Here is a 115,343-nt window from a genome sequence, read left to right on the forward strand (position 1 = left end):
ATTTGATTTTATCCAGGCGAGATACAACCTGATATTCAGAACCAAGGTAATCGACTACTATTTAGGAAAGCCTATTACTTTTAACTAAAATAAATGGATGTTTAAGATAAATAATCGATATGATTTTTTATAATTTTAAAATAGCTTGGCGGTTTTTACTTCGAACTAAGGTCTTTACAATTGTAAATATTATAGGCTTAGCTTTAGGTTTTGCTGGTTTCGTGTTAGCTTCTTTATATATTAATCATGAGCAAAGTTATGATTCATGGAACCCCCATTATAAAGACATTTATTTAGTTGGTTTAACAAATCAAGGAAAGACAACAGACTTAACATCCGTTTCATTAGGACCAGCAATAAAAGCACAATTACCGGAAGTTGTAAAAATGGCGAGAGTCAATAGTTTCCCTTATGAAATTCCATTTAGTTCAGATGAGGATGTGTTTTTTATTAAACACTGGATAGGAGCTGATGTTTCTTTTGCTGAAATGTTTGGTATTAAAACTCCTGGGTTTGATTTAGATAGTATAAGTGGACAAGCTGTTTTCTTTAGGCCGGATGTTGCTCAAAAGTTGTTTCCAAACACCAGTAATATTCAAGATGAATGGGTTGTTATGGGAAGCAAGGACAGTGGTTTTCCATTACAACTTAGCGGAGCTACTGCTCCTGCACCTGGCTTATCTAATATTGAATTTGAATGCATTGCCTTTGTAAAAGAACTTGGTGCTGACTTACCCAATAATGAAAGTGTGCAAACTTTTATACAGGTAAAAGCTGGTACAAATATAGATGAGTTAACAGCTCATATTAATGATATTTTCACAAATTCAATTTCCAAGAAAACAGAGAATATCAATTCATCGATAGCGAAGAGCAGCATTTATCTTGATCCTCTAAAAAACTTACATTTAAGACCTACGCACGGTTCTTCTACAGGTTATAAGATTGTAATTGCATTAGGAGCCTTATCAGTAATTATTTTATTATTAGCCGGAATTAACTTTGCCAATTTAATGCTTGTTCTTGCTCAGAAACGAGCAAAGGAGATTGGAATGAAAAAGATATTTGGTGTAACTCGTTCTAAGCTTATTATTCAATTTTTCAGTGAAGTATTTGTCCAATGTTTTATTGCAGCCGGTATTGCAGTATTTATAGTTAGTATAACGATTAATATCTTGGTCAAGAACTTTCAATATGATCTCTCTGCCTTTGGGTTTAATGAATCAGTTCTTTTTCAGTTGTTTATAGCAGTTATATTAACTTCGGTAGTTTCAGGTCTGTATCCAGCCTTTATTTTATCTCAAAGTGAGTCTATCAAGATTATAAAAGGAAGATATCAGAATTCTCATCGGACTCAATATTTTCGTAATTTATTACTAGTATTTCAATTTGTGATAGCATTCGGCTTCATAAGTGTAATGATTGTGATTCATAAACAAATGGATTTTATTGAGACTGCTGATCGTGGTTTTAATGTTGATCAGGTAGTTTATATTAAAAATCAGGCAATTTTAAACAAGGCTACTGACTTTATTACATTTAGAAATAGGATGAAAGCTATTCCTGGCGTTGAAAGTGTTACAGTAGCTACAACAGTACCTGGAGGTCATTTACCTAAAGCATACGATTTTCAATACCTTGATAGAATGTTTAAATTCGATCATATAGGCGTTGATTTCGAGTACTTTGAAACAATGGGTATGAAAGTGCTGGCAGGTAGGGCTTTCTCACAAGAATTTCCTACTGATACAATAAATGCTGCAGTTCTTAATGAAGCTGCAGTAAAGGAATTAGGGTTAAAAGATCCTATTGGAACCATAATACGTGGATGTAATACAGAGTTCAAGGTTATTGGTGTTATTAAGGATAGTAAAACACTGGGCTTTGAAGAATTAATAAATCCAACGATATACAGTATTAATAATAACTGTCAAATCCCTAAAGTTGAGATCCTGGCTAAAATCTCTTCAGGTAATATGCAAGCTACTTTGGCCGCGCTGGCCACCCAATGGAAATCTATCAATAAGTTGGACGGTGATTATTTCATATATGAATTCGTAAATCAGAAATACGCAACCTTATATGCCAAACAAGAACAGTTACAACGTGCTTTTACTGGCTTTACGATCCTTATAATTCTAGTAGCCTTAATGGGTTTATTTAATATGGCTGCATACAGCATTAGTATAAGGCAGAAGGAGGTAGGAATACGAAAAGTTTTAGGAGCATCTTCTCAAGAAATTCTATTCTTACTAAATAAGCCATTTCTGAGAATTATCTGTTTATCGATATTGATTTCAACTCCAATAGCTTGGTGGTTAGCTAACAGATGGCTTCAGGACTTTGCTTATAGAGTTGATATTCAATGGTGGTTTTTTGCATTAGGAGCTGTCTTGTCTTTGCTGATTGCATTTATAACGGTAAGCATACAGGCTGTAAAAGCTACCTATCTTAACCCTGTAGATGTGTTGTATGAAGAATAAATCACTTTTAACTTACAGTTAATTATACTTAATAATCAATATTTTAACATGATTAAACTAAACAATATATTTAAGTGGTACAATGTGGGTGGTAGCCGTGCATTTGTATTGAAAGACGTTAATATTTCTATTAAAGAAGGTGAATTTGTTTCAATAATGGGACCGTCAGGATCGGGTAAATCTACCTTGTTACATATCATCGGGTTATTGGATGAACCCAATGAAGGAGCTTACAGTTTTCAAAATGAGAATGTATTGAAGTTAAAAGAAAAGAAACGTTCAGAAATTTATAAGCAACACATGGGTTTTGTATTCCAGGCTTATCATTTAATTGATGAATTGACAGTTGCTGAGAATATTGAAACACCATTGATTTACAAAAACATGAAGTCAAGCGAACGGAAAGCAGTCGTTGCTGATATGCTCGATCGATTTGGCATTGTTGGTAAAAAAGACCTGTTTCCAAATCAGCTATCTGGCGGACAACAACAAATTGTTGGTATAGCGCGTGCCTTGGCCGGAAAACCTAAAGTTTTATTGGCTGATGAGCCTACTGGTAATTTAAATTCAAAGCAAGGCGATGAAATTATGCAGCTTTTTAAGAAGTTAAACGAAGAGGAAGGAGTAACGATTATTCAGGTAACACATTCTGAGAAGAATGCTGCTTATGGGGATAGGATTATAGAATTATTAGACGGACAAATTCAACAAAACTAATTATAAATCAACGAAGGCAGTATTTTAAAACTGTAAAGTAAAAGTACTGCCTTTTCCTTCTTCTGAATTAGCAAGAATATTCCCTTTATGTAAAAGCATGATCTGTTTGCTTAGAGTTAGCCCAACACCGCTTCCTGTTTTACGAGTTGTAAAGAAAGGAGTAAAGATATTATCCATAATATGCTGTGGCATACCCTTGCCATTATCGCTTACTTTAATTTGAGCCCTTCCATTTATGAGCAACGCTTGTAAACGTATATAAGGATTGTCAACATTTTTTACAGCCTCAATAGCATTCAGTAAAAGATTGATTAACACTTGTTCTATTAAATTTATATCAACAGATAATTCAATAGAAGGGTCTTTTAAAATAATATCTAATTCTATCTCTTTTTTGATTAAAGTAGGTTCTAAAAGAAGATAGAGATTCTCGAATAGATCAGCAGCTTTGATAGAAGTTAAATCTAATTGAGTTATTTTATTTAAGGTGCGGTAGGTACCTGCAAACTTTAATAAGCCTTCGCTGCGGCGCTTAATAGTTTCAGTTCCTAAACGAATATCATCCAATTCTTCTACATAGGGTAATCCTTCTAGTCGGTTTTTTATGGTATCAGCTAAGGAAGAAATCGGCGCAATTGAGTTCATTATTTCATGTGTTAATACGCTTAATAACTTTTGCCACGCTTTTGATTCTGTTTCATCTAAGGCAGCGTTTATATTCTGTAAAGCAATTAATCGATACTTCCCTTCGGCAGTCTGAAAGTTACTGATATGAAGCTGTAACTTCATAGAGCCTTGTTCTGTGTCAAATGTAAATAAACCATTATCTCCAGGTACTGATTCAATAATTTGATGATAAAGCCCTTTGTTTTTCTTTTCAAGTGCGTGGATAGTTGAGAAATATGGAATTGCAAATAACGCCTTAAAGGATTCATTGATCCACATAATTTTCCCGCTTTCTTCTTCATATGAGATAATCGCTGTATCTACCAGTTCCAGAATCTTTTGAAGATATTGATATTGAACTTCACGCTCACTACTTATCTTTTTGAAAACATCATTGATGTTGTTAAAAGCAACTCGTAAAGGGTGAATCTCTATACTTGCCCGATCTAAGGCAAATTGTCTTGTAAAGTCACGGTATTTAGCAGCTTCTGCAAATTCTTGTAATTCCTGATAAGTTCTTATTTGTGAACGAATAGTAAACCACAATAGCAAAATACATAAGGGAAGTAGTAACAAAGCATAAAAATAATTACCCTTAAAAAGAAGATAGGCTAAAAGGATAAGTCCTAGAAACAGCATGAATGCTCTGAAGAAGATAAGCCGACGAAATTTTTTCATCAGATATTATATTTGCTAAGGCGTCTATAAAGAGCAGTACGTGTAATACCTAATTCCTTGGCAGCCTTAGAAATATTACCGTTATGCTTCTCAATTACTTTAATAATGGTGTTTCTTTCTAATTCAATTAAATTGTGCGCATTCTTTTCTGAAGATAATTGAGCCTGCGCGTTTTCAATAGGAGAGAAGATGATATCTTCACTAGAAAGTACGGAATTTTCAGACATGATTACAGCACGTTCAATGCTATATTGAAGCTCGCGAACATTTCCGGGATAATGATATTCCAGCAATTTTTTTCTTGCCTTTTTATCAATATCTGAAATGACTTTCATGTACTTGTCAGCATATCTTTTTATAAAATGCTCCGCAAGTAATAAAATATCGTCTCCACGGTCACGTAAAGGAGGTACTTGAATTTCCACTGTGTTAATCCTGTAAATTAAGTCTTTCCGGAAACGGCTTTCGTTAGCTAATTCGCGAAGGGGGATATTGGTTGCACATACCAATCGGATATCTACATCAACTGGTTGATTGTTTCCTAACCTTGTAACTTGCCGATTCTGCAATACTGTTAATAGTTTTGCTTGTTGCTGTAATGATATATTTCCAATCTCATCCAAAAATAATGTGCCTTTGTTGGCTGATTCAAATCTTCCTTCACGATCCTCTCTCGCATCCGTAAAAGCTCCCTTTTTATGTCCAAAGAGTTCGCTTTCAAATAAACTATCTGTAAGCGCACCAACATCAACTTTTACAAAAGCCTGTTTAGCTCTGTTCGACTGTTTATGGATCGCTGTAGCAATTAAATCCTTTCCTGTCCCATTTTCTCCAAGTATTAAAATATTGGCATCGGTAGGTGCTATTTTACCCAATTTATAAAATACAGCCTTCATAATATCAGATTCGCCAATAACATCGGCTAGTGCCATCTGAGTGTTCTTTGGCTTAAGATCCTTGTTTTCTTTACGTGAGAGTAATCCTTTAACTGTTTCAATTAAAGAATCATTGAGCCACGGTTTTACAATAAAATCTTCAGCTCCTTGTTTTAAACTTTGCACAGCCAGATCAATAGCTCCATAAGCTGTTATCATCACTACCAGTATATCTTTCTTTAGTTCTTTAATTCTGCTAAGCCAGTATAAACCTTCGTTTCCACTATTAATGGTGCTTTTGAAATTCATATCCAGCAAAACCAGATCAATACTTTCAGAAGATAAGATTGCAGGTATCTTCTCTGGATTTTTTTCAATGATTACTTCCACAACTTCTTTCTTTAGCAGAAGACGAAGTGCAGTAAGTACATCCGGATCATCATCGATTATAAGAATACGTGCTTGGATCATTGGTTAAGATTAACCACAAATATACCATTCTTGTTAATCACTTATAAACCAATCGCCTGAATATTTAAATACAAAACAATTGTTCGATATCGGACACCAGACTGTCCGTTTTTGCACTATATAATTAACAAAATTTAACTTAAAGTGCTGTAGATTAGTCTGATATTTAGCCTATGAAACAAAACTTACTTATATTATTAATACTTTTTTCTTTCAGTTTAGTAAAAGCTCAAAATAATCAGCTTTCCGGTGTGATAACAGACCAGCGTGGAAGATTAATTCCCTTTGCAAGCATTTTTAAGGTAAATACCAATATAGGTACTTCTGCAAATAGTGAAGGAGTTTTTAAACTCTCCTTACCTTTAGGCGAGCATCAAATTATTGCAACAGCAATTGGTTTTAAGCCTAAGACAGTCAGTATAGTATTTTCAAAGAGCGACTCTATTATTATTCAACTTGAAGAGGAGACTTATACATTACAAGAAGTGATTATCGGTAATAATAGGGAAGACCCAGCATATGCTATTATCCGAGAAGCTATTAAGAAGCGACCATATTATCTCGAACAATCCAGTCCCTATACCGCTAATGTTTATATTAAAGGCTTACAGCGAATGTTAAAAGCTCCCAAGAAATTTCTTGGTGTTAATATAGATGAGCTTAGTCAAGATATGGGGCTTGATTCAAATAGAACAGGAATTATTTATTTGTCAGAATCAGAATCCAAGATATCTGTCAGCCCTCCAAAAGACTTTAAAGAAGAAATGATCAGTTCTAAGGTCTCTGGTAACAATCAAGCCTTCAGTTTTAATAGAACTTCAGACTTACAGTTAAATTTTTACGAGAACTATCAACAAATTATTGAGGGATTAAGCACTAGACCTTTTGTTTCACCAATTGCAGATAATGCTCTTGCTTATTATCAATATAAATATTTAGGATCCTCTGAAGAGAATGGTTTGATCATCAATAAAATCAGGGTGATACCTAAGCGGAAGGCAGAACCTCTTTATAGGGGCGATATCTATATTGTTGAAGATGCTTGGAGGATTCACAGTGTAAACCTTGTATTAGACAAAGAAACTAATATCAATTTTATCGATTCATTAAATGTCAAGCAACTCTTTATACCGATTGATCAAGATGTTTGGCTACCGTCAAATGTTCAATTAGACTTTATGGTTGGACTGCTTGGTTTTCAAGTAAGTGGGTATTTTACAGCAGTCTATCAGAACTATGAATTAGTAAACGATTTTGATAAAAAAGCATTTAAAGAAGTGCTCCGTATTGGAAAAGATGTAAATGAGAAAGAAGCTGATTATTGGGCAGCTGTTAGGCCTGTTCCTTTAACAGAAGAAGAAAGTAAAGACTATGTTTTTAAAGATAGCATTCAAAGACGCAATAATTCAAAGGCTTATCTTGACTCGCTGGATCGAAAAAATAATCGATTTAAGCCAATTAGCTTCCTCGTAAATGGTTATAATTACAGAAATCGATACAAAAAGGAAACCTTCCGCCTGGGATCTCCACTCAGATCTCTCTTATTTAATAGTGTTGAAGGACTAGCTACAAATTACAATCTTGTATATTCTAAACAAATTGATAGTACGCTCAATAAATACTTAACCTTAAGCGGTTATATTCGATATGGTTTTAAAAACGAGCACCTCAATGCCAATCTAATAGCTGTAATACCTGTTAAGAACCATACTTTCTATCTATCGGGAGGATCGGATGTAGTAGATCTCAATGATCGGGGATCATTGCCTGTACTTTTTAATACAGTATCTACCTTGTTTATGGGCGAAAACTATCAGAAACTTTATGAGAAAACCTTTGCTTCTGCACAATGGAGATACACGCTTCCTGGGAATGTAAATGTTGATGCAGGTTTTGAATGGGCGAACAGACATTCATTATCAAATTCCACAAACTATACCTTCGCTGATAAAAATAATTTAACTTCTAATAATCCCTTTAATCCCAATATGGATGTGCCCCTTTTTGAGGATAATAGCGCAACAAAGTTTAATGTAGGAGTCAGTTATAACTTCTCTAATCGCTATGAGAGCTATCCTTCAGGGAAAAGATACTTACCATCTAAGTACCCGCTTCTTAGCTTGCGTTATACACAAGGATTGCATAATGCTTTGGGCTCTGATGTAAATTATAATCTGCTTGCTGCCAGTATTTATAAAAGCGGTGCGAGTTTAGGGATGTATGGTAGCATTTCATATGCTGTATATGCCGGAAAGTTTTTAAATAATAAGAAGTTATTTTACCCTGATTTCAGGCATTTCAATGGAAACCAACTCCCATTTGTTGACCAAAAATTAAACACATTCCTAAACCTGGATTATTATCATTACAGCACAAAAACTAAGTATATTGAAGCGCATACAGAGTACAATATGTCAGGGATATTGACTAGCAAAGTTCCCCTTTTAAGAAAGTTGAAGTTAGAGGAAATTGTCGGCTTACATTATCTATATACACCTGAATTAAAACAATACGGAGAATTGCATTTGGGTTTTCAATGGAAAATATTGAGAGTGATCTATGCACACTCAATAAGTGATCAGTCAATATTGAATAAAACCAATACAATCAGAGTGGGAATAAAGCTTTTTTAGATAGTGTTTACCGATAAAATCCATTGATTTACCGACTATATAAGTACACCTAACTAATAGTGTTTTAATATTTTACATAAGTCAAGTATATTTGATATGTTATATAAATGTTACATTTATTATTAATAAATAAACCTATGAAACTTTTTACTAAACTCACAATCTTAGCTGGAATTTGTGTACTCCTTGCTAGTTCCTGTATGATTGGATCAATAGCCGATCGAATCGCTGAAGCCAGTAATGGTGGAGATGTCGGTAGTGGCGACGCTATCTTGATAACAAAGAACACATATCCGGTATCTTCTATTCAAGATTTAAAGGTGTCAACTTCAGGAGGCTCAATTGATGTGGCAGGTGATGCAAGCCAGGAAGCTGTAATTGAGATGTATGTTAAGCCTAATAATAATCGTAACTTATCACAAGGTGAAATACAAGAGATCCTTGATCGCGATTATGAAATAAGGATAGAACAAAGAGGTGGCACATTGGAAGCTTATGCCAAACGAAGAAATAATCTGAATTGGAGGAATGGATTGAGTGTTTCATTTAAGGTCCGGACAGGAAATAAAGTAACAACGGATCTGTCAACAAGCGGCGGAAGTATTAGATTAGCTAATCTAGCAGGAAGGCAAAATTTTAAAACCAGCGGAGGTAGCTTAGACATTGAAAATATGGATGGAAATATTACTGGAAGAACAAGTGGGGGAAGTATCCAGGCCTATAACAGTATGGGTACTATCAATTTGAGCACTTCAGGTGGTTCCATTAAAATGCAAGGATTAAACGGAGATATCGATGTGTCAACCAGCGGAGGAAGTATCGAAGGACATTCAGTAAACGGATCTTTAACAGCTAGAACCTCAGGAGGAAGCATTGATCTGGAAAGTCTTACATGCTCAGTAAATGCTTCAACCTCTGGCGGAAGCTTAACCGCTGTATTGAATGAATTGCCAGGAGATGTTCGCTTATCAACATCAGCTGGAAATGTAAACTTAACATTGCCATCAAATACAGGTGCAAACCTGGATTTAAAAGGTTTTAATGTAAATGTTGATGGATTGGCGAATTTTCAAGGCAGTAACAACAAAGGAAAGTTAAACGGCAGTATTAATGGAGGAGGAGCTAACGTGCAAGCATCAACCAGTGCTGGTAATGTTAATCTAACAATCAGATAATAACGAAAGAGAAAATTAAAGAGGAGGTAGATTACAGGTTATAATAATTGATTTTTAAAACTTTATTAAAAAATAGCATGTTATATGAATGGTTCATTGTTAATTAAAAAAATCAAATGCTATGAAAAAGTTATTAAAAATTATGATCTGTGTGGCGGCAGTTGGTTTCTATGGAAATAGCTATGCCCAACAAAGAGATACTTCAACATTAAAAGAAGACACGAAAGAATTAAAAGAGGATATTAAAGATGTTGCAGATACGGTTGCTAATAAAACAGCCGAAATAGCATCGAAAGGTTATGCAGAAGTTACTGATCAGGTGTATAAAGATAAAGTTGGCCCAGCTGGGCAAACTATTTACATCGATGAGCACTCCAAATATTATTATATTGATAAAGAAGGAAAGAAGGTTTTCGTTACCAGTGCTCAGTTAAAGGATAAACCTAATGATCGGTAAATTAATGACTCATTCGCTTAACCAGTAAGATAATAATAAAAGAGCCGCAATAATATTGCGGCTCTTTTATTATTAAGGGTTCGCTATGAAAGGCGATTGGTTAATAAAAGCTTTATCATGTACTTGCTCAATAAGAAAATGTGCTAAATCAGTAGCGCTTATTTTATCACCTATACAATCTTCTAAGCTAACATTAACTTCGTTTCTCTCATCCGTTAACTCAATTAGCGGAAGTCTAACTAAAGTCCAATTAATATTGCTTCTCAATAATATATCATATTCCAATTGTTTATCAGCAGTGGACTTTGGATAGTTAGTTTTCATCCAATTGGTTCCAAACATTGTCGCTGGTCCTTTCTTATCAAAAGAAGTATCCACATTTAATCCTGTAATTACAATATACCGCTTCACATTACATTCATTCATTGCACGGATAATGTTTGTGCTCGCTTTACTAAATATAGAAGTTTCACTTGCAGGTAATCCCAGGCCAAGAGTACTAATAACCGCACTGCAGCCATTAATTAAAGAATACACATCTTCGTAATTCTTTACATCACCGTTAACAACTTCAATTAATGGGTCTTTGATCTGAAAGTTAGTCGGATTTCTGACAAGGATTTTGAAAGGAATTCCTTGATGTAATAATTGTTTAACAAGATATCGTCCGGATTTTCCTGTTCCGCCTATAATGGCAATCTTTATTGTATTTTTCATTTTTTCTTTATAAAATAATAAGTCACTAATGTATTGTGTCGTATCCATCTGATAGATAGAACGATGCTTACAAAAGCTGTTATAGCTTCTGTAAAAGAGTGAATCAATATTTATAAAGAGATTTTAATGACGCCAATGTATGAAATTAATCCGAATGAGTTAAATTAAGTTAAAAATAAAGCAACATTGTATTTGATTATTAATTTCGTTGAGTTTTTAAACCATATTCAACCCTTTATAAATCATCTTACACAAATTATGAAATATCTTTATTGCATTGTTTTTATCACATACTTGTTTCCTTTATCAGTAATAGCCCAATCCGTAAATGTTAGTGGCAGCGTAATAAATCAGAATAATAAAGTAGGGATACCATTTGTTTCTATCGGAATTAAAACCTCATCCTATGGAACGGTAGCCGATAGTTCGGGTAATTTTCAACTGCTTTATGACTCAAAGGTAATTTCTCAAACAGATTCAGTAATCTTCACTGCCGTAGGTTATAATCGTTTAGCAGTAGAACTTAAAAGCCTCGCTACTGCAAATAATCAGGTAATTCTCTCTCCAGATCCTAATTTACTATCGGCAGTAACGATTAGTATCAAATCCCCTTCCATTAAAACTTATGGAAAGAGCAGCGCTATGCTTATCTTAGCACCCAGTCTTTATAAAGCCATTCCAAAAGAAAGTGATGAGAAGGGCAGGGAACAGGCAATGATTTTAAAGGTCGATAAAGATATCTTTCTTAGAGAGTTGGTATTAAATGCAGGATGGTTTAAGAATGTTGAGAATATTAAGTTCCGGATGAATATATACGATGTTAAAGAAGGAATGCCTGATGCTCGTATAATAGAAAAAGATGTGGTGTTTGATATTCATCCAGATACCATTCGGAAGATCGGTATGGTAGAACCACGAACCATTGATCTGAGAAAATATAACATTCGTTTACAAGGATATAAAGAGATTGCAGTGGGTATAGAGATGTTAGATATAGATTATGTTCATAAAGATTCGGTGAAAACCGTGTTTTTTATTCCTTCAGCACCAAATCCTTTAAAGTCTAGCTTTTATCGTTTAAAGAGCCAATCTGCCTGGGAGAAGTTAAATACGTCAAACCTTATGTTAAAGCTCGAAGCATCTGTTATTAAAAAGGGAGATGTGCAAGTCGAAGAAAAGGACAGTCTTGATATAAATGCAGTTCTTTACTAAAGCTTATTGGCAAGAATGTGGTTATTAGGCGCCTGTTAAAAGCCCCGAAATATTTAATAATAGAGTAATCGAGATTCTGAATAAAGATAAAAATTAGCGAGTTTTTTAAGGACTTGTTATATACATGCGTAATACTTGCTTTACGTTCTCGGGTAGTGCACGGGTTATCACTCCGTTGAGTCTGCGTTTTTTAGGCTGTTTTAACGCATATATAATAGAGGAAATATTGTAAAAGTTTTCAGAGAAGTAAAAGAAAGTTCACTGAGGTTTTTATTGGTCTTTACGCAAGAAGCCGCTCTGTTCTTACAGAGCGGCTTCTTGCGTATGTCATTACTCAATTTTGATTTCTTTGGTAGCTTTAACTTGTTGTTCGCTTTTCGGAATATTGAGTTTTAAGATGCCATCTGTGAAATTTGCTGAAATGTCATTATCCTTTGCATTTTCTGGTAATCTAAAAGATCGCGTGAAAGAACTATGGCTATACTCCCGCCGACTATATTGTTTATTCTCATCCTCTTCCGTTGATTCATTTTTAGCTTCACCGCTGATCGTTAACATATCATCTTCAACGTTTATTTTGAAGTCGTCTTTTTTGAAACCGGGTGCAACGATATCAACACAATAGCATTTATCGTCTTCTGATATGTTTACTGCAGGCATGCTGTTTTGTGAACGGCGAACTACATCTGGTGCGAAAATATTTCCTACATCAAAAAAATCTTTCCAAGGATCGTATAATGCGCGCTGATCCCTTCTTTGAATATTACTCATAATTGTACCTCCTTATGTTTTAATAAAAAATGATTCTGGGTTACAATCGAACCTTTATCGTTTTAACAATGAGTATAAGAAATCGTTTATTATTTTTTAAAATTCTAGGATATTGAGATTGTAGATTTGCATAGTTCATTGATCGATTTTCATTGATCGTTTGATCCTCCACCACTTTACCTTTCTCGTCATAAACTACTAAATAAATCTCGTCGTCTTTGTTAAATGGTAAAGTAACATTTTCTTCTTTTTCTATAAGTGCCGTGAAGTAGGGGATGGCTTTTTGAAAATCTGAATCTGTTTTGAGTTCACTGCTGTAGAAGAGAGCAATCTGTACGTTCTCTTTGTATTTGTTTTTATAGTTAAATGTCGAATCCCAATAGGAGGGATATTCCATGTTGTTTAATATATGAAAGTCGACGGAGTTTAAGCCATGGTCGTTAAAGTTGCTCTTCTCGACTAGGTTATATTTTCCAGGTAAGGTCTTTCTATAGATACTTAATTGGGTTTGGCTGATGGTCAAGGGATCTATACCGTATTTTTCTTTAAAGACGGTAGCCATCCATTTCTTCCCATCGGATGTTGGCTCTTCAAGGATGTGACTAATGCCTGCTATAACAAAGACCTTTGCATCAGGGTCAATCGCAATGGTTTTATTAAATAGATTTTCAGCTTCACCTATTTCCCGATCTTTCGTTTTGTCTATGTTTTCATAAGCCACGAATTTGTATCCGAGCTTTTTAGCCTGGCGAAGTAAATTGCCGTAATTTTGCTCTCGAGTGTAATAGCCTGTTTCTAACGTTGGGTACGCACCTTCAAGGTTTAGTAAACTATCTTGTGTTTCGGCTAAGGTTTCTAATGCTAAATATGTGTAGCCGATAGCTCTTAACTTTACTAACAGGTCTGTGGCTAGAATACGGTGACTGGGATAAAAATGATTTTCATTCAGCATGACGACTTGATGGTCCTTCGCACTTTCTACTATTTTATTAATTGCCAGAGAATCTGAAACGACGTTTTTATGTATGGTATTTAAGATGGTATCGTTTGTTGCTACTCTTGATTCATATTCGTTAAGCAGTTCGTCGTATTCTTTATTATTTCTTAAATAAGATGTAACTGTTAATCGTAATTGAAGCTTAAGCCAAGCTTCATCTGTATTGTTGGTTGGATAGCTTTCAAGAGCCTTTGATATACTATAAAATTGATTTGATTTATTATAACTGTTAAACAGATCTAAGATTGAATTCCATTTTTGGTTCTGATCGCTTGCTTCAGGATCCTTGTTTATTTTAGGCGAGCAACCTATTAGTAGAGATAAAAGTATTATTAAATATAGTTTCATGGTTATGCTATTTCAATGCCTTAATTCTTTCTTGAGCGTATTCTATATAGCTTTGCTCTTGGGTAGGCGGCTTTTTGTTCAGGTATAAAGTATAGTATTTGAGAGCATTAGCCTTATTCTGTAAATTAAAGTCGTATAGAACGGCCAGACTAAAGTAATTGATTGTTGATTCTTCATACTGAAAACTTCTTATATAATCGGCTGCGGCTGCACTGGGTTTATTTAAGTCTACTAACAAATCGGCCTTTCTGGCAAAATAGAAGCCTGTATTGGGTGAGATAGCTTCTTTAAGGGTCTTTTCCATGAATTCTAAGCCTTCATCAAAACGTTTTAAAGCTTTACAAGACATAGCCATGTAGTAATAATCCATTTCTCCCCAAGTTTCGTATAACAGCGTCGCATCAGTATAGACTTGCATTGCTGATTCGAAATCATCTAATTTGAAATAGGCGCGGGCCATTAAAGACCATATCGGTTGTGAATCTTCTCCAAGGTCGATTAGTTTTTTAGAAAGTTCTATTACTTCTTTATATTTCTTTTGTTCTTCCGATACTTTAGCTTTTGAATGTAAAAGGTTGGCATTTTCAGGATCGCCCTCTAAAGCAATAGTTAAAACACTATCAGCTTTGTCGCTTTGATTAAGTTCTAAACATAGTTGAACAAACTCATAGGCAATATTACTGTTGGTAGGCTGCAATGTATTTGCTTTGTGTAAATAATTGAAAGCGCTAATGATATCTTTTTCTCTTCTGGATAGATTTGCTAAAGCGGTATAAGCCCCGATATTTGTGCTATCGATACTTAATAGTTTTTTATATAAATCCATAGAAGTTTTATACAGCCCTCGTTGATTATTAATGTAGGCTAAATTGGTTAAAGCAGTAGTATTTAAGGTGTCTAATATATAAAGTTTATTGTAGTAGATAGACGCCTGTTGGAAATCTCCCGCCATTCTATAAGAATAAGCAATGCTGTTTATTAATTGAATATCAGTGCTGGATTCAGTATAAAATTGGCTTAAATATTTTGAAGCCTCAGCGAATTGTTGGGTTTCGTATAAGAGGAGTATCTTTTTATTGTCAGGAGTTGGGTCTTGTGCATTGATATTAAAGAAGACTGTAAAATTTAGTAGTAGTAATAGAGATAGAATTTTCATAATGATTATATCTTTTTATAAACAAAGATAAACTATTTATTTAGTTATTAAACTATGTATTTAGTTTTAATGAGGTGTTTTGTAATGCAGGACGGGGTAGGGTGATTGAATTGAAAAAATTATTGTGGATTAAAAATAATTTTCTACTTTTGGTTTTCTAAAACCTAGAAATTATGAAGTTAATTGCTGCCAAAATATTCATAGTCTAAGAATTCAGATATTCATTTTTGAATATTTATTTTGGGCAACCTCCTATTAATTTAACTTTTGTGCTAGGGCCTTTGCCATAGTTTTTTCTCAATCTTTATTAGCTTACTTTTTATGTCTCGTACGATTATTATACGTCATCGGATTATTGACTTTATTTCTTTGATCAAACAGTCTTTTCGGGGAGAAGAACTGGATTTTACACAAGGTAGCATTCGTCGTGCTGTTATCTTATTGGCTATACCCATGATGCTGGAAATGCTCATGGAGTCTGTTTTTGCTTTGGTTGATCTTTACTTTGTAGGTCATCTTGAAGAAAGTAGCTATGCCATTCAAGCTGTTGGTTTAACAGAATCTATGCTTACCATCGTTTATTCCCTGGCTATAGGAATTAGCATGGCTGCCACGGCAATTGTAGCCAGACGAATTGGAGAAAAGAAACCGGAAGCTGCTGCACGTGCGGGTATGCAGTCAGTTTTGATAGCTTTCGCTTTCAATGCAGTTATTGGTACTGTTGGATTTATATATGCAACTGATCTGTTGATGCTTATGGGTGCCACCGAAAGTGCTGCTATTTATGGAACTCCTTTTATGAAAATCATGATGGGTGGGAGTTTTATCATTATGTTGCTATTTTTAATCAATGGTATTTTTAGAGGTGCCGGTAATGCAGCTATAGCTATGAAAAGCCTGTGGATAGCCAATGTCATTAATATAATTTGTTGTCCGATCTTCATTAATGGCTTTGGTCCGATACCTGCATTTGGCTTAACGGGTGCTGCTATTGCTACAACGATAGGAAGGTCGACCGGGGTAATTTACCAGATTTATCATTTAACAAATGGAAAAGGAATATTGAAGGTTAAATGGTCGTATTTGATTCCTCATTTCAATCAGATTAAAGATATCGCAAAAGTAGCGGCTCCGGCGGTATTGCAGTTTATAATCGCTTCTTGTAGTTGGATCTTCTTAGCTGAATTGGTAGCTACTACTGGTGGGGATGAAGGTTCGGCCGGTTATCAGACAGCCTTACGTTTAATGATGTTTTTTATGCTTCCTGCATGGGGTTTAAGTAATGCTGCGGCTACTTTGGTGGGTCAGAATATGGGGGCAGGCAGGTTGGATAGAGCTGAAGAATCAGTTTTGAAAACTGCAAAATATAATATGATCTATATGTTTGTGATTATGTTAATCTCATTTGCATTTGCACCAACTTTTGCTTCATTTTTTACAAATGATCTGGAAGTTAGAAGAATAGCTATTCAAGCTATTTACATTATGAGTACAGGTTATATTTTCTATGGAATGGGGATGGTACTTATTAATTCATTTAACGGAGCGGGTGATACCTGGACACCAACGTGGATAAACTTAGGTGGTTTCTGGTTGTTTCAAATACCTTTAGCCTATTTTCTGGCAAAACATCTAGGGCTGGATTACACAGGGGTTTTTTGGGCAATACCCATCGCAGAAATTGCAATTTCAATCACCGGTTTTATCCTCTTCAAAAAAGGAAGGTGGAAAACCATTAAGGTATAAATTTCACAATTTAAGGTTAATGGGATAAGCTGTCTCGGTATTTACCGTACACCCAAGTTCCGGCGATCGCGCTTAGTAAGATGACGATTACAACGAGGGCTCCCATTCCTATTTGTGCAAACAATGGACCTGGACAGGCGCCGGTTAATCCCCAGCCTAATCCAAAGATTAGTCCTCCATATATTTGTCCTTTATTGAATTTCTTGGTGCTGAAGGTAATGGGTTCACCAGAGAATGTTTTGATCTTGTATTTTTTTATTAACCATACGGAGATTGCTCCAACAATTACTGCCGAGCCAATAACACCATACATATGGAAGGATTGAAAGCGGAACATTTCCTGAATGCGGAACCAGCTAACTACTTCTGATTTAACGAAAACAATACCAAATAGAGAGCCAACTAATAAGTATTTTATGTTATAATACCACTTGTGTTTTGCTTGAGGTTCATTGATGTATGTTTCATCTAATGAATGTATTTCAAAATCAGTATTGTCTATTTCTGTTGCCATTTTTGTAGAATTTATTAAATATAAACCTGATTTATAATGCTAAGATGAGAGGAAGGAGAAGGTTTGACATAATTATTCCTCCAATCATGAAAAATATCGTTGCTACCAAAGATGGCCATTGCAAGGTGCTGAGACCCATAATAGAATGGCCGCTTGTACAACCTCCTGCATAACGTGTTCCGAAACCAACCAAGAAGCCGCCACCTATCATCATAATCAGTCCTCGAAGGCTGAATAAGAATTCCCAGTTGTAGATATCTGGTGGTAGCATGCTTGAATAGTCTGTAATTCCGTAAACTGCTAAGCTATTTACGAGGTTTTGGTCTACTTGTATCGGACTGTCGTTTAATAAGAAGGATGCAGAAATGATTCCACCTATAAAGATCCCCAATACAAAGAAAAGATTCCAGATCTCTTTTTTGTAATCGTAGTTAAAGAATGGGATCTTAGCAGGAAAACAGATGGCACAGGCATGGCGTAAATTGGAAGAGATGCCAAAGTGTTTATTCCCTAATAATAAAAGTGCCGGAACAGTTAAGCCGATTAAAGGGCCTCCAATATACCAGGGCCAAGGTTGTTTAATAAACTCGATCATAACACATTATTGTTAAATAATTATGAATGCATAAAGATACTAAACAAACAAGTAGTCTGCTAAAAGGATGGTAAGAAGTATGTAATCTTAAGGATTAATATGGCTTTAAGTATTCTTCTTTGGATTTTTCAATACCGCTTTGAACCCGGGTATCATGTACGCCATCAATTATTTCTATTTCAGCATCGCGATTCTTTATTGACCGATGAGCATCTACCGACTGTATATGCTGAATATCTATGTCATATGCATCGCGCGCGCTCATCAATTTTACAAATACGGGCAGGCACTCAAAAAATATAAATAAGAGCATAATGAACGTGATTGCCCAATAATTGGTCGTATTTTCACTTCCATCTGCATTGTATTTTAAGTCGCCTAAGGCTTCATTTCGGTTGGCAAAGCCGGCTACGTTAACGACACTATCAAGTTGCGTTCCTGTTAATAGCTTCTCGTCTAATAGTCCATCAAATTGTTTACGCTGCTGTATAAAGGCTTCCTGCCGCTGAATGGTAGCACGCAAGGTATCTAAGTATTGTTCTTGTTCGTCAAGATCAGCCTGTCTGCGTTTGGCATAAGGGCCATAACCGATGATTCCGGATGTTTCAGGTGTCTTATCTCCAAAAGTTTCTAAGTTTAGTTTTAGCCGGTCGCTTTTAATAGTTGACTCAACAGAATCACGTTCAGCTTTTAATTCGTTTAGTTTTCCCAGTTCAATGCCGTATTTATTGTTAAAGGCTATATTCAACGTATCAATATTGGCCCGCTGTCTGTCAAGGTAAGTAACCTTTAATTGTTCGCGGATTTCCTTATCGAATATTTTAAGCTCTAAAGGCCGAGAAATGACTATACCGATAAGTATAGCTAGCAATATTCGTGGGGTGGCTTGCAGGAATTGCTTCCATCCGGAGTTGTTTTTGTTAATGCTGGATACGATATAGCGATCCATATTGAAGATGGCTAATCCCCAGATCAGACCAAACAAAAGGGAATATAGGATTGCTAATTTCCCTCCGCTAAACACAAAATACATAGCATATCCTCCTGAGAGAGTAGCAAAGAGCGCAGTGAAGAAGATAGTTGCGCCAATACCAACGTATTTGTTGTGTTCAGCCGGATATTTCTCCAGAGTTTCTTGGTGCACACCGCTGCAAAACCAAAAGAAATTGGTAATCTGTTTCATCATATCTGAATAATATATGTTGGATAGATTGAATGACAGTTTGTTACAACTATTTAGAATTATATGTTTAATTATTAATCATTTTTGAATAATTGTTTTAAACAGTTGTTTAATAAATATGGATTATTTACTTTTGATTTCGAATTGATCGTTAAAGGAATTTTATAATATGGCAAAAAGTAATGAAAAACAGGGTATAGATGCTTCTACTGAAGAAAAGATTAAGGAGGCAGCTCGTGTGGTTTTTACTCGTAAAGGTTTTGTATCAACAACTGTAAGGGATATAGCTGCTGAAGCAGATATTAATTTGGCTTTGGTTAATTATTACTTTAGAAGTAAACAGAAGCTTTTTGATCTTATAATGATTGAAACGATTGAAAAGCTATTTTCTGAAATTATGGTTATTGTAATGGACGAAAGTACAAGTTTAAATAAGAAGATTGAATTGATAGTTGATCATTATATTGGACAGCTGCTCAATAACCCTGACTTTCCATTGTTTATTGTTAACGAAATTCTTTCCGGCTCTAATAAATTTCCTGCTTTTATAAAAAATGCGGCAGCTATCAAAGGCTCATATTTCTTTAAACAATTAAATGAGTTAAATATGGATAAGGAGTTAGAAATTAATCCGATACATATTCTTATGAATATTATTGGCTTGATTATATTTCCGTTTTTAGGAAGACGGGTATTGGAAAAGGCAGCTGGAGTAGAGGAGGATGATTTCAGGGATTTAATGGAAGAAAGAAAAAAGCTTATACCTATTTGGATTGGTAAAATAATAGAAAATTAGCTTATGCTTAGTAAGATAATAGTAAATAAGATAGCCGTACATTTTAAAATAAATTTAATCTGTTTCGGGCTTATTCTTTTTGTTTTTCCTGTATTTGCGCAACAGCAAATATTGAGTCTTGAGGATTGCTACCGGCTTGCTCAATCTAATTACCCTTTAATAAAAAAGCAGAATCTGATTGATGCATCGCGCGATTACACAATTGCAAATGTTTCTAAGCTTTATTTACCTCAGTTAAATATTTCGGGCCAGGCGAGTCATCAGTCGGAGACTTTCAGTTTTCCAGATGCACTTTCTTCAGCGCCTGGTATGGTTTTTCCGGAGATTAGTAAAGATCAGTATAAAATTCAAGGAGAGGTTAGTCAGCTTATTTTTGATGGTGGACAATTAAGAAGTCAGAAGGAAATGGCAGTAGCGAATGCTGATTTACAAAAGCAGCAGCTTGCTATTGATCTTTATTCGTTAAAGAGCCGGATAAATCAGATCTATTTTTCTATTCTTTTAATGGATGGACAATTAAAGCAGAATGATCTGAGGAAAGAGGACCTTCAACTTGCTGTAGATAAAATGGTTGCTGCCGTTGAAAATGGAGTTGCATTTAGGAGTAATGTAGATGAATTAAGAGCAGAGTTATCAGCCGTAGAGTCTGCGAGTATTGAATTTAAAGGAAATATGGATGCCTATTTACAAATGCTTTCTGTATTTATAGGTAAGACAATAAGTGATGCTTCTCAACTTGCGAAACCTGTTGAGTTGGCTTCATCTAATGAGATTAAAAGACCTGAACTTAATCTATTTACAATCCGGGAGAAATTGTATGATATTCAGGAAAAGCGGCTTCAATCTGATTATCTACCCAAATTCAGCGCCTTCTTTCAGGGAGCATATGGTCGTCCGACATTAAACATCATTGCGGATAAAGCAGATTTCTGGTATATCGGAGGATTGCGTTTAAATTGGGCTTTCGGGAGTTTATATACACTGGCTAACAATAAAAAACTCTTAAATCTGGATCGTCAATCGTTGGAAGCAGATAAGGAAACCTTTTTGTTTAATACGAGTCTTGAACTTACACAACAAAATGCACAGGTTGAAAAGTATAGAAAGCTTATCCTGGAAGATGAAAAGGCTATAAAGTTTAGAGCTTCTGTAAAAGAATCGGCCAAAGCTCAACTGGATAATGGAGTAATTACAGTTCGTGATTTTATAGCTCAGTTGAATGCAGAGAATTTGGCCCGACAAACTCAGATATTACATAGAATTCAATTATTACAGGCAACTTATAATTTAAAATATACTTCTGGCAACTAATATCATCTACAAAATGAAAGGACTTAAATTAGTATTACTGGCGTCTGTTATTGTGCTTGGCTCTTGTGGTCGAAATGATAATGATTACGATGCTTCTGGTAATTTTGAAGCAGATGAGGTAATTGTATCTGCCGAGCAAAATGGGGAATTGCTTTCTTTTAATATAAAAGAAGGTGAGCAGTTGGATGCAGGGGCCAAAGTAGGGCAAATAGATATAATACTTGCTCAATTGCAAAAAGAACAGACCGAAGCTGCAATAACGGCTTTAAAAGAAAAAACAAGTGATGCTGGGGAGCAAACAGCTTTGGTACAAAGGCAATTGGCTGTTGAAGAATCTCAATTAGATCATTTAATAAAAGAGCGTGAACGTACGCGCAATTTAGTAAAGGCTGATGCTGCTACACAAAAGCAATTGGATGATATGAATGCGCAGATTGATCAACAGCAGAAGCGTATTAATGTTACTAAGCAGCAAATTAGGTTAAATACATCGAATACAGCTACTCAAAATCGTTCTATCTTAAGTGAAAGAGGACCCTTGGAAAAAATGGTTGAACAATATCAGGAGCAGATTAAAAAAGGGGAAGTTATTAATCCGATTAATGGGACTGTATTAGCCGCTTATGCTTTAAAAGGGGAGATGGCCATTATTGGTAAACCACTTTATAAGATTGCTAATACTGACACGCTTAATTTACGAGCTTATATTACAGGAGAGCAATTACCGCAGATAAAGATTGGTGATGAGATTGAAGTTAGGATTGATAGCGGTGCAACCGGTTTTAAATCTTATCCAGGTTCAATTACATGGATAGCCAGCAAATCGGAATTTACTCCTAAGACTATACAAACTAAAAATGAACGTGCAAATCAGGTTTATGCGATAAAAATCAGCGTTCCGAATGATGGTTATTTGAAAATTGGTATGTACGGAGAAGTACTTTTTAAGTAGAAGAGATGGATGCTGTATCGTTAAAAAATATTCATAAAACATACGATAAGGGGAATGTTATTGCTGTTGATGATGTTTCATTCGACGTAAAGAAAGGTGAGTTATTCGGGTTAATTGGTCCGGACGGTGCTGGAAAGACTTCCATCTTTAGAATATTAACTACGGTATTGCTTGCAGATAAAGGTTCAGCTAGCGTAGCTGGTTTTGATGTGGTTAAAGAATATCGGGCTATTCGCAATAGGGTGGGTTATATGCCTGGGAAATTCAGCTTATATCAGGATTTGACTATAAAAGAGAATCTTGAATTCTTTGCTACGGTATTTGATACAAGTATCGAAGAGAATTATGATTTGATTAAAAATATCTACGATCAGATCAGTCCTTTCAATGATCGTCGTGCAGGAAAGCTATCAGGTGGTATGAAACAGAAGTTAGCCTTGTGCTGCGCTTTAATTCATAAGCCTGAGGTGCTTCTACTGGATGAACCAACTACTGGTGTGGATGCTGTTTCGAGAAAAGAGTTTTGGGATATGTTGAAAGATTTAAAACAGCAGGGAATAACAATTTTGGTATCCACTCCATATATGGATGAAGCAAACTTGTGCGAACGCATTGCATTGATTCAAAATGGTAAAATACTTTCAGTCGAGACTCCTGAGAATATCGTGAAGGCATTTCCTGTAACCTTATATGCTGCTAAGTCTGATAATAATTACAAACTCCTTACTGATTTTAGAAATTTTGATGCGGTTGCTAGTGCTTATGCTTCAGGCGAATATATGCGAATAATAGTAAAAGATGAGCATCCGGATAGCATCACTTTATTAAAAGACTATGCTGAAAAATTTGGAAATAGGAATGTGGAAATAAAAATAATAGCACCTACCATTGAAGATAACTTTATCTGGTTATCACAAAAGGAAGCTAATCATTAGGTATGGAAGAGAAGGTAATTATTTGCAATGATTTAACGAAGCAGTTTGGCGACTTCTATGCGGTCAATAAAATTAGTTTTGATGTGTATAAAGGTGAAGTGTTTGGTTTTTTGGGAGCAAATGGTGCTGGGAAAACGACTGCTATGAGAATTTTATGTGGTTTATCATACCCAACTTCCGGAAAAGCTAGCGTTGCAGGCTTTGATGTATATAAACAGCAAGAATCTATTAAAAAGAATATTGGTTATATGAGCCAGAAATTTTCTCTCTATGAAAATTTAACTGTTTCAGAAAATATTGAATTCTTTGGTGGGATATATGGAGTAGAACGTTCAGAAATTAGCATGCGGCGTACAGATTTGATTGAAAGGCTTGGATTAGAGAAAGAGGTGAATAAGATGGTAGGAGAGCTTCCTCTTGGATGGAAACAAAAGCTGGCTTTCTCTGTCGCTATTTTTCATCAACCAAGAATTGTGTTTTTGGATGAACCTACCGGAGGAGTAGATCCGGTTACGCGAAGACAGTTTTGGGATATGATTTATGAAGCGGCGGCAGGGGGTATTACAGTTTTTGTGACTACTCATTACATGGATGAAGCTGAATATTGCAATCGTATATCCATTATGGTAGATGGTAGAATTGAAGCACTTGATACACCTGAAAACTTGAAGAAGAACTATTCAGCCAGTTCAATGGATGAGGTTTTCTATCAGTTGGCCCGAGGAGCAAAAAGATCAGATAATTAACAATACAGATATGAAGCAGTTATTTGTATTTATTAGAAAGGAGTTTTATCATGTTTTTCGTGATAAACGTACTTTGCTGATCATGTTTGGTTTGCCCATTGCTCAAATACTTCTGTTTGGTTATGCGATTACGAGCGAGGTGAAGAATTCTCACATTAGTATTTCTGATAATTCCCGAGATGCAAACACCGAGCAGCTGATTAATAAGATCAAATCTTCTTCCTATTTTATTGTAGATGAAACTTCTTTGAGTGAACAGGAAATAGAGAACACATTGAAGAGAGGGAATGTGAGATGTGTACTTGTTTTCCCACCTAATTTTGGGAATAATTTACTGCACTCTGGAAAGGCGCAAATACAAATTATAGCAGATGGTTCAGATCCCAATACTGCTAAGACTCTAATAAATTATTTAACGGCTATTATAGCGGATTATCAACAGGAGATTTCACCTGCTGCAGTTTTACCCTATGTTATTGTTCCGGAAACCAGGATGCTTTATAATGAGGAGGGAAATGGGTCTTTAAACTTCATTCCGGGAGTAATGGCCTTGATATTAATGATTGTATGTACTGCATTAACTGCAGTAGCTGTAGTAAAGGAAAAGGAACTTGGAACTATGGAAGTATTATTGGTTTCTCCCTTTAAACCCATTTTTGTTTTGATTTCTAAAGCCGTGCCGTATTTGGTATTATCATTGGCAAACTTTACGCTTATCGTTCTATTGGCGGTTTTTGTGTTGAATGTGGAGATAAAAGGAAGTATTTTATTGTTATTTTTAGTAAGTACATTGTTCATTATAACCTGTCTTTCTTTTGGTTTATTAATTTCGAATGTTACTTCTTCTCAACAGACAGCTCTGCTTTTATCTATCATGGGTATGATGATACCTACACTTATTTTTACAGGTTTTATGTTTCCGATAGAGAATATGCCATGGGTATTTCAGGTTATTTCTAACATTGTTCCTTCAAGGTGGTATTTTCTGATCATTAAATCTGTGATGCTTAAAGGGCTTGGCTTCGCATATATATGGAAGGAAGTTTTGGTCTTGATTGTTATGACTCTTGCCTTGCTTGGAGTCGCTTTAAAAAACTTTAAAATCAGGCTGGAATGAAGATATTAAGGTTCCTTTTACAGAAAGAGTTCAGACAGATATTTCGTGATAAGACTATTATTGCGATGATGTTTATGATGCCTACTGTACAGTTGATTATTCTTCCTTTGGCAATGGATTTGGAAGTGAAAAACATTAGTCTGTCTATTGTTGATCGGGATCATAGTAGTTATTCGCAACAGTTAATTAGTAAGGTAGGTTCTTCTGGATACTTCAAAATGGTGAGTATGGAACCTTCTTATAAGGAGGCGTTGAAATATGTTGAAAGGGATGAAGCGGATGTGGTGCTGGAAATACCTGCTGGCTTTGAACGAAATCTGATTCGGGAAGGGAAACAGAAAGTTGGTTTATCAGTCGATGCAATTGATGGGACAAAAGCTTCTATTGGCGGCAGCTATTTAAATGCTATAATAGCAGACTTTACTGCTAACTTGGAAATTAATAATAAGGCTACAACTCCAACTAATTATACTTCAAAAAGTTTCATTGACGTAACCTATTCAACTTGGTTTAATCCCTTGGCTCAATTTAAATACTATTTGGTTCCGGGCATCCTTGTCTTATTATTAACGATGATTGGCGGTTTTCTGTCGTCTTTAAATATTGTGAGAGAGAAGGAAGTAGGGACCATAGAACAGATCAATGTGAGTCCGATTAAGAAATGGCAGTTTATCTTGGGCAAGCTTATTCCTTTTTGGATTATGGGGATTATTGTATTTACACTCGGACTTGTAGTTTGCTGGTTGATTTATGGTATTGTTTCAGAAGGTAGTCTTTTATTGCTCTACTTGTTTGCTGCTTTCTATTTAATAGCAGTTTTGGGTTTCGGTTTATTGATTTCAACTATTAGTGATAATCAGATTCAAGCTATGTTCCTGGCTTTTTTCTTTATGATGATCTTTACTTTGATGGGAGGTTTATTTACCTCGGTAGAAAGCATGCCTGATTGGGCAAGAAATATCTCTAATTTAATGCCAATAACACACTTTATTCGTGTAGTACGCATGGTTATGCTGAAGGGTAGTGGCTTTGCAGACGTTCAGCTTGAATTCTTTTATATCATCGTTTTCGGTGTCATATTGAATGGCTGGGCTATCTGGAATTACAGAAAAACGGCCTGATCATTTTTAATGTGTTTTTGGCTTAAATAATAAAGGATAAAATACTCTTTTATCTTAATATTATTATTTAATTTTGCCGTATATAATATATTAAATATGATTTCAAACACTTTTCAATTGGCAATATCAAGCCTATGGATTAATGGTTTTATTGTCGTGCTATCTGTGATAATTATTATCGTATTATTATTTGCAATATCTGTTCTATTAAATATGCGAGAAATCAGGGGAGATACAGATAAGATGGGATTTAAGAGTGATGAAGAAAGGTTTAAGCATTATATAGACACCTTAAATAGCAAACAAATAGAAGAGTTTCGTAAAGTAAGAAAGAAAGAGACTTCTTTTGCCCCGACTTCTAAAAAAGATGTTGTTAGTGGCCTTACAATCGCGATTTTATGTTTGATTAGTCATTTTAGCTATGGACAAAATGAAGGTGTTGATTCCGAAACTGTAATGTCTAGTGGGGGTGTTATTATTACTTTAATTTTAATTGCTATACCCATTATAGTCGGTATTCTATTACTAGCTGGTCGGGTTAAGAAGTACATTAATAATATCAGTGATAGAAATAAACACATTGAGGCAAGGAAATTGGCAGATTATATTAAGTCTTTGCCTGAGGATGAAATAGAAGAAACTATTGAGCGGAGACAAGCTGCTGTAAATTATCAGCTGTCTCAAAAGGAGTTATCAGGCGATCAACCAGTGGCAGATACAAAAGGTTTGATAGCTGAGAATCCGGATACTTCTCTTCCGTTTGTTGCAGTTAAAAAGAAAGCTACAAAAAGACCTTCTGTAGATCCTAAACTTGCTAAATTGGTATTATGGTTTGCAGCTACAGCTACCTTTTGGTTGATCTTTGGTACATCGGTTGGAGAGTATGTTGGGATTAAGTTTGTAGCTCCTGATATTGATCAAACCAGTTGGCTGAGTTTTGGAAGGTTAAGACCTGTTCATACTAATTCTGTTTTTTGGGGTTGGGCCTCTCTGGGGATGTTAGGTTTGGGTTATTATTCTGTACCCCGAGTAGGAAACAATGTGCTTTTTAGCTATAAACTCGGTTGGATTACTCTGGTTTTAATTAATGCGACGGTGCTGTTCGGTACGATTGCTCTTATGGCCGGTATTAATAATGGCGGTGGTGAATTTCGTGAATATATCTGGCCTGTTATGCTGCCGTTTGCAGCTGCATTGATCCTTACGCTTTATAATTTCTTGAAGACTATTGCTACACGTAAAACCAAAGAAATATATATATCTAATTGGTATATGGTTGCAGCATTGATCTTCGCTATTGTGATTACTCTGGTTGCTTATTTGCCATTTTGGCAAACTGGTTTAGGAGAAACGATAGTGCAGGGTTATTATATGCATCAAGGTGTGGGCATGTGGTTTATGATGTTTACACTGGGTATTGTGTATTATTATCTTCCTCAACAATTGAACCAGCCAATCTATTCATACAGCCTGGGTATTTTGGCTTACTGGACTCAAATACTGTTTTATACTTTAATCGGATCGCATCACTTTGTATTTAGTTCTATTCCATGGTGGTTGCAAACAGTAGCTATTGTAGGAAGTGTGGGAATGGTTATTCCGGTTGTAGCGGGTACTACCAACTTTGTAATGACCTTTAAAGGTGCATGGCATAAAATTACTGATAGCTATACTTTGCCTTTCTTTATCGTTGGAATTGTATTCTATTTTACAGGATCGATGCAGGGTACGGCAGAAGCTTTTAGAGAAACCAATTTGTATTGGCACTTTACTGATTTTACGGTAGCTCATTCACACTTAACCATGTATGGTATTATAACCTTCTTTATTTGGGCTGGTATGTATGTTATTATTCCTCGCTTAACAGGCAAGGAGCCTCCTCAAATAACAGTTGGTGCTCATTTCTGGATGGCTCTTATTGGTTTAATGTTTTACTCTGTGCCTTTAATGATTGGAGGAACCTTACGTGGTTTGTCATGGATGGAAGGAAAACCGTTTCTTGATAGTGTGATTATGATGGCGCCACATTGGTTGTGGCGTGCAATAGGAGGGAGTTTAATGTGGCTTTCTCATCTGGTTTTTGCTTATAATCTTTATAAAATGTGGGATTCTAAGCCTGCACTGGATGTGAAGGATCTGGCAATACAAAAATTAGATAAAGACCTTAATCAACAAACCGAAAAAGCTTTTTAAAATGGAATTCTTTAATAATCATAAAAGTCTCTTTATTGCAACGGCTGCATTGTTTTTGATTCTGACATTCTTCGTGGCTATTATGCCTGCCTTGAATAATCAGAAAGACAATGCCCCATTGCCCAATGCAGTACCTTTAAGTGCGGCTGCACAAAAAGGAAAAGCACTTTATATAGCGAATGGCTGCGTGGCCTGCCATACTCAGCAAGTTAGAAATATTGATATGGATAAAATGTTTGGTTCAAGACCAAGTGTTTCAGCGGATTATGCAGATATAAAAAGACAAGATATCTGGCGTAATACGGCTACATTGATGGGAACTGAACGTACTGGTCCGGATTTAATTAATGTAGGAAATCGTCAGCCTAGCCAGGATTGGAACTTAGTTCATCTTTACAATCCAAGAACGGTGGTTAGTGAATCCATTATGCCTGCTTATCCATGGTTGTTTATCTTAAAAGAATATCCTACGATGGATGATGTAGTTGTTGCTGTGCCCGAAGAGTTTTTAAAAGATAAAAGTAAAAAGGTGGTTGCAACAGAGGATGCACTTAATTTGGTAGCTTATTTACAATCATTGAAGCAAACAGAAATGCCAACTGGTACAAATTTTCCGGAGTTTTTGTATAAACGAAATGTTAAAAGTGCCGCGGTTGCCAGTAGTGGAGGAGAAGGGCCTTCTAAAGTTATAGCTGCCGATGGTGTTGCCTTATATGCTACAAATTGCCAGGCTTGTCACCAGCAAAATGGAAAAGGATTGCCTGGTGCATTTCCTTCACTTGCAGGAAGTAAGGTTGTGTTGGATGAGAATCCTGAGATATTTGTAGACATTATTATGAACGGTTATAATGCCCGTGCTAATGAAGGGTTTGGCCCCATGCCTGCAGTTGGAACTATGGCTAATTTAACTGCTGATGAGATTACTGCTATTATGAATCATGAGAAAACAAGTTGGGGAAATGATGCAAAAACAGTAACTGTAGAAGAGATTCAAAAATTAATTGATAAGGTTAAGAAATAGATATAAAATAAAGACATGAAAAGGATAGTAATCTTATTACCACTTTTACTCGCTGCCCTAGGTGGCTTTGCTTGTCCGGCTTGTGAAAAACAACAACCTGCACTTCTAAAAGGTATTTCTCATGGAAGCGGACCTGATAGTAATTGGGACATGGTGATTGTTTGGATTATAGCGATCATAGTAGTTTTGACTTTGTTTTTTTCTATAAAGTTTTTAGTAAAACCAGGAGAAAAATCAAAGTCACATATTAAACGGTTTATATTAAGTAACGATTAAATACTGATGAAAACTAAAAGCAGCATTTTGCTTTTCATTGACGATGAATCAACTCCAATAGCGTCTTTTCAGGCACCAGTAAAATTTGAGTTGGATACTACCAAGCTAGTCGATGGAAAACACACATTAAGAATAGTAAGTAAGGATCCGAATGGTAAAGAAGGCATTCGGATTGTTCCATTTGAGGTTCGTAACGGTCCGGCTATAAGCATTGAAGGTTTACGTAAAGATGCAATTGTTGATGGGGTTATCCCTCTTATGATTAATGCTTATGGAAAAGGTAATTCAAGTCAATTTTACATAGAGGGAAGTGAAACACCACAAAGCATTCCTTACTGGGTTTGGATATTATTAATTGGCTTTGTGGGTTGGGCGCTTTATTATCTATTTACCTATATTAATGTAGTTCCTAATTAATGAAATAAAAGACCATGGATATATCAGAAAATACCCGCATATCCGATTTATTAAAAGAGAATAAGGTTAGCATTGATGCAATTGCCTCATTGGCTAAACCTCTTGAGAAACTTAAGAATCCTATTTTAAGAAAGCTGATGGCTTCTCGTGTAACTATAGCTGAAGCTGCAAAAATGGGAGGTTGCTCTCTTCAGGATTTTGAAAGGGTATTAACACCATTGGGTTTTAAGTTTATAAAGAATGTGGAGAAAGAAGATTTTGTGGAAGAGGAGTCACCTAATTGGCTGAAGAATCTTCCTGCAGATCATATCGAGGTATTTGATGTGAGAGAGATTTTGTTAGGCGGACAAGATCCTTTAAAACAAATTATGCAACGTTTTAAAAGTGTTCCGACTGGAAACGCACTTTGCATTGTAAATAGTTTTATACCTGTTCCTTTGGTACGTTTGCTTGAAAAAGATGGTGTAAAAAGCTTTACAAAAACAATAAGAATCAATGAATTTCATACGTATTTTTATAAAGTTCCTACTGTTAAAGAGACAGTAGCTCCTGCGCCTGGAACCAATGATAACATCCACATGCTTGACCAAGCTTCCTTTCAAGAGGAATATAATAAGTTTTCTGAAGCTAATATTCGTGAAATTGATGTACGTGCTCTGGAAATGCCAGGCCCTATGCAAACCATTCTGCAAATACTACCTACATTAAGTACTAATGAAGCTTTGTATGTAAATCATAAACGAGTTCCATTATATTTACTTGAAGAAATAGCAGGTGAAAATTATTATGTAAATATTCTTACTTTATCTGAAATAGATGTTAAATTATTGATTTATAAAAGATGATAGGGGATGGAAAAGTTTACGATATGGACGGTCGGTCATTCAACTCGTAGTTTTTCAGAGTTTCTGGAATTGCTGCAACATAATTCGATTAAATTACTGGTGGATGTAAGGAGCCTCCCGGGTTCACGGAAGTTTCCTCAATTTAATAAAGAGAATTTAGAGACAGAACTACCTGCTAATGGTATTGAATATCAGCATATGCTCGCTCTTGGTGGAAGAAGAAAGGTTCATAAAGATTCTAAAAATACGGCCTGGCGAAATCCTTCTTTCCAAGGATATGCTGATTATATGGAAACGGAAGAGTTTAGAACAGCACTGAATGAACTGGAAAATAGCAGCAAAAATCAAAATACTTGTATTATGTGTTCAGAGGCAGTTTGGTGGCGCTGTCATCGGAGTATGATTGCAGATGCACTTAAGTTAGATGGATGGAAAGTGCTGCATATCTTATCGTTAACTAAATTAGAGAAACATCCTTATACATCTCCGGCATCTATTAAAAATGGTAAGCTTTTTTATAATTAGCTCAAAATAAATAACTGTTTTTGTGATTTTTATGCTATTTTATTGTGTTTTTTAATGTGAAGACAATACTTTTGTCGAAAACATAATTAAATGCGAAAAAGTAAAGGTACAAGGGAGCCCATCCCGATAGCTCCTTCTCTAGGCTTTAATGATCAAGAGTTTATTGATACACCACCTTCAGTTTCTAAACGGGTTCTTTATTTAAGTGCACAGGCAGTTTTTAATGCTATAATTATTGGCTTCATTGCGAAGCTGCTTGTTGAGTTGATTCATCTTATTACTAATCTTTTCTTTTATGGAAATTTTTCATTTGAAGAAACTACTCCGGCCGGTAATACATTGGGATTATGGGTTATTGTAATCCCGGTTATAGGTGGACTTATTGTGGGTGTTATGGCTAAATTGGGTTCTACAGCTATTCGTGGTCATGGAATTCCAGAGGCCATGGAGCAGGTATTAACCAATGAAAGTAAAATTAAACCTATTATTACCATTTTAAAACCACTATCTGCAGCAATCTCTATTGGTTCGGGTGGTCCATTTGGTTCTGAAGGCCCTATCATTTCAACCGGTGGAGCTTTGGGTTCTTTTGCCGGACAAATTATGAAAATTACGCCGAATGAGCGTAAAATTATGCTTACGGCTGGTGCTACTGCAGGTATGGCAGCTATTTTTGGAACGCCAGTGGCGGCTGTTTTGTTGGCTGTTGAGTTGTTGCTTTTTGAATTTTCACCACGTTCTATTATTCCGGTTGCATTGGCTTGTGCTACAGGTGCTGCGATGCATTTGTTAATGTTTGGACAAGAGCCGATGTTTGGAATGCCCGACATTCCTGCACCAACCTACCAGGCTTTAATGTGGTATGTAACATTAGGGGGGATTATTGGTGTACTGGCAGCCCTTATTTCTAAAAGTATTTATTTAATAGAAGATTGGTTTGAGAAACTTCCTATACATTGGATGTGGTGGCCAGCTATTGGTGCCATTGCAATTGGTGTAGTAGGTTATTTCGCTCCTTATACTATGGGAGTAGGATATTCTAATATCTCTGATTTATTAACAGGAAATTTGCCTGTACAAATGATATTTGGATTGGGAGTATTGAAGTTTATTTCCTGGTCTATTTCTTTAGGTAGTGGTACTTCTGGCGGTACTTTGGCTCCTTTATTTACTATAGGTGGAGCGATAGGATTGGCTTTAGGAATGGTTATTCAATATATTTTTCCAGAGAGCGATATTAATTTACCTACCTGTGCTTTAATTGGTATGGCAAGTATGTTTGCCGGTTCAGCACGTGCATTACTAACATCAATTGTTTTTGCTTTTGAAGTTACGATGCAACCTCATGGTTTACTTCCTTTACTAGGAGCTTGTACTTCAGCTTATTTTGTGTCTTTTTTCTTAATGAAAGGAACAATTATGACAGAGAAGATTCAACGTAGAGGAATATTAACTCCTGATGCTTACGAGCCTGATGTTTTACAGCAAATGCATGTTGGAGAAGTAATGGAGTATTTGGAACCACAAATATCATTGAATCAGAGTATTGCTGATGTTAAAAAATGGGTATCTTTAAATCGTCCTGATCGTCATGTATTGATTGTAAAGGATAATGAGGGGAAGCTGGCTGGTACCTTAAAATTAAAGGATTTGCGAGAAAATGAATTGGATGAAAATGTGAGTATTGAAGCCTTGATGGATAAGAAGATCATTTATATTTATCCGGAGAGTCAATTAAGCTTTGCTGTCGAAATGATGGATCGTTATCATACTGATTTAATTCCTGTAGTAAATCGTGATAATAAAACACAGTCTATTGGTTTGTTAACTCCAACATTAGTGTTTGCAGCTTACCGTAAAGCTCGTTATGCCGATCAACAACTTCAACGGCCAATTAGTTTGAAAAGGAGTGGTTATAGAATGCTCGTAAAAAGTAAAAAGGGATTTAAAAGGTAAATTCTATGGAAAATAATAGGGGAGTTGTCTTTTTGATTATAGTAGCTTCTCTAGGCTATTTTGTAGATATCTATGATCTTGTCATTTTCTCTATTGTCCGGATTCAGAGTTTCCATGATATTGGTATTCCCGAAGATTCTATGCGAACAAATGGTGAATATGTGCTTAATATGCAAATGGGCGGATTGCTTTTGGGTGGCATTTTATGGGGTATTATAGGTGATAAGTTCGGAAGAATAAAAGTGCTCTTCGGTTCTATTTTATTGTATTCTTTAGCCAATATTGCGAATGGTTTTGTAAATGATATTCATAGCTATGCTATTATCCGATTTATAGCAGGTATAGGTTTGGCTGGTGAATTAGGTGCAGGCATTACTTTGGTTAGTGAAAGTATGCATAAAGACAAACGTGGCTATGGAACGATGGTTATAGCTGGAGTAGGAGTATTGGGAGCTATTTTGGCATTTTATGTTGCTGAATATTTTAGCTGGCGAAATGCTTATTTTGTAGGAGGAGGAATTGGTTTAATATTACTTGTTCTAAGACTTGGTACCTTTGAATCTGGATTATATAAAGGTGTTGTTAGCAAGAAGGTAGAAAAAGGGAAGCTCAGCATGTTGTTTAACTCAAAAGAGCGTTCTCTAAGATATCTGTATTGTTTACTCATAGGTTTGCCCATTTGGTTTGTGGTAGGGATTTTTGTCACACAGGCACCCGAATTTGGTAAAGCTTTGGGAGCAACAGATGTGCTGAGCGCAGGTAAGGGCATTGTATTTACCTATATTGGTATATCATTGGGCGATATATTTGCCGGTTTGTTGGCTCAATTAACAAAATCGAGAAGATTGGTGGTTTTCCTTTTTCAGTTAGGAATCATAGCAACTTCGGTTTGGTTTTTAAGTAGTGCAGGGTTAACTGAACAGCGATTTCATTGGATAGCTTTCTTTATGGGTTTAGCAGTAGGCTATTGGGCTACATTTGTAACAATTGCTTCAGAACAGTTTGGTACCAACTTACGGGCTACTGTTGCAACAACTGCTCCTAATTTTGTACGTGGAGCATTAATTCCAAGTACATTATTGTTTGAAGTTTTTGTATCAAGATATGGAATAATAACTTCTGGGTATATCATGATATTTCTATTAACAGCCATTGCAATCTTTGCATTGAGTAAACTCAAGGAAAGTTTTAATAAGGATTTAAATTATCTAGAATATTAAACTAAGAAGAGTTTTCCCTTGAACGAATAGATTCTCTTTTGTAACAATTCTATCAGTATACTAAATAGAGTGATTTTATTCATCTTTATGACTATTTTTGGACTAATGCGAACTGCTAATGATAAATTAAGAATTAACCTATCTATTAACAATTAAAAGTCTAAAAAATGAAAATTTTCACGTTAAAACAATCACTGATGAGCATGTTGTTCTTATTAATGAGTACAGCATTTCTTTTCGCTCAAAATAATCAACCCCCTGCAAGTCCGGCTGCTACTGCTACTGGGAAATTTGGAAATGCAACAGTAACTATTACTTATAGTAGTCCTGCGGTAAAAGGAAGAGAGATATTTGGAGGTTTAGTTCCTTATGATAAAGTATGGAGAGCAGGAGCTAATCAAGCTACAATATTAGAAACCACTGCACCAATCCAAGTTGAAGGCAAAAACCTTCCTGCTGGAAAATATACTCTTTTTATGCTTCCAACTGCCAATAATGGCTGGACTGTTATTCTGAATTCAGAAACCGGACAATGGGGAATACAAAGAACTGGCGAAGCAAACCTGGATAGAAGCAAAGATGTTCTTACTGCTTCAGTAAAGCCGGCTAAAAGCAGCACTATGCATGAACGATTGGTTTATGAATTTAATACTAATGGTTTTTCTTTATCATGGGATAACCTTACAATACCAGTTTCGGTTAAATAATTATGGAGAACTGCTAGTCTTTATCAATTCTTAATCTTTATAGATCGCCGTGTTGTTTTATCATAAATAACACGGCGATTCTTGTTTAGAGAAATGGCTTTAATCCCTATCTTCGTAGAAAAGTATTAAATGTTAGAAATAGTCTACCAGGATGAATATTTAATCGCCATCAATAAACCGCATGGTTTATTGGTACATCGTTCGTCTATTGCCAGGGACGCAAAAGAATTTGCTCTGCAACTTTTAAAAACACAGATAGGTAAATATGTTAGCCCGGTTCATCGTTTAGATCGTAAGACAGGAGGGGTATTATTATTTGCTTTAGATAAGGAGATAGAAGTTGCAATGCATCAACAGTTTATGAAAGGAGAGGTGGAGAAAGAATACCTTGCTATTGTACGAGGCTATTCGCCTGATCAAATGGAAATTGATTATCCCCTTTTGAAAGAAAATGGTATGATGCAAGAAGCATTTACCAAATTTAAAACTCTTGAGCGGGCAGAGTTGGCAATCCCATTGGGCAAGCATGCAACTTCAAGATATTCATTAATAGAAGCTAAGCCAACAACCGGGCGAATGCACCAATTAAGAAAGCATTTTGCACATATTTTTCATCCCATCATAGGTGATCGTAAGCATGGTTGTAATAAACAAAACCGTTTCTTTAAAGAACAATGGGATATGACAACCATGCTTTTACATGCTTCTTCGCTGAAGTTTAAACACCCGATAACTGAACAAGATGTTCGTATTTCAGCACCTGTACAAGGTGAGTTTAAAAGGGTGATGAATTTGATGGATTGGAATTAAAAGAATATTTATCTTTTATAGTCACCATTAAATAATCTCATAATACCTAAAGGGTTATCGCTCTTTAACTCCTCTGGTAATAGGTCCTCAGGAAAACTTTGATAGCATACCGGGCGTGTAAAACGATATATAGCTGCCGTTCCAACAGAGGTTGAACGACTGTTTGAAGTCGCGGGAAATGGGCCTCCATGCACCATCGCATGGCATACTTCAACACCCGTAGGGAAATCATTAATAATTAACCTGCCAACTTTTTGTTCTAAAATGTCTATTAAATCGCTATAATTATTTAAGTCGTTTTCAGTTCCGAAAAGTGTAGCCGTTAAATGGCCTTTCATCTTTTTTGCTGATGCCAACAATTCTTCTTTAGAATCTGCAATAACACTTATGGTTGATGGTCCAAAGTTTTCTTCTTCTAAAGAATCTCTTAAAATAAAGCTTTTAGCCGTGGTTTCAAATAAATGTGCGCTTCCTTTAAATCCTTCTAAGCTGGATTTGCCTTTCGCTAATAATTTTACGTCAACCTTATTACTTGCTAAATGTTGAATGCCAATATCAAATGCAGACTTAATCCCTTTATTCAACATGGTGCCTGCTTCTGTTTCTTCAAAGTGCTTTGCTGTTAGTTTCTGAAAGTTTTGCAGGTTTTCGTCATTATTCAAAAATACTAAACCAGGGTTTGTACAAAACTGTCCAACCCCTAATGATACAGAGCCAGTTAATCCTTTAGCAATGTCTTCAGAACGGGTTTTCAATGCTTCAGGTAAGATAAAAACAGGATTTGTACTTCCCATTTCAGAATATACTGGAATAGGCTCTTCTCGATTATTAGCCGCCTGAAAAATAGCAATTCCTCCCTTGGTAGATCCCGTAAAACCAATCGCTTTAATATGAGGATGATTTACAATAGCCATGCCCACTTCCACGGAAGCGCCCTGTACCATTGAAAAAACACCTTTTGGCATGTTGGTTTTTTCCGAAGCCTTATTAATGGCCATAGCCACCAATTCGCAAGTCCCAGGATGTGAAGGATGACCCTTTACAACAACAGGGCAACCGCTAGCTAAAGCCGATGCGGTGTCTCCTCCTGCAACCGAAAAGGCCAACGGAAAATTACTAGCTCCGAAAACGCCTACAGCACCTAAAGCTATTTGCATATAACGAATATCAGCCCTCGGTAATGGTTGTCTATCTGGCAGCGCCGTATCTATTCTGGCATCAACCCAAGAGCCTTCACGCAAAACTGTCGCAAATAATTTTAATTGTCCCATGGTTCTGCCTCGTTCACCAGTTATTCTACCTATAGGTAAACCTGTTTCTGCAGAAGCAAGTGCTATCAAATCATCTCCAAGATTTAATATTTCATCAGCAATGGCATCTAAAAACAACGCTTTTTCCTTTCCGCTTTTCTTGCGATATATAGCAAATGCTTCATGAGCTTTTAAGGCGGCTTCATTTACCTCATCTATAGTTGCCTCATGAAATGTTGTTTCTAACTCCGTAGCATTGGAAGGGTTGATGGCTTTAAATGTTGTTTTTCCTTTTGATGAAATTAATCCCGCTATATAATTTTTTCCTGTCAATATCATTTTGTAAGTTTTATAATTTTTATTCTATTTTAAGGTCAGACCATAACCACTTTAAGGCTTCTGGAAGTACACTTCCTCCAATGTTTTCCATTGTGGGCACCAGTTCCTATTAGCTTTAATTAGTGTCATCTTACATAGTTTACTAAAGTACCTATAGGGGCTATTGAAATATTAATTTCGTCGCCACTTTGTAATGTAAAAGCAGTTGTTGGAACAATACCCGTACCAGTCATCAAAAGACTTCCATAGGCAAAAGAACATTCTTTATAGAGGTATGATACCAAATCTTCAAACTTACGTTTAATCTTATTTATTTCGATGGTACCTTCAAAAACCGTTTGTCCATTTCTATTGATTTTCATGGCAATTTCAGTACTTAAAGGAAGAGCTCCATTTGTTAAATAAATACATGGACCTAAACCAGCACAGGCATCGTATGTTTTAGCTTGTGGAAGATATAAAGGGTTTTCGCCTTCAATACTCCTGGAACTCATATCATTACCAATTGTATAACCAATTATTTTACCAGAAGATGTAATGGCTAATGTTAATTCCGGTTCAGGCACATCCCATATAGAATCTTTTCTAATGTTTACCTTTCCACCCGATGGCACCGTTCTATTTATAGTTGCTTTAAAAAACAGTTCTGGTCGGTCTGCATTGTAAACACGTTCATAATAGTCGCCTCCGCCAGCACCTTTACTCTCTTCTTGCCTTCCTAATTTACTATTAAAATAAGTAACGCCGCTTGCCCATAGCTCTTGACTTTTCATAGGAACTAATAAATGATTGGCTATGATGTCTTCGGCATTGTCAATGGATGAATTTTGCTTAACAATATCTTGAACTTTATCGTACAAATTATCATTATTAAAAAAATCATCCCAATTATCATTTACTAAGTAAAACGATTTGTCGGATTGAATTAAGATTCCTTTTGTTGTATTGTAAATTTTCATTTACGCTAAAATTAAGTATGTTAGAAATAATAAAATTGCTGATGATGTCCCTAAAACAGCGGTTCCCAATGTATGAAAACGGTAACCAGTTTTGACATCCATGCCTGATAATTGAGTAACCACCCAAAAGAAACTATCATTAGCATGTGAAACTACTGCAGATCCTGCACCAATAGCAATAACCACCATGGCTTTGTGTAATTCAGTTTCAAAACCTAAAGTCCCCATCATTGGTGCTAATATAGATGCAGTTGTTATTAAAGATACTGTAGAAGATCCTTGAGCTGTTTTGATTGCGGCCGCCAATAAGAAAGGTAACCAAATATTGATATTGATGTCCGATAATGTCTCTCCTAAGGTGATTGCTATTCCTGAATCGCGCAATACTTGACCAAAAATACCTCCTGCACCTGTAATTAATATAATTGATGATGCCGCTACTAAGGCTTTGCCAATCCATCCATCGGTGGAAAACATTTCTGAGCTTAATTTCTTTGGAAGCGTTAATGATAAAAAAGCTCCAATTAATAAAGCCATAAAAGGCTCTCCTAAGAATAACAAGATTTTAATGGTTAAAGGAAATGTTTCATAAGCTTCCATTTTATAATCAAAAGTTGTTGTTAATATTGATGCGATAACAATTAAAATAATAGGAATAAAAATGGGCACGACCGATTTTAGTGCACTTGGTCTGGATTTAAATTGTATGGCTATGTCTTCTTCAGAGATTTCCGGATTGGGATCAATATAGGTTTTAGAAACATATTTCTTGATAAAAAGAAGCGATATAGCCAAGGCACCTAAGCTGATAGGGATTCCCAATAACATGACCAACCCTAAATCGGCGTTTAAATAATGAGCTGCCGCTACGGGCCCAGGTGTTGGAGGGATTAAAACGTGTGATGCTGTTAAACCAAGCGCTAAAGCAATGGCGGCTCCGGATAAAGAAATTCCAGCTCTTTTTGATAAGCTTTTATTTAATGGTGCCAATAGCATAAAACCACTATCTGCAAAAACAGGTATAGAAACAAACCACCCTATCAAGCTCATAGCAAAAGGGATTTTTTTCTTTCCTGTAAACTTCAATACTTTCTCCGCCAAGGCATAAGCACCTCCAGAATTTTCTAAAAAAGCACCAATAATAACACCAAGAATTATAATCATTCCAATGCCGCCTAATGTATTTCCAAAGCCTTTATTTACGGAATCAATGATTTGATTTAAAGGCATTCCTGAAAGAATTCCATAGAGAATAGCTACTAAAAGCAGCACTACAAAAGGGTGGACTTTTAGTCTTGATGTCATAAATATAATCAGCAATACGCTGATTATTAAATAGATGATTGTCATGGGTTAATTTGATTAGTTTGTAATTGGTTATTAAATTAATGCAAATCCCTATCAACTTTCGAACCCGAACCTCCAACAAGAACATCTAAATCTGCTCCCAATTCGGCACCTTCCACATGATCTAAATAAATACGTACATACCCTCTTGTAGCCATTGGTTCTGGTGCTTTCCATGCCAATTTTCGTTTTGCTATCTCTTCATCAGAAATATTAAGTTGTAATAATCTATTTTCAACATCTAATGTAATCGTATCACCATTTTGTACAATAGCAAGAGTTCCACCAATCGTTGATTCTGGTGATATATGAAGCACCACGGTGCCATAAGCAGTTCCACTCATTCTACCATCAGAAATACGAATCATATCCTTCACGCCTTTCATAATCAATTTTTCTGGTAAATCTACATTGCCAACTTCTGGCATTCCAGGATATCCTTTTGGTCCCACACCTTTCAGTACTATAACACTATCTTCATCAATTTCTAAATTCGGGTCATCAATTCTATGGTGATAGTCTTCCATACTTTCAAAAACAACCGCTTTCCCCGTATGGTTCATCAGGCGCTTCGTAGCAGCAGAAGGTTTAATGACGGCACCATTTTCACACAGATTTCCTTTTAAAACAGCAATACCTGCATGTTCTTGTAACGGTTTATCTATTTTGGCAATAACTTCATCATTATAGCATATGGCTTTAGCATAATTTTCTCTAAATGTTTTTCCATTGGCTGTTATAATATCTTGATGTAATAAATCATCCAATTCTTTCATAACTACAGGCAAGCCTCCCGCATAAAAGAAATCCTCCATCAAATATTTTCCGGAAGGCATTAGGTTTACCAATAATGGGATTTGACTTCCAAGACTATCAAAATCTTCTAATTTTAAATTAACACCGATTCGACGTGCAATAGCAATTAAATGAATAATTAAATTGGTTGAACCTCCAACTGCAGCATTGGTTACTATGGCATTTTCAAAGGCTTTTCTGGTAAGGATTTTAGACAAGGTTAAATCTTCTTTCACCATATCAACTATACGACGGCCAGACAATTGTTGCATGACCTTTTTGCGGGAATCTGCTGCTGGGATAGATGAGAAACCAGGTAAGGTAAGTCCTAAAGCTTCACACATTGTTCCCATAGTAGAAGCCGTTCCCATCGTGTTACAATGTCCTATACTTCGAGCTGCACAAATTTCAGCTTCTTGCATTGCTTCGGCATCAAAGTCCTGTGTTTTCTGTTTTTCTTTAATCATCCAGTTAAAAGAACCAGAACCAATGGTTTCACCTCTAAATCTTCCATTTAACATAGGACCTCCAGGCACTACAATTGTTGGTATATCCACACTACAGGCACCCATAACCGTTGAAGGTGTTGTTTTGTCGCACCCAGTTAAAAGCACAATACCATCCAGTGGATTTGCTCTAATGGATTCTTCTGTATCCATACTTACCAAATTACGAAACAGCATTGTAGTTGGTCGCATGATGGTTTCGCCCAATGACATGACGGGGAATTCCAAAGGAAAGCCTCCTGCTTCAAGAATACCCCGTTTTACAACTTCGGCAACATCGCGCAAATGACCATTACAAGGTGTCAAGTCCGACCATGTATTACAAATACCTATCACGGGTTTACCTTCGAAGTAATCATTTGGATAGCCTTGATTTCTTAACCAAGAACGATGTACAAAGCCCATTTTATCTTTACCACCAAACCACTCTTGACTTCTTAATTTTTTATCCTTCATGTGTTGTATAAATGAAATTATTAATTGAAATAATGTCTATACTAGCATTAAAGCTAGTTTAGGCTGTGTTTCTATCATATAACAAAGGGTAATTGGTTCTTATAATGATGATTGTTTTATAAAACAGATATCATATAAGCCCCAAATTCCTAAAGAGGATTAGAGATCTTCGTATTTATGGGAAAGATTATAATTGGTTAAGGGTAAATATATAAAAATAATACACCAAACAAAAAGTTTAATCTTTATAACATTGGGTATTACAAGGCCATTGTTAACTGTATCTACTTCAATTAGCTAAAATGATGCGTAGCATTTCTCCTGTCTCCACTGCCATTCCTAGAATAAAATATTGTATATCAGATCACTATGTGTAATCTATCTTAAAAAAGGATATCCATCGCTTTTTTTTTCTATTTTGTGTTGTTTTAGTAAAAAGAAAAGAATCGTTTAAATAATTACAGCGCCATTGAAGATCCTTATTTAAACATTTTATATCTATACTATTTGGAATTGGAAAAGGGTGTTGAGTTACAGATTTTTTCTTAGCACAGAAGAAGCTGCTAAATAACAAGGAATATAATACAGTTGAGAACAAGTACCCCAGAGATTAAAATGAAAGATTATAAAAAATATTACATCGTACCGGCTAGTCCGGAGGAAGTATACAAAGCTTTAACCATTGAACCTACTATTGAATTGTGGACTGGGGCTAAAGCTCAGATGTCTGCAGAGCCAGATACTGAATTCTCTTTATGGGATGAGAGCATTGTAGGAAAGAATATCGCTTTTGAAGAAAATAAGAAGATCGCTCAACAATGGTATTTCGGTGAGGAAAGTGACGATTCAATTGTTACTATTAAGCTGCATGAGCATAAACAAGGAACATCTGTTGAGTTAATACATACCAATATCCCTGACGAAGATTATGATAATATTACAGAAGGTTGGAATACAGACTATTTTGGTTCTATTATAGATTTTTATTCAGAATAAGCTTCAATAGGCTTGTTGGCCTCTTTCTTATAAATTTTATTAATAATTAAAGCAATTGCTCCATCTCCTGTTACGTTGCAGGCAGTGCCAAAGCTGTCCATTGCAATATAAAGTGCGATCATTAATCCCAGTGCTTCTTCATTAAAGCCAAGAATTGAAGATAATACACCTAAAGCAGCCATAATAGCACCTCCAGGTACACCAGGTGCGGCAACCATGGTTATTGCCAGCATAAATATAAAGCCTATGAAAACTTCAGGAACAATAGGCATGCCATTCATCATCATTATTGCCATGGCACAAGCCGTTATTTTGAGCATACTACCTGAAAGGTGAATGGTTGCACAAAGTGGGATTACAAAACTTGCCACATCTTCATCTACTCCGTTCTTTAATGTTTGTTGATAAGTTACGGGAATAGTGGCAGCCGACGATTGTGTTCCTAAAGCTGTTAAGTATGCTGTCATCATATTTCTTAATGCTTTTAACGGGTTTACTTTAGCAACGATTCCTGCAATGCTAAATTGAATCAATAGCAGGATAACCGTAAGAATAAAAATTAAGAGGATAATCTTTATGAAAACGGATAAAATACTTTCAACCTGTCCGGAAACGGTGATATTTAAGAATATACCGAAGATATAAATTGGTAAAATAGGAATAATGATATGGTTAATAACGTCCATAATTATATCCTTAAACTCTACCATCGATTTTTTAAGAGTTTCGCCTTTAATAAAGGCCATCCCTAGTCCTAATATGAAAGATAAGATAAGTGCACTCATAACATCAAGCAAAGGCGGCATTCCGAGTGTGAAATAGGCTTCTAAAGTTTTAGCTGCATCGTCTACTTTAGGGATAGTATTTATAGATCCTAACAAAGAAGGGTAGAAGATGTTGCAAGAGAAATAAGCAAAAAAACCGGTAAAGATTGTAAATCCATAGGCTAATACCGATGTTATAATAAGAAGCTTACCAGCACTCTTTCCTAAATCGGCAATGCCTGGTGCAATTAATCCTAGAATAATTAAAGGAACTATGAAGCCTAGGAAATTGCTAAATAAGCTATTGAAGGTTATAAATATTCGTGATATCCAATCCGGAAAGATTAATCCTGCTACAATCCCGAATACTATGGCGAGTATTACTTTTCCTAATAGACCAATTTTTATATTTCTCATAGATTCTTACAATGAGGTATTAAGATTATTTAGATCCTCTATTTATTTCCAAAGATTGAAAAGGCAAAGAAGGTTGCCGATAAACCTAAGATAATACTTAATGCTATATAGGAGAGGGCGAAGCCTATTTGACCCTCTCGAAGAAGATTAATTGATTCCATAGAGAAGGCAGAGAAAGTTGTGAAACCACCTAAGAGGCCAGTTACTAAAAGAAAGCGCCATTCCACTCCTAGATTTTCTTTATCGATATAACCAACGATTAATCCGATAAGAAAGCATCCTACAATGTTTACACCTAATGTTCCTACAGGAAAGGAGGAATCTGTCTTAATTTGAATAAGCTGTGAAAGCAGATATCGCAACACTCCACCAACAAAACTTCCAGAACCTATAAGCAATAGTGTTTTCATCAGATATTATTTCTATTAACAAATAACCATCATGAGTTGCTGTTTATTCTTGCATGAGCAAGTAGAAGCATTCATGATGGTTTCAGGCTTATAATTGTTTATTTCTCTATTGATTTTGACCAGATATTAATGGATCCGTCAACAGCATATTTGTCAATTTCCTTTAATTCATTTTCAGAGAATTCAATATTTTCAATGGCTTTCGCACAGTCTATTACCTGTTCTGGACGGCTGGCTCCAATTAAGGCCGATGTAATTCTTCCTTTTCTTAAAACCCATGCGATAGCCATCTGTGCCAAAGTTTGTCCACGACCCTTTGCGATTTCGTTTAATGAACGAATGTTAGCAATGTTTTTCTCATTTAGAAAATCGGGATTTAAAGACTTATGCTGACCTGCACGGCTATTTTCTGGAATATCCTTTAAATACTTTGTAGTTAACATCCCTTGTGCTAATGGAGAAAACACAATGCTTCCTATTCCCAATTCTTCCAAAGTATCAACTAATCCATCCTCTTCAATCCAGCGGTTCAGCATTGAATAGCTCGGTTGGTGAATTAAACACGGTGTTCCAAGCTCTTTTAAAATTTGATAAGCCTCACGAGTACGTTGTGAGTTATAAGAAGAGATACCAACATAAAGTGCTCTACCAGAACGTACAATATGATCCAAAGCCATCATCGTTTCCTCTAAAGGAGTATTTGGGTCAAAACGGTGTGAATAAAAGATATCTACATAATCAACACCTAAACGCTTTAAGCTTTGGTCACAACTCGCAATAAGATATTTTCTGCTTCCCCATTCTCCATAAGGGCCAGGCCACATATCGTAACCCGCTTTAGATGAAATGATAAGTTCATCGCGGTGATTAGCAAAGTCATCTTTTAAAATTCTTCCGAAGGCTGTTTCTGCACTTCCGGCAGGTGGTCCATAATTATTAGCTAAGTCAAAATGAGTTATGCCCAGATCGAATGCTGTATGGCAAATGGCTCTTTTGTTTTCATGAGAAGCATCGTCGCCGAAATTATGCCACAAACCAAGTGAAATGGCGGGCAGTTTTAAGCCACTTTTACCACAGGTATTATATAGCATCTTTTCGTAACGTTCCTTCTTAGGATGATAAGTCATTTTCTTGAAATTTTGGTTGGCATAAATGTAATAAATTATTCATTATTTATCTTAAGGATTATGAGGATGTATTAAAAATAGCCATAAAGATTTTCCGTATTTCATACATTCTATTCCGCTTTTCATAAGTGTAATTAATTTTCAAAAGCTATTTTTGCGCAACTATTTAGAAATAGTCTAAATACTATTAATTATTTATACATAACACATGGATCATAGAAAATTATTATCTATTCTTCTTTTTCTTTTAATTACAATTTCAGCTTTTGGTCAAACAATCATTATTAATGGTAAGGTATATGATCACGAAACTGGTCAACCTCTAGTTGGAGCAAGCATTCTTATCAAAGAAACAAATGCTAGTACAATTTCTTCTGCTGATGGTAGCTATCAAATTAGAGCAGAGGTTGGGCAAACTCTTGTATTTGCTTATGTTGGTTTAGTTTCTCAGGGAATAAAAGCTTCTTTAAATAATAGAGAAATTGATGTAGAACTCGCTGTTGATAATCGACAATTAACTGAAGTTGTAATAACAGGGGCATTGGGTATTAAGCGTTCAGCCCGGGAATTGGGAACATCTGCACAATTGGTGGATAATGAAGTTCTAAATCAAGGTAAAGCAGTTAACCCTTTGTTTGGTCTAACAAGTAAAGTTGCAGGATTACGTATCAATATGTACGATAGTAAAGTTGATCCAACGGCACAAATTACATTAAGAGGAACGCGTTCATTACAGAGAAATGCAGGTATAGATGGAAGAAATCCAAATGCTCCTTTATATGTAGTTGATGGTATACCCGTTCCGGATATTAGCAGACTTAATCCCAATGACATTGAAAATATAACAGTATTAAAAGGTGCAAATGCTGCAGCATTATATGGATCTGAAGGAGTGAATGGTGCAATTATGATTACTACCAAAACTGGAGAAAGGGGTAGAGGGTCTATAAGTTTTAGTAATACTACTACCTTTTCAAATGTTTACTTGTTACCGAAAGCCCAAACTATTTACGGACAAGGGAGTAATGGAAATTACAATCCTGAAACCTTTGAATCATGGGGCGATAAATTTAATGGAGAAATGAGACCCTGGGGGCCGGTTCTGCCGAATGGCACTCAACCCGAGTTACTTTATTCTGCTGCCAAGGATGACCCTCGATTAGATATATTTCAAACCGGAATAAATGTTCAAAATGATATTGCCTTTTCGGGTGGCGATGAGAAAAGTACCTACTATCTTTCTGCACAGCATGTTCACCAAACAGGGATTATACCCAAGGATAAAAATGACAGATTGAATCTTCGTTTTAATGGGACACGGAATTTTGGAAAGTTAAAGACAGGTTATAATGTTAATTATATTAATAATGAAAAAGATATTACACCTGATGGGCCATGGATTGGTGCATACCGTATGCCTTCTAATTTTAATTATGATTTAATAAAAGATTGGAAAGATCCTAACTCTCCGGGAAATCTTAATAATTATTTTATCCCTAATGCAAGTTGGTTAAGAAATCCATATTTCTTAATTGATAATATACGAGATGAGAGTACTCAACAAATAATTAATGGAAAAATTGACTTAGAATATCAATTCGCTGAATGGTTTACTGCTTTATACAGAGCAGGTTTGTATAGTTTGAATGATCAATCACGTAGTAGTACACGTAAATTTCAAACTAATCGTGCTAATAATACCACCGGTACGGTAAATGATGGTAGTAATAATTATCAACGCTTTAACAGTGATTTAATCTTGAATTTCAAGAAAGATTTTGGTGATTTCTCAACTCGTTTGCTTCTTGGACAGAACCTAAGAACAGATTACAGAAAATCACATAATATAAGTGCAAGTAATTTGCTTTACCCAGATATTCTTAACCCAGATAGCCGTGTTGGAGAATTAGACGGGGGAACAAGTATCACAGAACAACGTTCTTTAGCTGGTTATGGAGAATTAATGGTTGGGTATAAAAATTATTTATTCGTTACACTTACCGGACGAAATGATTGGGTTTCAACTTTAAGTCCAGAGAATAATTCATATTTCTATCCTGGCGTAAGTGCTTCTTTTATAGCAAGCGATGCATTTAGTTTTATTAAGAACACTCCTCAAATATCTTTCCTTAAGGTTTACTCTTCCTGGAATAGAACTGGTAATGTTACACTTACGCCTTATCAGTTGAATAATAGTTATAGTCAGTCTAACGGTTTTCCGTTTGGTAACTTAGAAGGATTCTTGCCTAGTCTTGTAAACCCAAATCCATCAATAAAGCCTGAGTTTGTAACTTCATTTGAGGCTGGTATTCAGTTTGGTTTGTTTAATAATCGACTAAACTTTGACGGTGCTTATGTATTCTCAGATTCTGATGGACAAATATTTAATGCTCCTGTTTCAACATCGTCAGGCTATAATTCAGCTTATGTAAATGCAGGACGTTTAACTAATAACATTATTGAATTAAGTGTAAATGGCGATTTGATCCGTAATAATAATGTACGTTGGAATATTGGCGCTAACTTTTCTTATAATAAAAATATCGTTAAAGAGTTATACGAAGCCGCAGATACAAGATACAAAGCTAATTTTAGACAATCCTATACTTTTGTTGGAGAACAATATCCTAGTCTATGGGTAAGTGACTATGAAAGAGACTATCAAGGTGTACTTTCTGGAGCAAGTACTGAAAATGATCCTATATATATTAATTCGAAAAAAGGAAATGTAGTAGTTGATGAAAACGGAAATCCTATCAAAGCAACCAATAATGTAATTCTTGGAACATTGATCCCTCCTTACTTATTGGGATTAAATACTCAGTTCGAATACAAGGGATTTAGCATCGGCGCTCAATTTGATGCTCGTTGGGGTGCATGGATGTATTCAGAAGTTGTGCCTGCTATGTATGAATTTGGTACGCATCCAGAAACTGCAATTCATGGTAGGGGAGAGAATGCTTTTGTATGGCCAAATTCAGTTGTAAAGAATGAAGATGGAACATATAGCCCTAATACGATACCCGTATCTAATTCTGGTAAAGAGTTTTGGACTGAACAGGGGAAAATACAAAGCAACACAGCTGTTAAATCTGATTTCTTGAAATTGCGCGAACTAAATATTAGCTATACACTACCTGCTTCACTTCTTGCTAATCAGAGCTTAATTCGCGAAGCTTCAATTGGTCTTATAGGTACTAATCTGTTTATCATTAGACATAAAGACAATGATATTGGGGACCCGGAATATTTATATAATAATACAGATGGGTATAGCAGTTTTCGACAAATACCTCCAATGAGAACCTTTGGTTTTAGTGTTAATGTTAAGTTTTAGATGTAAATGATTATTAAAGATTTTGACAAAATGAGAAATGTAAAAAAGGGATTAATATTAACTTTTGTAGGATTAATTACACTTACATCTTGCGATAAATTCTTGGATGTAAATGAAAATCCGAATGCACCTGGTGCGTCAACTTTACCTTTAAGTGCTAAATTCCCCGCAGCCATTGTATCCACAGTAAATCAGGAAACTATTCAACTAAATCAAATAGGTGCTTTTTTTGGAGGCTATTGGGGGACAAATAACGACGGGAATTCTTCGTTCTATGATTTTAAAACTTATAATGGACCAAGTATTCGCAACCAGCGCGGTGGTGTTCCTGTTTGGGAAAATGGCTTCAATAACATTTTATATTTTCAGCTTATTAAAGATGAGGCATTCAGTTCGGGAGACCGTTTTTATATTGGAGCATCAAAGATCATGCAAGGCTGGTTATTTTTACGTTTAGCAGATGTTTATAATAACATACCCTTTGATGAAGCTGCTAAAGGTACTGAGTTTAAAGCTCCGAAATATGAAGATGGGAAAAGTGTTTATCAAAAAGCAGTTAACTTAATCACAGAAGGAATCCAGGATGTTAAAAATTCACCTGAAGTAGGCGTACGGACAGATGATATAATTTTTAAGGGTAATAAAAGCCAATGGGCAAAGTTTGGTAATACGATAAAACTTCGTGCTTTGATTCGCCAAAGTGAAGTTGGTGATCAGAGTTATATTAATGCTGAAATTAATACAATTGAAAATGAGGGTAGCGGATATCTAAGTGTTGGTGAAAATGCATACGTAGATCCAGGCTATTTAAATTCTACTGGAAAACTTAATCCGTTTTGGGAAAACTATTATAGAAATGTTCAAGGTGCAGCTGTAGCAAATTACCGAATAATAAGACCTACAGTTTATTTATTAGATCAATATGAATTACGGAATGACCCTCGTTTAGAGAAATTGTATGTAGCAGTTAATGGAGAGTATAAAGGAGTTCTGTTTGGTAACCCAGATGCTGGTAATCCTATATATGATGAAGAAAACACATCATCTTTTAAAGGAGCCAATGAGAATAACGGCAATCCAACAGGGTTATTTAAAAAGTTTAATCAACCAAGTGTATTATTGAGTTCATTTGAGAGCTTATTTCTTCAAGCCGAGGCTGCGCAAAGAGGATGGATTTCTGGAAATGCTAAGACTTTTTATGAAGATGCTATTAAAGAATCTTTCAACTATTTAAGTGTTCCGGCTTCTGAATTTGCACAGTATAATGTCCAGAATAATGTAAATCTTGATAATGCATCAGCAAAGATTGCTCGCATAATAGAACAAAAATGGTTAGCATTAAATAGTGTTAATAGCATTGAAGCATGGAATGATTATAGAAGGCTAGGGCTGCCAGATTTTCCAGGAACTGCCGCAACCGGTATCACAGGTCGACCATTAAGATTTATGTATCCAGAAACTGAACGAGGAACAAATGGCGATAATGCTGCTGCGCAAGGAAGTGATTTAATGACTAAGGATAGAGTATGGTGGGATAAAGAATAGATTTTTTTTTCTATTTTGTGGGTCTATTGATCGCATGGAATTATACTATACTTTTTCAATCTTAATTGTTCTGGCTTCATTCTTTGCCTATATAAACCATAGGTTTATGAAGCTACCATTTACTATTGGCATTATGCTGATAGCAATTATTGTCTCGGTTATGATTCGTGTGGTTGGTATTAGTGTTTTTCCTAAGACAACCCTGAGTTTCTTTAATATGATCTCTGAATTTGATTTCACAGAAGTATTAATGGGAGCGATGCTTAATTTTTTGCTTTTTGCCGGAGCACTACATGTAAACTTTGCTGAACTTAAACAATATCAAAAACCAATTATTACCTCTGCAACTCTTGGTGTAGTAATCTCTACTTTTGTAATAGGTGGAATTATGTTTTACATTGCACCATGGCTAAATATTGAACTTCCCTTTATCTTCTGTTTATTATTTGGAGCATTAATTTCTCCTACCGACCCGATTGCTGTATTAGGTATATTAAAACAGGCAAACGTTCCGAAATCCCTGGAGATAAAGATTGGTGGAGAATCACTTTTTAATGACGGAGTAGCCGTTGTATTGTTTGCAGTTATTTTGCAACTGGCACAGACAGAAGATATGGTAATTTCCTTTTCTTCCATATCGTGGTTGCTATTAAAAGAAGCTGGCGGTGGTTTACTATTGGGGTCTTTATTGGGTGTTACGGCTTCCATGGCATTAAGAAAAACCAACGATTATATAGTTTCTGTACTAATAACTTTGTCAGTTGTAATGGGTGGTTATCTTGTTGCTGCTGCTTTACATTTATCAAGTCCTTTAACAATGGTTGCGGCAGGTTTATTCATAGGAAATGTAGGTAAACGAGCCATCAGTTCAGTTGTAATTCGAGACTATGTAGGTAAGTTTTGGGAGCTTATAGACGCTGTATTAAATGCTATCTTATTTTTGTTTATCGGTTTTGAGCTGTTGTTAATACCTGATTTATTTGGTCACTGGATTTTAGGTGTAGCAGCTATCTTCGTTGTATTATTTGCACGATTTATTTCTATCTGGCTACCTTCTTTTGCCCTTCCCTTTTTGAGTACGTTTAATCGAAATACAATGAGAATGCTAGTTTGGGGAGGTTTAAGAGGAGGAGTGTCCATTGCTTTGGTATTGTCAATGGCCAATGGAGAATACAAGAATCTTCTTTTGGAAATAACATATTTTGTAGTCGTTTTTTCAATTGTGGTTCAAGGCTTAACAGTCGGCAGAGTTGCTCGTAGATCGATCGTAGTCGATGAGTAATAGCATTTTCGATAAACAAATATGATACACATAGCTTTACATTTCTTAGTCCCGGCAATAATAGCTTGGTTTTTTTATAAAGATTACAAAATAAAAGCCTTTCTTATTATGATAGCTACTATGTTGGTAGATTTGGATCATTTACTGGCTGTACCAATTTATGACCCAATGCGTTGTAGTATTGGATATCATCCCCTCCATTCTTATTATATCATTCCTTTTTATTTTATTCTATTGTTTTTTCCTAAATTTAGACTTATTGGAATTGGCTTAGTTATTCATATGCTTCTGGATTTTCTGGATTGCTTTATATAATGCTGTTCATAAAATAGAAGCATAGCTATTTTTTGTAAGTTTATTTAAAGAAATATGGCAAAAAGCTTTTACGCAGATTTTATTAAGCAGTTATTATCAAAAGCAGGAATCGAGATAAATGGATCTCAACCATGGGATATGTCGATTCATAATGATGCATTTTATGAACGGGTTTTTAGAGAGGGTTCCATCGGCCTCGGCGAAACATATATGGAAGGAATATGGGATTGTGAGCAACTGGATGAATGTATGTATCGGATTATTTCTACAAACCTGGCAGATTATATAAAATGGGATCTTAAAAAAGCCCTGTTATTGATAAAAGCCAGAATATTTAATCTTCAATCTGTGTCCCGATCCAAAGATGTGGCCCACAAACATTACGATATTGGCAATGTACTTTATGAAGCTATGTTAGATTCCAGAATGATCTATTCTTGTGCTTATTGGGAAAATGCTTCAACACTAGACAAAGCACAAGAAGCAAAACTGGATCTTATATGTAGAAAGTTGAAATTACAACCTGGAGAGTCTATTGTAGATATTGGCTGTGGTTGGGGCGGTTTCGCTCGTTTTGCTGCAGAAAAATATCAAGTCAAAGTGTTGGGAATAACTATTTCTGAAGAACAGGCAAAGAAAGCAACAAGCATATGTGCTGGTTTACCTGTAGAAATCAGGGTACAAGACTATAGGACATTAGAAGGCGAATTTGACAAGGTAGTTTCCATTGGAATGTTTGAACATGTTGGATATAAGAATTATCAAGACTATATGGATACTGTTCAGCGAATATTAAAGAAGGATGGTCTTTTTCTGCTACACTGTATTGGAGGTAATCGGTCAGCAATTACGTCTGATCCATGGATTGATAAGTACATTTTTCCGAATGGAATGATTCCTTCTATTTTTCAGATTGATCAAGCTACACAAGGAAAATTTATTGTAGAAGATTGGCATAACATCGGTTTACACTATGATCGTACATTAATGGAATGGTTAAGAAGGTTTAAGGATGCATGGCCTCAATTGAAAGACAAATACGATCAACGTTTTTATAATATGTGGGTTTATTACTTATCCTGTTCTGCAGCTTCCTTTCGAGCGAAATCTAATAATGTGTGGCAAATAGTTTTTTCTCAACCAAATAGTAGGATTGCTTATCAATCTGTCCGATAATACAATATTTTCCTTATTTTGCGATTGATGAATAAATTAGAATTAGCCTTTGAAAAATACGATGCTTATAATAGGAAAGATCCTATAAGCTATACTTATAAAGGAGAAGTTTTTCCTGAAGAATACTTCTTAGCCAAGCAATTATATGGATGGGTCTTAAAGCTTGATCCAGAGCCAAGTGAAGAGCTGCTATTAGCCTCGCGGAGCCAGCATATTGGTCGTTGGGAAATCCCTCGCAGTCAATATCCTGAAGGAAAAACTGGCTATTTAGATTGGAGACGTAATCTAGCTATTTTTCATGCTGATAAATCTACGGCTATCATGAAAGAGGTAGGATATAAACAAGATCAGATTGATAGGGTTAGACAATTTCTTTTAAAGAAGAAAATTAAAGTTGATAAGGAAGTTCAAACACTTGAAAATGCACTATGTTTGGTGTTTCTAGAGTTTCAGTATGAAGATTTTTTCCCTAAATATGAACCAGAAAAGATTGTTAATATTCTTAGAAAATCTCTTCTAAAAATGGATGAAAAGGGCCGAGAACAAGCATTAACTCTCCATTATTCTGATGAAGGGTTAAGTTATATTAAGCAAGCTTTAGAACAGATATCTTAACCTTACTATTTATGACAAATGAATAATCAACCTCAACTTCGAACCGTTCAGGTAATCCGGTATGTTACACCGTTACGTGAAGGTGGGTCTATGCCTGCTATTGCAGAGGCTGATGATGAGTTTTTGTATGTATTAAAGTTTCAGGGAGCAGGTCAGGGTGTTAAAGCTTTAATCGCTGAATTGATTGGAGGAGAACTAGCAAGAGCATTGGGATTGAAAGTTCCTGAAATTGTATTCGCTAACTTAGATGAAGCATTTGGGCGCACAGAAGGTGATGAAGAAATACAAGATCTATTAAAAGCGAGTATTGGTTTGAATTTGGCTCTTCACTATTTGTCTGGAGCTATTACTTTTGATCCGCTTGTTGCTAAGGTTGATTCTTTACTAGCATCTAAAATTGTATGGTTAGATGCACTTATAACTAATGTAGATCGTACAGCTCGAAATACCAATATGCTTTTCTGGAAGAATGAATTGTGGTTGATAGATCATGGTGCTGCACTCTATTTTCATCATTCCTGGCAGAATTGGCAGGAGCAGGCAATGCGACCATTTGTCAAAATAAAAGAACATGTTTTATTACCTTATGCTACTGAACTCGATGCTGTTAATGAAGAGTTTCGTTCTATTCTGACCGATGAATTAATCGATTCCATTGTTAGTTTAATTCCTGATAAATGGTTAATCACGGATAGTCCTTTTACTTCAGCAGAAGAGCATCGTCAAGTATATGCTCAATTTTTAAAGACCAGAATTGCCCATTCAGAAATTTTTGTAAATGAAGCCCAAAATGCAAGAGAAGCACATTTATGAGTATGCGGTAATCCGTTTTGTTCCACGGGTGGAAAGAGAAGAGTTTCTGAACATCGGGGTTATTCTTTTTTGCAAAAAGAAGCGTTTTTTAGAAGCTGCTTTTACATTGGATGAGAAACGACTTCATTCTTTTTCCCGATCTTTTGATTTGCAGGAGATCGAGAATAATTTACGGGCTATGGAGAAAATATGTTTAGGTGGGAGAGAAGCTGGCCCAATAGGAATATTAGACATTGCTGATCGTTTTCGGTGGCTTACGGCAACAAGGAGCACGATTATACAGTGCTCAAAGGTTCATCCAGGCTTTTGCGTTGAACCTGGAAAAACCTTATTAAAACTACATAAACAATTAGTATTGGAATATTAGTCCTGAATTTTAGGCGGCATCAATTTATAGACTACCGGAGTTATAATTCTGGATAAAAGTGTAGAGCTAATTAATCCGCCAATAATTACAATTGCCAGGGGTGAAATTAATGGGTTACTTGACCATGCAATAGGGAGCAATCCGCCAATTGCTGTTAAGGTTGTTAAAATTATAGGTAGAAATCTGATTTCACCAGCTTTTTCTATCGCTTCGTTTAGTTCCATTCCTTCTCTGCGTAATTGATTGGTAAAATCGACTAACAGGATCGTGTTTTTAACTTCTATTCCTGCCAAAGCCACCATTCCTATTGTTGCCACAAATGATAAGGTATTCCCCGTTAATAGGAGAGCAATAACGGCTCCTACAATTCCGAGTGGAATAACCGATAAAACAATTAATGTACTTTTAAAGGTTTTGAATTCTAACACTAATACTGCTATAAATAGAAATACAGTTGTTAAGATAATAGTACCGAAGCCTCCAAAAGATTGTTCTCTAGCTTCCACTTCACCCCCCATTATATAACTATAGCTATCCGGAAGCGGCATCTTATCCATTTCATCAATAACATGCTGAATTACCTGATCGTTTTGATAGCCGTTTTGGACAAAAGAGTTTACAGAAACTGTGCGTACTTTATTGAGGTGGCTAATTTGAGACGATGATGATTCTAATTCTAAGCTAGCTAATTGGCTTAATGGAATAGCAGTTCCTTGAATATTATTTACATAGATATTGTTAAATACTGTCAGATCCGGATAAGAGTCACGAGGCACACTTAGGCGAATTCGATAGTCATTATTGTCATTTAATGGATCATTAAAATTTGCAATATCTACTCCTGCTAAAGCCATCCGAATAGTTTGATCAATAGTAGAACTTGGTACCCCTAATGCCAACGCTTTTGCTTTATCGACTTTCACCCGGATATCAGTTTTCTTGTTTTGAACTGGGTTATGTACATAAAGAGTTCCCTCTGTATTATGAAGAAGGTCTTCAACCTTAGCTGCTAATGACTGTAGTGTATCCAGATTGTTTCCCAGAATTTTTACTTCCACAGGTGAGATGGTAGGAACTCCTTGTTCAAAATCCTTTACCTCTATTTTAGCTCCCGGATAAGGAGTCCATAATTGTCGTAATTCGTTAATGAGTTTTATTTTATCCTTTGCTTTTGTATCTTCTTTCAATTGAACGAATATCTCTGAGAAGTCACTGCGTTCATTTGCCTGCATTACATTATAATAGATTTGCGGGTTACCCTTTCCAACGTTAGATGAGTAATATTGCACTTCTGCGATGCTAGCTAGTTTTTTCTCAATTTGACGTGTAATGGAATCTGTATAATAGATATTTGACTGAAGAGGAGTGGTAATGTTGATTAAAAATTGCGGTTTCTCAGAAGCAGGGAATAAGCTAAAACCTACAACAGGTATTAAAGCCAACGAGCCAATAAATATAACCATAGCTATAGCAACAGCTTGCCATGGCTTCCTTAAAGCCTTATCCAATAAAACGGCATAGGTGCTATGTATTACTTTTTGGAAAACGCGAAGTACTTTATTCCCATCCGGATTTTCATGAGGTTTTAAAATTCTGCTTGCTAGAAATGGAACCACTGTTAACGCTACTACCATCGACGCTAAAACCGAGCATATAATTGCCACTGGCATACTACGAATAAAATCTCCGGCAGCTTCTGGCATAAATAGGAGAGGCATAAAGGCAATAACGAGTGTTGCTGTACAACCAATAACTGCTAGTGTAATCTGTTCTGTACCTTTTAAAGCAGCATCAACACGCGAATAGCCTTCTCGCATCCATCTTTCTATATTTTCTACAACAACAATACTGTCGTCTACAAGCAAGCCTAATGCCACCACGAAGCCTACAATACTTAATTGATTAAGACTATAGCCCAATAAATTAAGTGCAACAATCCCTATCGATAGAGACAGCGGAATTGCAATCATCACAACTGCAGAAGCGCGATTTCCTAAAGGGAGTAAGGTAAATATCACCAATGTAACTGCAATCAAAAAATCTATCCCCAGTCCACCTAAACGATTATTTACATTATTTGCCTGATCAAAGTTCATTACAAGATCCATATTGTCCGGCAATTCTTCTTTATATTGATCAACAATAGGCAAGTATTCTTTTTGTACTTCTGTAATATTCTGACCTTTCTTCATTGCTGCATTAATGAATAAAGAACGGTAACCATTTAAACGAGTGATATGATTATCAGGAGCATAGTCAGCATATACTTGTGCTATATCTTTTAATAGAATATTTTTCCCCTCACTACTGCTAACGATTGTATTTTGAATATCATCGATTTTCTGATAGTTTCCGGTAGTCTTGATGCTAAAAGTTTTACCACCCGCAATAACACTCCCGCCAGGAATGTTTACTGACCCGTTTTCAATAGCCTGCATAACTTGCGTTAATGATATATTCATTTTAGCAAGTTGATCGGGTTGCACATCCACACGAATTAATTGGTCTGATAATCCACTAATTTCCACTTCTTTAAGTGCTGTTACTTTTTCAAGATCTTTCTTGATATCCTCTGCTTTTTGCTTTAATGCATCACGAGATGCATTCTCAGAGATAAGGGCTAACTGTATGACATTTACATTGGATGGATCTACACGTTGAACATCAATAGAATAAATATCCTCAGGTAAGGAAGGTCGTAGCGCAGATATCTCACGAATAAGTTCCTGATATTTATCATTTACATCCGATTCAAAAGTATATTCTACAAAAATAAGAGCTAAGCCATTGACGATGTTAGTTTTAATTTGCTTAATATCATCGAGGCCATATAATACACTTTCCATTGGATCTACAATTAGCTCCTCCATATCTTTTGGACTCGTTCCTGGATATAATACCACAATTGGAAACATGGTGGTCTTCATTTCCGGGTCCTCTGATCGTGGCATACCTAAAATAGTACTCAGTCCAAGTATGATAACCAACAGAACCATAATTAAAGTAAATTGGCTGTTCTTCAGGGCGTATTTAGCAATATTCATCTTTAATTCTTTAGACTGTCTTGATTAGATAAAGCATTGATTTTAGAGCCATCACTTAGATATGCGCTTCCAGAAATAATTAAATACCCATAGTTCTCTAATCCTGAAAGCACCATAACCCCATCTTTCGATATAGCACCAAGTGTTACCTTTACTTTCTTTGCTGTTTTCTTATCGTCAGTTACAAATACAAATCCTTGGTTAGCATTGCCGTCTAATAATGCATTGTAGGGTATTTTCCATCCGGTAGTTTTATTAGATGGATAAATAATTGCTCTTGCAAATGCACCCGACGCTAAGTTGAGATTCTGGCCAGGATTTATTTTTAAAGTAACAGAGAAGGTTCCTGAGCTAGGATCTATACCTTCTGACTTTCTTAAAACTTGTCCATTAATTTTCTCTATTGATAGGTTACTTTCGATCAGCGCCTCATCTCCAATATTTAACAATGCCCACTGTTGATCACTTACACCAACTTTTAATTTCCAATCCGTATTTCCTGCACCATTGACTTGTAAAATCGGAGTTCCTGGTCCAACAGTTTGTCCTTCATTTACAAAGCGTTTTAATATATATCCATTGGTACTGGCTCTTATTTCAGAGAAATTCTGATTAAATTGTGCAGCTCTGTTTTGTTGAATAGCAATATCGCGAGCAGTTTTTGCATTTTCTAATTGTTCTTTAGTGGCTACAGAATCAGTAAAAAGTTGTTGTGCCCTTCGATAATCCCGTTCTGCTTTTTCGAGAGCCAAATCTGTTTGCTGAACACCCGTGTTGATCTCTGTCATATTCAACTTTGCCAGTAACTGACCTTTGTTTACATGATCGCCCTCGTTCACCGTAATTTGTTGAACGATTCCACCATTTTTAAAAGATAAAACAGCTTCATCCTCTGTTGTGAAAACCCCGGAAGCTTGAATTGTATTCGTGTTTTCGCCTTGCTGTAAAGGGATTAACTTTACAGGGATAATATCTTCTTTATTTAAACCATCATTAGTTTCTGTCCCTCCACATGCAATAAGAAGGCTTAAGGAGGCAAAAAGACTGAGTTGATTAAGAATGTTCTTCATGATTGTGGATTAGTTATTTAACTCTCGTTCTAATTCTGCAGCAGAAATTAATACATTATACTTATTTATTTGTGTGGCTAACTGAGCCGATGTTAATTGATTACGCGCATCAACAGTCTCAATAAAAGTATTTACACCTGCCTGATAGCCGCGGTCAATGAGCCTTTGGTAGGAGCCAGCAGCTTTTAACTGTTCCATTGAGGCTCTATACACTTCAAATGCCGATTTTAATTTATTCTTTGCTACTTCAGCACTTAGGTTCAAATTCTGTCGTGCATTTTCCAATTCAAGTTTAGCATATTGAAGATCCAATTTGGTCTCTTTGATCTTATATTTATTTCTCATTCCTGAGAAAATTGGAATATCCAATTGAAGCCCAATCATATAATATCGACTGTCTTTATTGAAGTTAAGATTCTCTGCCTGTGAACCTAAATCCAGAAAGCCGCTTAGTTTCGGAATAAGGTAATGTTTATCCTTATTTAATAAGGTTTCATTGATAGTTAAAGCCTGATTAAGAGATTGTATTTCACTTCTTGTATTTATATTTACCTCTTTTAAAAGCAGCTTTTCAGCATTTTCTAAAACAGCATCGTTTTCCAGTTCAACTTCAATGGTAGATTCGGGAGATTGATTCAATAAAGAATTAAAGTAAAGTTTCGCATTTTCAGTTTGCTGCTTTGCTTTAGAAAGGTCTGCGTTAATTTGTGCAATCTCACTTTCAGAACGCATAATATAAACAGGTAAACCTTTGCCGCTTTCATATAGCTTTTCATTTACACGTTTTCCTTCTTGTGCTAATGCTTGTGACGATTCGTAAATATCAACTACCTGCATAGCTGATAGATAGTTATAATATGCAGTTTTAATATTCTTTATTAATTCCTGCTTATAGATTTCCAGTTCGTATTCTTTTAGTATAATCTGCTGCTCGCTTAATTTAACCCCGTAATGGATATCCGAATTTAGAATAGGTACAGTAGTTCTTATCTTTGCATCGTAGTAATTCTTCGGAAAGAAATTTATCTCTGTGTTTTCAAGCTCTTTAAATCTTTGCGATTGTGTCAGGTCGTTTAAAGTAGTATAAACCCCATTTAGAAGGTCTCCTAAAGGTAAAGGGATATTTCTTCCCCCATCAGCTGTTGAGTAAGTAGTTTGAAAACCAACCGTAGGAAGATAAAAACTCTTGGCTGATTGAAGGCCGATCATTGCTTTCTCCCAAGAAATGTTCTTTTGGTTAAGAACCAGGTTATTTTTTAACCCTTCTTCAATGTAAAGATCTAAATTACTCGTCTGTGCAGAAACAACAGGGATATAACTTATAAGAATAAGGCTAGATAGAATTATATTTATTAGTGATCTTTTCATAATTAATAATGTAAACTCTTATATAAGCAAGCTAATCTATTTAAGTCTATCAATGAGATCTAAGAAGTTTTCAAATGCGCTTTCCAGTATCTTATCAGGATGAATATCAAGTTTCTTTCCTTTAACTACCTGTTCAAAATGTCCATGCAAAGACAGGGAGCATAACCCATGAACGGTAGACCATACAAATAGAGAAAATAGCTTAGAATCCTGGTCTTTGAAATAACCTTCTTTTTGACAATCTATGATCGTATTATGTAAAGAATCAAATGCATTGATTCCTTCCTGCCACTTGTCTGAGGCACATGCATCTTCATCAAGCCACTGTATAGGTTCTTTCATGATAAACATTAGTTCATAAAAGTCGCTATGATCTAAAGCAAACTTTAAATAAGTACGCCCCATTTCTTTGAAGCGTTCAAATGGATTGCTAATCTTTCCTAAATCTATGAAACTGGTGCCCAGCATCTTAAAGCCTTCTTGGTGAAGAGCATAAAGAATATCATTTTTATCACGGTAGTATAGATAAATGGTGGTAGGGCTAAACTCAATTACATTCGCAATTTTGCGAATAGAAGTAGCTTCATAGCCATGTTTTGTAAAAAGTAATTTAGCAGCGTCTAGAATGCGCTGTTTCAAATCTTGTTTATCCCGGTTTTTGCGTTCTGTAATTCCCATAATTATTTACGGTGTGAATCTACTTAACACTGTTAATAATTCCAAATAAATTTAAAATATTAATTTACTTTTGTAAGTAATCTAAGAATTATTGAGAAGAAACATTCTTTAAATCAATGTGGTAAATGATTGTTGTTCAGCAGTTTATTTGCTTTAGCTAAGCAAGTCGTGAAAAGAACCTTTTAAGAAAGACATCTATCTACTTCTTTTTGTTAGCTTTTGTGGTAATTTCAATAGCTCCATCTTTACCTTCTTCGCCAAATTTCTTTAAAGTAGACTCGCCTTTATAAACATTCATTGATTCAATATCTTCTGGATCTACCTTATTTAAATCTTCTTTGCTTATTTTTATTCCATCTAAGAAAATCAAAACGTTTTCAGAAATACCATCACCAATAGGTTTCTTATCTGCAGTTAGACTATCTTGTTCTTGTTTCGCCGTCATATTTCCTTCCACATGTATAAGATTATCAGATAGTGTTGAAGGCATAATAGTCTCCTCGGCATTAGAAAAACTAAAAATCAAAGAGCCCATTATAGCTATTGGCAAAATAAATACATACTTACTTAGATGCTTGTTCGATGTCTGTTTTTTATTCATCATTTTAATTCTCTTTTTTAGACTCTTAATATTAAAATGATTTCCTAATGCAGGGCCTGTAGGTAAGATGCTGATATTTAGTAGGCTATATTGATAGTTTTGTTTATCTATTCCGGTGGCTAACACTTTTTGGTCTGTAATAAATTCAACATTTTCATGAATTGCCTGTCTTATAAACCAGCAAACAGGGTTATACCAAAAAAGCATGAGTGCAATTTCTGCGATTAAGGTATCCAGGCTATGTAGTTGACGTATGTGTATATATTCGTGTTTAAGTATTTTGTCAAATTCATCTTTTCCATGTTTATCAGGGTTCAAATAAATTGATTTCCAAAATGAAAATGGAGCAATGTCTTCTTGAGATTTACGATAGGAGTAGATAGTCCAATGTGCTTGTACAGAATTCAGATGAATGCGTAACACGCCCCAGAGCTTAATCAATAAGCTAAGAAAAACTATAACAAAGCTGAACCATAATAAATAATCAATAATTTGATTAAACTCTATTCCTTGCTGTGCAAACTGAAAGCTATTTAAGTCTGGTAATACTGTCATTACTTCAGCTGGAATTTCTAAACTTTTATTAAGCAGAGCCCTTAAATTAATCAATGGATATACAGCTGAAAAAATAAGAGTAAAGAGAAGATAATACCTGTTTGATCTGTAAAATGTTAGATCGCGGAGCCAAAAATAATAGCCTAAATATAATAAGGTTAATGCAATATTGGCTTTTAGAAGATATATTATTAGTTCTGACATAACCTTAAGGTTTTTGTTTATTAATCATTTCTAAAATTTCCTTTAACTCCTTAGGAGATATCTTTTCTTCCTTTGCAAAGAAACTAACCAGGTCTTTATAAGAGTTTTTGAAATAATCACTTACGAAATCTCCCATAAAAGCTTTCTTGTAATCGTTCTCTCGAATAAGAGGTTTATAATGATAGGAATTCCCTAGCTTAGTTGATTTTAAATACTTTTTCTTTTCCAGGTTCTTTAAGGTTGATGCCAGAGTGGTATAAGGGACTTTCGGTTCAGGAAGTAAATTCAATAGGTCTTTTATAAACCCACCTTTATTCTGCCATACCAATTGCATGGCTTCTTCTTCTTGCTGACTTAGTTTTTCCATATTGTTATTACTTAAAGAGTGAATCTACGAACATTCCGTAATTAAACAAATATATTTAACATTTCTTTTAATACGTTGAATATATGATTGAATGGGTATCTTTGCTGCCGTTTTAATGGTATAAGATATTCATGATTAAAGAAGAAGAAAAGGAAGATACCCCTCTGTTCAAAGATGCGCCCGCAAAGACAAGATTTGATGTAATAATAATGGCGGTAGGTGTAGTAATTGTAGGAGCTACATTACGCGCACCAATTACTTCAGTTGGCCCGGTAATACTGGAAATAACAGAACAACTGAGCCTTACACCCGTATTGGTAGGATTAATAACTACAATCCCACTCATGTCCTTTGCGTTATTATCAGTTTTAGCACCTAAAGCAGCAAAACGAATTGGATTAGAGAAGCTATTGCTTTACTCTATGTTAGTTCTTGCTTTCGGACTACTTGTTCGCTCTGTAGGAAATGTTTTTTTATTGTTTATAGGTGCTGCTCTAATTGGTGCAGCTATTACCATAGGAAATGTATTGATGCCTGCTTTTATTAAGAAAGAATTTCCAAATAAAGTAGGCCTTATCACCGGGTTTTATCTTGTTTCAATGAACCTGACCTCTGCACTAGCGGTAGGATTTAGTATAAGTATAGGGCAATCTACCGGTTTAGGATGGAAGGCTTCTATCGGTATTTGGGGTGTTCTTGCATTGATAGCTTTTCTTATTTGGCTGCCACAGATTAAACAGAGATCCGGAGTTGAAAGTGAAAGCACTTCCAGGTTAAGCAGTAAAGCACTCTGGAAATCTCGGCTGGCCTGGCAAATATCTATTTTAATGGGCTTGCAATCATTCTTTTTTTACACCTTAGCAGCCTGGCTTCCTGCAGCTTTACAAAGTTGGGGAATGTCGGCCGAAAGCTCTGGCTGGATGCTTTCCTATATTCAAATGGGTCAGCTACCCATTATGCTCATCGGGCCGATTGTTGCTGGAAAGATGAAAGATCAAACCTCCTTAATGTGGATTACTTTCATTTTATTATTATTAGGTCTGTTAGGAATTATTATTTGGAAGACTGAGTTTATTATTATCTCAGTGATTTTAATAGGAGTATCCCTTGGTTTAGCATATACGCTTGTAACCATGTTTTTTATTCTTAGAACAAAACATTCTTCTGAATCCGCAAACCTATCAGGTATGGCACAGTCAGTAGGGTATTTGATAGCCGCTACAGGTCCTCCATTATTTGGTGCACTTTATAGCTTAACGAATAATTGGTATGTTCCATTTGCTTTATTATTAGTAGCAGCTGTATTTCTGCTTACTTCTGGTTTAGCATCTTCAAAAGACAGATATGTTTCTTAAGAAAGGGGATGAGGTATCTGCTAAAAAGTAAATACCTCATCCCTGAATTTATTAAGCTACAGCTTCCTTTTCTGTTATGCGAAGTTCCTTTGCTGCAGCTACCATTTCTAATAGTGCTTTCTTGGTTTCATCCCAATGACGGGTCTTTAATCCGCAGTCTGGATTAACCCATAATTGATCTGCAGGTATTACTGCCTTTGCTTTCTTTAAAAGATCGATCATTTCTTCCTTTGATGGTACCCTTGGTGAATGAATATCATATACTCCCGGACCTATTTCATGTGGATATTTGAATTCAGCAAAGGCATCCAACAACTCCATCTTTGAACGCGAGCATTCAATGGTAATTACATCGGCATCCATATTTGCTATATTCTGAATAATATCATTAAATTCAGAATAACACATATGAGTATGTATTTGAGTTTCATCAGCAACGCTTGATGATGAGATCCTGAAAGCTTTTACAGCCCATTGTAAATAGTTTTGCCAATCAGCTTTTCTTAAAGGTAATCCTTCACGAATTGCAGGCTCATCAATCTGAATAACTTTAATCCCTGCTTTTTCAAGATCAGTTACTTCATCACGAATAGCCAATGCAATTTGATTGCACGTTTCTGATCGTGCCTGATCGTTTCGCACAAACGACCATTGTAAAATAGTAACTGGCCCGGTTAACATACCTTTAACCAAGCGAGAAGTTAAACTCTGTGCATATTCAGTCCATTGAACGGTCATAGCTGTCGGACGAGCAATATCTCCATAAATAATCGGAGGCTTTACGCAGCGTGAACCATAGCTCTGTACCCAGCCGTTTTTTGTAAATACAAATCCTGCCAATTGTTCTCCGAAATATTCAACCATATCGTTGCGTTCAAATTCACCATGCACCAATACATCTATATCAATCTCTTCCTGCCAACGTATCGTTCTTTCAGTTTCCTGTTTTAGTAAATCTTCGTATTGTTGTTTGTTCAGATCACCTTTTTTAAATTGAGCTCTCCAGCTTCTTACCTCGGTTGTTTGTGGAAACGAACCAATAGTTGTGGTAGGAAATAAGGGAAGGTTTAGTGCTTCTTGTTGTTTTTGCTTACGTATAGAAAAAGGGTTTTTCCTTTTTGCATCCTCCTCACGAATAGCTTTTACTCTTTCTTTTACTACCTGATTATGGATCAGTGTAGATACCTTTCGAGCTTCAATAGCAATTTGGTTTTGATTTAGCTTTTCTAGTATAGCAGCATCTTTATTTCCGATAGCCAGCTCTTTCAATACCTTTACTTCATCAATTTTTTGTTTAGCAAACGCAAGCCATTGTTTAATTTCAGGACTAAGCGTTTTTTCATTTGTTTCATTATCCAAATCACAAGGCGAATGAAGTAAAGAACAAGACGGAGCAATTAATACCCGTTCAGCACCAATCTTTTGAACTGTTTTCTCTACCAATTCCAAAGAACTCTTAAAATCATTTTTCCATACATTTCTTCCGTCAACAATACCAAGAGATAGCTGAAGATTAGCAGGAAGGGCATTTAAAACTTCATCTAGCTGCTCCGGATTGCGTACTAAATCAATATGCAAAGCATTTATCGGCAAAGAAGCAGCTAATTGAGTATTGTCGCGTAAGCCCTCAAAGTAGGTAGCGACCATTATATTGATACCTGGAAATTGTTTTCTGATCTCTGTATAGGCTGAATTGAACGCTTTCTTTTCCTTCTCACTTAAATCCAAGGCTAAGAAAGGTTCGTCAAACTGCACCCATTCTACTCCATTATCTTTTAACTTATCCAAGATTTCGATATATACAGGTAAAAGATTCTTCAATAGATCTATTCTCTCAAAACCTTCTTCCTTTTCTTTCCCTAAGAGCAGGTAAGAAACCGGACCAATAATAACAGGTTTTGTGAGTATGCCTAATTGCTTTGCTTCATAAAACTCGTCAACTATCTTGGTAGAAAAGAGCTTGAATTGTTGGTCTTTTTGGAATTCAGGAACGATGTAATGATAATTGGTGTCAAACCATTTCGTCATTTCCATAGCAGTAATATCTACTTCCTCTTTTTGAAATCCTCTTGCCATGGCAAAATAAAGATCAAGTTCCGAGTTGTTATGATTCAGTATAACATCGTAATATTTATTGGGTATTGCACCAACTGTTAATGTCATATCTAAAACCTGGTCGTAGAATGAAAAGTCGTTGGATGGTATTAAATCAATACCTGCAGCCTTCTGTAATTGCCAATTTTGTTGACGGATACTTCTACCTACCTGTAGAAGTTCGTGTTGTGATGTTTTTCCCGACCAGTACTGCTCGGAAGCCTTTTTGAGTTCTCGATTGCTACCAATGCGCGGATAGCCAAGATTGTTAGTTAGCATGTTGTTTTTTTAAAAGATTAATAAATCAGTTAAAGTTCTTTGCTAAAATCACAATGCTTTACGAGAAATGAAATGGAAAGAAAGGTATGCATAGAGCAAATTCATGGGTGGAGAAGAACCTGAATTGGACGCATCATACCTGACTGGAGCTTCATATCGCGAAAGCATTGTCAATTCGAAAGAGGCAGGTCTCCTGACTTGTAACAGCTTTTACCATCCTTCCCGTTCTGATTGCTCAGACAGTGGATTTCTGTATGGGTAAAAACCTGAAGTTACTTACAGTTGCGCGACAGTTCGTGATTTACACACGATTCCCTATTAATTTGCAGCTAAGCAAAACCTTTTTCCGGTTGATTAAGAAATAATTAAAAGAACTTGAAAAGCAAAGATACAATTAATGCTATAGTTTTCATAGACATTAAGAAGGTGTATCTTTTGGTTTCGCTAAATTTTTATATGCAGGCCCCTCAATGACCTCTCCATCAATAGTAAAACGACTTCCATGACATGGGCAATCCCAGCTTTTTTCTGCATTATTAAAGTGAACAATACAGCCTAGATGGGTGCAAACAGATGAAACGATATGTAGTTTATTGTTTTCATCTCGGTATGCCGCTATCTTTTCATCATCAAGCTTTAAGGTTTTTCCTTCACCCACTTTGATTTCTTTTAATTTGTCTACTTCTCCATAAAAGAAATAGTCTTTAATTAAAGAAGTAATAACATTGGCATTCTCCTTGAAAAACTGTCCGGCTGTAGCCAAAGGGGTAAAGCGTTTAGGATTATATAACTTAGTCCAATCGTTTTCTATTCCAAAAATAGAGTCTGTAATAATAGAAGCTGCAAGTGTACCATAAACAAGTCCATCAGCCTTAAATCCGGTTGCAATAAAAACATTTGATTGTAATGGGCTTGTTCCAATATATGGCAATCCGTCTGCAGATTTATAGTTTTGTGCCGCCCAGCGATAAACAATGCTTTCCACATCAAAATGTTCGTACAAATATTGCTCAACTTTTAATAAGCACTCTTCCGTATTATTTACCGTTCCAACTAAATAAGGTTCTCCAATTATTATTAAGAAGTTACCATCTTCATTTGAATAAGGACGGATTGAATATTGATAAGAATCATTAACATGCCAGTATATTCCTTCTAAAGGTAAAGTCCCTTTTATTTTTGCAGCCAAAGCAAACTCTCGATAGGCTTCCATTTCAGTATGTACCTCATAAATTCCTTTTGGAGAATGAGTTGCCATAATAACTTGGTCTGCTTTAACTATTCCCTGGTTTGTATGAACAACGCAGGGCGTTCCATCTTCAACGTTTAAGACTTTGGTGTGTTCAAAGATCTGACATTTCTCAGGATCAAGACTATCTGCAAGCCCCAATACATATTTGTACGGATTTATTTGCGCTTGATGGTCAATAATAGTTATTTTAGAGACGTTAGGAAAAGGAAATATATAGGGTAATGAATTAATAGCTTCCAGGTTAGCTCTATGAGCTGCATCAAACTCTTTCTCTACCTCTTCATCTTTTTCCTTTGAAGCGCTTGTTGTAAATAGGTGCCAGGGAATCCGTTGAAATTCACAGTCTATACTATGTTTATTAACCTGTTCTTGTATAAAATTAATAGCAAACATCCGAGAGTCTACAACCTGAAACAGCTTTTCCTCTCCATGTTTTGAATCAATAGAACTGAGTCTTTCACCAACAGTTGCATATAAATTCCCTGTTGAATAACCTGTAGATCCTTTCCCAATTGAGTGTGCCTCAAGTACAACTACATTTTTTCCTTTAGCTGTTAACATCGCGGCCGCACTAATACCCGTTATTCCACCGCCTATAATAGCTACATCAACCTCTAAATTATTGCTTAATCTTGGATATCCTTTTGAGTGAGCACTCGCAGTCCATATTGATTCTGTAAAATCACGATCTTTTCTCATTTCTCTTGATTTATTATTACTAACTGTATAATAAACCACTAAAAATGTATTTTGTTGAATATTTCAACAATTTCACCGGATCCCGGCTAATATCCTGTTTGTAATTCTACTTTATCATTTATTTCTTCATCCTTTATAAAAAGGTAGAAATTAGAAATGAATCTTTTTACTCTTCCAATTACTTCCTGGCTTCCGCTGCCACCGGTATGTTGAGTTAGAATAACATTATCCATGGTCCAGAGCGGACTGTCTTTAGATAAAGGCTCTTTTTCAGTAACATCGAGTACAGCGCCTCCTAACTTATTATTGGCTAAATTAGCTATTAAAGCTTTTTCATCTGTTGTATTACCCCTTCCGATATTTGCATAAATACTCCCTTTTCGCATTGCTTCTATAAATGTCTGTGAAACATAATGCGTAAGAGTGCCCGGAAGTGTGTTAATAACAAGATCTGTTTCTGGTAATGCCTTCAGTATTTCTTCAAAAGAATGGAAATCAGCGATTGGATTATTTCGGGCAGTCGTTTTTATTTGGCAGCCAAATCCACTCAATGCTTTTTTAACAGCCAAGCCAATCGTTCCACTACCAAGAATTAAAACTTTTTTGTCGCCCAAACTCTCAGTAAAAGGCCTGATCTCTTGTGCTCTCCACTCTTTATCTAATTGAAATTTGATGAGATGGTTCAATCCCCTATAGAGTGCAAGTATACCTCCAATAATAGTTTCCGCACAGTCTTGAGAAAACAAGTCTCCCATATTCGCTATGGTGGTATTGAGCTTAAGATGTTGATACTGATTGAAGCCAGCAGAATCTATTTGCCAGAATTTAGGTGAAGGTAATGGTTCTTCAAACCAGGAAGGGGGAGGATTTCCCATAATAACCTCAGCCAGCTTAAAAGCAGGAAGAACCTCAGATTCCGACAAATTGCTTTTAAAGCTTAACTCTGTCCCGGGAGGTAGTTCTATGCGTAACTTTTCCTGGAGGCTTTGGTTAAGATCTGTATAGATAAATACTTTCACTAGTCTAGTTCTTTTTGCGAGGTAATAGCCAGGCGGTTCCAACTATTAATGGTAACAATTGCCATCAGGATATCTGTAAGGTATTTATCATCAAACAATGATGCTGCTTTTTCAAAGGTTTCATCTGATACATGATTCTTAATGTTGGTAACCTCTTCAGTTAATGCTAAAATAGCTTTTTCCTCCTCAGTATATAAATCTGTTTCGCGCCATGCGTTAAGCATGTAAATTCGTTGTTCTGTTTCACCAGCTTTACGAGCATCTCGGGTATGCATATTTATACAATAGGCACAACCATTTATTTGTGAAGCCCTGATTTTAATTAACTCTTTATGTGTAGTAGAAAGGCTAGAGGCTTTTACATAGCCTTCAAGAGCCGACATAGCTTTATAAGCTTCTGGTTGGCTTCCAATAATATCAACACGTTTTTTCATTAGTATAATATGTTTTTAATTAGCAATAATGCTAGTACGATTATAAAATTTATAATTTTAAAGTTAACAAAAAACCAATGCCTAAATAGTTAACCCGATGTAATTTTGTGAGTTTTATCATTAAATAATATGTTTTTCACTACCTCATTTAAGGCTTTATCTACGTCTTTTGCAGACAAGGAATGAGAAGAGATTCCTTAATTACAAAATTAATTTAACAGTATGCTTTTATTCTATATATCTTTGAACGATATTGACAAAAAACAAAAACCATTAAATTTTTGTAAATAAAAAATAGAAAGCAAAAGATTAGTATTAACTATGGACCTGACACACAGCGAATATTCAGTATTCTTAAAAGACTTTGAAGAGACATTAGATCACTTATTTCATGAAAAAGAAGATATAAATAAGTTAAGCTTAGAAAGAGGTCTACCACCTGCAGTAATGAGTGAAATTATGTCTAAAGTGCCACTTTCAGTTGCAATTCCAAAGCAATATGGTGGACGAGGAAGTATTGTAAAAGAATGCTTAGGAGTTTTGTCAGCTGCTTCATACGAGTCATTATCGCTTTCTTTAACTTTCGGAATCAATATCGCATTGTTCCTGGAACCTGTTTCTAAATATGCAAACGAAAGTATCAGGCAGGAAATATTCGACCGCTTTTTAAAGAATCAGAACATGGGAGGGCTTATGATCACCGAGCCCGATTACGGCAGCGATGCCTTAAACATGAAGACCCTTAATAAAGAAGTTGAAAACGGTTATAAAATTAAGGGAACAAAACATTGGCAAGGACTAACCGGATTGGCTAATTACTGGATCATTGCATCCAGAAAAGAACTTGATAACGGTGAGCTTGCAAGAGATATCGATTTCTTCATATCGGATGAGTCTGTTCCTAAACAAAAAATAATAGTAGAAGAACTGTATGATAATGCAGGGCTTTATATGATACCTTACGGTTTGAATAAGCTGGATATAGAGGTACCCAAAAATCATAAACTAGAACCTGAAACTACAGGCATTAAAATGATGCTTGACATCTTACATAGAAGCAGACTGCAATTTCCAGGAATGGGAATGGGCTTTATCAAACGTATGATGGATGAAGCAATCTCTCATTGTAGAAATAGAATTGTTGGAGCCGGTAACCTACTTGCAATTGACCAGGTACAATACCAATTAACCAGAATCCAATCTGCATTTACCATCTGCTCTGCAATGTGTGCTCACAGTAGTGATATGAGTGGGATTGAACATAACCTGGCTACAGAGGGTTTAGAAGCTAATAGCATGAAAGCCGTAGTAACCGATTTGATGCAAGAATCATCTCAACTATTAGTTCAGCTATCAGGAGCTAATGGCTATAGAACAACGCACATTGGTGGTAGAGGGATTATGGATAGCAGACCTTTCCAAATCTTTGAAGGGTCAAATGAAATGCTATATTCTCAAATCGCCGACATGATTACCCGGGCGATGAAAAAGCAAAAGCAATTGCATTTGTTTGATTTCCTGAAAGATTTTAAACTTACATCAGAGGCTTGTTTGCACTTTAAGAAAGATTTAAGCTTTACATTAAATAGTATTATCTCACAACGTAAACTTGTCGACTTAGGTAAAATCCTTTCAAGAATAGTATGTATTGGCTATGTTCTTGAATTACAAGCAAAAGGTTTCAGAACAGATCTGGTTGAGAACTGCATAACGTCTGTTAAACAAGAGGTTTCAGCCTTGTTTAGTTCATTCCATTTCGATAGCGTGACTACTGTTGTTGAAGATTATTCAGAGAATAGCTTGTGGCTTAAATTTGTTTAAGCATCGGCAATAATTTCAGTGTTTAGAGCTACCTTAGAACGGTAGCTCTATCCAGTTACTATGTTTCCTAAAATATTCATTGCTATTCCTTTGCATCTCAGCACGACCTGCCATAATTCTTAAGCCATACATTTCTCTTATTTGTAGGCTGTTTTCTGTAAAATATTTCTTGTTTGCAAGAAACTCCTTCTTGGTAGTAAGCACCGGTTGTTTATCTTTTTTGAAATTTATTGTAATGGACTTAGAAATAATCTCAAGCCTTGTTAATTCAAAATTCCAAAAATTATTGCTATCATTTATTTTAATAATTAAACCCGGCAAACCTGAAAATTTATAGGGACCATCTGAGATGGGTATATCAGTTGTAAACCAGGCAACCCATTTCCTGTTTGCGAAATTCAATTCAGCTTTTTGACATAAAAGCTTATTGATCGTTACTGTATCTTCTTTAATTTCCCATTGAAAAGCCGTCTTATCTTCAATATAATAAAAATGATTAGGGCCCTTAAAGCCATTCTCAAGAACGTCGAATGTTGTAACCACACTATTTTGTTTTAATATTTGATAATGGAAAATAGTATAAGGATTACTCATTATGTCACTATTTTCATTGAGTGTTTCCTGAAGTTCAAGTGAGTCAATAATCCTTTTATTTACAGATTCAAATAATGATATGGAGTCATTGAACAACAATTCCATATACTCTTCTTTGATAGAACCTTTATCCGTACTATCAGGTTGATAGGTCATTTTATAGATTGCCTGTTTATCAAAATTAAAACTTTGCTGCTCTTGAGCAAATGCTGCAATATTGAAAAGAAATCCGGATAATAATCCGAACATTAGTATGGTTTTCATAAGCATTTAATTAACTGGTCTGATTTTCTAATCTAATTCTGTACTTATAGTCTTATTTAATTTGTACTAAAATCTAAAGTGGGTTGAAACTATAATTTGTCTCGGTCGAAGGTCAAAGTAGGTTTCTATTAACTGATAGTCGTTTGAGAACTGTTGCGTATAGCGTTCATTATTTAATAAATTTTGTCCCGCAATTTCGATGTCTGTTTTCCATTTTTCAATCCGATAGCGATAAGCTATGTCTAAGAAATACTGATTCTTCAATCCTGGAATATTTGTTCGATAGTATGCATTATTAATGGTCAAACTATGTCGTTCTCCAGGGTAGACCATAATATTAAGAAAATGATTGTTTGACCGTATACTGTTTCTTGTATCATTCAGGAACTTACTTTCCGAGTATGTAAAAGTGGTACTATACTCAAATCCTATGGCATCCCATTTATTGTTTATGATTTCCAGATTACCTCCATATAAATTGAACTTTTGTCTGCCCATGACATCGTTCAACAAGTAATCCGACTCTCCATAGGATAAATTACCGTTCAGTTTAAAAGTCGTTCTGATTGACCTAAAGAACTTGGATAGCTCTATTGCCAGCTTATGACTGAAGTTATTGCTTTCACGATCTTCAATACTTGTTATAGTTCGTCCAGACTGGTCCAATTGACTACGAAAAATATAATCGCGTTTTCCATGCGTATATTGATAAGAAGTACCGGCAAAATAGGCCTTCAGCACATTCCTGTAATCATAACGGATGCCGGTACTTAAACTTTTATTGCCTAATAAACGGGTTTCATAGCGCTGTATGCTTCGGTAATTATTGACGATATAAGAATTATAAAAGTTATCTAAACCACTGTATCTGACTGTATGATTTCCATTTAAGCTGATTTCGTTATAATTGTCAAGCGTATATTGCAGATTTGCAGATGGGTTAAAGCTGTTCTTGTTTGCCCAATCTAAGGTTTTAACCTTTTGTTGGTTGGCATTGAACAGAGAAAGTGCAAAAGGCAGGTTGAACGACAATTTTAATTTGCTCGTTTCATATTGAATGTCCATCCCGATCTCTGTTTTTAATTCTTGAAACTGTAAATCATTTACATAATCATCCCCAAGGATATTTTCATTTCCTTGATCAAAAGTGTGAATCGTTGATGCCATATTATTATTCTGATAGTTTATAGCAAAGCGAGGCGAAAGAGTAAAGTTCTTTATCCTGCGTACAAAGGAGAGATTGTTCCTTGTGCTAAAAATTCGGTAGTCAACTTGTTGCCGCAGCTGATCATAAGGATTTCCATTATTCAGGATGTCCTCCAACTGACCAGGATTTATTGTAAGTGTTTGAGGTGTTCGGTTCCATTCAATGCTTGAACTGATATTGACCAGCTGTTTTCCCAGAAAACGTGCCAGAGAAAGGTTGTTCATCAAGCTTTGGTCGTCGTAATGCTTTTTTTGATTAATGGTCTCCTCTTTGTTAAAGAGTAAATTTCCATGGTCATTATTCCAGCGTTTATGAAACTTCAGACTGTTGCGCAAGTAGATTGTCTTTTCATTTTTCTCAATCAATAATCCACCAGCAAGATCATTAATCCGGTATTTATTATTTACCGATTCACTTAATAGTATAGATTGATCAGGAGCGAAAACTTCAGTCAATGTATAACCAGATCGTTTTCTGTAGTCGTTATAATAGGAAATACTGCCCTTCAGCTCCAGTCCGTTTTCCAGTTTCTGTAAAATATTGGTTGAGGCAAGAAAGAGACGATTATCCAACCATTTACTTTCCGCAAAATTTGGACTGCTTACTTCTTGAATAGTTAAGAAAGAGGGGCCAGAAGTATGATTTTCTTGTCGAAAGAACGTACCTCCTGTATAGAATGCCCTAAGACCCCTGCTAGCATCAAACCCAGTGTTATTAGTCTGAAATGAATTGAGCATCTGAAAAGTCTTACCGAATGTCATGGGCGTAAGGTTGACATCCCAGAGGGCAGGAGAGAGTCCGACGCCCAGTTTGCCTGTACCTGTTGTCGTGAGCTTTTTGAGCTCCAGGTTTAGGGAAGCCCTGTCAGAGAAAACCAGTGAATCAAGAATCTTAATAGGCTGATCATTTTCTATAATCTGAACCCTACTGACAGCTTCAACAGGCATGTTATTATTAATGATACCATATTGACCTTCCATGAGATCCAATTTATTGACCATGTATTTCTGTATCGGCTGTCCCTGATATAATATTTCACCATCCTTCATTTCAATTCCGGGCAGTTTTTTAATTATATCAGCTATTACACGATCCTGTTTGGAAGTGAAGGCATCCACATTGTAATTAATGGTATCTTGTTTTTTAAATATCGGAATGTTCCCTATATTAACCACTTCAAGTTCCCGGCTCTCTTGGTGTAATATATAGGTATAATTACCAGATCTATTAGGAATGATGATCGACTTCCTGGCATAGGATAAGTGATTTAAGTCTAACTGTAGACTGTCCAGATCTTTACCATTTTTTACTTCAAGACTGAATGAGCCATCTTGTTCACTTCTGGCAAATCCGAGTATGGCTGCCTTGCCGACACCTTTGTAAGATATGTTGACATTTTCAATACCTTTTTGCTGAGCATCGATGATCTTTCCAGAAATAATATTCTGTGCAACTCCCAGAAAAGGAGATAAAAGCAAGACGATTATGAGTATGGATCTGGCCATAACCAAATGTACTACTAAATATTTAGTTATCGAACTATTTATTTAGTTTATTTAAATTCCTTTATTTCTATATATTCCGATATACATAAGAATGTTGCTTAATTTGCAGCTTGATGTGTTATCTTTGATAGATACATCTCTATTTACGGATATAAAGCATGCGGTTTATTGATAATAAGGGTATAACAGATCCAGCGATTAATCTGGCGATGGAAGAATATGTCCTTCATCATGCACCTGTTAATGAAAGCTATTTCTTATTCTATATTAATTCACCATCTATTATTGTCGGTAAGAATCAGAACGCTTTAGAAGAATTTAATAGATCTTATGTAAATGAAAAGGACATTCAGGTAGTCAGACGCCTTTCGGGCGGAGGGACAGTATACCATGACCTGGGTAATCTTAATTTTAGTTTTATTACGAGCTATGACGGTAAGAACTTTCACAATTACAGCAAGTTTGTTCAACCCATTGTAGAAACTCTTAATAAAATAGGTGTACCTGCCGAACTAAACAGCAGGAATGATATATTCGTAAATGGTAGAAAGATCTCGGGCAACGCTCAATTTGCTCAGAAGGGAAGAATGCTTTCACATGGTACCCTGCTCTTGAATGCAAACCTGGATAAAATAGTCAATTCACTTAGTGTGAGTGATGCCAACATTCATTCCAAAAGTATTAAATCAGTGCGATCTAAAGTTGCAAACATCAATGAGTTTCTATCCGAACCACTTAATATGGATGAATTTAAAGAAATCATTCTAGAAGCTATTTTTGAAGGTAGAGAACATATTGATGAATATTTGTTAAAAGAAGAAGATTGGCAATTGATTCATCAAATCAGCCAGGAAAAATACAAGCAATGGGAGTGGAACTTTGGCAGATCTCCTAAATTTTCTATTATTAAATCCAGCCGTTTTCCTATGGGAGGTATTGAAGTGAAGTTAATTATAGAGCATGGTCTGATTGTACAAGCAGCTATTATCGGCGATTTTCTGGAAGATGTTGCTCATATTGAAAATTCACTGATAGGAGCAACCTATCATTCACAAGGTATCCAGAATGCATTAAAAGAAATTGATGTTCAATTGTATTCCGGACAGGTATCTAAGGAGTCTTTTATAAGACTATTAAATTAGTTCATTAACATACAAGCTTAATACGATAATGAATAAAGGGTTAATTTTTAGATTTTATTAACCTAAAAAACTAACCCTTTATCATATTATATTAGAGTTCTTTCTTATTGCAATAAGAAAGCAACACTAACCCTTGCTGTTACTTCAATATCGCCATTAGCGATAGGCTCTTGTCCGCTTTCAGCCATATCTGCTGATTTGTAAGCCATCATCATCGGCTGTCTTGGATAGCTGTTAGAAGATGTATTATCGTTGATGCTGTAGGCAGCACCGATATTTTGTCCGATTGCTTTAGCAAGAATAGTAGCTTTTGCTTTCGCATCAAGCATCGCATGTGAACGCGCTTCGTTCTGAATCTCTTCAATCTTAGACGATTTGAACTGTACATTCTGGATGTTATTGACTCCCAGATCAATTAAACCACTCAGCAAGGTCGCTGTTTTATCTAAGTCTTTCAAATCGAAAGTAATGGATTGTTGGGCACTGAACATCGGAATTGGTTTTCCATCTTTAACATATTCATTGTAAGGATTTACATTTACACGTGTTGTGCGGATATCTTTTTCTGGTATCCCTTGAGCTTTTAAATAGGAAATTGCCTTAGATACAATTGCATCATTAGTTTTTTTAGCTTCCTGTAAATCTTTATGATTGGTTGAAACCATAAAATTAATGTCTGCTTCATCTGGCTTTACCATAATAATATATTCCCCATTTACATTTACAAGTGATTTCTCTTGTGCAAATGCAAAATTAACGGCTACCAACATGCTAAGTATTAAGATTGCTTTCTTCATTTCTGTTGTTTTTTGTTCTGTATTTTATTTTACGATTATGTGATTTAATACAAGAACTGTGCCCGATACAAATTCGCTACACCTTCAAGATTTATTTTAAACAAATAGTATTCAAAGATGAATCAAACAAGGCTCAAACAGGAGTTGAACAGGGTAAATATGACTGTTCTGCCCCTGTTTGGTCCCTGTTTGACCCCTGTTTAACCCTTGCTTGAATAAAACGAAATAAAAGTGAAATTTAATTCTTTTTGAAGTCAAGTATTCTGGCCAACTAGTTTTAAGATTGGGAATTGAGAAGTGAAAATTAATTGAGGGGAGGTCTACTAATAGTTTAGATACTGATTGTAGACTTCTTGTAAATAAGCTTGTCCGATGGTTTGTAGGTTTTGATTTACAGAGTCTTGTACATTTTTATCTTTTAGGTAAATGACTTCTTTACCCACATTATCAAATGTTAGACTTTGTTCAGGAGTTATTACGCCAAAACCATTGTCGTAACTGAAAAAAGCAAATGGTGGTGTATTAGGATCCAGCAAATCTTTGCTCCAAAAATAGGGTTTAGGGCTAATGTTTAGCTGATGAAGCAAGGTGCTGACCAGATCAGTTTGATTTCCGATTTTATCAATCTTTTGCCCGCGGAATTCCTCTTTAATAACATCTCCATATAAAAGGAAAGGTATCCGGTAGCGGTTAGGATGAAAGCTATCCCATTTATCAAGCGGTAAACGATGACCGTGATCTGCAATGATTACAAAAAGTGTATTCTTATACCAGTCGGTTTGTTTGGCTCGGTTAATATAGTTATAAAGTGCTGAATCGGTGTAAAATGCTGTACTTCTAAATAAGTTAGCCTGACTATCAGATCCGTATTTTGGCGGACCGGGAAGATCAAATGGTTCGTGATTGCTAAGTGTTAGGATTGTTGAGAAAAAGGGTTGCGGACTTTGATTCAGGTATTCAATTTGTTTCTGGAAAGCAAGGTGATCAAAGGCTCCCCATTTTGATTGCACATCTTTTAATGGAAAATCGTATTGATCGATAACCTTTTGAACACCATGGCTTAACATATAAGATTTAAAGTTGTAGAATTCGCTTTCTCCACCATGTACGAAAGAAGTACTATAACCATTTTCGAGGAATTCTTGTCCGATGCCTGGCAAGTGCTCTAGCTTGTTTACGTTTTTAATAATACTTTGCGTTGCTTGCGATGGAAAAGCACTCATTGAGGCAATAATTCCTTTATCGGTTCTATCACTCGCCGAGTAGATATTTGTAAACAATACGCCGTCTTGGATCAGTTTTTCGAAGCCAGGAGCAATTCCTGGTTCACCGCCTAAGCTTTCAATCAGATCGGATGTAAAGCTTTCTAGTATAATAAGAACCACATTGGGTTTAGGCTGATTTAAGATCTTTACCGGATTTGAAAGCGACTCTTTATTGATATATGGGAGTATCTCTTCCTGGGCTAAGGATTCTTCCATATAATTATATGGATTTTTATCCGAGCCTTTACCATGAAGGAAATCGCTTAATAAATTCCATTCTGTATTTACGGCTGCATGGTTTAATATTGGTTTGGTAGAGAAATAAGCCATGCTAGGATTTAGTGGTGTAGTTTGCCAACCGCTTCGGATAAAAAGGAATAGGATCCCGATCAGAAGTATGCTAACTGGTATTTTCACAAACCATTTAGTGCCATGAAGTTGTATCGGTTGCTTTATTGCTTTATTTAATAGATATCTTCCTGCAAAAAATACAATCAGCATTAAGAGGGCAGGCAATACAAAAGGAGAAGAATAGGAGGAAATAAAAGCCTGATAGGGATATTCAAGAAAGGTTGAAATGGCTCTATAGGGAAGCTTTGTTCCCCATTCCTGATATATATTCAGGTTAATTGCTGACAGCAAGCAGCATGTAACTAATAGGAATAAAGAGTATACACGGAGTACTTTGGCAGATATTTTTAAAGAGGGGATAAGCCATTTAAAAATGAAGAGCAGCAATGGTAATGCGCAAATGTAGGCTGCCATTGAGGCATCCATCCTTAAACCGAATAGGAATGTTAGAATAAACTCTTTCAGGCTTATAGGAAATATTTTTGCATAGAAATATCCTATGAAAATTAGCCTTTCAAGAAAAAATATAGCAATCCAGATGAGGTAAAACTTAACTAAAGGATAAATCGTTTTTAACATTGGAACAAATATAAAGCTAAAAACGAGATTTAGATAAAGCTAATATCTTGTCTTAATATTTCTTATCGTCCGATATCATTTAATAGTGTGGTACGTGTTTTTAAGTATTTTATAAAAACATACATAAATAGCGTTAGGAAACAGCAGAATATGAGAAAGTAATTGTAATCAGTTTCTTTTTCAAGAAGTTCTCCTGAAATATTGAATGCGGTGAAGATAAGAAAGACTGCTAGTAAACCGTTTTTTTCTTTTTTTAATACCTTTTTCCAACTGAAGCACAGACAAGGCTTTGCGAAAGTTTTAAAGTTAGGGATAAATGCAGGCACATTGTTTGCCCAGTTTAAGTAAACGTCTCCGAATTTATTTCTTAAAAACTGTTCTTCGGCGAACATAATTCTTTCATAATAAAGCCAATAGAAGAGAGTGAAGGCAATTACGAACCAGAAGTTGCCAGTCATTAATGCAGGTCCTAGCCACATAAAGAAATTTCCTAAATATAATGGATGTCTTACAATTGAGTAGATGCCGGTCGTATTCAGCGTATCTGCTATTTGACCTTTAACGTTTCTTCCTGAAGTATTTTGCGGAGTATGCCCTACAGTATAGATACGAATAACTAATCCTGCTAAACTAATAATGAGACAAAGGCTTTCGTAGTAAAATTCATAAGGGGTATCTTCCAGAAAGAAAGTTCCGGGGTATATTTCTGTTCTTAAATATAGGTAAGCACCAATTAATAAAATGGCGATGGGTAAGGTGCTTCTGTATCTAAAAAGCCATACTCCTTGTTTCTCTAATTCTTCTTGTAGTGGCATAAATTGTAGGTTAGGTTTTATACTTGGTTAGGTTATATTTGGTTGGATATAATTGATGCTCTGATTATTAAACCAGAGCATCAATCTTTTTAGCAAGGGTTTTGTCCTTTTCAGTGACAATGTCTCCCGCATCATGAGTAGAAAGCCATATTTCTACCTTATTCCATTCGTTAGTCCATTTTGGATGATGATTCATGGACTCGGCTATCAGGGCAACCTGGGTCATAAAAGCAAAAGCTTCAGAGAAGTTTTTAAACTCAAATAATCTGTAAAGCGTATTGTCCTTTTGTTGCCACATGATGATATGATATTATTGTGGTTTCCCGATTCTATATAACCTTCCTTGGTCAGTAACAGCGTAAAGAGCTCCATCTTTTCCTTGGGTTATATCTCTGAAACGTTGAGATTGATCTGCAAGTAATCTTTCTTCGCCAACAACTTTGTCATTTTCAATGACTAAGCGTGCTACGTGCATGCCACTTAATGAAGAAATGAACAGATTGTTTTTCCATTCAGGAATTTGGTCTCCGGTATAGAAGGTGATTCCACTTGGAGATATTACCGGATCGTAGTAGTAAACTGGTTGTTGTAAGCCTTCTTTTTGTTGGATGCTATCTCCAATTGCTGCACCACTGTATTCGCGTCCGTAAGTGATTGTTGGCCAACCGTAGTTGTTTCCCGGTTTAATGATGTTTACTTCATCACCACCTAATGGGCCGAATTCTGTTTCCCAAAGATCGCCTGTAACCGGGTTAATAGCTAATCCTTGAACGTTTCTATGACCATATGAATATAATTCCGGTCTTGCATCGGCTTGGTTTTCGAAAGGATTTCCAGCTGCTGCTTTTCCATCTTTTGTAATCCTGATTACTTTACCTAGCGAAGAGTTTAAGAATTGTGCCTGAGGTCTTGATTCTATATTTGAACGTTCACCGGTACTGAAGATAATATTGCCTGCCTTGTCGAATAGGATTCTACCTCCATAGTGTAAATTGCTGTTAAATGCCGGAGTTGCCTGATAGATAACCTGAGCATTTTCAATTGTCTTTTCGTCGTCGGCTAGTCGTCCTTTGGCAACGGCTGTTAAGTTTCCTCCGGATACAGCTTCAGAGAATGTCCAATAAACCATTCGGTTATTAGCAAAGTCAGGGTCAATAGTAACACCTAATAAACCGCCTTGCCCTTGATCGTTTACTTTAGGTAGACCGGTAATAGGCTCACTTAATGTTCCATCTGCAGAAGCGATCCTCATGGTTCCACTTTTTTCAGTGATTAAAAATCTACCATCTGGAAGGCTGGTGATTCCCCATGGTCTGTTTAATCCTTCACTTAATATTTTTCCTTCATAGGGTGTAGTCGTTTTTACTCCGCCAATACGTGTTTGCCCTTCAAAGGCGGGTTTGTATGTTGAATTGGGAGCTTTTGTTTCTACAGGTGCTAATCGAGCAGTATCTGCTGCTGGTGTAGAAGCTTGTTGATTATCAGTTCCTGATGAACCACAAGAGGTAATTGCTACAGCTAAGCTTGTTGCTATTCCGAGTAATTTGAAGGTATTATTCATGAGTGTTATTTATTGATTTTATTATTTGATTATATTATTGATAAATAGAAACCTAGTTAAATTTAAGCTTTTTTCTTTTAAATTAACAATATATCAACAATATTACGGCTAAATGGTTCTTTATTTATAATAAAAGCTTTTAGTTTTGAAGCATCTTTTCAATGGAATATGCGTCTAAATTCCTTGCTATGATCTTGCCTTCGTTGTTAACCAAATAATTTAAAGGTAATGCTTTGGTGTTGAATCTTTCATAATTGGTAGATTTCGATGGTCTTACCCCTTCGCAAATGTTTGTCCAGGTAAGGGCATCTGCTTCCATTCGCTAGTAAGACTATCTATTGGTGCTGAATTTTTAAAGTCGATATAATAGAACCCTGTGTTTATTTTATTGGTATGTAAAGTGAATTGATTGTTTTTGACTGTGGTGGAATCATACACGATCTTAGAGTTCAGGTCTGTTAGCCGAACGATGGTTTCATTTATTTCAGCTTGCCCGGTTATGGTTATAGGAAATTCTTTGGGCTGATTGCAGGAGGGAAGTAGGTATAGAAGGAAGAAGAAAGCCCAACTGTAAGTTATAGATTTTAGGTTTGGTTTTTTCATATTTTGAAGATTTATAGGCTTAAAGCATATATTCTTTTAGAAGGTCTGAAGCAGATCTTTGATTCTTAAAAAGATCTGATAGAATAGCTTGGAAGCTTAAATTGTTAACGGGTTTACCTTTTGTTGGAGCTGCTACATTGTTAGCTGGAACTGGCTTCTCTGTTACCTTAGTTGCAAACCAGGTTACATTTTCATAGGGTAGGGCAACGCCTAAAATCATACCAGGTAGACCGGAAAATGATTCCGGTCCGCTTGATAGAGGAATCATATCCGTGTAAAACGCTACGATGTAAATTGAATCCATCATCAGTCCATTTGCCCTGCGACACTGGAAACCTGCTATATCTCGCATTTCATCGGTTATTTTCCATTTGATCTTTCTCAGGCTATCGCTTACCAGGAAGGTTTCTTCGTATACCTGCTTTTGAATGGTGCTGGTTTTTAAGGTCAGGTCATTGGCAACGGTATTGATCTGGGAAGAAGCTGGCCGGTTACCAAAAAAATTGACAGCCAGGTTGTTATTTCCATTTGCTGCTGGAATATATAAGCTCTTATCCTTTGAGAAAGTTAGGGTGCTGTTCAGAGTTAAGAACTGTGGTTGTGCTTTCTTATATGCTTCAAAGGCTTGAACAATTATACCTGAACTATTTTGAGTAATTCCCTTTTCAATCAATGCATACATATTAACTCTTTTTTCAAATTCTATGCTTCCTGATTCGAGGAAGTGGGCATATTGAGCAAACAGGGATTTTCCGACCAGTATGAATATGATCATTAATATCAGCTTCGTTTTTTTCATAATCGTATAATTATAAGATTTTACCGAACTTATCAAAATCCCAAGTTAAAGAAAACATGAAGTAACGTGGGATGGTTGTGTAGCTATTTTGAGAGATTGTGGTGCCAGATGAACTTCTATTGAATGGCTTGTTACTCTTTAATAGATCATTTACCGATACTGATAACTTGAGATTATCCTTTTCGAGAAATTTCTTACCTAATGAACTATTTACAACGATAGTTTTCATGTCCTGGTTAAATGCATCCGTTTTTGCCTGAAAACTATAACGTGCGTCTGAACGTAATTCAATTTTTCCGGGCAAATAGATATTAATTGAAAGGTAACTTTCAAAGCCTCTTCCACTATTATTTAATTGATAAGAAGAAGAAGAGATGCTCTTTCTGTAAGTTGGTCCGACTGTTAGATAGAGGTCATACTTTTCTATTTTTGATTTGGATAGATATAAATTGCCTGAATAGGTTTGTGAGCTTCTATAATTGATTACATTGTTTGAAACACCATAATCGTAATTGCCCGTAAACCTTGTATATAATCCGAGCTGGGTATCTAGTCTTTTGATTTTTTTGCCATAGGATCCGTATAAGCTCATTTGTTTTTGCGTTTTATCAGACAAGTTTATAGAACGGTAAATGGTTTTACCCGCATCATCAGTAGTCATGCTGTTAATAATTGGGTTTGAAATAGTTGAATAGGAGCCACTTAGGTTAATGTTTCTGCTATTTAATACTTTATATGAATAATAAAAAAAGTCAAAACGATTGCTAAAGGCAGGATCAAGATCAGGATTACCTTCTATAATGTTCAATGGGTCTGTATTGGTACTAATTGGTTGCAATTGATCAATACTAGGTTGTATGGTTGCTCCGGAGTAATATAGATTGAAAATTTTTTGTGGAGAGAATTGGAGTCTATAGTTCGCAAGTGGATTCCAATAGATGAAATTTCGTTTGTAGGAAGTGTTTGTGTCCTGATCAATTTGATTTAGGTTGACTGCTGTTGTCTTTGTTCCAAATTGAAGAGAATGTTTGTCTTTTTTATAATTGAATGTGGCTCCCCCTTGATTGGAATATTGATTTAGAAGAAGATTGCTGCTAAATTCATCGATCAATTCATCATAATTTCCGGATGTAGATTTGTTAAAAGATTCCCGAAGGGAGGACTCCTTATTGATTCCTAACCCATAATTTAAAGTAAGGGAAAAGGCTTTTGATAGCATTTCAGTATAAGTGATGTTGCTGTTAAAGATACCGCTCTGTGAAGTTCCTGGTTTGTATTGATCGATATTTTGTATGCTATCTGGCTGACCTTGCGTATCATAAAATTCATTATTGGAATTCAGATAGCCTTTTGTTTGCATGCGATTCAAGGATTGCGTTAAGTTGATTGAGAAGGTTCTGCCAGGTTTGTTAAGGCGCTTGTTGTAAAGAGCATCGATCTTGAAACGCTGCTGATCATTATTATTATTGATAGTACGATTGCTTCTGTTGAGTATCGTATTATCAACACCTAGTGTAGAGGCCAGATAATTGTTTGACTCCTCTCCATTACCGATCATACCATTGACTGTTATTTTTAAGGAAGAAGCGGTGTCGGGAGTCATCTGATAAATAATGTCCAACGCTTTTTCGTTATTCAGGTTATGAAATTGTTGTTCTGAATTGCTATTTAATATCCCTGAAGGTAATGTGTTTTGTGAAATAGAATTCCGTTCACCTGTGACTTCGAGTGATCCTATTTTGAAATTAGTGTTGATGGATTCTTTATCATCATTCCATTTTGTATCATAATGAGCGCCACCTGACCGACCAATTGGAATTCCTTGTCCATCATATTGAGGTCTCGATCCTCCTAGGTCTACCGTGATTCCTCCATTTACGAAGTTTACACCACTTCCAGAAGGAGCATATTTGCTAGCATCACTAAAATTTAATCCGATGGTGCCATTATTTGCGATGTTCGTATAGGCCGAAAGCTTTTGTTTCTCTTGAAATAGGTTGATCATGGCTTGTCCTTTGTAAAATTCATCTGTTCCTCCGCCGGCATCTATTTTTCCGAAATAGCCTTCTTTCTTATCGTCTTTTAGTTGAAGGTTGAGTGTCTTGGTCCTTTCACCATCATCTATTCCAGTAAATATAGCTTGATCACTTTTCTTATCGTATAATTGGACTTTGTCGATCATATCACCTCTCAAATTTCGGGTAACGAGTGTCGGATCATCTCCAAAAAACTCTTCACCATCGACTAATACCTTTCTTACTGTTTCTCCGTGGGCGGTGATTTTTCCATCTTGATCTACTTGTATTCCGGGAAGTTGTTTAAGGAGATCTTCTACTTTAGCATTGGGTTGAATCACGAATGCGCGTGCGTCGTATTCTGTTGTATCTCCTTTTAGTTTGATGGCTGCTATGCCGCCTGTTATGATTACTTCACTTAATAAGCGCTCTTTAAGGATTAGGTTCAGGTTGCCAAAATCATAGGATTGATTTAGAGAGTCAAGTGTAAAGGTTTCTACATAATCTGCATAATCGGGATAAGTTACCAATAAAATAAATGTTCCTTTTTGGAGATCTGTGAGCTCGAAAACTCCATCTTTTGTTGATCTATTGAACTTGACCAGAATTGAATCTGCCGCGTTTAATACAGTAATGCTGGCATTGACGAGACCTACATTCACAGCGGTATCAATCACGGTTCCTTTGATCTGATAATTTGATTGAGCTAAAGCAGGGATGCTGCTTAGTAGAAATAAGATGATGGCTATAATTGATAAGTATCTCATTGTTTGTGCTTCTTTGGTATAAAGATTTATGGTTCTGTTGGGAATACCTGAGCTAACAATCTGGTGATTCTTATAAAGTCATCACTGCCCTCTCTTCTATAAATGATTTTTCCCATTGGGTCGATAATTACTGTTGTTGGATAAGCCCCGATATCAAACTTCGCTGTTATGCTTTCCTCTTTAATTTTCTGATCTTGCCATAAATTCACCCAATCCATATGTTTTTCTTTAATGATTGCTTTTGCTTTTGTATATTGCATTTCATCGTTAAATTGTGCTGCCACCCTGATGCCTTCTAAATTATAAATGGAAATTGCTGGTTCTTGAATTTCCTTTATACCGCTTACATTGATTTCCTTAAATACATCGTTCACTATTGCATTGAGAGAGGATTTTAAAGAGTCTACTTTCGCTAGAGCTTCTTTTGTAGTGTCATTTTTTAGACGCCTAACTATTCTTATATTTTCTCCTAATAGGTTACTTTTCTCTGAGGGGATGGGGATAGGGAATGTGACTACAGCATTTGTTTCGTTGTTTTTTTCAACAGACAAGTTTATTGTAAAACTTATTCCATCCATGACTTTTTCATTAGCGTATCCATCACTTGTAAGCAGAGTTAAGTAAAGGTTATTATCATTATTGGATATCGTATAATAAATACGATTATTTGTATTGTAAGCATGGAATCTGTTATCCCATTCTGTTGTTTTTCCGTCAATTTTGATACTCGATGGTGCTTGAACACTTTCTTCCTGAACCTTAGGCAGATTTTGCGCATGGACTATTCCTATAGATAAGAATGATAGGATAGAAGTAAGAATCGTTGTTTGTGTGAATTTTGACTTTCTCATAACGGTTTTAGTTTCGTAGTTACTTTAGTGTATATTCTCCCCATAGATCAGTGGTGCTTTGGGTATATAAAACATTTGGATCTGATGTGCCGACGAAAATTGGTGCTGGCATTTCATTAGGTGGTAACACAGAGTTTTGATCACTTAATTTAATATTGTAACTGAAAGGTTGATTCTGCTCGGATAGCATTAAGTATTTTAGTGGTATAGCCAGTTCGTAGGTGAAAGCCAGTTTATAATCGAATGCCGCGGCTACTTGAATTCCTAAAAGGTTATAGATAGAAACTGGATTATCAGTAACTTCTGGAATACCTGTTACCTGTATCCCTTTATACTGGAGATTGATTTCATTGTTGGCAATATTCATGAGAGAATCGATTTGTTTTTTGTATTGCACAGTATCAACATTATATTCTAAATAGGTATTCCATAAGGCATCACCGATTAGATCTGATTGTGGTTGCATACCTTTTTGTACTGGCTTGACTTTTATAGGATATAGGATAGCTATATTATTAATATCCTTAGCTTTTTCGTTATTGTTTTTTTGGGTAGAGAGGCTCGTGGTAAAGGTTATACCTCCGCTGGTTATTTTAGTCACAGCATAATAATCATCCGTATGTATGGTTAAGTAAAGTTTTTCATTATCATTGGAAACTGTATAGAAGATTCGATTAATCGGATTGTAGGCTTGAAGCCCATTGTTCCACTCGTTTAGTTTGCCATCTATTTTGATATTTGATGGCGCATGAACACTGGATTCTTGTACTTTAGGAAGGTTTTGTGCATTTGTAGCCTCTAGTATTAAAAAGAAGGATAATGAAGAAAGCATAATTGCTATTAGCTTGAATTTATATCTTTTCATAGTTGAATGATTTTTAATGTTGCAGCTATCTATTGTCTAATAAAGCTTCCATCACCTCGACGAGGGAGAGGTTGTCCGTTTTGTTGAGGCGTACCGCTCCACTTTTGTAAATTCATGCCGAATGTTATCATAAAATACCTGCTTAATGTATTAGTTTGCGTGTCGATAATGGAGTTTTCAGTTATAATACGATTGATAAAATTGTTTTGATTGAATATATCAAAGGCTTCTAGACGTAAAGTCGCGCCTATTTTATTTGAGAATCGTTTTTCTAAATAGGTGTTTAAAACAAAAGGGTTTTTTGTAATATTCGTACCGATACCACTTCGGTAATTTTTGCTGGCATAATAACCGAAGTGAAACCCTTTTGGGAGATAGATGTTGCCATCTATATTAAACGCAAAGGTTTGTGTGTTAATGTCTGAAGATGAGGGGATAGAGTTAGTTGATTTTATGACATCATAAGAAAGATAAGGGTTGATTTCTAACCAGTCTGTTGGTTGCATTCTGGGCCCGAATCTTTCAATATATCTCCATATCGATGTTGTGTTTTTGAGATTATTACTCATTGAGATTGAATGCATATTACTGATAAGACCATCTAACGCGAAGTAGTATTTTCGAGAAGAAAATTGTTTGGATAAGCTATAGTTGGCATTGAATGAATAATCTCCATCGAGGTTTAAGAAATGGGTCTCATACTTTAGGCTGTTATATGCATCCTCAATTAATAACAGATTTCTTACTACTTGATCATTTATGAATGTGGTGTTTAACCTGACCGAATAGGCAAACTGAGAATTGGCTATATAACGATTGTAGTTTGCATTAATAGTGTGTGTAAAAGAAGGCTTTAAGTCAGGATTCCCTATTATTGAGTTTTGTGGATTAGATACATCTCTAACTGGTTGTAGCTGATTGAAATTGGGTTCGATTGGGCTGCCAGAGTAGTTAATTTGAAATAAATGTTGATTTGACCATTGGTATTGAAATCTTGCAATCGGGATCAAATTGAAGTTCGTTTTATGGGTGCTATGATTTGCTCCAGTTCCCTCCAAAACTGTGGGAATAGCATTTACTCCTAGTGAGAAATTATATTTTCTTTCAGTGAATAAATAATTGAGTGCTAACCTGGTTTCAATGAAAGAATAGTTATAGCTGTTGCTTAAGGAATCAATAGGATTGGAAATGTTGCCAGAAATAATATCACTTGTGATTTTGCTATTATCGTAGGAACGGTAATTGATTTGTCCGTTAAACTGTAATTTAGATTTAGTACTTAGTGGCTCAGAATAGGTTGTACTGGCTCGGTAATTATTAATCTGGTTTTCGTTGTTGATTTGTTGATGAATTAATGAATCTTTTAAGATGAGGTCTGAATCGTTCTCAAAATAGGTGACTCTTGTATTTTGTTCTGTATCGTTATTTTGATTGGAGATGTCACTGCTTAGTTGCACCGTAAAGTTCCTGCCAAGTTTATTGAAAATGTGCTGATAAAATAGGACTCCTCCAATATCTGGAACGGTTGAATTGTTTTTATTTAACCCATATTGATTTTGATGAATAAGACCGGACTGCATACTGGATAGATTATTATCTGACGAGCTCGTATGATAGGTCAGTTTAGGGCTTATACGTAAAAAGTTTGCTTTATTAATTTCATATTCGAACAAGGAAGTGAAACTATGGATCTTGTTATTTATATTTTGGTTTTCTTCGTTTTTGGAAAATGTAGTGCCTAATGTGCTGAATTGTTGTAAATCGGTTTTATTAATTGAATTTATTTGAGAGTTATTATATGAGTAACTTAGGTTTATGTATATCTTTTCATTTAATGTGTTGCTGTAGCTAAAAGTAGGGTTGAGGGTTTGAGTTGTTCCACCGCTGTTGGCGAGGTTCATTGCATTGTTGGAAATTGGCTTGTTGGAATTAAATTCTGGGTTTGCAATACCATTTACAGTGTTTGACAGGTTTGCATTTAGTCCGATGGTTTCGTTGGCATTTATGCGAGTGCCAAAAAGTTGACCCTCATATCGCTCATTGTTTCCTGCCCCTGTATTAATGCGGGCCATATTTCCAATCGACCTGTCTACTTTTGTGGTAAGGTTAAGGATTTTTTTAGGTTCACCCTCTTTAATTCCAGTTCTGGCTACCTGATCACCATAATCATTGACGATTTGAACTTTTTCAACAATTTCGGCAGGGAGGTTTTTAATTGTCGAAGAGACATCTCCGCCGAGGAAGTCTCTTCCATTGAGTCTGGCTTTCGTAATTAACTCGCCTTGATGAGTTAAAGTACCATCTCTGCTCACTTGCATTCCCTCCATTTTTTTGAGAAGTTCATCAACAGTAGCAAACTCTCTAACTTGATAGCCGGAAGCACGATATTCGATTGTGTCGGTTTTATAAGTGATATTGGGTGTTCCATCAATGGTTACTTGTGCGAGCATTCTACTATCAGGCACCAGCATAACAGGATCTAAGATGATTTTGGATGCTCTGTCATCGTTTAATAGATGATAGGTAATTGGCTTGTAACCTAAACTGTTAACAGTAAGATAAAAGGTGGCTGATTTGACTCCTTTAAATACAAATATTCCATCCTCGTTGGTACTGGTAGAAAGGGAATCTGTATTATATTTTAAGATTAAGGTTGCTCCAGGAACAGAGTTTCTGGCTGAATCTAATACGATTCCACTAACTTCCCAAGATGTTATGAGCGGATTAAGACTCGCCGCTTGAGGTATTTGGGCAATTAATTTATCAACGCTTGTAGCAAAAAGTAATAGAAATACCCACCTCATTCCTTATAGTTTGGCAATGGTGATTCAATCGCTTACTCCACATCCAGGCCATTATTTGCCAGGTATTATAATAAAAGACTATTTACAACAGGTTAATGTATGTTAATTGGTAAAAGAATAGATTGCTTATACCAAGCTAGCCAGTATAATTGGCAATTCAAAATATAGTAAGATGATCTACGTCTTAATAGTCATTTACTCAGTTGTGTGTCCAATATTTTTGTCAGCCCATTTTAAAAACCATTTCATGTTAGCTTGATCTTGATGTCCTTGGTCATGTTGGCGCCAGGCAAGTTGTCCATCAAGCATAGGCGTGTTCACCGGTGGCATCTTTTCTGTTTTGTAATCGTTAGATACGCCCAGGTCTTTTACTCCTAATAGTTTAAACACAGGTCCGGCAGCAATGGCCGCCATATAAGTGCCTTGATGATCAAGCCATTTGGCATCGCCCATTTCTGGAATACCATAACTGATAAATACGAGCCTAGGTGCGCACATCGCAATAAGTTGATGAGTATCAACCGGTATATCACCTGCATTTTTACTGCCAAACGTTGCATCTGACGCACCATATTTCATGAAATTACCGGCCATCCAATAATAAAACCCACCTGTTAAACTTTCAACGGCTTCTCCCCAGTTGCGTCGATGTAATGTAGTGCCTCCTTTACCTGAAGAACCTATTAGTCCCATTGAAAATCTATCATCATAAGCCATGGTAACTAAGGCTGCTTTACCATAACGGGAAACTCCTTCAATACCTACATGTTTAGCATCGACAGCTGGTTCTGATTTAATGAGATAATTTAGGGCTTCGCTGGCTCCCCAAGCCCATGCACGCAAAGCACCCCAATCATCTGGTTTACGTGCTTGTCCTTTATTGACCAACCCGATGATGCCTCGTGTCAAACCTGCCCCGTTATCTGCTTGTATGCTTGAAGGATTTATCATAATATATCCCCAGCCATTCGCAATGAGCTGTTCGGTTGAAGGAGGATCATTATTTACTCCTGGTACACCAGGAATATCCGGGGTAGGCGGTTTAGGTGGAGGTTGTGGACCAAATCTATTGGCTTGTGGTGCTGCGGGAATTGGCTGATAAGCAGGATATTGATCTAATGCTGCTTTTACTGCTGGGTCACTATCTGCTAATAATTTTCTTAATGCAGTGTTAATGGTTTCTAGAGATGCTGGGTCAGGTTGTGCGGGCGCTGGTAAACGTGCGGGACCAAACATCATTAAAACAGGGACGGGACCTTTTGCATTGGCAGGAACAACTAATACCATGTCGATATTTACATCTATAAGTGGATAGGAAGAATTATCTACATGACCGATAATATGTTTAGCAATAACCGGTATGCGGTTTATCATTTCCTTATCAGTAACTTTTACTGTCCATGTAACTTTAGGTATATTATTTGGTAAACGACCATATACTTCCCGATCCATTTCTTCTACAATTTCAGGCCTGCGTTCATTCCACCACATAGCAGGTGTTGTTACTTTTTTGCCATTCTTAAGGGTAAGAACTTCAGGAAGATTTGGATAGGGATTGGCTAAAGATTCATCATAATTAGCGTGATTAGGTGCTTTTTCATCACCACTCGGGCCTGGACGTAATGCCTTTATGCCTAATTGATCCATCATATTTTGATGGCCCTGTTCTGCTGTAAAAGTTACTAATGGCGGATAATTATTTTGTGCAATGGCGCTTGCTGATACAAATAACAAGAGACTTAAAATACTTTTCATCTTCTATTATATAGTTTAGTGAATGATTAATTATCCGTTTCAAATGGTGAAGCCGGCAAGCCTTCTTTGTTATATAGATTTGCACCTTCAGGGTTGTCTGCCCATGCGTAGCGTACGTACTTTGGATTTTGTATGTCATTGTTCCATACAATTACTTTATCACCCTCTATCACTGCTTTTGCCCATACATATCGTTTATCAGTTCCGGCAATAGCAAAGTAATACAGGTCTCCACCACCTTTAACCATCAGGCCGCTACCGATGCTGGAAAAAGAGAGGATGATTTTATTACCTTCAATTTTATAGGATTGATATATTGGTCCGGAGTATACTACATCTTTAGCCCCATAAGCAAGATATTCAGCCCAGAGTGCAAGTCGTTCACCTATATCTTTTTTATTTAATGGGTGGATATCGTTCCATTCACCTGCGTCGATACCGACAGCCATACCGGTATTGGATACTGATAGAACTTTTAGCTGACTTTTTCTTAATTGAGCCCAATCACTTTCTGAAGGAGAATAATTTACTTCCATAAAATTTGGTAATTGTGCATATATAAATGGTAGGTCTCCTTGTCCCCACTTATTTCTCCAATCAGCAATTAAAGCTGGTAGTAATTTGGCATATTCTTTTGGTCTGCTACCGTTTGTTTCACCCTGATACCATAAGAATCCTTTTATTCTATAGTTGATAGCAGGAGCGGCCATTGTGTTATATAAACCTGTTGGTTCATTTTGAGCGACGAATGGTCTGTCTCTAATAGTACTGTTGTCAATATCAATTTTAGGTTGTACCTGGCCTACCTGGTAAATCCAGTCGCCACGCAAATCAATACGTTGACCATTTGCATTTAAGGAATAGTTTTTATCTGGAACAAAGCCACCTTTTCCTGATGTACTGATTACTTTAACAACAATTGTATTTTTGCCTGGCTTTAAAAGACCGGCTGGAACATTGTATCGGCGTGGTGGGTACTGATAGGTGATATTACCTACAAATTCTCCATTTACAAAAGTCGAATCAGCATCTATTATGCGCCCTACAAATAATTTAGCAGGTACGCCGATCATAGAGGCGGGTACTTCAATTTCTTTGCGGAAATATAAAATACCATTAAGATCTTTTACACCTTGATCTGCCCAATAGCCAGGCAGCCAGAATTTATGCCAATTTTCAGGTACATAGCTAGGATCAGTCCATTTGATTGGGCCACTTATTCCTTTATCAGGCTCTGGATTTATTATGTTTTTTGGGGGAGTATTGTTTGCCTTCAAATTTTTGAGCATATTACTCATATATGCAGTATCTCTGAAGTTCTTTATTTTATCTGAATATTCCGGAAATTCTTTGAATGCGTCAGCGCTCATCCAAGCTTCAATGGGTACACCACCAACACTTGAATTAATAATGCCTATTGGTACTTTATACTTTTGATAGAGCATTTTAGCGAAGAAATAAGTTGTTCCCCCAAATCCTAATATATTATTGCCTACAGCTGGTTTCCATTCTCCAGGAGGCAGGTCTTCAGAAATAGTGCTAACGTTGGCACTGGTAGGTACAAAGAAATTTCTTATTTGAGGGAAATTATCATTGGCTACTTCATCGGGATACCTTTCTTTTAAACGCTCCATGGGCAATACCATGTTAGATTGTCCGGAGGCAAACCATACATCGCCAATATAAATATCATTCAAGGTTATTTGATTATTACCCTGAAGAACCATCTTATATGGACCTCCAGCTTTCATTGCAGGGAGTTCTAATAACCACTTTCCATTAGCATCCGTAACTGTTTTTCCTTTTTTGCCATTAAAGTTTACACTTATTTTTTCTTTAGGTGACGCCCATCCCCATATTTTTAGTTTAATATCTCGCTGTAATACCATATGATCACTTATCAGTTGTGGTAATTTAATATCAGCAAAAGCAGAGGAAGTAGAAAAGATGAGAATGAGGCTAAATAGCCTTAAAAGGAGTTTAATATTAGTTTTCAATATGTAAGGTTTTGGTTACAGAGCTAAGATAAGAATTAATTTCTATCAAAATAAGAATTAGTTCCTATCAAATAATAACCGCCTTCCGCTAACACTTTCAATAATTTCACCATTTTCATATACAAGGTTTCCTGAAACAATGGTATGAGTAATGGATGATTGGAAAGTGTGATCTTCAAATGGTGACCACTGACATTTAGATAGAATATTAGATTTGCTTACAGTATAGGGTTTGTTTAGGTCTACTAAAACAAGATCGGCCCAATAGCCTTCTTTGATGAATCCACGTCTCTCTACTTGAAAGCAAAGTGCTGTATTGTGAGCAGTTTTTTGTACGATTTGCTCTAGGGTCATTTTTTCTTGATGGTAGAAATCGAGCAAAGCTTGTAAAGCGTGTTGAACCAATGGACCACCTGAAGGAGCTTGTGAATAAGGTTTGGACTTTTCTTCAATGGTGTGTGGGGCATGGTCTGTAGCAATTACATCAATTGTTCCATTTAGCACAGCCTGAAAGATAGCGTCACGATCATGGGCTGTTTTAATAGCAGGGTTCCATTTGATGAAATTGCCTTTTTCTGCATAGTTTTTATCTGAAAACCAGAGATGATGGATACAGGCCTCAGCAGTAATTTTCTTTTCTATCAGAGGAATATCATTTTGGAATAAACTAAGTTCGTCTGCTGTAGATATATGGAGTATATGTAAACGCGTTCCATGTTTTTTAGCCAATGCTGTGGCTGATGAAGAGGAGATATAGCATGCTTCTGCAGAGCGAATTAATGGATGCATTTCAATAGTTAGTTCATTATATTCGCTTTGATATCTTGCAAGGTTCATTTTAATGGTTTCCTCGTCTTCGCAGTGGGTAGCAATTAACATAGGAACTTGTGAAAATATTCCTTCTAAGGTATTTTCATCATCCACCAGCATGTTGCCAGTAGAGGAGCCCATAAAGACTTTTACACCACAAACAGTTTTCGGATTAGTGCGTAGAACTTGTTCGATATTATCATTTGAGGCACCCATATAGAAAGAATAGTTCGCTATGGATTTTGTAGCAGCAATTTGATATTTATCTTCTAGAAGTTCTTGAGTCAAAGCATTGGGAACGGTATTGGGCATTTCCATGAAACTGGTTGTTCCCCCAGCAACGGCAGCCCGACTTTCGTGCCATATATCAGCTTTATGAGTTAAACCGGGCTCACGAAAATGAACTTGATCATCTATTAATCCAGGTAGTAAATGCAAACCTTCGGCGTTTATGATACGATCGCTTGGAGAATTTATATAGCTATCGATTTTTTCAATAATTCCTTTATGTATTAAAATATCGGCTACTTTTTGCTTGCCTTCGTTTACAATGGTTGCATTTTTTATTAGGATTCTGGACATGTTTTTTGATTTGATCAAGAAATTCAATTCAAAAATAACGATTTGCAGTCGTTATGGCTAATTAACATCATTTAAACGTTAAAGTTTTTGAATGGAATTGCTATTAAAGGCTTTTATCTATCTTTGCAGCTATGTACAACTCATTTGAGGATTTTAAACTAAACAGACAATTATTAAATGCTATTGAAGAGGCTGGTTATACACAACCGACGCCTATTCAGCAAAAAGCAATTACTCCTATATTGGCAGGACAGGATTTGATGGGTGTGGCGCAAACTGGTACTGGAAAGACTGCTGCTTATGTTTTACCTATTTTAATGAAGTTGAAATATGCACAAGGGGAAGATCCTCGTGCATTGATTCTTTCGCCAACGCGTGAGTTAGCGATGCAAATTGAGGCTGATATTCGTAGCCTTGGTAAGTATACTGATTTAAGGACAGTAGTGCTTTATGGAGGATTAGGGCCAAAAACACAGATAGAAAACTTGAAGAAAGGTGTAGATATTATTGTTGCAACGCCGGGTCGTTTTTTAGATCTTTATTCAGCAGGACATATCTTTTTGAAGTCTATTAAGTTTTTAGTTTTGGATGAAGCTGATAAGATGATGGATATGGGCTTCATTAGCAAAATTCACCGCGTTTTAGAGATCGTTCCCAGAAAGCGACAGAATCTTTTATTCTCTGCAACGATGAGTGAGTTGGTTCATAAAATTGCTGGTGATTTTTTAGCCTTTCCTACGAAGGTAGAAGTTGATACTCAAGCAACGCCGGCAGAAACTGTAGAGCAGTCACTTTATTATGTTCCGAATTTAAAAACGAAGATTAACCTGTTACATAATCTATTAAACGATATTGATACGTTCAATAGAATCATCGTTTTTTGTAAAACACGAAAAGTTGCAGATAATGTTTTTACATTTCTGGAACGTAAGTATGGGATAGAAGATGTACGTGTTATTCATGCAAATAAAGGTCAGAATACACGTATTAATTCAATTACTGCTTTTAAGGAAGGTGGTTTAAGAATATTGGTTGCAACTGATGTTGCTGCAAGAGGCTTAGATGTTAGTGATGTAAGTCATGTTATTAACTTTGAGGTTCCGGTTGTTATTGAAGATTATGTGCATCGAATTGGCAGAACAGGTAGAGCTTTGAAACAAGGAAGTGCTATTACATTTTGTGATCCTTCGGAAGAATACTACTTACATAAGATAGAAAAGCTAATCAGACAGAAAATACCTGTTAAGGAGATTCCTGAAGCTGTGTTTGTTGAAAAGACTGGTTATGAAGAACGGCAAATAATAGCAAGGGAGATCGATAATCAGAAGAGGAGGGATGATCCGGAATTTAAGGGTGCTTTTCATGAAAAAAAATCGGCAAATAACCGTGCTAATGATGGTAAAGGGAAGAGTAATAACCCTCGAAAAGATGCTGGGAAGTCTGTTCATCGGGCAAATGGAAAATCAAAACGATTTGATAAGAAAAAATGAAGCGTGTTACTCCTTTAAATATACTAACGGCAGCTTTATTGATATGGCTGGGTTTCGGTTTATTGGATGGTACACTTGGGTTGAGCCAGGCATTATGGGTTTTATTACTTGTTGTACTTGTTTTTATCGGAGATCAGCTTTTTAGAATGTTGCTTGGTAGTTTAAAAAGGATTTGGATAGTACAAATGATATTTATTGCTATTACGGTAGCTACAGCTTTTGCAATTTGGTATATTAAGAATTAATAGATTAGAATAATTTTTCAATGAAAACAGCAGAAATTAAATTAGTAGTAACATTGGACGATCAAAACGTTCCAGAAAATATAACATGGGAATCAACGGATGGGGAATCATCAGAAGCTTTAGCGGCTAAAGCACTATTTTTAGCTTTATGGGACCCTCATTATAAGAATTCAATGCGCATTGATTTGTGGACGAAAGATATGCCAATCGATGAAATGAAGCGTTTCTTTTATGAAACCTTGCAAACCTTAGGTGATACATTTTTACGTGCATCTGGAGATGATGAAATGGCAAAAGCTGTTATTGGCGATCTACGCGATTATTGCGACCATTTTGCAGAGAAAATGGAAGTTACACAAACGAAGTAATTTAAGATTATTGTTTAATCGCCCGTAGCATTTCGCGTTTGCCAGATGCTCCGGGCGCTTTTTCAATTGAGAAGCCCATTGATTTCATAATACGCTTTAAATTGCCGGTTATAGCATAAGTTACGAAAACACCTCCTGTTTTTAAGTAAGAGCAAACATGAGTTAAGGTTTCTTGACTCCACATCTCGGGTTGATGAGCCGCCGCAAAAGCATCAAAGTAAATTATATCAACTTTATTATTTGATTTATAGTTAATTACATCACATACATTGATCAATAATTTACCTGCTTTAGTTGTTATCTGTGATTGCATTGCAGCTTCATAGTGTGCTAAAAACTCATTTCCGATTGTTGGAGAAATGTGTTTTATATTATCAACTTCAATAAGAATTTCTTTATTTAATGGATAACGTTCAATACCTGTATAATTTAAGGTAATGTCATTATGGAAGCAATAATCGGCTGATATGAGGTAGTTTAAGCCTGTTCCAAAACCAACTTCTAAGATTGAAATAGCCTGCTGAGCTTGTTTGTTTAAATAAAATTCAAGGCCAGAGTTTAGAAATACGTGTCTGCTTTCTTGCAGAGCTCCGTGAGTAGAATGATAATGCTCTCCTATTTCTGAATTAAATAGGGTGGAAGAACCATCCTCAGTTTGTATAACGTTCATTACAGTACTTTTGAACCGCGCTCAAGCCAAACGCTCCATCGATTGTTGTAAGCGTGTATTTGGGGAGTTTGGGCACCTTGATTTGTATAAACAGGGTGACCTTCATTGACCCATTCAAAAATGCCGCCGTAAAGGTTATATACATGCTTATAACCTGCTTTAATTAACATTCCGGCAATTCTTTGAGCACGATTTCCGACAGAACAGTAAACGATAACGGTTCGGTCTTTAGGGATATCATAAATACTGCGCATATCAAACCAGATATAACCTACATTTCTTGCATGCCTTAAATGACTTATATTAAATTCATTTTCTTCGCGAGCATCTAATATAAATAAGCTATCACTATTTAATTTAAGGAACTGATTTATATCGATAGTAGGTATTTGTTGATTGTATATCTTCTCCAATTCAGATTTGAATTCAGGATTAATAACCCTTTCTTTTGTTTGAAAGAAAGGGAAGATTGTAAGGAAAATTAGAATAAAGCTAGGCATGTATTAATTAGCTTTTATATTGTTTAATTCTTGTCCCCATATCCAAGACTGTAGCACCATTTAGTTTTAAAGATAAAATGCTAGAACCGATTGCTGACCTTAATCCTCCCGCACAATGAACAGCTATGAGCTTGTCAGTCGGAATATGTTCTGTTGACTCGCGCAAACGAGGCAATGGAATATGAATAGCGTTTTTAAAAATGCTATCTTTTTTTACTTCATTGTCGTTCCTTATATCCACAACGGTGAATTGGTCCCTATTATTGTCAAATGCCTCTTGATTAAAGTTATTTTCTTTTATGGATCCGAAGTCATTCCAAAGGAGACCATCAACAAACTTCTCATAACCAATCTTTGCTACCTTTTCCATAATTTGATGAAGGGATGCTTCATCATAACCAACTAAGTAAAAAGATTCACTTGGATTTACGATGGAACCTAACCAGGTTTCAAACTTTAAACTATCAGGAATATTAATAGCATTTTTATGATGTCCATTTTGAAAATCTGCCGCTTGCCTGGTGTCAACTATAAGTACATTTTCAGTTAGGTTTTCTTTATGAAGCATGTTTGTGGCAGCACGTATGCTTTGTTCAAAAGATTCTAATCCGGCTTTATTTAAAGCAACATTGTACTGGAAATACTTGGGTACCCACGGTTGGTCTTCTGTAATTAAATTAACAAAATCGTTCTCAGACATATCCTGGAGCGTTGGATTTTCTTTCAATTCCTTTCCGATAGTGCTTTGTAATTCAGGGCTAATATTCTTTCCACATAGAGAACCCGGACCGTGAGCCGGATAGATGATAACATTCTCAGGTAAGGTCATTATTTTATCACGCGTAGAATGGTAAAGACTACGTGCAAGCTCCTCAGCCCTGGCTTTTATATTACCTACATTTTCTCTTAAATCGGGTCTTCCAACATCTCCTACAAATAAGGTGTCTCCTGTAAATAAAGCATGTTCTATACCGTCTTTATTAATAACTAAAACAGATATACTATCGGGTGAGTGCCCTGGAGTATTTATTGCTTCCAGGCTAATATCTCCAAGTTCTATATGATCACCCTCATCAAAAGCTTGATGAGGGTAATCTGCCCCAACTAATCTGCTTGTATAGATTGTTGCACCTGTTGTATGATGAATCTCAAGATGAGAGCTAGTAAAATCAGCATGAGGGTGTGTTTCAATAACGCCAACAATTTTTGCCTGATTGTTCTTTGCATATTCATAATAAGGTTGTGGGTTTCTGGCAGGATCCACTAAAATTATTTCTTTATTGTTTAACACAGCATACGATGCATGTGCTAATCCTTTATCATAAAATTGCTCTATCTTCATCTTTATCAATTAAATACTACCATACCTTTATTCTGTCCTTTTCTGGAACAAATAGTTTGTCGCCTTCTTGAATATTAAAGGCTTTATACCAGGCGTCCATATTTACTATAGGGCCTACGGTTCTGGCATCGGCAGGCGAATGAGGATCTACTAAAATAAACTGCGCGGCAGTTTCGGGACGAATATTCATTCTCCATACCTGAGCCCATGACAGGAAGAATCGTTGATCAGGAGTTAAACCATCAATTAATTCATTAGATTGGCCTTGGGGAGTTTTCTTGAATGCTGCATAAGCAATTGCTAAACCACCTAAATCTGCTAAGTTTTCACCCAATGTTAAATTTCCATTGACATTGATTGTGTCTAATACTGTGTATTTATTGTATTGATCAACAACTTTATCTGCACGTTCTTTAAATTTAGTAGCATCTTCTGATGTCCACCAATCTTTTAAATTCCCATCTGCAGCAAATTGACGACCTTGATCATCAAATCCATGTGTCATTTCATGCCCGATTACAGCGCCAATTCCACCATAATTGATGGCATCATCTGCCTCGAAAGCAAAGAAAGGGAATTGTAAGATACCTGCTGGAAATGCTATTTCATTATTAACCGGATTGTAGTAAGCATTTACGGTCGGAGGAGTCATTCCCCAACGGGTACGATCAACAGGTTTACCATATTGGCTGACCATATAATCATAGTTCCATTGATCAGCACGTTTTACATTTCCATAAAAATCGTCTGCATTAATCTCTAGCCCATCGTAGGTTTCCCATTTATCTGTATAGCCAATCTTTGGCGTGAAAGCATTTAATTTTTCTAATGCTTTTTTCTTTGTTTCTTCACTCATCCAATCCAGATCCTGAATGCGTTCAGCAAAGGTGACAGATAGGTTTTTAACCAGATCCTGCATTCTTTGTTTAGCTTCCGGAGTGAAATATTTCGCGACATATAATTGTCCTAATAGATCGCCAATGGTATTGTCAATTAATGTGAAGTTTCGCTGCCAGCGTGGTGTCATTACTTTTTGACCACTAAGTACTTGAGCGAAAGCAAAATTAGCATCAACAAAATCCTTGCTTAAATAAGGAGCTGATTTCTTTAGAATATTCCACTTTAGATATACTTTTAAGTCTTCTATAGGAGTACTTGCTATTAATTTGCCTTCATCAATGAAAAATTGTGGATTATCTACAATAATCGAATCTGCACCATTTACCTTTAATGCCGGTAAGATCTCTACCCAATTGAAAGGTTGGGTATTTTGGCTGAATTGCTCTAGTGAGAATTTATTGTAAGTAGCAATTGGATCACGCATTTCTACACGGCTTTTTTGTGATTTTGCGAGTATACTTTCTGTTTTCCAGATAGCATCGAAATTTGCTGCAGCTTGTTCTTCAGATAATCCTGTTAATTTAAAGAGAGCTGCGATGTATTTCTTATAAGCTTCCTTAATGGTGTTATTACGATCGTTAGTTACTAGATAGTAATCGCGATCGGGTAGAGTAATTCCACCTTGGGATAGTTGAGGCATATTTTTATTTGCATTCTTACTATCCTGATAAACATAAAAATCATAAAAAGGACTTGTTAATCCGGTTGATTGTTGATGGTTTATTTCATTGATAATACCTTTTAGATCATTGATTTTATCAATTCTATTTAAATCTTCAATAATCGGTTTTGCTCCTGCTTCTTCAATAGCAAGACTATCCATTGAGCTTTTAAAGAAATCGCCTACACGTTGTTCTATGCTTCCAGGAGTAGCATTTGTATTTGCAGCAGCTTCTTCAAGTAAGCCTTTTACAGCTTGTGCATTAAATTCACGTAATTCATTGAAACTACCCCAGCGAGTTTCTTTATCCGGAATTGGATTGTTTTTCATCCAAACTCCGTTTGCATAATGAAAAAAGTCATCTCCTGGTCTTACAGTTGTATCCATATTGACAGGATCAATGAATTTGTCTGGTATGTTTGAGACTTTTTTAGACTCTGGACGGGCGCATCCGTTTATGGTAATAAGAACTATCCCACAATAAATTAATGATGAATATTTCATAGATTGTAGATTGATGTTTTATAGATTGAAATGTAAGGGCGAAGTTAGTAAACAAAATACTATTTTTGTCTTTCTTACGAATATTTGAAACATGAGCTTAACAAAAACGTACAATCCAAACGATACAGAAGATAAATGGTATAGCTATTGGTTAGAAAAAAAATTCTTTCGTTCTATACCTGATGAACGTGAGCCCTATACCATAGTGATGCCACCGCCGAATGTGACGGGTGTATTGCATATGGGTCATATGTTAAATAATACCATTCAGGATGTGTTGATTCGTCGGGCTAGGATGCAAGGGAAAAATGCTTGTTGGGTGCCTGGAACTGACCATGCTTCTATTGCTACTGAGGCTAAGGTTGTGCATATGCTGAAGGAGCGGGGAATTGATAAAAAATCTATTAGCCGTGAAGAGTTTTTAGAATATGCATGGGAATGGAAAGAAAAATACGGTGGTATTATTCTGGATCAATTAAAAAAACTTGGAGCTTCTTGTGATTGGGACAGAACCCGTTTTACTATGGATCCTGATTTGAGCGAATCGGTTATTGATACTTTTATTCATTTATATAAAGAAGGCTATATATACAGAGGAGTAAGGATGGTAAATTGGGATCCGATGGGCCAAACTGCTCTTTCTGATGAAGAGGTAATTCGTAAGGAGGTTGATCAGCGTTTGTTTTATTTGCGCTATCCAATTGTTGGTTCTGAAAATGAGTATTTAATAATTGCGACTACTCGTCCGGAAACGATTATGGCAGATGCTGCAATATGTGTTAATCCTAATGATCCGCGTTATCAACATTTAAAAGGAAAGAGGGTTATTATTCCATTGGTGAATCGTGAGATTCCTATCATTGAAGATGAGTATGTGGAAATGGATTTCGGTACAGGATGTTTAAAGGTTACTCCAGCACACGATTTAAATGACTTTGAACTTGGACAAAAACATAATTTAGAGATCATTGATATCTTAAATGATGATGGCAGTTTAAATGAAAAGGCTCAGATTCTTATTGGGCAGGACCGTTTTGCTGCAAGAAAGAACATCATTGCGCTATTGGAAAATGACGGGAAGATTGAAAAAATAGAGAATTATAAATCGCAAGTTGGATTTTCAGAACGTACAGACGCTGTTATAGAACCTAAACTATCTATGCAATGGTTTTGCAAAATGGATGAATTAGCGAAGCCAGCTTTAGATTATGTTATGAATGGAGAGGTGAATCTTATACCGGATAAATTCACTAATTCATACAAACATTGGATGGAAAATGTGAAGGATTGGTGTATAAGCAGGCAATTGTGGTGGGGGCAGCGTATTCCTGCCTGGTTTAACAAGGATAATGAATGGGTAGTTGCAAAAACAGAGGCAGATGCTGTAGCAGAATTTGAAAAGGAAGGTAAGAGCATTGAAGGAATTGTTCAAGAGGAAGATGTATTGGATACCTGGTTTTCTTCTGGCTTATGGCCCATCTCTGTATTTGATGGTTTGAAAGACCCTGAAGGTGCTGATATTAATTATTACTATCCTACCAATGATTTAATTACTGCTCCGGAAATTTTATTTTTCTGGGTTGCAAGGATGATGATTTTTGGCCATGAATTTAAGAATCAGGCTCCTTTTAAGAATGTATACTTAACAGGGATTGTTCGTGATAAATTAGGCAGAAAGATGTCTAAATCATTGGGAAACTCGCCTGACCCTCTTGAGTTAATGAAGCTATATGGAACAGATGGTGTGAGAGTAGGTATGCTTCTTTCATCTCCGGCAGGAAATGATTTGATGTTTGATGTTTCTTATTGTGAACAGGGAAGGAACTTCGCAAATAAGATCTGGAATGCCTTCCGTTTGGTAAAAAGCTGGGAATTAAATGATGAAAAAGCCTCTGCTGCAGATTTAAAGGTTGCTAAATGGTTTGAAAGCAAGTTCAATTCAGTATTGATAGAAATAGAAGGTCATTTTGATAATTATCGCTTATCTGATGCTTTAATGGCAACTTATAAGTTAGTATGGGATGATTTTTGTGCGTGGTATCTAGAGTGGGTTAAACCACCTTATCAGCAAGCGATTTCAAAAGAAACTTTTGAAATAACCAGATCGTTTTTTGAGCGTATTTTAACACTGATACATCCCTTTATGCCATTTATAAGTGAAGAATTATGGCATGATGAATTGTTTGGGGAACGCAGTGAATTGGATTGTTGTATTGTTGCAACTTTTCCTAGGTCACAACCGTTTGATCAAGGCATCTTAAAAGAATTTAAACAGCTTCAGTCTATTGTTACTGAGATTCGTAATATAAGAAATGCCAAGCAAATCTCTCCGAAAGAACCTTTGCCTCTTTTCTATAAAGAAGGCTCGAAGATTGATTATGCAGATTGCGAATTTCTGATTTCTAAATTGGCAAATTTAAGTGAGCTGAATCTTACAAAAGAGAATCCTAGCGGTGCAATTAGCTTTTTGATTGGTAGGGATGAGTTCTTTGTGACTATTAATCAGAATGTTGATCCTGAAGCTGAAAGAGAACGGATCCAAAAGGAGATAGCGTATTTAACTGGTTTCTTGAAATCGGTTAATGCTAAACTTTCGAATGAACGTTTTGTTCAAAATGCAAAACCTGATGTTGTTTTGAATGAGCAGAATAAGAAAGCTGATGCAGAAGCGAAGCTGGCTTCTTTGATGGAAAGTATAGAAGGCTTATAAAAATAAAGCCCTGAATTTAAAATTCAGGGCTTTATTTTTATAGTTATATCTGTTTTTTATTTAAACCAATCGGCAACTTCCTCTTTACTTGGCATTGTAATATCAAGCTTCATTTTTTTGCGTAATCCGCCTAAATCATTGAAAACTTTGTTTGCATTGGCCGCTTTTAAAGCTTCGATCGTATTTAAGCCCATTTTTTGCAGAACAGGAACCCAGGCTGTTGGGATACCTTCTTTTTCATAGTCTTCGACAGATGCAACTTTCGTGATTTTTTCTGGACGCATTTGCGGAAAGAAAAGAACATCTTGTATACTTGCCTGGTTTGTCATTAACATGGCTAAGCGATCAATTCCAATTCCGATTCCTGAAGTAGGAGGCATGCCGTATTCCAGAGCACGTAAGAAATCATAGTCAATAAACATAGCCTCATCGTCTCCTCGTTCCATTAACTTTGATTGATCTTCGAATCTTGCTAGTTGATCAATTGGATCATTTAACTCTGAATATGCATTTGCTAACTCTTTACCATTAATCATTAGTTCAAAACGTTCAACAAGACCTTCTTTACTACGATGTTTTTTAGTTAAAGGACTCATTTCTATTGGATAGTCGATAATGAATGTTGGTTGAATGTAATGCTGCTCACATTTTTCGCCAAATATTTCATCAATAAGTTTTCCTTTACCCATGCTTTCGTCAGCTTCAATATGTAATTGCTTACATACATCACGAAGCTCTATTTCATCCATTTGACTTACATCAATTCCTGTATGTTCTTTGATTGCATCGTATATTGAAATCCTTTTATAAGGTGCTGCGAAATTGATTTCTTTATCGCCAACTTGTAAAGTAGTTTTTCCATTAGTGGCCATTGCTATGGTTTCGAATAACTTTTCAGTGATATCCATCATCCACAGATAATCTTTATAAGCTACATAGAATTCCAATACTGTGAATTCAGGGTTGTGAGTGCGATCCATTCCTTCATTTCTGAAGTTACGGCTAAATTCATATACCCAATCGAAACCCCCAACAATAAGGCGCTTTAAATACAGTTCGTTGGCTATACGTAAATATAAAGGAATATCTAAAGCATTATGATGAGTGGTAAAAGGCTTGGCCGCTGCGCCGCCTGGGATACTTTGCAAAACTGGTGTATCTACTTCTAAAGCGCCTTCCTTATTTAAGAAGTCGCGAATCGCTGTTTTAATAGTTGATACCTTAATGAAAGTTTCTTTTACATGTGGGTTTACTACTAAGTCAACATATCGCTGACGATAGCGAAATTCAGGATCAGTTACAGCATCAAATGTTTTACCATCAGCAGATTTTACCACAGGCAGAGGCTTCAACGATTTAGATAAAACTGTAAGTTGCTCAGCATGTATTGAAATGGTTCCTGTTTGTGTAGTAAACACAAATCCTTTGATTCCGATGATATCACCAATGTCGAGAAGTTTTTTGAAAACCGTGTTGTAGAGAGTTTTATCTTCGGTAGGAGAGAGCTCATCGCGGGTTAGATAAACTTGAACTCTTCCTGTTGAATCCTGTAATTCAATAAATGAAGCACTACCCATGATCCGGCGGCTCATCATCCTTCCTGCTATACTTATTGACTTAAAGTCTTCTGGGTGTTGTTCAAAATTTTCAGCAATTAATTTAGCAGTAGTATTAATATCATATGATTCGGCCGGATAGGGATCTATACCTAAGTTTATTAAGGAATTAAGGGCTTCACGGCGTAATATTTCTTGTTCGGAAAGTAGAATACTCATTATAAAATCAAATTTGCGCAAAAATACATATTTTAATCGTATTCATTCAAAATTCAGTATTTCCAGATTATAAATATGTCCTTCTAAAATATAATTCAAGATATTTTAGAATACTTGTAGCACTTGTTATTATTAATCGTTATTAGATGTAGTGAAACAAATTTTATGGGAAATTTTTAAAAAGGTGAACAAATCAAATCAATAATTTATGGTGCTTTGATTAATTAAGCCGAATTTTGGCAAAGATTAAATTTTGAACAGTATACCAATTTCATTTGTGAGTGAGCCTGTTGTAATTTCTAGAGACCAGCATGTACCTAATCTTTTTTGGGCAATAAATGCGTGTGCCAGAAGTAATGATGAGCGTGCGAAAGAATTGATCTATCGAAAATTATACGGTTATATTAATGCTGTTATTAGCCGCTATGTTAAGGATATACACGATACAGAAGAATTGGTCAATGAAACCTTTATAAAGGCTTTTAAAGCTATCCACACATTTTCTTATGCAGATATGGAAGAAAGTAAAGTAGAAAAATTTTTCTACGGATGGATAGGACGGATTGCAGCAAATCTTTCAATTGATCATTTAAGATCTAAGAAAAGGCTTCGAATAAAGGATGACAGCGTTTCAGAGGAGGAGCTAAGGAAGGTTTATGTTGCACCTGCTGATAATTTAGAAGTTCAGGATATATTGAAGCTGTTGAGTCAATTACCCGATGTGCAGCGAATTATTTTCAATTTATATGAAGTAGAAGGATTTAGTCATCAGGAGATAGCACAACAATTGAAAATTCCTGAAAGTACTTCAAGAACTTACCTGACTCGAGCAAAACAAAGATTAAGATTACTTTATAGCCAGTTAATGGAAATAAATAAAAGGAATAATTAAGGTTATGAAACCGGATAAAAATAAAGATATTACTAAGCATATTGCCGAAGTGCTGAAAGGGCATTCGCTTCCTTATGAAGAAGGCGCTTGGGAACGCTTTAAGGATTTTGAGACTACAAAGAAAAGGAAAATTGTGTTATGGCCTTATTTTACTGGGGCTGCAGCTGCAGTAGTTTTGCTAGCGGTGTCTTTGTTTTTATTTACTGGAGAAAATAAGAATGAAAGCCAACAAGTAGTAAAACAAGATGTTACTAAAGATATTGTAGATACACCAGATAATGGTTTAACAGATAGTAGTGAACCTATAAATAGTGAAAGTTTGGTTTCTACTACAACTCAATCGAATTTAGTTGCCACGTTAAATAAGCGCCAAACTGAGAGTGCTGTTATTTCAAATAGTTTATCTGGTTCAAATTCATTAGATATTGAACAGAGAGATTTGAATAGAACGGATCTATCTTCACCGTCTCTCTACCAAAGTGATACAAGTGGGTATAAAGAGGCCCAATCAATTGCTTCAACAGAGCCGAGTACTTCAAATAGTGTAACCCCAGTTCCAAAAGAGATATATACTTCGCCTCATATAGGCTCAGAACCATTAAGTCCGCATGTTGTAAATATTGCAGATAATAAGAAGTGGGATTTTAGTGTGGAATTGTCGCCTAATATAAAGGATAAAGATGTGAATTTTGGCGGTGGAGTCGCTATTGCCTATAATTTGAGTGATAAGATTTCGATTGGTTCGGGTGTATCTTATATGCAACTTGATGCACAGAGAGCACCAAATGGAATAGATATACCTGCAGAGTTTTCAACCCTGGACGGCTCTAAAAATAAATCTTTGAACACCATTAGCACATCATTGACAGGATTAGATATTCCTATTAACTTAAAAATGAATGTGGGAAATGCTATGTATGTCAATGCAGGAGTCTCTGTATTCAGTGTGTTAAATGAATCACGTTATAATAATTTCGAAGAACGTATAGCTGTAACCGCACTTGCAAGTCCAGCATTTTCTCCTTCAGATAGTAGGAAGGAAAAAAGCGGGGTTGAAGCTCAGTCTCTCCATTCTCAAGAGGTGAACAGCAGTACTCCTTATGAGGGTAAGAATTTCACTGGTTTCTTTAATTTCTCAGTTGGATATAAACTGCCGTTTCTCCCAAAGATGAACCTGGCAATTGAACCTTATTTTAAAATACCTATTGGTAGCCTTTCTGATCAGGACATGGATTTAAATAACGGTGGTTTTAAAATTAAAGCCAGTTTTTAGTCTTTATAGCTGATTCCCATATTTTGGAACATAAAGGCCCATTTATCTGCGGCTTCTTCTATGATTTTATCAGTTGGCTTCCCTGCACCATGTCCGGCGTTTGTTTCAATGCGAATCAATACAGGGTTTTCTCCTTGGTGATATTCTTGTAGACGAGCTGCAAATTTAAAGGAGTGTGCCGGAACAACACGGTCATCATGATCAGCTGTTGTAATTAATGTTGCCGGATAAGAAACACCTTGTTTAATAGCATGATAAGGAGAATACTTAATCAAATACTCAAACATCTCCTTGGAGTCTTCTGCCGTGCCATAATCGAATGACCAACCTGCTCCTGCAGTAAATTTATTGTATCGTAGCATATCGAGAACGCCGACAGCTGGTAGTGCTACTTTAAAGAGCTCTGGACGTTGCGCCATTGCAGCTCCGACTAATAAACCACCATTTGAACCTCCTGCGATTGCAAGCTTTTCTGAAGAAGTATATTTATTTTCAATTAAGTATTCAGCAGCAGCTATGAAGTCATCAAAAACATTCTGCTTCTGCATTTTTGTGCCTGCGACATGCCATTTTTCACCGTATTCACCACCACCACGAATATTTGCTACTGCATATACTCCTCCTTGTTCGAGTAGAATAATATTAGAGACGCTAAATGTAGGAGTGAGGCTAACATTGAAGCCCCCGTATCCGTATAATAGGGTTGGATTATGTCCATTTAATTCAATACCTTTTTTGTATGTGATAATCATTGGAATCTTTGTGCCATCTTTTGATTCGTAGAAAACCTGCTCGGATTCATACAGTGATGGATCAAAATCTACCCCAGCCTTTTTATATTCAGAAGACTCGCCATTATTGATGTTATATTTAAAAATAGTAGGCGGGTATATATGAGATGTAAAGCTATAATATAGTTCTGTTTCGTTTTCTTTTGCCGAAAAACCGGATGCAGTTCCAACTGCGGGTAATTCGATGTTACGTTCTAGCTTTCCTGAATAATCGTACTGTTGTACAAGCGATGTGGCATCTTTTAAATAGTTAGCAAATATTTTTCCTCCACCCGTACTAACATTTAATACATCTTCAGTTTCTGGGATAATATCTTTCCAATTTTCAATACCAAGGTTATCAATACTTGTACTTACAACACGATAATTTGGAGCATTCAAATTAGTGTAAATAAACAATGTTTCTCCTTGATTATCCAGAACATAGTATTCTTGTTCAAAATTATTAATGATATTGATAATGGGAGAGTCCGGTTTTGATAGATCTTGAATGTATAATTCATTGCCGCTCGTGGTATTGGCCGCAGTAATTATTAGAAAACGTTCATCTTCTGTTAATGTGGCATCAATGTATCTTCGTTTAGTTTTATCTCCTCCAAAAATCAATTCATCTTCACTTTGAGGAGTTCCTAATTTGTGGAAATAAAGTTTATGATATTGTGTTAGACCTGATAAAGTACTACCTTCTTTCGGTTTATCATAACTGCTATAGTAAAAGCCTTCGTTGCCTTTCCAAGCTAATCCTGTGAATTTTAAATCGACAAGGGTATCTCCAATTATTTTATTTTCTATGGCATTAAGTATGATTGCCTTTCTCCAGTCAGATCCGCCTTCTGAGATTTGATAGGCAGCTAAGCTGCCATCTTTTGAAAAGGAGATGCCTGCTAATGAAGTAGTTCCTTCGGCAGAAAATTTATTTGGATCTAAGAATACTTTAGCATTCTCTTCTCCTTTTTGACGATAGAGTACATATTGATTCTGTAATCCATCATTTTTAGAGAAGTAGGTGAAATCGCCTTCTTTGTAGGGAGCAGTAAATTTTTCATAGTTCCAGAGATTTTCTAATCGATTCTTTATTGCATTTCGATAAGGTATCTGTGATAAATAGTTTTTAGTAACTTCATTTTCTTGAATAACCCACGCTTTGGTATCTTCGGCCATATCATCTTCTAACCAACGGTATGGATCTGTAACTTGAGTGCCAAAATAAGTATCTATAGTCTCAGTCTTTTTTGTATCTGGATAAGGCATTATGCTAATATCTTTATTAGGGTTAATTATCTCGGAAGTTGGATTTTCATTATTACAGGCTACCAGTAAGGTTGCACAAAGTAATATTCTTGTAGTCGTTTTCATCTATGCTCTTGCTTTAATCTTAGCAAATTTAATTGAATATCTTGAATTGCAAAAACAGCATCTTTTTGTAAGTTTGTTTTTATGATAAAAGCCGGAAAACTTTATTTCGCATCTGATTTTCATTTGGGTGTGCCTTCTTATGAAAGTAGTCTACAAAGGGAGAAGCGAATTATTGATTGGCTCGAATATATAAAGCATGATGCTGCCGAAGTTTTTTTGATGGGAGATGTTTTTGATTTTTGGTTTGAATATAAGCATGTTATTCCTAAAGGGTACATTCGTTTCTTGGCAAAATTGGCAGAACTTGTATCAATGGGGATAAAGGTTACACTTTTTAAGGGAAACCATGATATGTGGATGTTTGGCTATTTGGAAAAAGAGATTGGTGTGAAGATTGTGTCGGATGAGCTCATATTAATGCATAGTGGTAAACGATTCTATTTGCATCATGGAGATGGGTTAGGACCTGGAGATAAAAAGTACAAGATTTTAAAGAAAATATTTAGAAGCAGATTGAGCCAATGGCTATTCTCCTGGCTGCATCCTAATATAGGAATGGCTATTGCCGAAATGTGGTCTAAAAACAGCAGGATAGCTAATAATAAAAAAGAAGAATTTAGAAGTGAAGATGAAGAGTGGTTGGTTGGCTTCTCAAAGGAAAAATTAAAGACAGAGCATTTTGATTACTTTATTTATGGCCATCGGCATTTGCCTTTATCGATTGACTTAGGAAAAGGAAGCCTTTATATCAATTTAGGCGAGTGGATTAATTATAACAGTTATGCCGTCTTTGACGGAAGAGATTTAGAATTAAAATATTGGGGTAAGCTTTTATAGTTATTTGAACTTACACCAATATTTATTCTAATTAATTGTTATGATTTAGAATATCATAACCAAATTCTTCTTCTTCAACATCTGTACTAATTAAACCTTTTGCCCAAATAGTATATATGTTACCATCTTTTAACTCTAAATCAACTGGTAGGTTGACTGAATTTCCACTGTGTGATTTGATGGTAGCTTCATAGTTGCCAGCGTCTACTTCCTGAAAACTTGTGTACTCATTGAATTTTTTGTCACTTGCTAAGGTTGTAGTTTGGGAAATGTTAAAATCAAGTGCTGGTGCATCTGGACTTAAATTTACAAAACGTATTTTCGCTTTACCTTCTACTGGTTTTGTTAGGTCATCATCGATTAATAGGGAAGTAAGAGACTCCTTTTTTCCACTTATAAATAGACTGTAATAGTTCCCACTTGTTAATTTTAACTCCACTTCATGAAGTGGGGTAATGAAATTATTTTTTTCATAAATTCTCGCTAAACGGGATCCCGAAAATGCTCTGAAGTAAGGAATTCTTTTTCCATATACAAACTCTGGTCCGCTGGGATCCAGTATTCTTTGATTATCTAAAACAAAATCAAACGCAGGAGAGTTTGGAGATGCATGAATTACTGTAATGGCAGAAACAATAGAGCCAGTGTCTGGACCTGAATCTTTTAAGCAGGAACTTAGCGAAAATGATATTAAGGCAAATAGCAAGAGCATTATTGAGGATGCCTTTGACGATTTAATTTTGAAAGCAGTTTTCATATAATATTGATCTAGATATTAGTGTTTGCTTATTGCAATTTACAACTATTCAAGTAGAACGTCCTATTTAAATATCATGCTACAATTTTTTAAAATATTCAGTCCATGAATCATGAGTTCATAGAAATCATCAAAATTTCCGTAAGTTTGTCTAAACGAACAATGTCCTATAAATGCCTATAAAAGGAAATCAATTTAGATCAAACACGGCTAAGAGTGGAAATTTAAATAATGGCCAATCTACGAGACGCGCTGCTCCAAAGAGGGTAGGTCGTTCAGAGCAAATACCCAATTTGCGATTCAGTGGTAGCAAAATAGCAAAAATTATAGGTTTATTTTTATTGCTATTAAGCATTTACTTTCTTGTGGCTTTTGTTTCTTACTTGTTTACCTGGCAAGAAGACCAGAGCTATGTGTCTTTCTCAAATGGAGGATGGTCAAACCTGTTGAAAAGCCAGGAAGAGTTAATAGCAGGAGGCGTTAAGGACCCACTTGTTGAAAACTGGTTGGGTAAGTTCGGTGCTTTATTGGCTCATCAATTTATATATAAATGGTTTGGGATTGCATCTTTCATATTCCTGTTCGTATTTTTTGCAATTGGTCATCGTTTATTGTTTAGAGTTCGTTTATTTTCACTGCTTAAGGCTTTAGGATATTCGTTTTTCTTTTTGATATTTATATCAGTAACATTGGGCTATTTTCATAGCTTTTTAAGTAATTATCCACATTTTTTAGAGGGCGAATTTGGATTTTGGACAAATCGTTTATTGCAAGTTCAGCTTGGAAATGCTGGAGTAGGCGGGTTGCTTGTTTTCGCTGCATTGACGTTTATGGTTATCGCTTATAATTTAGATTTTAAGCTTCCTGAAAGAAGAAGTCGGGATGATAAACCAGAAAGTATAAAGGATGATTTTGAGGCTATAATTTCACCAGACTATAAATCTGAACAAATTGAACTGAATCCGAAATTTAATGAGAGGAAGGAAGATACTCCTTTATCCCATGCAACAGTTGCTAAGCAAAAAGAAGTTGTAATTGATAAGGAATTAACTCTTACAGCAGAACGTAATAGTGTTGTTGTAGAAGAAGAAGAAGATACTAAATTGTCTCCAAACCTAGCTGTTGAGGAAGTTGTTGAGGAGAAGAAGGCTGATGCAAATGTGTTAGTAGAGAAGTTTGGTCAATATGACCCGCAATTAGATTTATCGAGCTATAAATTTCCTCACTTAGGCTTATTGCGTGATTATGGAACAGGTAAAATTGTGGTTAATAGTGCCGAACTTGAGGCTAATAAAGACCGTATTGTTGAAACCCTGGGAAATTATAATATTGAAATTGAGAAAATTAAGGCAACGATCGGTCCGACGGTTACTTTATATGAAATTGTTCCGAAGCCAGGTGTTAGAATTTCAAGGATTAAGAACTTAGAGGATGATATTGCACTTAGTTTAGCTGCGTTAGGTATTCGAATTATTGCCCCAATGCCAGGCAAGGGTACGATCGGGATTGAAGTTCCAAATAGTCAACCTGAAATGGTATCCATGCGATCAGTTATTGCTACTGAGAAGTTTCAGCATACAGATATGGATTTGCCAATTGCTTTTGGTAAAACTATTACAAATGAAGTCTTTATTGCAGACCTGGCTAAAATGCCTCACTTATTAGTGGCAGGTGCTACCGGACAAGGAAAATCGGTAGGAATTAATGCAATTATTACTTCGTTGCTGTTTAAGCGCCATCCGGCAGAATTGAAATTTGTATTGGTGGATCCTAAAAAAGTGGAGCTTTCTCTTTTCAATACCATTGAACGTCACTTTTTGGCTAAGCTACCAGGAGAAGAAGACGCTATTATAACAGATACGAAAAAGGTTATCAATACATTAAATTCCCTGTGTATTGAAATGGACCTACGTTATGATTTATTAAAGAATGCAGGTGTTAGAAACCTAAAAGAGTATAACGCAAAGTTTGTTAATCGTCGTTTAAATCCTGAAGAAGGTCATCGTTTCTTGCCGTTTATTGTTTTGATCGTTGATGAGTTTGCTGATTTAATGATGACTGCTGGTAAGGAGATTGAAGCGCCTATCGCTCGATTAGCTCAATTAGCCCGTGCCGTTGGTATTCATTTAGTTATTGCAACTCAGAGGCCTTCGGTTAATATTATAACTGGTACTATAAAAGCTAACTTTCCTGCTCGTTTGGCTTTCAGGGTGTTATCTCGTATTGATTCAAGGACTATTTTAGATACAGGTGGAGCCGATCAACTTATTGGGCGTGGAGATATGCTTTTGTCAACTGGTAGTGATTTAATTCGTATTCAGTGCGCATTTGTTGACACTCCTGAAG

The 115,343-nt window shown here is 35.9% G+C and carries 93 protein-coding genes and 1 riboswitch (1 of these 94 running past the window's edge); of the genes, 44 read left to right on the top strand and 49 right to left on the bottom strand.

Annotated features, from left to right (window positions below; translation table 11 throughout):
* The first annotated feature begins 119 nt into the window (after nucleotides 1–119).
* Together C8N28_RS00005 and C8N28_RS00010 are read left to right on the top strand one after the other, a co-directional pair.
* Nucleotides 120–2,483 (top strand): ABC transporter permease, encoded by a 2,364-nt coding sequence (locus C8N28_RS00005; protein WP_132220279.1) that lies wholly within the window; start codon nucleotides 120–122, stop codon nucleotides 2,481–2,483.
* Nucleotides 2,484–2,531: 48 nt separating this feature from the next.
* Nucleotides 2,532–3,200, top strand: a complete 669-nt coding sequence (locus C8N28_RS00010; protein WP_132220281.1) for an ABC transporter ATP-binding protein — start codon at nucleotides 2,532–2,534, stop codon at nucleotides 3,198–3,200.
* Between the two features lie 24 nt (nucleotides 3,201–3,224).
* Here the strand turns inward: C8N28_RS00010 and C8N28_RS00015 are convergent, their stop codons facing one another.
* The gene (locus C8N28_RS00015) at nucleotides 3,225–4,544 is read right to left on the bottom strand and encodes a sensor histidine kinase (RefSeq protein WP_132220283.1); all 1,320 of its coding nucleotides are present in this window, start codon (nucleotides 4,542–4,544) and stop codon (nucleotides 3,225–3,227) included.
* Entirely contained in the window at nucleotides 4,544–5,890 is a 1,347-nt protein-coding gene (locus C8N28_RS00020) for a sigma-54-dependent transcriptional regulator (protein ID WP_132220285.1), read from the bottom strand. Before C8N28_RS00020 ends, C8N28_RS00015 begins: the two co-directional genes overlap by 1 nt.
* A gap of 173 nt (nucleotides 5,891–6,063) precedes the next feature.
* Here C8N28_RS00020 and C8N28_RS00025 point away from each other — a divergent pair, with 173 nt between their 5' ends.
* The 3 genes from C8N28_RS00025 to C8N28_RS00035 all read left to right on the top strand — a co-directional run bounded on the left by C8N28_RS00025 (nucleotide 6,064) and on the right by C8N28_RS00035 (nucleotide 10,155).
* Entirely contained in the window at nucleotides 6,064–8,523 is a 2,460-nt protein-coding gene (locus C8N28_RS00025) for a DUF5686 and carboxypeptidase regulatory-like domain-containing protein (protein WP_132220287.1), read from the top strand.
* A gap of 137 nt (nucleotides 8,524–8,660) precedes the next feature.
* Nucleotides 8,661–9,698: a DUF4097 family beta strand repeat-containing protein gene (locus tag C8N28_RS00030; protein WP_132220289.1), complete on the top strand. Its 1,038-nt coding sequence runs from the start codon at nucleotides 8,661–8,663 to the stop codon at nucleotides 9,696–9,698.
* Nucleotides 9,699–9,819: 121 nt separating this feature from the next.
* A complete protein-coding gene (locus tag C8N28_RS00035; protein WP_132220291.1) occupies nucleotides 9,820–10,155 on the top strand; it encodes a hypothetical protein in 336 nt (111 codons plus the stop codon).
* Nucleotides 10,156–10,227: 72 nt separating this feature from the next.
* Here the strand turns inward: C8N28_RS00035 and C8N28_RS00040 are convergent, their stop codons facing one another.
* The gene (locus C8N28_RS00040) at nucleotides 10,228–10,872 is read right to left on the bottom strand and encodes an NAD(P)-dependent oxidoreductase (protein WP_132220293.1); all 645 of its coding nucleotides are present in this window, start codon (nucleotides 10,870–10,872) and stop codon (nucleotides 10,228–10,230) included.
* A gap of 258 nt (nucleotides 10,873–11,130) precedes the next feature.
* Here C8N28_RS00040 and C8N28_RS00045 point away from each other — a divergent pair, with 258 nt between their 5' ends.
* Nucleotides 11,131–12,084: a carboxypeptidase-like regulatory domain-containing protein gene (locus C8N28_RS00045; RefSeq protein ID WP_132220295.1), complete on the top strand. Its 954-nt coding sequence runs from the start codon at nucleotides 11,131–11,133 to the stop codon at nucleotides 12,082–12,084.
* A 330-nt stretch (nucleotides 12,085–12,414) separates the two neighbouring features.
* Here C8N28_RS00045 and C8N28_RS00050 read toward each other — a convergent pair whose 3' ends face one another.
* Genes C8N28_RS00050 through C8N28_RS00060 form a run of 3 tightly spaced genes read right to left on the bottom strand, consistent with a single transcriptional unit; the run spans nucleotide 12,415 to nucleotide 15,356 of the window.
* Nucleotides 12,415–12,855: an Hsp20/alpha crystallin family protein gene (locus tag C8N28_RS00050; RefSeq protein ID WP_132220297.1), complete on the bottom strand. Its 441-nt coding sequence runs from the start codon at nucleotides 12,853–12,855 to the stop codon at nucleotides 12,415–12,417.
* A 40-nt stretch (nucleotides 12,856–12,895) separates the two neighbouring features.
* Nucleotides 12,896–14,200, bottom strand: a complete 1,305-nt coding sequence (locus C8N28_RS00055; protein WP_132220299.1) for a hypothetical protein — start codon at nucleotides 14,198–14,200, stop codon at nucleotides 12,896–12,898.
* A gap of 7 nt (nucleotides 14,201–14,207) precedes the next feature.
* On the bottom strand, nucleotides 14,208–15,356 hold the full coding sequence (locus tag C8N28_RS00060; protein ID WP_132220301.1) for a tetratricopeptide repeat protein: 1,149 nt from the start codon (nucleotides 15,354–15,356) through the stop codon (nucleotides 14,208–14,210).
* Between the two features lie 321 nt (nucleotides 15,357–15,677).
* Between C8N28_RS00060 and C8N28_RS00065 the strand changes: the two genes are divergently transcribed.
* Nucleotides 15,678–17,102, top strand: a complete 1,425-nt coding sequence (locus C8N28_RS00065; RefSeq protein ID WP_132220303.1) for an MATE family efflux transporter — start codon at nucleotides 15,678–15,680, stop codon at nucleotides 17,100–17,102.
* A 16-nt stretch (nucleotides 17,103–17,118) separates the two neighbouring features.
* On the opposite strand, the gene C8N28_RS00070 is transcribed toward C8N28_RS00065, so the two are convergent.
* From C8N28_RS00070 to C8N28_RS00080, 3 genes are all read right to left on the bottom strand, one after another.
* Nucleotides 17,119–17,616, bottom strand: a complete 498-nt coding sequence (locus C8N28_RS00070; RefSeq protein WP_132220305.1) for a YeeE/YedE family protein — start codon at nucleotides 17,614–17,616, stop codon at nucleotides 17,119–17,121.
* Between the two features lie 31 nt (nucleotides 17,617–17,647).
* Nucleotides 17,648–18,211, bottom strand: a complete 564-nt coding sequence (locus C8N28_RS00075; protein WP_132220307.1) for a YeeE/YedE family protein — start codon at nucleotides 18,209–18,211, stop codon at nucleotides 17,648–17,650.
* Nucleotides 18,212–18,305: 94 nt separating this feature from the next.
* Nucleotides 18,306–19,394: a DUF4407 domain-containing protein gene (locus tag C8N28_RS00080; RefSeq protein ID WP_132222448.1), complete on the bottom strand. Its 1,089-nt coding sequence runs from the start codon at nucleotides 19,392–19,394 to the stop codon at nucleotides 18,306–18,308.
* 169 nt (nucleotides 19,395–19,563) lie between these two features.
* Here C8N28_RS00080 and C8N28_RS00085 point away from each other — a divergent pair, with 169 nt between their 5' ends.
* From C8N28_RS00085 to C8N28_RS00165, 17 genes are all read left to right on the top strand, one after another.
* Nucleotides 19,564–20,190 (top strand): TetR/AcrR family transcriptional regulator, encoded by a 627-nt coding sequence (locus C8N28_RS00085; protein WP_132220309.1) that lies wholly within the window; start codon nucleotides 19,564–19,566, stop codon nucleotides 20,188–20,190.
* Nucleotides 20,191–20,193: 3 nt separating this feature from the next.
* A complete protein-coding gene (locus C8N28_RS00090) occupies nucleotides 20,194–21,501 on the top strand; it encodes a TolC family protein (protein WP_132220311.1) in 1,308 nt (435 codons plus the stop codon).
* A gap of 13 nt (nucleotides 21,502–21,514) precedes the next feature.
* Nucleotides 21,515–22,453 carry an HlyD family secretion protein gene (locus tag C8N28_RS00095; protein ID WP_132220313.1) on the top strand — a complete coding sequence of 313 codons (939 nt, stop codon included), beginning with the start codon at nucleotides 21,515–21,517 and terminating at the stop codon, nucleotides 22,451–22,453.
* Between the two features lie 5 nt (nucleotides 22,454–22,458).
* The gene (locus C8N28_RS00100; protein WP_132220315.1) at nucleotides 22,459–23,388 is read left to right on the top strand and encodes an ABC transporter ATP-binding protein; all 930 of its coding nucleotides are present in this window, start codon (nucleotides 22,459–22,461) and stop codon (nucleotides 23,386–23,388) included.
* 2 nt (nucleotides 23,389–23,390) lie between these two features.
* The gene (locus C8N28_RS00105) at nucleotides 23,391–24,134 is read left to right on the top strand and encodes an ABC transporter ATP-binding protein (protein WP_132220317.1); all 744 of its coding nucleotides are present in this window, start codon (nucleotides 23,391–23,393) and stop codon (nucleotides 24,132–24,134) included.
* A gap of 10 nt (nucleotides 24,135–24,144) precedes the next feature.
* The gene (locus C8N28_RS00110) at nucleotides 24,145–25,251 is read left to right on the top strand and encodes an ABC transporter permease (protein ID WP_132220319.1); all 1,107 of its coding nucleotides are present in this window, start codon (nucleotides 24,145–24,147) and stop codon (nucleotides 25,249–25,251) included.
* Nucleotides 25,248–26,372 carry an ABC transporter permease gene (locus C8N28_RS00115; RefSeq protein ID WP_132220321.1) on the top strand — a complete coding sequence of 375 codons (1,125 nt, stop codon included), beginning with the start codon at nucleotides 25,248–25,250 and terminating at the stop codon, nucleotides 26,370–26,372. Before C8N28_RS00110 ends, C8N28_RS00115 begins: the two co-directional genes overlap by 4 nt.
* 96 nt (nucleotides 26,373–26,468) lie before the next feature.
* Nucleotides 26,469–28,565: a cbb3-type cytochrome c oxidase subunit I gene (locus tag C8N28_RS00120; RefSeq protein WP_132220323.1), complete on the top strand. Its 2,097-nt coding sequence runs from the start codon at nucleotides 26,469–26,471 to the stop codon at nucleotides 28,563–28,565.
* Nucleotide 28,566: 1 nt separating this feature from the next.
* Entirely contained in the window at nucleotides 28,567–29,586 is a 1,020-nt protein-coding gene (locus C8N28_RS13995; protein ID WP_132220325.1) for a cytochrome c, read from the top strand.
* Between the two features lie 15 nt (nucleotides 29,587–29,601).
* Nucleotides 29,602–29,862: a hypothetical protein gene (locus tag C8N28_RS00130; RefSeq protein WP_132220327.1), complete on the top strand. Its 261-nt coding sequence runs from the start codon at nucleotides 29,602–29,604 to the stop codon at nucleotides 29,860–29,862.
* Nucleotides 29,863–29,868: 6 nt separating this feature from the next.
* Nucleotides 29,869–30,279 (top strand): cytochrome C, encoded by a 411-nt coding sequence (locus C8N28_RS00135; protein ID WP_132220329.1) that lies wholly within the window; start codon nucleotides 29,869–29,871, stop codon nucleotides 30,277–30,279.
* 14 nt (nucleotides 30,280–30,293) lie between these two features.
* The gene (locus C8N28_RS00140) at nucleotides 30,294–31,124 is read left to right on the top strand and encodes a DUF2249 domain-containing protein (protein WP_132220331.1); all 831 of its coding nucleotides are present in this window, start codon (nucleotides 30,294–30,296) and stop codon (nucleotides 31,122–31,124) included.
* Nucleotides 31,125–31,130: 6 nt separating this feature from the next.
* Entirely contained in the window at nucleotides 31,131–31,649 is a 519-nt protein-coding gene (locus C8N28_RS00145) for a DUF488 domain-containing protein (RefSeq protein WP_132220333.1), read from the top strand.
* Nucleotides 31,650–31,739: 90 nt separating this feature from the next.
* The gene (locus C8N28_RS00150; RefSeq protein ID WP_132220335.1) at nucleotides 31,740–33,605 is read left to right on the top strand and encodes a chloride channel protein; all 1,866 of its coding nucleotides are present in this window, start codon (nucleotides 31,740–31,742) and stop codon (nucleotides 33,603–33,605) included.
* A gap of 5 nt (nucleotides 33,606–33,610) precedes the next feature.
* Nucleotides 33,611–34,825, top strand: coding sequence for an MFS transporter (locus C8N28_RS00155; protein ID WP_132220337.1), 1,215 nt, complete (start codon nucleotides 33,611–33,613; stop codon nucleotides 34,823–34,825).
* Between the two features lie 167 nt (nucleotides 34,826–34,992).
* Nucleotides 34,993–35,532: a DUF2911 domain-containing protein gene (locus C8N28_RS00160; protein WP_132220339.1), complete on the top strand. Its 540-nt coding sequence runs from the start codon at nucleotides 34,993–34,995 to the stop codon at nucleotides 35,530–35,532.
* A gap of 129 nt (nucleotides 35,533–35,661) precedes the next feature.
* Nucleotides 35,662–36,342, top strand: a complete 681-nt coding sequence (locus C8N28_RS00165) for a pseudouridine synthase (RefSeq protein ID WP_132220341.1) — start codon at nucleotides 35,662–35,664, stop codon at nucleotides 36,340–36,342.
* A gap of 8 nt (nucleotides 36,343–36,350) precedes the next feature.
* Here the strand turns inward: C8N28_RS00165 and C8N28_RS00170 are convergent, their stop codons facing one another.
* From C8N28_RS00170 to C8N28_RS00185, 4 genes are all read right to left on the bottom strand, one after another.
* Complete coding sequence (locus tag C8N28_RS00170; protein ID WP_132220344.1) at nucleotides 36,351–37,931, bottom strand: aldehyde dehydrogenase (NADP(+)); 1,581 nt, start codon at nucleotides 37,929–37,931, stop codon at nucleotides 36,351–36,353.
* 125 nt (nucleotides 37,932–38,056) lie between these two features.
* Nucleotides 38,057–38,890: a fumarylacetoacetate hydrolase family protein gene (locus C8N28_RS00175; protein ID WP_132220346.1), complete on the bottom strand. Its 834-nt coding sequence runs from the start codon at nucleotides 38,888–38,890 to the stop codon at nucleotides 38,057–38,059.
* On the bottom strand, nucleotides 38,891–40,240 hold the full coding sequence (locus tag C8N28_RS00180) for a GntP family permease (RefSeq protein WP_132220348.1): 1,350 nt from the start codon (nucleotides 40,238–40,240) through the stop codon (nucleotides 38,891–38,893).
* A 35-nt stretch (nucleotides 40,241–40,275) separates the two neighbouring features.
* Complete coding sequence (locus C8N28_RS00185) at nucleotides 40,276–41,994, bottom strand: IlvD/Edd family dehydratase (protein ID WP_132220350.1); 1,719 nt, start codon at nucleotides 41,992–41,994, stop codon at nucleotides 40,276–40,278.
* A gap of 615 nt (nucleotides 41,995–42,609) precedes the next feature.
* Here C8N28_RS00185 and C8N28_RS00190 point away from each other — a divergent pair.
* Nucleotides 42,610–42,990 (top strand): SRPBCC domain-containing protein, encoded by a 381-nt coding sequence (locus C8N28_RS00190; RefSeq protein ID WP_132220352.1) that lies wholly within the window; start codon nucleotides 42,610–42,612, stop codon nucleotides 42,988–42,990.
* Here the strand turns inward: C8N28_RS00190 and C8N28_RS00195 are convergent.
* The 3 genes from C8N28_RS00195 to mgrA all read right to left on the bottom strand — a co-directional run bounded on the left by C8N28_RS00195 (nucleotide 42,978) and on the right by mgrA (nucleotide 45,708).
* The gene (locus tag C8N28_RS00195; protein ID WP_132220354.1) at nucleotides 42,978–44,171 is read right to left on the bottom strand and encodes a dicarboxylate/amino acid:cation symporter; all 1,194 of its coding nucleotides are present in this window, start codon (nucleotides 44,169–44,171) and stop codon (nucleotides 42,978–42,980) included. The genes C8N28_RS00190 and C8N28_RS00195 overlap by 13 nt on opposite strands.
* 38 nt (nucleotides 44,172–44,209) lie before the next feature.
* Nucleotides 44,210–44,581: a fluoride efflux transporter CrcB gene (gene crcB, locus C8N28_RS00200; protein WP_132220356.1), complete on the bottom strand. Its 372-nt coding sequence runs from the start codon at nucleotides 44,579–44,581 to the stop codon at nucleotides 44,210–44,212.
* A gap of 98 nt (nucleotides 44,582–44,679) precedes the next feature.
* Nucleotides 44,680–45,708 carry an L-glyceraldehyde 3-phosphate reductase gene (mgrA, locus tag C8N28_RS00205; protein WP_132220358.1) on the bottom strand — a complete coding sequence of 343 codons (1,029 nt, stop codon included), beginning with the start codon at nucleotides 45,706–45,708 and terminating at the stop codon, nucleotides 44,680–44,682.
* 208 nt (nucleotides 45,709–45,916) lie between these two features.
* Between mgrA and C8N28_RS00210 the strand changes: the two genes are divergently transcribed.
* From C8N28_RS00210 to C8N28_RS00245, 8 genes are read left to right on the top strand one after another with little or no spacing between them, the layout of a single operon-like run.
* Nucleotides 45,917–49,045: a SusC/RagA family TonB-linked outer membrane protein gene (locus C8N28_RS00210; RefSeq protein WP_132220360.1), complete on the top strand. Its 3,129-nt coding sequence runs from the start codon at nucleotides 45,917–45,919 to the stop codon at nucleotides 49,043–49,045.
* Nucleotides 49,046–49,075: 30 nt separating this feature from the next.
* The gene (locus C8N28_RS00215) at nucleotides 49,076–50,590 is read left to right on the top strand and encodes a SusD/RagB family nutrient-binding outer membrane lipoprotein (RefSeq protein ID WP_132220362.1); all 1,515 of its coding nucleotides are present in this window, start codon (nucleotides 49,076–49,078) and stop codon (nucleotides 50,588–50,590) included.
* A 34-nt stretch (nucleotides 50,591–50,624) separates the two neighbouring features.
* Nucleotides 50,625–51,872, top strand: coding sequence for a cation:proton antiporter (locus C8N28_RS00220; protein WP_132220364.1), 1,248 nt, complete (start codon nucleotides 50,625–50,627; stop codon nucleotides 51,870–51,872).
* Nucleotides 51,873–51,893: 21 nt separating this feature from the next.
* Nucleotides 51,894–52,187: a DUF6122 family protein gene (locus C8N28_RS13835; RefSeq protein ID WP_132220366.1), complete on the top strand. Its 294-nt coding sequence runs from the start codon at nucleotides 51,894–51,896 to the stop codon at nucleotides 52,185–52,187.
* A gap of 54 nt (nucleotides 52,188–52,241) precedes the next feature.
* On the top strand, nucleotides 52,242–53,363 hold the full coding sequence (gene cfa, locus C8N28_RS00230) for a cyclopropane fatty acyl phospholipid synthase (RefSeq protein WP_132220368.1): 1,122 nt from the start codon (nucleotides 52,242–52,244) through the stop codon (nucleotides 53,361–53,363).
* 27 nt (nucleotides 53,364–53,390) lie between these two features.
* Nucleotides 53,391–53,978 carry a DUF4202 domain-containing protein gene (locus tag C8N28_RS00235; protein WP_132220370.1) on the top strand — a complete coding sequence of 196 codons (588 nt, stop codon included), beginning with the start codon at nucleotides 53,391–53,393 and terminating at the stop codon, nucleotides 53,976–53,978.
* Nucleotides 53,979–53,996: 18 nt separating this feature from the next.
* Entirely contained in the window at nucleotides 53,997–54,791 is a 795-nt protein-coding gene (locus C8N28_RS00240) for a HipA family kinase (protein ID WP_132220372.1), read from the top strand.
* Complete coding sequence (locus C8N28_RS00245; protein WP_132220374.1) at nucleotides 54,769–55,158, top strand: DUF3037 domain-containing protein; 390 nt, start codon at nucleotides 54,769–54,771, stop codon at nucleotides 55,156–55,158. Before C8N28_RS00240 ends, C8N28_RS00245 begins: the two co-directional genes overlap by 23 nt.
* On the opposite strand, the gene C8N28_RS00250 is transcribed toward C8N28_RS00245, so the two are convergent.
* The 6 genes from C8N28_RS00250 to C8N28_RS00275 form a co-directional block, all read right to left on the bottom strand.
* Nucleotides 55,155–58,202 carry an efflux RND transporter permease subunit gene (locus tag C8N28_RS00250; protein ID WP_132220376.1) on the bottom strand — a complete coding sequence of 1,016 codons (3,048 nt, stop codon included), beginning with the start codon at nucleotides 58,200–58,202 and terminating at the stop codon, nucleotides 55,155–55,157. The two genes, C8N28_RS00245 and C8N28_RS00250, sit on opposite strands and share 4 nt — an antisense overlap.
* A gap of 2 nt (nucleotides 58,203–58,204) precedes the next feature.
* Entirely contained in the window at nucleotides 58,205–59,272 is a 1,068-nt protein-coding gene (locus tag C8N28_RS00255) for an efflux RND transporter periplasmic adaptor subunit (protein WP_132220378.1), read from the bottom strand.
* 9 nt (nucleotides 59,273–59,281) lie between these two features.
* Nucleotides 59,282–60,640 (bottom strand): TolC family protein, encoded by a 1,359-nt coding sequence (locus C8N28_RS00260; RefSeq protein ID WP_132220380.1) that lies wholly within the window; start codon nucleotides 60,638–60,640, stop codon nucleotides 59,282–59,284.
* A gap of 36 nt (nucleotides 60,641–60,676) precedes the next feature.
* Nucleotides 60,677–61,318 carry a TetR/AcrR family transcriptional regulator gene (locus C8N28_RS00265; RefSeq protein WP_132220382.1) on the bottom strand — a complete coding sequence of 214 codons (642 nt, stop codon included), beginning with the start codon at nucleotides 61,316–61,318 and terminating at the stop codon, nucleotides 60,677–60,679.
* A 199-nt stretch (nucleotides 61,319–61,517) separates the two neighbouring features.
* Nucleotides 61,518–62,528, bottom strand: coding sequence for a M56 family metallopeptidase (locus tag C8N28_RS00270; protein WP_165870273.1), 1,011 nt, complete (start codon nucleotides 62,526–62,528; stop codon nucleotides 61,518–61,520).
* 154 nt (nucleotides 62,529–62,682) lie between these two features.
* Complete coding sequence (locus tag C8N28_RS00275) at nucleotides 62,683–63,045, bottom strand: BlaI/MecI/CopY family transcriptional regulator (protein ID WP_132220386.1); 363 nt, start codon at nucleotides 63,043–63,045, stop codon at nucleotides 62,683–62,685.
* A 131-nt stretch (nucleotides 63,046–63,176) separates the two neighbouring features.
* Here C8N28_RS00275 and C8N28_RS00280 point away from each other — a divergent pair, with 131 nt between their 5' ends.
* Nucleotides 63,177–64,400 carry a CynX/NimT family MFS transporter gene (locus tag C8N28_RS00280; RefSeq protein WP_132220388.1) on the top strand — a complete coding sequence of 408 codons (1,224 nt, stop codon included), beginning with the start codon at nucleotides 63,177–63,179 and terminating at the stop codon, nucleotides 64,398–64,400.
* A 51-nt stretch (nucleotides 64,401–64,451) separates the two neighbouring features.
* On the opposite strand, the gene metE is transcribed toward C8N28_RS00280, so the two are convergent.
* From metE to C8N28_RS00300, 4 genes are all read right to left on the bottom strand, one after another.
* Complete coding sequence (metE, locus tag C8N28_RS00285; RefSeq protein ID WP_132220390.1) at nucleotides 64,452–66,773, bottom strand: 5-methyltetrahydropteroyltriglutamate--homocysteine S-methyltransferase; 2,322 nt, start codon at nucleotides 66,771–66,773, stop codon at nucleotides 64,452–64,454.
* 166 nt (nucleotides 66,774–66,939) lie between these two features.
* A riboswitch (cobalamin riboswitch) is annotated at nucleotides 66,940–67,132 on the bottom strand.
* Nucleotides 67,133–67,191: 59 nt separating this feature from the next.
* Nucleotides 67,192–68,724, bottom strand: a complete 1,533-nt coding sequence (locus tag C8N28_RS00290) for an FAD-dependent oxidoreductase (protein WP_132220392.1) — start codon at nucleotides 68,722–68,724, stop codon at nucleotides 67,192–67,194.
* Nucleotides 68,725–68,810: 86 nt separating this feature from the next.
* Nucleotides 68,811–69,743, bottom strand: a complete 933-nt coding sequence (locus C8N28_RS00295; protein ID WP_132220394.1) for an NAD(P)-dependent oxidoreductase — start codon at nucleotides 69,741–69,743, stop codon at nucleotides 68,811–68,813.
* The gene (locus C8N28_RS00300) at nucleotides 69,743–70,177 is read right to left on the bottom strand and encodes a carboxymuconolactone decarboxylase family protein (RefSeq protein WP_132220396.1); all 435 of its coding nucleotides are present in this window, start codon (nucleotides 70,175–70,177) and stop codon (nucleotides 69,743–69,745) included. The genes C8N28_RS00295 and C8N28_RS00300 overlap by 1 nt, the downstream gene beginning before the upstream one ends.
* A 321-nt stretch (nucleotides 70,178–70,498) precedes the next feature.
* Between C8N28_RS00300 and C8N28_RS00305 the strand changes: the two genes are divergently transcribed.
* Nucleotides 70,499–71,998: an acyl-CoA dehydrogenase family protein gene (locus C8N28_RS00305; protein ID WP_132220399.1), complete on the top strand. Its 1,500-nt coding sequence runs from the start codon at nucleotides 70,499–70,501 to the stop codon at nucleotides 71,996–71,998.
* Between the two features lie 33 nt (nucleotides 71,999–72,031).
* On the opposite strand, the gene C8N28_RS00310 is transcribed toward C8N28_RS00305, so the two are convergent.
* The gene (locus tag C8N28_RS00310) at nucleotides 72,032–72,856 is read right to left on the bottom strand and encodes a GLPGLI family protein (RefSeq protein ID WP_165870274.1); all 825 of its coding nucleotides are present in this window, start codon (nucleotides 72,854–72,856) and stop codon (nucleotides 72,032–72,034) included.
* A 66-nt stretch (nucleotides 72,857–72,922) separates the two neighbouring features.
* Nucleotides 72,923–75,568: a TonB-dependent receptor gene (locus C8N28_RS00315; RefSeq protein ID WP_132220403.1), complete on the bottom strand. Its 2,646-nt coding sequence runs from the start codon at nucleotides 75,566–75,568 to the stop codon at nucleotides 72,923–72,925.
* Nucleotides 75,569–75,726: 158 nt separating this feature from the next.
* Here C8N28_RS00315 and C8N28_RS00320 point away from each other — a divergent pair, with 158 nt between their 5' ends.
* Nucleotides 75,727–76,710, top strand: coding sequence for a lipoate--protein ligase (locus C8N28_RS00320; protein WP_132220405.1), 984 nt, complete (start codon nucleotides 75,727–75,729; stop codon nucleotides 76,708–76,710).
* Between the two features lie 104 nt (nucleotides 76,711–76,814).
* On the opposite strand, the gene C8N28_RS00325 is transcribed toward C8N28_RS00320, so the two are convergent.
* From C8N28_RS00325 to C8N28_RS00390, 14 genes are all read right to left on the bottom strand, one after another.
* Entirely contained in the window at nucleotides 76,815–77,507 is a 693-nt protein-coding gene (locus tag C8N28_RS00325; RefSeq protein WP_132220407.1) for an SIMPL domain-containing protein, read from the bottom strand.
* A 323-nt stretch (nucleotides 77,508–77,830) separates the two neighbouring features.
* Nucleotides 77,831–79,702: an LTA synthase family protein gene (locus C8N28_RS00330; protein ID WP_132220409.1), complete on the bottom strand. Its 1,872-nt coding sequence runs from the start codon at nucleotides 79,700–79,702 to the stop codon at nucleotides 77,831–77,833.
* A gap of 62 nt (nucleotides 79,703–79,764) precedes the next feature.
* Nucleotides 79,765–80,517: a methyltransferase family protein gene (locus tag C8N28_RS00335; protein ID WP_132220411.1), complete on the bottom strand. Its 753-nt coding sequence runs from the start codon at nucleotides 80,515–80,517 to the stop codon at nucleotides 79,765–79,767.
* Between the two features lie 67 nt (nucleotides 80,518–80,584).
* Complete coding sequence (locus C8N28_RS00340) at nucleotides 80,585–80,815, bottom strand: 4a-hydroxytetrahydrobiopterin dehydratase (protein WP_132220413.1); 231 nt, start codon at nucleotides 80,813–80,815, stop codon at nucleotides 80,585–80,587.
* Nucleotides 80,816–80,827: 12 nt separating this feature from the next.
* Nucleotides 80,828–82,078 (bottom strand): PQQ-dependent sugar dehydrogenase, encoded by a 1,251-nt coding sequence (locus C8N28_RS00345; protein ID WP_132220415.1) that lies wholly within the window; start codon nucleotides 82,076–82,078, stop codon nucleotides 80,828–80,830.
* Between the two features lie 273 nt (nucleotides 82,079–82,351).
* Nucleotides 82,352–82,681: a putative periplasmic lipoprotein gene (locus C8N28_RS00350; protein ID WP_132220417.1), complete on the bottom strand. Its 330-nt coding sequence runs from the start codon at nucleotides 82,679–82,681 to the stop codon at nucleotides 82,352–82,354.
* Nucleotides 82,682–82,700: 19 nt separating this feature from the next.
* Nucleotides 82,701–83,480: a GLPGLI family protein gene (locus C8N28_RS00355; protein WP_246012670.1), complete on the bottom strand. Its 780-nt coding sequence runs from the start codon at nucleotides 83,478–83,480 to the stop codon at nucleotides 82,701–82,703.
* A 10-nt stretch (nucleotides 83,481–83,490) separates the two neighbouring features.
* Complete coding sequence (locus C8N28_RS00360) at nucleotides 83,491–86,262, bottom strand: outer membrane beta-barrel protein (RefSeq protein WP_132220419.1); 2,772 nt, start codon at nucleotides 86,260–86,262, stop codon at nucleotides 83,491–83,493.
* A 26-nt stretch (nucleotides 86,263–86,288) separates the two neighbouring features.
* On the bottom strand, nucleotides 86,289–87,113 hold the full coding sequence (locus C8N28_RS00365; protein ID WP_132220421.1) for a TlpA family protein disulfide reductase: 825 nt from the start codon (nucleotides 87,111–87,113) through the stop codon (nucleotides 86,289–86,291).
* Between the two features lie 19 nt (nucleotides 87,114–87,132).
* Nucleotides 87,133–87,978: a hypothetical protein gene (locus C8N28_RS00370; protein ID WP_132220423.1), complete on the bottom strand. Its 846-nt coding sequence runs from the start codon at nucleotides 87,976–87,978 to the stop codon at nucleotides 87,133–87,135.
* A gap of 29 nt (nucleotides 87,979–88,007) precedes the next feature.
* Nucleotides 88,008–90,782, bottom strand: coding sequence for a TonB-dependent receptor (locus C8N28_RS00375; protein ID WP_132220425.1), 2,775 nt, complete (start codon nucleotides 90,780–90,782; stop codon nucleotides 88,008–88,010).
* 195 nt (nucleotides 90,783–90,977) lie between these two features.
* Nucleotides 90,978–92,537: a glucuronyl esterase domain-containing protein gene (locus C8N28_RS00380; RefSeq protein ID WP_132220427.1), complete on the bottom strand. Its 1,560-nt coding sequence runs from the start codon at nucleotides 92,535–92,537 to the stop codon at nucleotides 90,978–90,980.
* Between the two features lie 26 nt (nucleotides 92,538–92,563).
* Entirely contained in the window at nucleotides 92,564–94,534 is a 1,971-nt protein-coding gene (locus C8N28_RS00385; protein WP_246012672.1) for a sialate O-acetylesterase, read from the bottom strand.
* 57 nt (nucleotides 94,535–94,591) lie between these two features.
* Nucleotides 94,592–95,926, bottom strand: coding sequence for a dihydroorotase (locus C8N28_RS00390; protein ID WP_132220429.1), 1,335 nt, complete (start codon nucleotides 95,924–95,926; stop codon nucleotides 94,592–94,594).
* Between the two features lie 131 nt (nucleotides 95,927–96,057).
* Here C8N28_RS00390 and C8N28_RS00395 point away from each other — a divergent pair, with 131 nt between their 5' ends.
* From C8N28_RS00395 to gldC, 3 genes are read left to right on the top strand one after another with little or no spacing between them, the layout of a single operon-like run.
* A complete protein-coding gene (locus tag C8N28_RS00395) occupies nucleotides 96,058–97,416 on the top strand; it encodes a DEAD/DEAH box helicase (RefSeq protein WP_132220431.1) in 1,359 nt (452 codons plus the stop codon).
* Nucleotides 97,413–97,661, top strand: a complete 249-nt coding sequence (locus C8N28_RS00400) for a hypothetical protein (RefSeq protein WP_132220433.1) — start codon at nucleotides 97,413–97,415, stop codon at nucleotides 97,659–97,661. Before C8N28_RS00395 ends, C8N28_RS00400 begins: the two co-directional genes overlap by 4 nt.
* Nucleotides 97,662–97,681: 20 nt before the next feature.
* Nucleotides 97,682–98,029, top strand: a complete 348-nt coding sequence (gene gldC, locus C8N28_RS00405; RefSeq protein ID WP_132220435.1) for a gliding motility protein GldC — start codon at nucleotides 97,682–97,684, stop codon at nucleotides 98,027–98,029.
* 7 nt (nucleotides 98,030–98,036) lie between these two features.
* Here gldC and mnmD read toward each other — a convergent pair whose 3' ends face one another.
* From mnmD to C8N28_RS00425, 4 genes are read right to left on the bottom strand one after another with little or no spacing between them, the layout of a single operon-like run.
* The gene (mnmD, locus tag C8N28_RS00410) at nucleotides 98,037–98,699 is read right to left on the bottom strand and encodes a tRNA (5-methylaminomethyl-2-thiouridine)(34)-methyltransferase MnmD (protein ID WP_132220437.1); all 663 of its coding nucleotides are present in this window, start codon (nucleotides 98,697–98,699) and stop codon (nucleotides 98,037–98,039) included.
* A complete protein-coding gene (locus C8N28_RS00415; RefSeq protein ID WP_132220439.1) occupies nucleotides 98,699–99,199 on the bottom strand; it encodes a rhodanese-like domain-containing protein in 501 nt (166 codons plus the stop codon). The genes mnmD and C8N28_RS00415 overlap by 1 nt, the downstream gene beginning before the upstream one ends.
* A gap of 7 nt (nucleotides 99,200–99,206) precedes the next feature.
* The gene (locus C8N28_RS00420) at nucleotides 99,207–100,541 is read right to left on the bottom strand and encodes an MBL fold metallo-hydrolase (protein ID WP_132220441.1); all 1,335 of its coding nucleotides are present in this window, start codon (nucleotides 100,539–100,541) and stop codon (nucleotides 99,207–99,209) included.
* A 16-nt stretch (nucleotides 100,542–100,557) separates the two neighbouring features.
* The gene (locus C8N28_RS00425) at nucleotides 100,558–102,606 is read right to left on the bottom strand and encodes a M13 family metallopeptidase (RefSeq protein ID WP_132220443.1); all 2,049 of its coding nucleotides are present in this window, start codon (nucleotides 102,604–102,606) and stop codon (nucleotides 100,558–100,560) included.
* A 91-nt stretch (nucleotides 102,607–102,697) separates the two neighbouring features.
* Here C8N28_RS00425 and C8N28_RS00430 point away from each other — a divergent pair, with 91 nt between their 5' ends.
* The gene (locus C8N28_RS00430; RefSeq protein ID WP_132220445.1) at nucleotides 102,698–105,316 is read left to right on the top strand and encodes a valine--tRNA ligase; all 2,619 of its coding nucleotides are present in this window, start codon (nucleotides 102,698–102,700) and stop codon (nucleotides 105,314–105,316) included.
* 56 nt (nucleotides 105,317–105,372) lie between these two features.
* Here C8N28_RS00430 and lysS read toward each other — a convergent pair whose 3' ends face one another.
* On the bottom strand, nucleotides 105,373–107,091 hold the full coding sequence (gene lysS, locus C8N28_RS00435) for a lysine--tRNA ligase (RefSeq protein ID WP_132220447.1): 1,719 nt from the start codon (nucleotides 107,089–107,091) through the stop codon (nucleotides 105,373–105,375).
* Nucleotides 107,092–107,344: 253 nt separating this feature from the next.
* On the opposite strand from lysS, the gene C8N28_RS00440 reads away from it, so the two are divergent.
* On the top strand, nucleotides 107,345–107,983 hold the full coding sequence (locus C8N28_RS00440; protein WP_246012674.1) for an RNA polymerase sigma factor: 639 nt from the start codon (nucleotides 107,345–107,347) through the stop codon (nucleotides 107,981–107,983).
* 4 nt (nucleotides 107,984–107,987) lie between these two features.
* Nucleotides 107,988–109,256 carry a porin family protein gene (locus C8N28_RS00445; RefSeq protein WP_132220449.1) on the top strand — a complete coding sequence of 423 codons (1,269 nt, stop codon included), beginning with the start codon at nucleotides 107,988–107,990 and terminating at the stop codon, nucleotides 109,254–109,256.
* Here C8N28_RS00445 and C8N28_RS00450 read toward each other — a convergent pair.
* Nucleotides 109,253–111,298: a prolyl oligopeptidase family serine peptidase gene (locus tag C8N28_RS00450; protein ID WP_221410200.1), complete on the bottom strand. Its 2,046-nt coding sequence runs from the start codon at nucleotides 111,296–111,298 to the stop codon at nucleotides 109,253–109,255. The genes C8N28_RS00445 and C8N28_RS00450 overlap by 4 nt on opposite strands.
* A 186-nt stretch (nucleotides 111,299–111,484) precedes the next feature.
* Here C8N28_RS00450 and C8N28_RS00455 point away from each other — a divergent pair, with 186 nt between their 5' ends.
* The gene (locus tag C8N28_RS00455; protein WP_132220453.1) at nucleotides 111,485–112,240 is read left to right on the top strand and encodes a UDP-2,3-diacylglucosamine diphosphatase; all 756 of its coding nucleotides are present in this window, start codon (nucleotides 111,485–111,487) and stop codon (nucleotides 112,238–112,240) included.
* Nucleotides 112,241–112,271: 31 nt separating this feature from the next.
* Here C8N28_RS00455 and C8N28_RS00460 read toward each other — a convergent pair whose 3' ends face one another.
* Nucleotides 112,272–112,997 carry a DUF4397 domain-containing protein gene (locus tag C8N28_RS00460; protein ID WP_132220455.1) on the bottom strand — a complete coding sequence of 242 codons (726 nt, stop codon included), beginning with the start codon at nucleotides 112,995–112,997 and terminating at the stop codon, nucleotides 112,272–112,274.
* A 173-nt stretch (nucleotides 112,998–113,170) separates the two neighbouring features.
* On the opposite strand from C8N28_RS00460, the gene C8N28_RS00465 reads away from it, so the two are divergent.
* Nucleotides 113,171–115,343, top strand: the 5' portion of a protein-coding gene (locus C8N28_RS00465) for an FtsK/SpoIIIE family DNA translocase (RefSeq protein WP_132220457.1). Its footprint extends 353 nt past the window's final position; only the first 2,173 of its 2,526 coding nucleotides appear in the window; it begins with the start codon at nucleotides 113,171–113,173; its stop codon lies beyond the right edge, outside the window.

The sequence above is a fragment of the Albibacterium bauzanense genome (assembly GCF_004339765.1).
GTDB classification, from domain to species: Bacteria; Bacteroidota; Bacteroidia; order Sphingobacteriales; family Sphingobacteriaceae; genus Albibacterium; species Albibacterium bauzanense.

Bases quoted from the DNA above. Each gene is read 5' to 3' on its own strand.
- metE (WP_132220390.1), bottom strand. From the start codon at position 66,773: ATGCTAACTAACAATCTTGGCTATCCGCGCATTGGTAGCAATCGAGAA.
- C8N28_RS00135 (WP_132220329.1), top strand. From the start codon at position 29,869: ATGAAAACTAAAAGCAGCATTTTGCTTTTCATTGACGATGAATCAACT.
- C8N28_RS00215 (WP_132220362.1), top strand. From the start codon at position 49,076: ATGAGAAATGTAAAAAAGGGATTAATATTAACTTTTGTAGGATTAATT.
- C8N28_RS00450 (WP_221410200.1), bottom strand. From the start codon at position 111,298: ATGCCTTATCCAGATACAAAAAAGACTGAGACTATAGATACTTATTTT.
- C8N28_RS00165 (WP_132220341.1), top strand. From the start codon at position 35,662: ATGTTAGAAATAGTCTACCAGGATGAATATTTAATCGCCATCAATAAA.
- C8N28_RS00345 (WP_132220415.1), bottom strand. From the start codon at position 82,078: ATGAATAATACCTTCAAATTACTCGGAATAGCAACAAGCTTAGCTGTA.
- C8N28_RS00460 (WP_132220455.1), bottom strand. From the start codon at position 112,997: ATGAAAACTGCTTTCAAAATTAAATCGTCAAAGGCATCCTCAATAATG.
- C8N28_RS00360 (WP_132220419.1), bottom strand. From the start codon at position 86,262: ATGAGATACTTATCAATTATAGCCATCATCTTATTTCTACTAAGCAGC.
- C8N28_RS00330 (WP_132220409.1), bottom strand. From the start codon at position 79,702: ATGTTAAAAACGATTTATCCTTTAGTTAAGTTTTACCTCATCTGGATT.
- crcB (WP_132220356.1), bottom strand. From the start codon at position 44,581: ATGAAAACACTATTGCTTATAGGTTCTGGAAGTTTTGTTGGTGGAGTG.
- C8N28_RS00180 (WP_132220348.1), bottom strand. From the start codon at position 40,240: ATGACAATCATCTATTTAATAATCAGCGTATTGCTGATTATATTTATG.
- C8N28_RS00025 (WP_132220287.1), top strand. From the start codon at position 6,064: ATGAAACAAAACTTACTTATATTATTAATACTTTTTTCTTTCAGTTTA.
- C8N28_RS00350 (WP_132220417.1), bottom strand. From the start codon at position 82,681: ATGAAAAAACCAAACCTAAAATCTATAACTTACAGTTGGGCTTTCTTC.
- C8N28_RS00290 (WP_132220392.1), bottom strand. From the start codon at position 68,724: ATGAGAAAAGATCGTGATTTTACAGAATCAATATGGACTGCGAGTGCT.
- C8N28_RS00445 (WP_132220449.1), top strand. From the start codon at position 107,988: ATGAAACCGGATAAAAATAAAGATATTACTAAGCATATTGCCGAAGTG.
- C8N28_RS00010 (WP_132220281.1), top strand. From the start codon at position 2,532: ATGATTAAACTAAACAATATATTTAAGTGGTACAATGTGGGTGGTAGC.
- cfa (WP_132220368.1), top strand. From the start codon at position 52,242: ATGGCAAAAAGCTTTTACGCAGATTTTATTAAGCAGTTATTATCAAAA.
- mnmD (WP_132220437.1), bottom strand. From the start codon at position 98,699: ATGAACGTTATACAAACTGAGGATGGTTCTTCCACCCTATTTAATTCA.
- C8N28_RS00020 (WP_132220285.1), bottom strand. From the start codon at position 5,890: ATGATCCAAGCACGTATTCTTATAATCGATGATGATCCGGATGTACTT.
- C8N28_RS00390 (WP_132220429.1), bottom strand. From the start codon at position 95,926: ATGTCCAGAATCCTAATAAAAAATGCAACCATTGTAAACGAAGGCAAG.
- C8N28_RS00040 (WP_132220293.1), bottom strand. From the start codon at position 10,872: ATGAAAAATACAATAAAGATTGCCATTATAGGCGGAACAGGAAAATCC.
- C8N28_RS00105 (WP_132220317.1), top strand. From the start codon at position 23,391: ATGGAAGAGAAGGTAATTATTTGCAATGATTTAACGAAGCAGTTTGGC.
- C8N28_RS00190 (WP_132220352.1), top strand. From the start codon at position 42,610: ATGAAAGATTATAAAAAATATTACATCGTACCGGCTAGTCCGGAGGAA.
- C8N28_RS00130 (WP_132220327.1), top strand. From the start codon at position 29,602: ATGAAAAGGATAGTAATCTTATTACCACTTTTACTCGCTGCCCTAGGT.
- C8N28_RS00395 (WP_132220431.1), top strand. From the start codon at position 96,058: ATGTACAACTCATTTGAGGATTTTAAACTAAACAGACAATTATTAAAT.
- C8N28_RS00120 (WP_132220323.1), top strand. From the start codon at position 26,469: ATGATTTCAAACACTTTTCAATTGGCAATATCAAGCCTATGGATTAAT.
- C8N28_RS00210 (WP_132220360.1), top strand. From the start codon at position 45,917: ATGGATCATAGAAAATTATTATCTATTCTTCTTTTTCTTTTAATTACA.
- C8N28_RS00455 (WP_132220453.1), top strand. From the start codon at position 111,485: ATGATAAAAGCCGGAAAACTTTATTTCGCATCTGATTTTCATTTGGGT.
- C8N28_RS00240 (WP_132220372.1), top strand. From the start codon at position 53,997: ATGAATAATCAACCTCAACTTCGAACCGTTCAGGTAATCCGGTATGTT.
- C8N28_RS00305 (WP_132220399.1), top strand. From the start codon at position 70,499: ATGGACCTGACACACAGCGAATATTCAGTATTCTTAAAAGACTTTGAA.
- C8N28_RS00245 (WP_132220374.1), top strand. From the start codon at position 54,769: ATGCAAGAGAAGCACATTTATGAGTATGCGGTAATCCGTTTTGTTCCA.
- C8N28_RS00015 (WP_132220283.1), bottom strand. From the start codon at position 4,544: ATGAAAAAATTTCGTCGGCTTATCTTCTTCAGAGCATTCATGCTGTTT.
- C8N28_RS00155 (WP_132220337.1), top strand. From the start codon at position 33,611: ATGGAAAATAATAGGGGAGTTGTCTTTTTGATTATAGTAGCTTCTCTA.
- C8N28_RS00060 (WP_132220301.1), bottom strand. From the start codon at position 15,356: ATGAAAATTCTATCTCTATTACTACTACTAAATTTTACAGTCTTCTTT.
- C8N28_RS00065 (WP_132220303.1), top strand. From the start codon at position 15,678: ATGTCTCGTACGATTATTATACGTCATCGGATTATTGACTTTATTTCT.
- C8N28_RS00370 (WP_132220423.1), bottom strand. From the start codon at position 87,978: ATGAAAAGATATAAATTCAAGCTAATAGCAATTATGCTTTCTTCATTA.
- C8N28_RS00175 (WP_132220346.1), bottom strand. From the start codon at position 38,890: ATGAAAATTTACAATACAACAAAAGGAATCTTAATTCAATCCGACAAA.
- C8N28_RS00380 (WP_132220427.1), bottom strand. From the start codon at position 92,537: ATGAAAAGTATTTTAAGTCTCTTGTTATTTGTATCAGCAAGCGCCATT.
- C8N28_RS00420 (WP_132220441.1), bottom strand. From the start codon at position 100,541: ATGAAGATAGAGCAATTTTATGATAAAGGATTAGCACATGCATCGTAT.
- C8N28_RS00310 (WP_165870274.1), bottom strand. From the start codon at position 72,856: ATGAAAACCATACTAATGTTCGGATTATTATCCGGATTTCTTTTCAAT.
- C8N28_RS00160 (WP_132220339.1), top strand. From the start codon at position 34,993: ATGAAAATTTTCACGTTAAAACAATCACTGATGAGCATGTTGTTCTTA.
- C8N28_RS00335 (WP_132220411.1), bottom strand. From the start codon at position 80,517: ATGCCACTACAAGAAGAATTAGAGAAACAAGGAGTATGGCTTTTTAGA.
- C8N28_RS00100 (WP_132220315.1), top strand. From the start codon at position 22,459: ATGGATGCTGTATCGTTAAAAAATATTCATAAAACATACGATAAGGGG.
- mgrA (WP_132220358.1), bottom strand. From the start codon at position 45,708: ATGACTTATCATCCTAAGAAGGAACGTTACGAAAAGATGCTATATAAT.
- C8N28_RS00170 (WP_132220344.1), bottom strand. From the start codon at position 37,931: ATGATATTGACAGGAAAAAATTATATAGCGGGATTAATTTCATCAAAA.
- C8N28_RS00265 (WP_132220382.1), bottom strand. From the start codon at position 61,318: ATGGGAATTACAGAACGCAAAAACCGGGATAAACAAGATTTGAAACAG.
- C8N28_RS00185 (WP_132220350.1), bottom strand. From the start codon at position 41,994: ATGAAGGATAAAAAATTAAGAAGTCAAGAGTGGTTTGGTGGTAAAGAT.
- C8N28_RS00255 (WP_132220378.1), bottom strand. From the start codon at position 59,272: ATGAAGAACATTCTTAATCAACTCAGTCTTTTTGCCTCCTTAAGCCTT.
- C8N28_RS00050 (WP_132220297.1), bottom strand. From the start codon at position 12,855: ATGAGTAATATTCAAAGAAGGGATCAGCGCGCATTATACGATCCTTGG.
- C8N28_RS00275 (WP_132220386.1), bottom strand. From the start codon at position 63,045: ATGGAAAAACTAAGTCAGCAAGAAGAAGAAGCCATGCAATTGGTATGG.
- C8N28_RS00260 (WP_132220380.1), bottom strand. From the start codon at position 60,640: ATGAAAAGATCACTAATAAATATAATTCTATCTAGCCTTATTCTTATA.
- gldC (WP_132220435.1), top strand. From the start codon at position 97,682: ATGAAAACAGCAGAAATTAAATTAGTAGTAACATTGGACGATCAAAAC.
- C8N28_RS00315 (WP_132220403.1), bottom strand. From the start codon at position 75,568: ATGGCCAGATCCATACTCATAATCGTCTTGCTTTTATCTCCTTTTCTG.
- C8N28_RS00095 (WP_132220313.1), top strand. From the start codon at position 21,515: ATGAAAGGACTTAAATTAGTATTACTGGCGTCTGTTATTGTGCTTGGC.
- C8N28_RS00325 (WP_132220407.1), bottom strand. From the start codon at position 77,507: ATGAAGAAAGCAATCTTAATACTTAGCATGTTGGTAGCCGTTAATTTT.
- C8N28_RS13835 (WP_132220366.1), top strand. From the start codon at position 51,894: ATGATACACATAGCTTTACATTTCTTAGTCCCGGCAATAATAGCTTGG.
- C8N28_RS00340 (WP_132220413.1), bottom strand. From the start codon at position 80,815: ATGTGGCAACAAAAGGACAATACGCTTTACAGATTATTTGAGTTTAAA.
- C8N28_RS00400 (WP_132220433.1), top strand. From the start codon at position 97,413: ATGAAGCGTGTTACTCCTTTAAATATACTAACGGCAGCTTTATTGATA.
- C8N28_RS00365 (WP_132220421.1), bottom strand. From the start codon at position 87,113: ATGAGAAAGTCAAAATTCACACAAACAACGATTCTTACTTCTATCCTA.
- C8N28_RS13995 (WP_132220325.1), top strand. From the start codon at position 28,567: ATGGAATTCTTTAATAATCATAAAAGTCTCTTTATTGCAACGGCTGCA.
- C8N28_RS00045 (WP_132220295.1), top strand. From the start codon at position 11,131: ATGAAATATCTTTATTGCATTGTTTTTATCACATACTTGTTTCCTTTA.
- C8N28_RS00030 (WP_132220289.1), top strand. From the start codon at position 8,661: ATGAAACTTTTTACTAAACTCACAATCTTAGCTGGAATTTGTGTACTC.
- C8N28_RS00300 (WP_132220396.1), bottom strand. From the start codon at position 70,177: ATGAAAAAACGTGTTGATATTATTGGAAGCCAACCAGAAGCTTATAAA.
- C8N28_RS00080 (WP_132222448.1), bottom strand. From the start codon at position 19,394: ATGAAACAGATTACCAATTTCTTTTGGTTTTGCAGCGGTGTGCACCAA.
- lysS (WP_132220447.1), bottom strand. From the start codon at position 107,091: ATGAGTATTCTACTTTCCGAACAAGAAATATTACGCCGTGAAGCCCTT.
- C8N28_RS00005 (WP_132220279.1), top strand. From the start codon at position 120: ATGATTTTTTATAATTTTAAAATAGCTTGGCGGTTTTTACTTCGAACT.
- C8N28_RS00075 (WP_132220307.1), bottom strand. From the start codon at position 18,211: ATGATCGAGTTTATTAAACAACCTTGGCCCTGGTATATTGGAGGCCCT.
- C8N28_RS00150 (WP_132220335.1), top strand. From the start codon at position 31,740: ATGCGAAAAAGTAAAGGTACAAGGGAGCCCATCCCGATAGCTCCTTCT.
- C8N28_RS00320 (WP_132220405.1), top strand. From the start codon at position 75,727: ATGCGGTTTATTGATAATAAGGGTATAACAGATCCAGCGATTAATCTG.
- C8N28_RS00220 (WP_132220364.1), top strand. From the start codon at position 50,625: ATGGAATTATACTATACTTTTTCAATCTTAATTGTTCTGGCTTCATTC.
- C8N28_RS00250 (WP_132220376.1), bottom strand. From the start codon at position 58,202: ATGAATATTGCTAAATACGCCCTGAAGAACAGCCAATTTACTTTAATT.
- C8N28_RS00430 (WP_132220445.1), top strand. From the start codon at position 102,698: ATGAGCTTAACAAAAACGTACAATCCAAACGATACAGAAGATAAATGG.
- C8N28_RS00280 (WP_132220388.1), top strand. From the start codon at position 63,177: ATGATTAAAGAAGAAGAAAAGGAAGATACCCCTCTGTTCAAAGATGCG.
- C8N28_RS00355 (WP_246012670.1), bottom strand. From the start codon at position 83,480: ATGAAAAAAACGAAGCTGATATTAATGATCATATTCATACTGGTCGGA.
- C8N28_RS00115 (WP_132220321.1), top strand. From the start codon at position 25,248: ATGAAGATATTAAGGTTCCTTTTACAGAAAGAGTTCAGACAGATATTT.
- C8N28_RS00145 (WP_132220333.1), top strand. From the start codon at position 31,131: ATGGAAAAGTTTACGATATGGACGGTCGGTCATTCAACTCGTAGTTTT.
- C8N28_RS00235 (WP_132220370.1), top strand. From the start codon at position 53,391: ATGAATAAATTAGAATTAGCCTTTGAAAAATACGATGCTTATAATAGG.
- C8N28_RS00375 (WP_132220425.1), bottom strand. From the start codon at position 90,782: ATGAGGTGGGTATTTCTATTACTTTTTGCTACAAGCGTTGATAAATTA.
- C8N28_RS00090 (WP_132220311.1), top strand. From the start codon at position 20,194: ATGCTTAGTAAGATAATAGTAAATAAGATAGCCGTACATTTTAAAATA.
- C8N28_RS00085 (WP_132220309.1), top strand. From the start codon at position 19,564: ATGGCAAAAAGTAATGAAAAACAGGGTATAGATGCTTCTACTGAAGAA.
- C8N28_RS00195 (WP_132220354.1), bottom strand. From the start codon at position 44,171: ATGAGAAATATAAAAATTGGTCTATTAGGAAAAGTAATACTCGCCATA.
- C8N28_RS00140 (WP_132220331.1), top strand. From the start codon at position 30,294: ATGGATATATCAGAAAATACCCGCATATCCGATTTATTAAAAGAGAAT.
- C8N28_RS00110 (WP_132220319.1), top strand. From the start codon at position 24,145: ATGAAGCAGTTATTTGTATTTATTAGAAAGGAGTTTTATCATGTTTTT.
- C8N28_RS00035 (WP_132220291.1), top strand. From the start codon at position 9,820: ATGAAAAAGTTATTAAAAATTATGATCTGTGTGGCGGCAGTTGGTTTC.
- C8N28_RS00415 (WP_132220439.1), bottom strand. From the start codon at position 99,199: ATGCCTAGCTTTATTCTAATTTTCCTTACAATCTTCCCTTTCTTTCAA.
- C8N28_RS00055 (WP_132220299.1), bottom strand. From the start codon at position 14,200: ATGAAACTATATTTAATAATACTTTTATCTCTACTAATAGGTTGCTCG.
- C8N28_RS00070 (WP_132220305.1), bottom strand. From the start codon at position 17,616: ATGGCAACAGAAATAGACAATACTGATTTTGAAATACATTCATTAGAT.
- C8N28_RS00425 (WP_132220443.1), bottom strand. From the start codon at position 102,606: ATGAAATATTCATCATTAATTTATTGTGGGATAGTTCTTATTACCATA.